The sequence below is a fragment of the Plantibacter sp. MDV22-iso1 genome, assembly GCF_058408345.1.
In genome coordinates this window covers 285569-368485 of sequence record NZ_JBZVDY010000004.1, presented here as the reverse complement: position 1 = coordinate 368485, position 82917 = coordinate 285569, and the positions used below count along the sequence as shown (strand labels likewise).

Here is an 82917-nt window from a genome sequence, read left to right as displayed (position 1 = left end):
CGGGAGCCGCCTCAGCAGCAGGAGCCGGCGCGGCAGCAGGTGCCGGCTCGGGCTCGGCCGCGGGGGCGGGCTCGGCCGGAGCGGGCTCGGCAGCAGCCGGTTCCGCGGCGGGCGCGGGCTCCTCGGCCGCAGCCGCACCCGAGCCATCACCGATGGTCACGAGAGCGGTGCCGACCTCGACGGTCTCGTCCTCCTGGACGAGGATCGCTTCGATGACACCCGCGACGGGCGAAGGGATCTCGGTGTCGACCTTGTCGGTCGACACTTCGAGCAGTGGCTCGTCGACCTCCACGGTGTCGCCGACATTCTTCAGCCAGCGGGTGACCGTACCCTCGGTGACACTCTCGCCGAGTGCCGGGAGGCTGACGGATTCGCTCATGACCTTGTCTCCTTTGAAACCTGTTGTGTGTTCACTAGCTTATTGGGGTGTTCGGAATGCGTCACAGCGCGTGCAGGGGCTTGCCTGCGAGCGCGAGGAATGCTTCGCCGAGCGCCTCGTTCTGCGTGGGGTGCGCGTGGATCAGCGGCGCGATGTCCTCTGGGTAGGCCTCCCAGTTGACGGCGAGCTGGCCTTCGGCGATGAGCTCACCGACGCGGGCGCCGATCATGTGCACACCGATGACGGGGCCGTCGTTGACCCGGATGACCTTGACGTTGCCACTCGTGCCGATGATCTCGCTCTTGCCGTTGCCGGCGAGGTTGAAGTCGTAGCTCGTGATGTTGTCGGCGCCGTACTGCTCGGCCGCCTTGGCCTCGCTGAGACCGACGGACGCGATCTCGGGGTCGCTGTACGTGACCTTCGGGATGTTGACGTCCTCGATGATGACGGGCTTCAGACCGGCGATCTCCTCGGCCACGAAGATGCCCTGCTGGAAGCCGCGGTGCGCGAGCTGCAGGCCGGGGACGATGTCGCCCACGGCGTAGAGGCCGGGGATGTTCGTCTCGAGACGGTCGTTGGTGATCACGAAGCCGCGGTCGATGGTGACACCGACCTCCTCGAAGCCGAGTCCGGCCGTCGACGGGCCACGGCCGACGGCGACGAGCAGCAGCTCGGCGTCGATCGTCTTGCCGTCCTCGAGCGTGATGTGCACGCCCGAGTCGTCCTGGGTGACGCCCTGGAACCGCACGCCGAGCGAGTACTCGATGCCGCGCTTGCGGAACGCGCGCTCGAGCGCCTTGCTGATCGACTCGTCCTCGTTGGGGACGAGGTGGGGGAGCGCCTCGATGATCGTGACCTCGGTCCCGAACGACTTCCAGACGCTCGCGAACTCGACGCCGATCACGCCGCCGCCGAGGACGGCGACCTTCTTCGGCACGAAGTCGAGCTGCAGCGCCTGCTCGCTCGTGATGACGCGGCCACCGATCTCGAGACCGGGGAGCGAGCGGCTGTAGGAGCCCGTCGCGAGGATCACGTTCTTGCCGGTGATGAGGTCGTCGCCGACCTGCACGCTCGTCGGGGAGACCAGACGGCCCTCACCCTCGATGGTGGTGATGCCGCGGGCCTTCACGAGGCCCTGGAGTCCCTTGTACTTCTTCGCGACGATGCCCTCGCGGTACTTCGTGACGCCCTCGATGTCGATGCCTTCGAAGGTGGACTTGACGCCGTACTTCTCCGACTCGCGCGATGCGTCCGCGACCTCGGCGGAGTGCAGCAGCGCCTTCGTCGGGATGCAACCGCGGTGGAGGCAGGTGCCGCCGACCTTGTCCTTCTCGATCATGCCGACGGTGAGGCCGAGCTGCGAAGCGCGCAACGCCGCAGCGTATCCGCCGCTTCCGCCTCCCAGGACTACCAGGTCAAAATTCTGCTCGGACACTCCGTTGCTCCTTGTGTGTGCTTCGTGGTCGATCGGAAACCGTCGTGGTGTGTTCGGCGGCGTCGAGGCGGGTCGAACCGCCCCCACCGACCTTACTACGGGTGGCTAATCTCCTCGGCCATTGCGAGGAGGGTGCGGACCGCGACGCCGGTCGGGCCCTTGGCGGTGAAGCCGTAGGGGGCGTCGCCGTTCATCGCGCTCCCGGCGATGTCCAGGTGGGCCCACGGGATTCGGGTGGTGCCGCCGTCCTCGTCGGTGCGGTCCGCGATGAACTCCTGGAGGAACGTGCCTGCGACGAGCATGCCGCCCGCGGTGGTGCCGGGCTTCGCGTTGGCGAGGTCGGCGACGTCGGAGTCGAGGACCTTGCGCAGCTCCGCGGGGAACGGCATCGGCCAGAACAGTTCGTCCGCACCGGAACCGGTCGCGATGAGGTCGGTGACGAAGGAAGCATCACCCATGACGCCCGTGTAGCGGTTGCCGAGCGCGACCACCGCCGCTCCCGTGAGGGTCGCCACGTCGATGATGGCGTCCGGGCCCTCCTCGCCTGCGGCGACGAGTCCGTCGGCGAGGACCAGCCGGCCCTCGGCGTCGGTGTTGGTGACCTCGACCGTGCGTCCACCCCGGATGGTGAGGACGTCGTTCGGCCGGATCGCCGTGCCCGACGGGAGGTTCTCGGCGAGGCAGAGCCACGCGGTCAGCCGGGTGGGCACTCCGAGACGCGCGGCCGCGGCCAGGACGGCGAGCACGGTCGCCGCGCCGGTCATGTCGTACTTCATGCCGACCATCGAGACCGGCGGCTTCAGCGAGAGGCCGCCGCTGTCGAAGGTGATGCCCTTTCCGACGAGGGCCAGGTGGCTCCGGGCCGCCTCAGGTTGGTAGCTCAGCTTGACGAGTCGCGGAGGCCGGGAGGAACCCTGCCCGACACCGAGGATGCCGCCGAAGCCGTCCTCGGCCAAGCGGGTCTCGTCCCATTCCTCGACCTCGACGTCGAGGCCGTCGACCGCTGCGCGGGCCGCGTCGGCGAAGGTCGCCGGGTAGAGCTCGTTCGGCGGCGTGTTGACCAGGTCCTTGACGAGCGCGATGGCCTCGGCGACCGCGGTGGCGTGCTCCGCGAGCCCGGCATCCGGTGCGTCCACGGTCGACGGGACGACGACGGTGACCCACCCGAGCGGTGTCGGTGCCGGCGCGGATCCGACACCGCGCGACGCGGTGTAGCGGTAGGCGCCGATGGCCGCCCCCTCGAGGACGGCTTCGGCGGCGGCGGCCGTCTCCTCCGTCAACGCGAACGCGATCGAGGCCTGGCCGTCGATCGTCCTGGTCACCGCACCTGCCGCTCGTCGGAAGGCCGCGTCGTCCGCATCCGGCCCGAGACCGACCAGCACGAGACCGGAGGCCGCACCGAACCGGTCCGGGAGGCGTCGCACCTGGTCTTCGGATCCCGTGACTCCGGAGGCGCGCAGCTCGTCTGCGAGCGGCGCGTAGACGTCGGGCGCCAGGAGCTCCGGTCCGTCGTCGCCCTTCCTCACCGCGAGGACGAGCAGCTCGGCCTCGATTCCCTCGACGGCGGCGGACAACACGGAGAGCACGGGGATCGTCATGCCTCCATCGTAGGCACGAGCGGTTCAGGACCGAGGCGGGGCCGCCGGTGTTCGCTCTCGGCGGTACGGCCGAGGCTCGGAGGGGAAGGGCGCTGCGACACCCCCGTTTAGAGTTGAACCATGCCTACGCCTGACGACCTCTACGAGGTACACCCGGAGATCGACATCCCCGCCGGCCTCCACCTCGTCGCGGGGCTCACCGGGTTCTCCGACGCCGGCGGCGCGGTCGGGCAGTTGAACGCCTACCTCGACGACGTCCTCGACACGACGGTCATCGCCGAGTTCGACGCCGATGTCCTGCTCGACTACCGCGCCCGCCGGCCGATCATCTCGTTCGACCAGGACCACCTGACGGAGTACCGGCCGCCTCGGCTGACCCTGTCGCTGGCCCACGACGAGCTCGGGTCGCCGTTCCTGCTGCTCACCGGTTTCGAGCCCGACTTCCTCTGGGACCGCTTCGTCGCGGCCGTGCTCGAGCTCGTCGACCGCTTCCGGGTCAGCGACACGACGTGGGTGCACGCCATCCCGATGCCGGTCCCGCACACCAGGCCGATCGGCGTCACCGTCAGCGGCAACCGGTTCGACCTCATCGAGTCGCTCTCGGTCTGGCGCCCCCGCACCCAGGTGCCGTCCAACGTGCTCCACCTCCTCGAGTACCGCCTCTACGAGCGCGGCGACAGCATCGCGGCCTTCGTGCTCCTCGTTCCGCATTACCTCGCCGACACCGAGTTCCCGGCCGCGGCGATAACGGCGATCGAGAGCCTCAGTGCGGCGACCGGCCTCATCTTCCCCACGGACCGCCTCCGCGAGGACAGCCGCGACTTCCTCGCCAAGATCGACGAGCAGGTCGGGACCAACCACGAGCTCGGCCAGCTGGTCACGACGCTGGAGGAGCGGTACGACGCCTACATGGCCGACAACTCGCCGAAATCGCCGCTCACCGACATCGACGGGGCGCTCCCGACGGCCGACGAGATCGCCGCGGAGCTCGAGAAGTTCCTCGCGAGCCGGCGCCACGGCGACGAGGACCGCTCGACCACCTAAGCTGGATCGGTGGGATCTCGACGCGTCTGGTGGGTGTTCGGCGTCGGGGTGTTCGCCTACCTCATCACCGTCATGCAGCGGTCGACGCTCGGTGTGGCGGCGGTGGACGCCACCGAGCGGTTTCAGATCGACGCCGCCGCGCTCTCGACCCTCGCGGTCGCGCAGCTGATCGTGTACGCCGCCATGCAGGTCCCGGTCGGGGTGCTCATCGACCGCCTCGGGCCTCGCGTCCTGATCATCGCGGGGCTGACGGTCGTCATGGCGGGCCAGATCTGGCTGGGTCTCACGACCGAACTCGGCGGCGCGATCGTCGGCCGGATGCTGGTCGGCCTCGGCGACGCCGCGGTGTTCACCTCCGTGTTGCGGCTCGTGAACTCCTGGTTCCCCACCCGTCGGGTGCCGATCGTCTCGCAGTGGGTCGGCAACATCGGGCAGATCGGACAGGTCCTCTCGGCGGTGCCGTTCTCCTTCGTCCTGCACGCGTTCGGCTGGTCGCCGGCGTTCCTCAGTGCGGCCGGTCTCGTCCTCCTGGCACTCGTCGGGGTGTTGATCGTCGTCCGCGACCGGCCGTCCGGTTCCGACGAGGCGCCGCGCCCGGAGACCTGGGGCCACGTCGTCCGCGAGGTCCTCATCAGTCTGCGTCGGCCAGGGACGCGTCTCGGGTTCTGGTCGCACTTCGTCACCCAGTCCTCCGGCACGGTCCTCACGCTGCTCTGGGGCTTCCCCTTCATGGTCTACGCCCTCGGCTACCCGCAGCCCCTCGCCGCATCGTTGCTCATCGTGATCGTGGTCTCCGGCATGATCGCCGGGCCCGTCCTCGGGGTGCTCACCGCGCGGTTCCCGTATCGGCGGAGCAACCTCGTGCTCGGGATCGTCACGGTCATGGGCGTCGCCTGGGCTGCACTCCTCCTCTGGCCGGGCATCCCGCCGATGTGGCTCGTGATCGTCCTGTTCGTCGTGGTCGGGGTCGGGGGCCCCGGTTCACTCATCGGGTTCGACTTCGCCCGTACCTTCAACCCCATCCGCGCGCTCGGCGGGGCGAACGGCATCGTTAACGTCGGTGGGTTCCTCGCCAGCTTCGTCATGATGTTCCTCATCGGACTCATCATCGACGCGGTCAGCGGGGGATCCCGTGCCGACTACTCCATGGACAGCTTCCGGATCGCCTTCTCCGTGCAGTACCTGGTGGTCGGGTTCGGGGTGGCGATGCTGCTCGTCGCCCGGTCCCGCACCCGCAGACGCTTCGCCGAGGACGAGGGCATCGCCGTCGGTCCACTGTGGATCGCGGTCCGAGCGAGGCTCGGGCGCCGTCGCTGAGCGTTCGCTTCGTCCCCTGATCCCACCCTTGACAAACGGCCTGTGGCTCTGTGGCCTTCCTGCGCGCGCTATAATGGAACACGGACCCGTTCACCTCTCGGAATGTCGGCGGCCCTTTTCGGGTTGCACTGCACCAAGACTTGACATGGGTCCTCGTAATGTCCGAAATCACGGACGATCCGGCGATGACTGTCCATGCCGGGTCCGAACAGGAAGGTGCAGCTATGGCCACCAAGACGGCTCGCGCAGACGAAGCAGCGCCAGCAGACGAGGCCACGGAGGCTCCCGCAGCGAAGGCTCGGACCACCAAGGCCACCACGACCCGAGCGAAGGCTGCTCCCAAGAAGGCCACCCGCGCCAAGGCGGGTACGACGTCGAGCACGGAGCCCGATGAGGGCTCGGACGACGAGGACGTCGTCGTCGAGGTCGTCGCCGACGACGCCGTGGTCGACGCGCCCGCGGGCGACGCCACCGAGGCGGTCGAGGAGGAGGACGACAAGTCCGTGCCGGAGATCACCCTCCCCACCGACGCACTCGTGCTCTCCAACAGCGACGACGACGAGATCCCGGTGTACTCGGCCGCGATCACCGGCGCCACCGCCGACCCGGTCAAGGACTACCTCAAGCAGATCGGTAAGGTCGCGCTCCTCAACGCGGCCGAAGAGGTCGAACTCGCGATGCGCATCGAGGCGGGCCTCTTCGCCGAGGACAAACTCGCCCAGCTCTCCGACCTCGAGAAGCGCTCGCGGGTCGGTCGTGAGCTCCAGTGGGTCGCGAAGGACGGCGCCCGTGCCAAGAGCCACCTCCTCGGGGCGAACCTCCGACTCGTCGTGAGCCTCGCCAAGCGGTACACGGGCCGCGGCATGCAGTTCCTCGACCTCATCCAAGAGGGAAACCTCGGCCTCATCCGCGCGGTCGAGAAGTTCGACTACACCAAGGGCTTCAAGTTCTCCACCTACGCGACCTGGTGGATCCGTCAGGCCATCACGCGTGCCATGGCCGACCAGGCGCGCACCATCCGCATCCCGGTGCACATGGTCGAGGTCATCAACAAGCTCGCCCGCGTCCAGCGGCAGATGCTGCAGGACCTGGGCCGCGAGCCCACGCCCGAGGAGCTCAGCCGCGAACTCGACATGACGCCCGAGAAGGTCATCGAGGTCCAGAAGTACGGCCGCGAGCCCATCTCGCTGCACACGCCCCTCGGCGAGGACGGCGACAGCGAGTTCGGCGACCTCATCGAGGACACCGAGGCGGTCGTGCCGGCCGACGCCGTCAGCTTCACGATGCTGCAGAAGCAGCTGGAGTCGCTCCTCGACTCGCTCTCCGAGCGGGAAGCGGGCGTCATCCGGATGCGCTTCGGCCTCGGCGACGGCATGCCGAAGACGCTCGACCAGATCGGCGACACCTTCGGGGTCACCCGTGAGCGCATCCGGCAGATCGAGTCGAAGACCATGGCGAAGCTGCGTCACCCGAGCCGATCCCAGTCGCTCCGCGACTACCTCGAGTAGGAGCATGCGCTACGCCCCGGCCATCCTCGCCGGTCGTGTCGTCCGATTCCTCGCCAGGCTGCGCAAGCCGGGCGGGGGATCGGCCGTTCCCGGCCTCGTGGTCAACCGCATCGCGCCCGGGTTCCTCCCCGACACGTTGAACGCCTTCCCGCGTGGTCTCGTGATCGTGAGCGGATCGAGCGGGAAGTCCACGACGACCAAGATGCTCGTCGGCATCCTGCGTGCCCACGGCGTGTCGGTCTTCACGAACCCGTCCACGGCGAACATCTCCCAGGGCCTCACCTCGGCTCTCCTGGAACGAGCCGACCTCCGCGGCCGGATCGACGCCGAGCTCGGGGTGCTCGAGATGGACGAAGGACACGGCGCGCTCATCGCGCCGCGGCTCGCGCCCGCCCACGTCATCCTGACCAACGTGTCCGTCGACCAGATCGACCGCTTCCACGACGCTGCCATGGTGGCGCGCATGCTCGACGCGATCGCTGCCCGATCGAGCACATCGCTCGTCCTGAACGGCGATGACGCGCTCGTCGACGCCGTCGCGCCAGGCAGCGACGCGACGCGATGGCGGTACGGCGTCTCGACGGCCGTGCTCGGGGCCAGCGCACGCGGCCTCGGGTACAGCACGACCTCGTCCGATCGGGTCGACCCCGGTTCCGGAACCGTCGTCGAAGCCCTCGACGGCGATCTGGTGTCCATCACCCACCGCGGCGAGACCGTCCGATTCCGTCTGCCGGCCCGCGGCGTGCACTACGCCGTGGATGCGGCTGCCGCACTCTCCGGCGCCGCCGCGATCCTCGGCCCCGAGTTCCAGCTCGCCACCGCGGCTGAGTCGTTCCACGCGCTCACGCCGGTGTTCGGCCGCGGCGAGGTGACGACCGTCCGCTGTGTCGAGGTCGAGTTCGTCCTCGTCCAGAACCCCGCGAGCTTCCAGCTCAACGTCGACAGCCTGGCGGCCGACACGGAGCAGATCCTGGTGGCCGTCGGAAGCGACGTCCGCGATCCCTCGTACCTCTGGCCGGTCGACACGTCGAGGCTCGGTCGTGTGGCGCTCGTGTCGGGGTCCAAGGCCTGGGAGGCCGCGCTGCAGCTGGGCTACGACGGCGTCGAGATCGACCGCGTCGAACCGGACCTCGGCACGGCGTTGGACGCGTTCCTCGCCCTCCCGGCGCCCGCGCACGGTCGGAAGACCGTGATCTTCACCGCCGACTCGATGCGCCGCACCCGCGCGCACCTCGGCCTCGCCTCGAACGATCAGGACGACGTATGACGACCGAGCCGACGATCACCATCGCCGTCCTCCTGCCCTCGAGCTGCAATGTGAACGGCGACGCCGAGAACGGTGCGGTCCTCGCTCGCCGGGCGCGCGCGCGTGGCCTCGCCGTCGAGCTCGTCCCGGTCGAATCGGTCGCCGAGCTCCCGAGCACGGTCCACGCGGTCGTCCTCGGGTCGTGCGACGACCCGTCGGCGCCACAGGTGCTCGAGGCGCTCCGGCCGTTCCGCGACGCGTTCATCGCCTGGGTGGAGGCCGGCGTGCCCGTCCTCGCGGTCGCCAACGGGTGGAAGATCCTCACTCGTCGGCTCGAGCTGGCGCCGGGGAGCTGGGTCGAGGGCCTCGCCATCATCGAGGGCGACGCCCCGTTGCGGCGCACGCGGGCGAGTGACGACCTCGTCGTCGTGCCGAGCGGCGGCCTGGAGCTCGACGCCCCGGTACTCGTCGGGTACGAGAACCACGGGCGGGACTTCCGAGCCGGGACGGGTGTCGAGTCGATCGGCGCCGTGCAGCACGGACGAGGCAACGGCGACGGCACGGAGGGTGCGCTGGTCGGCCCCTTCGTCGGAACCCACCTGCACGGTCCCGTCCTCGCCAAGAACCCGGAGCTGGCCGATCGGCTGCTCCGTCTGGCGATCACGGTCGCCGCGGGCACCTCGATGCTCGACGAATCACCGGAACTCCACGCCCTCGACGAGATCGCCGCCAACGCCAGAGCGCAGATCGTCTCCGCACTCGCTTGAGGCCGCGGGTGAACGAGCCCGCGCTGGTCTGAGACCGCGCCTCCTCGATGACATGATGAAGGGCCCCGGATCTCGGATCCGGGGCCCTTCATCGTGATGCCGGTGGACTAGGCGCGCTGCTCGGTGAAGAGTCGCGCGGACTCGTCGTGCCAATCGGTCGCGACCTGCGTCAGCTTCTCCTGGTACTTCTTGCCGTGGTGCGCGCAGAACAGCAGCTCACCGCTGTTCATCTGCACGCGGATGTAGGCCTGTGCTCCGCACAGATCGCAACGATCGGCGGCAGTCAGTTGCTGGGCGTCGAGGTCACTCGGCGTGCTCTCGGTAGCAGTCTGTGACATGTGCTCCTCCTGACTCGGGCGGCTACGAAACTCGTAGTACTCATGAAAGCACGCGATTGTCACAACGGGGTCCCATTCCGCGCTCTTTTCGCTGTGCGCGTAGATGATTCGGATCAACCGCGCAGCCGGATGGGTCGACGGCCCGCGACAACGCGTCGTCGAGCGGGTCCGGACGTCCACGCGCCGAGTGTCTCCCTCGGCGTGTCGGCGGCGACGACTACGCTGGGAACCGTGAGCAGCGACTACTCCGCCAGGCATCTCTCCGTCCTCGAAGGCCTCGAGGCGGTGCGCAAGCGACCGGGCATGTACATCGGTTCCACCGACTCGCGTGGCCTCATGCACTGCCTCTGGGAGATCATCGACAACTCCGTCGACGAGGCACTCGGCGGGTACGGCGATCAGATCGAGATCGTCCTCCACGCCGATCAGAGCGTCGAGGTGCGCGACCACGCGCGTGGCATCCCGGTGGACATCGAACCGAAGACCGGCCTCTCCGGTGTCGAGGTCGTCTTCACCAAGCTCCACGCCGGCGGGAAGTTCGGCGGCGGTTCCTACGCCGCGTCCGGCGGCCTGCACGGCGTCGGCGCATCAGTCGTCAACGCCCTGTCCGAGCGGCTCGACGTCGAGGTCGATCGCGGCGGCAAGACCTACGCCATGTCCTTCCACCGCGGTGAGCCGGGGATCTTCGCCGACACGGGGGAGCCGACCCCGGACGCACCGTTCACGCCGTTCGAGAAGCAGAGTGAACTCCGCGTCATCGGCAAGACCAAGCGCGGCGTGACCGGTACCCGGATCCGCTACTGGGCCGACCGCCAGATCTTCACGAAGGGCGCCCAGTTCCAGGCCGAGGAGCTCCTCGGCCGCGCGCGCCAGACCGCCTTCCTCATCAAGGGGCTCGGGATCCACATCCGCGACGAGACCGTCGAGGAGCCGACCGAGGCGGTGTTCCGCTACGAGGGCGGGATCTCCGAGTTCGTCGACCACCTCGCGGGAGACACCGCACTCACGGACACCTGGCGCCTCACCGGCAGCGGGACGTTCACCGAGACCGTCCCGGTGCTGTCTCCGTCGGGCACCATGGTCGCCACCGAGGTGGAGCGCGAGGCAGAGGTCGACATCGCGCTGAGGTGGGGGACCGGGTACGAGACGGTCATGCGTAGCTTCGTCAACATCATCGCGACGCCGAAGGGCGGCACGCACCAACTCGGATTCGATCAGGGCCTGCTGAAGTTCCTCCGCGCCCAGGTGGAGCAGAACGCCCGCCGACTCAAGGTCGGCTCGGACAAGCTCGAGAAGGACGACGTCCTCGCGGGCCTCACGGCGGTGCTGACGGTGCGTCTCGCCGAGCCGCAGTTCGAGGGCCAGACGAAGGAGATCCTCGGCACGCCGGCCGTCCGCGCCATCGTGGCCAACGTCGTCACGAAGGAGCTCAAGGAGCGGTTCGCCTCGACCAAGCGCGACGACAAGGCGCAGACCGCGCTCGTGCTCGAGAAGATCGTGTCGGAGATGAAGTCCCGGATCTCCGCGCGGACGCACAAGGAGACGCAACGCCGCAAGAACGCGCTCGAGAACTCGTCGCTCCCGGCCAAGCTGGTCGACTGCCGCTCGGGCAACCTCGAGTCCAGTGAACTCTTCATCGTCGAGGGCGACTCGGCGCTGGGCACGGCGAAGCTCGCCCGAGACAGCTCCTACCAGGCGCTGCTCCCGATCCGAGGCAAGATCCTCAACGTGCAGAAGGCCTCCGTCTCCGACATGCTGTCGAACGCGGAGTGCGCGTCCATCATCCAGGTCATCGGAGCGGGCTCCGGACGATCGTTCGATCTCGACGCCGCCCGCTACGGCAAGATCATCCTCATGAGCGACGCCGACGTCGACGGCGCCCACATCCGGACGCTCCTGCTCACGCTCTTCTTCCGGTACATGCGTCCGCTGATCGAAGCGGGCCGCGTGTTCGCCGCGGTACCGCCGCTCCACCGCGTCATCGTGATGAACCCCGGGTCCAAGCCGAACGAGACGATCTACACTTACTCCGAAGCCGAACTGCACGCGGTGCTCAGCGATCTCAAGCGCACCGGCAAGAAGCACCAGGAACCGATCCAGCGCTACAAGGGCCTGGGGGAGATGGACGCCGACCAGCTGGCCACGACCACCATGGACCGCCGTCACCGGACGCTGCGGCGTGTCCGGGTCGAGGATGCGGAGTCGGCCGGACGGATCTTCGAACTCCTCATGGGCAACGACGTCGCCCCGCGTAAGGAGTTCATCGTCGACAGCTCCGACCGGCTGTCGCGGGAGAGCATCGACGTCTGATCGTCGGTCGTCCATCGGGCGCAGCACCGACGACGAAGGCCCGGATCGAGCAGTGCGCTCGATCCGGGCCTTCGTCGGTGTGCAGCTCCGATCAGGACGATTCGTCGCTCGCTACCGCGTCGTCCGTCGCCGGTGCCGCCGGTGCGGTGATCGCGCCGCCGATGAACCCGACGGGGGCATCGAGCGGCACCCCTGAGGCATCCCGCTTCGCGCCGACCTCCGGGAGCGTCCGCGGTGTCCCGTCCGTCCCGACGGCGTGTGCCGGAGCGGCGCCGACCCACGCGACGGCCAGCTGGTCCTCGCCCTTCAGGAAGCGTTGCGATCGGACACCGCCGGTGGCGCGACCCTTGGCGGGGAACTCGGAGAACTCCGACACCTTCGCGCTCCCGGTGTCCGTTCCGGCGAGGGTCAGCGAATTGGTCGCGACCGTCACGACGACGACGTCGTCGGTGGGCAGGACCGCCGTGAACGAGACGACCTTCGCACCGGCTGCCAGGTTGATGCCGGCCATGCCACCCGCGGCCCGCCCCTGCGGACGGACGGACGTCGCGGGGAAACGGAGCAGCTGTGCGTCGGAGGCGACGAAGACGAGTTCCGCGTCGTCGCCGACCTGCGTCGCCCCGACGACGTGGTCGCGCGGCTTGAGCGTGATGACCTCGAAGTCCGGCTTGTTCGGCAGGTCGCCGGGGATGACCCGCTTGACCACGCCGGTCTCGGTTCCCAGCACGATCGGCTGCTCCGAGGTCAGCGAGACGATCGCCAGCACGCGCTCATCGCGGTTCGGGAGCGAGAGGTACTCGCCCATCCGGACTCCGGCCGCGAGCTGGATGGAGGCCGCCGGCACCGCGGGGAGGTCGAGCGGGGTGAACCGGATGACGCGACCGAGACTCGTGACTGCACCGAGTTCGGTGCGGCTCGTGGTCTCGACGACGCTCAGGATCGCATCGTGCTTGCTCCGTCGACCGGGTCGTGGTGCGGGCGCGTCCTGCTCGAGGTCGACGCGGAGCGCCCGTCCGGTCGCGCTGAGGTAGACGCGGCACGGGGTGTCGGCGAGCTCGAGGACCGGGGCGCTCTTCCCCCGGCCCGTGGTCGCGACGCTCGGCTTCGCGTTCGTCAGCATGGTCCGGCGCGGTGTGCCGAACTGCTCGGCCGCCGCAGCGAGCTCTGCGGAGACCGCCGCGCGGATGAGTCGTTGGCTCCCGAGCAACCGCTCGAGTTCGGCGATCTCGGCCAACAGCTTGTCGCGCTCGGCCTCGAGCTCGATCCGCGAGAACTTGGTGAGTCGTCGGAGACGGAGTTCGAGGATGTACTCGGCCTGGAGCTGCGAGAGGTCGAAGACCTCGATGAGGCGCGCGCGGGCCTGTTCGGAGTCGTCGCTCGCGCGGATGACCTGGATGACCTCGTCGATGTCGAGGATGGCGATGAGGAGCCCCTCCACGAGGTGGAGGCGTTCCTTGCGTCTCGCCAATCGGAACCGGCTCCTACGGGTGACCACGCTGATGCGGTGGTCGACGTACACCTGCAGCAGGTCCCGGAGGCCGAGCGTCTGCGGGCCGCCGTCGACGAGCGCGACGTTGTTGATGCTGAAGGAGTCCTCGAGTGGCGTGTAGCGGTAGAGCTGCTCCAGGACGGCCTCGGGGGAGAACCCGGTCTTGATCCCGATCACGAGGCGGAGCCCGTGGATGCGGTCCGTCAGGTCGGTGACGTCGGAGATGCCGTTGAGCTTCTTGGAGCTGACGCCGTCCTTGATCTTCTCGATGATCTTCTCCGGACCGACCAGGTAGGGCAGTTCGGTGATGACCAGACCGGTCTTCCGCGCGGTGACCGCTTCGACGGAGACCTTGGCGCGGGTCTTGAAGGAGCCGCGACCGGTGGCGTAGGCGTCCTTGATGCCGTCCAGTCCGACGATCGTGCCGCCGGAGGGCAGGTCGGGACCTGGGACGAACTCCATCAGGTCCTCGAGGGTGGCTTGGGGGTGCGCGAGGAGGTGCCGTGCGGCACCGATCACCTCGACGAGGTTGTGCGGCGCCATGTTGGTCGCCATACCGACCGCGATACCACTGGCGCCGTTCACGAGGAGGTTCGGGAACGCGGCCGGGAGGACCTCGGGCTGCATGAACTGGTTGTCGTAGTTCGGGACGAAGTCGACGACGTCCTCGTCGAGGTCGGCCGTCAGGGCGAGCGCGGCGGCGTCCAGCCGGGCCTCCGTGTACCGCGGCGCGGCGGGCCCGTCGTCGAGTGAGCCGAAGTTCCCGTGCCCGTCGATGAGCGGGACGCGGAGGGTGAAGGGCTGTGCGAGGCGGACGAGGGCGTCGTAAATCGCCGTGTCGCCGTGCGGGTGCAGCTTCCCCATCACCTCGCCGACGACGCGGGCCGACTTCACGTGGCCACGATCCGGGCGCAGGCCCATCTCGGTCATCTGGTAGAGGATGCGGCGCTGCACCGGCTTCAGGCCGTCGCGCGCGTCGGGGAGGGCGCGGGCGTAGATGACCGAATAGGCGTACTCCAGGAAGGAGGTCTGCATCTCCGACGAGACATCGATGTCCTCGATGCGCTCGCCACTGGTCTCCGTCGGCGGGGTCTGCTGTTGGCGGGTCATTCCGTGTCTCTGCTGAGGGGAGTCGAGCCGGTGCTCGGCGAGGATGGCGGGGCGTGGTCGTCAGCGCGGTGTGCGAGACTGAGCCCGATGACCACCATGCTACCGACGGTCGATCCGGAGTCACGCAGCCTTGCCGGTGTCCTCCCGGATTGCCTCGCATCCCTGACGGTGGGCGGTGGATCGCTGCCCCGGGCCGACCATGCCGTCGTCGTCCTCGTCGACGGGCTCGGCGCCGCGAACCTCCGTGGAGCAGCCGCCCACGCTCGGTTCCTCGCGCCGCGCCTCGGTCCGCGCTCCACCACGACGTCGGCGTTCCCGTCGACGACCGCGGCCGGGATCGCGACGCTGACCACGGGGGCGTTGCCGGGTCGGCACGGCCTCGTCAGCTATCGCGCACGGGACGTGGCGGGCGACCGGGTCGTGAACCAGCTCAGCGGCTGGGACGCCGGCATGGTGCCCGAGACCTGGCAGCGCCTCCCGACCGTGTTCGAGCGGGCGAGAGCCGAGGGCGTCACGACGACGGTGATCGGTCAGGAGCGGTATCGCAACTCGGGCTTCACCCGGGCCGTGCTCCGAGGGGCGGACTACCGGGCAGGCCGCTCGATGGCGGACCGCCTCGACGCGGCCCGCGAGATCGCGTCCACGACCGCCGGACCCACACTCAGCTACGTGTACGTCCCCGAGCTCGACCAGGCGGCGCACGAGTACGGGTGGGAGTCGGGACGCTGGACGGCGCTCCTCGAGGAGCTCGACGGCGATCTCAAGCGGTGGTCGTCGCGACTGCCCGCGTCGACCGGCGCGCTCGTCACCGCCGATCACGGGGTGATCGACGTCGCACCCCATCAGCACGTGCTCTTCGACCAGGTGCCCGAGCTGGTCGCCGGAGTCCGCCACATCGGCGGGGAGCCGCGATGCCTGCACCTCTATCTCGACGCCGACGCGGGTCCAGCGGATCGGGAGCGCCTGGCTGAGGCCTGGCGAGCCGAGGAAGGTGGCCGCGCCTGGATCGCGACACGCGAGCAGGCGGTCGACCACGGCTGGTACGGCGAGGTCGACCCTGAGGTGCTGCCGCGCATCGGCGACGTCATCGTCGCCGCCCGCAAGCGCATCGCCTACTACGATTCACGTCCCGCCGATCAGAGCGCGAGGGGCATGATCGGACAGCACGGATCGCTCACCGACGACGAACGCCGGATACCGCTCCTCGGCCTCGGTCGTTACGAGCCCTGAAGCCCTGACCGATCAGACCGGGTCGTCGTCGGACTTCGCACCGAACACGATCTCGTCCCAGGACGGCATCGACGCTCGGCCGCGGCGCGCCTTGGCCCCGGACGGCGCGCCACCATCGGAGGATTCGGCATCGCCCGCGCGTCGCTGCTGCGCCGCCTCGAACTCACCGGTGTCGAACACCGCCAGCGGCGTCTGCTGATCCGGGACGGCGTGCGGCGCACTGGGGCGCTCGGCAGGTTCGGGTTCGCTGGGAGCGGCCTCCCGCTCGCCACGGCGCTTGCGGAGCGCCTCCAACAGGTCGGCGGTCTGGTTGTGCTGCTCGGGGCTCGACGCCTCACGGTTGATCGCGGCCTGGGTCGCAGCCTTCGAGGACGGTGCACGGCCGAAGCCCGTGTCGGCCGCGAACGGCAACGGCTCGATCGGACGCGTCTCGGCGGGCCGGTCGGCCTCGGTCTGCTGCGGCGTCGACACCCGGTCCAGGGAGAACGCGCCGCTGTCGAAGCGTGAGGTGTCGGGGGAGTCGTCGGTGTCGACCGCACGCAACCGGGGGATCAGCGCTGCCGGCAGGTCGCCCTGACGCGAGAGGGTCGTGGCTTCACTCCCGATGGGCGTGAGAGCGAGCTTCTTCGGCTCGAACGCCCAGCGGGCGTCGTGGTCGACCTGGTCGGCCGTGAAGGACAGTTTGACGATCCAGCCACCCTCGGGTTCCTTCCAGCTCGTCCACCGTTCGTCGGTCGCGCCGAGCTTCTCGAGTCGAGCCCGGATGACGTTCCCGAAGGTGGCCTCGATGTCGTCGGCCGACGTGTCGGTCGTCGGCAGGACGGCGACGCCGAGGGCGGTGCCGACGATGTGCTCGCGCTCCGCCATCACCGGACCCTCGAACCGCTGAACGTACTCCAGCGAGGCACCGGTGACCGCTGCGACGTCCTCGGCGGAGAGCCCGCTACGGATGTGCGCCTGCACTTCCCTCGGAGAGATCTTGGTGTTGCCACCGATCGGCGCACCGGCCGGCTTCGCCCGCCGCAGGTGGACGTGGAACGAATCGTCGACGATGAGGCGGTATTCCTCCTCGTTCCGATCTGCAACGATCAGAGCGCCGAGCTCCGCTCCGACTACCTTCAATTCCTGCATGATGAATGCCTCTCAGCGTGCCACGTGATTGACCCACGTTCTCACGGATCACGGGCGTATTCGGGGAATACGCCGGGCGTGCCGTCAGTTGCACGGGAAGGTTCCGCACACCCTCCCGAACACGGTTTGCAATTCATGCGGAACTGATGCAAACTGTGCCCGCCGATTTTGTTCCGACGGCATCGAGAAGTGGATAGGCATGGCAACTGATTACGACGCTCCCCGCAAGACCGACGACGATTCCGAGTCGATCGAGGCCCTGAAGGAGCGCGTTCCAGACAAGCTGTCCGGAGTCGTCGACTCCGAAGACGCTGACAACCCGGGTGACTACAACCTGGGTGGATCCGACCTCTCCGACCTCGACCTCGACGTCGTCGTGCTCCCGCCTCAGGCGGACGAGTTCACCTGCATGGAGTGTTTCCTGGTGAAGCACCGCTCGCAGCTCGACCACGAGGGCAAGTTCGGCCCGATCTGCGCGGAGTGCGCAGCCTGACAGCACCGCCGCGCGAGCGGCAGACAGAACCCCTCCGGATCACGATCCGGAGGGGTTCTGTCGTTGCGGATTCGAGCGGTGACCGGTTCGAGCGGCGGCAGCCTCAGGCGTGCGTGCGCGCGCTGGCGATCGCATCCGCGAGGGCCTGCGGGCGACGGGACGACAGCAGCCAGTACGGCGTCGGATCGGCCGGATCGACGATCTCCACCTTCACGAGGCTGTGCACCCATCCGCGGATCATGAGCCAGGCGCGTGCATCGAGCTTGGTGCGGAGCTGAGCGGTCGCGTCCGTCCCGGTGTACACCACGACCTCACCGATGAACCCGAGCGGGATCGACGCCTTCCCGACCGAGAGGCTCGACTCGGAGACCTGGATCCTCGGCGCCGTCCCGAACGCCAGCGCAAGGCATCCGCCGTACAGCACCACCGCCCCGACGATCCCCGCCGCGAGTGAAACGGGCGCGAGGACGAGCATGGTCGCCGGCACCACGAGGGCGAGGGCGATGATGACCCAGGGGCTGGGCCAGAGGGTTTCACGGTACGGCTGCATGTCTGCCTTGTCTCAGAGAACTGCACTACCCTCGATTCGTGACCGAAAGCGTTGACGTACTCATTATCGCGCCGGATCTGCCCGGCTATGCACACCCCGGCGATGCGGGTGCGGATCTCGTGTCCGCCGAGCACGTCGTGCTCGAACCGGGTGAGCGCGCCCTCGTCGGCACCGGCGTCTCGATCGCCCTGCCCGACGGCCATGCCGCGTTCGTCGTCCCGCGAAGCGGCCTCGCGGCGAAACACGGCATCACCGTCGTCAACTCACCCGGCACGGTCGACGCCGGATATCGCGGCGAGATCAAGGTCACGCTCCTCAACACCGACTGTCACACCTCCTTCACCGTCGAGCCGGGCGACCGCATCGCCCAGCTCATCGTGATGCCGGTGTCCCGGGCCAACTTCATCCCGGTGGAGCGATTGCCAGGCAGCGCTCGTGGAGCCGGAGGCTTCGGTTCGACCGGCGTCGGCTCGCTCGCCGCGTCACCGGCCGCCACCGACCCAACCATCAGCACCGACGGTGCCGCGCAGACAGGAAACCTCGCATGAGCGAACTCGAAGACCTCCCCGACCTCGACCTCGACGCGGAGCTGCCCGACGACGCGAAGTCCGCACCCGAGGACCGCGAGACCGCCGGCCCGTTCGACGAGAGCGAGGCCAACCCCGTCCGCCCCTACATCGACCTCGGTGGCGTCAAGGTGCTGCCGCGGGAAGGTCTGAACCTCCGCCTCGAGGTGGAGGAGGCGACGAAGCGCGTCGTCGCGGTCGGCCTCGACTACGCCGGTTCCACCCTGCAGGTCCAGCCGTTCGCCGCCCCGCGGTCGACCGGCCTGTGGAACGAGACCCGCGCGCAGATCGCCGAGCAGATCGCCCAGCAGGGCGGCACCGTGACCGAGCGCGAAGGCGAGTTCGGCCCGGAGCTCGTCGCCGAGGTGCCGACCGGTGGTGCCGCAGGCACCGACGCGACCCACTTGGCACGCTTCATCGGCGTCGACGGTCCGCGCTGGTTCCTCCGCGGCGTCGTCGCGGGGGAGGGCGCGTCGAAGCCGGACGCCGCAGCGCTCGTGGACGACCTCTTCCGCAGCCTCGTCGTCGTCCGGGGCAACTCGCCCATGCCGCCGCGCGACCTCATCCCGCTGCGCATGCCGACTGCCACGAGCGCGTAGTCGATGACGGACGCACGAGAACCGGAGCCCCGCGGAGTCGACCCGGTCGAACGCCGTGACGCGTCGGATTCCCCTGACGCCACGGGTGACGCGGATCGGCAGCGGCTCGGTGAATCGATGTCCGCCGCGTTCGGTGCCGCCGCACGCAAGTCCGGTCTGGGCGCGATGGCCGAGGGCGACGCCCCCACCGGCAAGGCGCTGCTGCTCGCCATGGGCGGCGTGCGCGGCATCGTCGAGGCGATCCTGCCCGGACTCCTGTTCCTCGTCGTCTACACGCTGACCCTCGACCTGGTCCCGTCGATCATCGCTCCGGTCGCACTCGGGGTCCTCTTCTCCGTGGCACGCCTCGTCCAGCGGCAGCCGGTCACGCAGGCCGTCGGCGGCCTCCTCGGGATCGCACTCTCAGCAGCCCTGGCTCTGCTGTCCGGGCGCGCGGAGGACTTCTACGTCGTCGGGTTCTGGACCAACGGCGCCTACGCTGTGGCCCTCCTCGTCTCGGTGCTCGTCGGGTGGCCCGTCGTCGGGCTCGTGGCCGGCTACCTCATGGGCAGCGGCACGAGCTGGCGGTCCCACCCCGGACAACGACGCGCCATGCGGTGGCTCACGCTGGTGTGGGTGGCCATGTTCGCCGCACGACTCCTCGTGCAGCTGCCCCTCTACTTCAGTGGGAACGTCGAGCTCCTCGGGACGCTCCGGCTCCTCATGGGCATCCCGCTCTACGCGCCGCTACTCGTCCTCAGCTGGCTCGTCGTCCGCGCCGTGTTCCCGAAGGCGCCGCAGGCATCCACCGAGTGATCCGCCGAGAGCCCGGCCCGACGCGTCACCGCGTCTCGGGCCGGGCTCTCGTCATGTCGGGAGGACCTCATCCTCGATGCTAGAATTGTCTCGACATCAAGATAGATGAGCGATGCCGAGATGACACGACGCGCCCGAGCCTGTAGTTAGGCAAGCCTTGCTAGCCGCGGAGCACCCGCCAGCAGCAAGATTGGTCGGAACGCACGTGAGTGAGCACTCGCCGCCGCCAACGAAGGAGAAGACGATATGTCCACCGTGAACAGCTTCGGGGCGAAAGACACCCTGACTGTCGGGACGACCGACTACGAGATCTATCGCATCGACACGGTGGAGGGTCACGAGAAGCTGCCGTTCAGCCTCAAGGTGCTCCTTGAGAACCTGCTGCGCACCGAAGACGGTGCCAACATCACCGAGGCACACATCCGGGCTATCGGCGACTGGGTTCCGACCGCGGACCCCGACACCGAGATCCAGTTCACCCCGGCCCGTGTCGTCATGCAGGACTTCACCGGCGTGCCGTGCATCGTCGACCTCGCCACCATGCGCGAAGCGGTCGAGGCACTCGGCGGTTCCGCCGACAAGATCAACCCGCTCGCCCCGGCCGAGATGGTCATCGACCACTCGGTCATCGCCGACCTCTTCGGCAGCGAGAACGCGCTCGAGCGCAACGTCGAACTCGAGTACGAGCGCAACGGCGAGCGGTACCAGTTCCTCCGCTGGGGTCAGACGGCGTTCGACGACTTCAAGGTCGTTCCGCCGGGAACCGGCATCGTGCACCAGGTCAACATCGAGTACCTCGCTCGCGTCACCATGACGCGCGAGGTCGGCGGCGTCCTGCGCGCCTACCCCGACACCTGTGTCGGCACCGACTCGCACACGACCATGGTCAACGGCCTGGGCGTGCTCGGCTGGGGCGTCGGCGGCATCGAGGCGGAGGCCGCCATGCTCGGCCAGCCCGTCTCCATGCTCATCCCGAAGGTCGTCGGCTTCAAGCTGAACGGCTCCATCCCGACGGGCGTCACGGCGACGGACGTCGTCCTCACCATCACCCAGATGCTCCGCAAGCACGGGGTCGTCGGCAAGTTCGTCGAGTTCTACGGAGCAGGCGTCGCCGAGGTGCCGCTCGCGAACCGCGCCACCATCGGCAACATGAGCCCCGAGTTCGGCTCGACGGCCGCCATGTTCCCGATCGACGACGTCACGCTCGATTACCTGCGCCTCACCGGCCGCAGCGAGGAGCAGATCGCGCTGGTCGAGGCCTACGCCAAGACCCAGAAGCTCTGGCACGACGCGGACGTCGAGCCGGTCTTCAGCGAGTACCTCGAGCTCGACCTCGCCACCGTCGTGCCGTCGATCGCCGGCCCGAAGCGCCCGCAGGACCGCATCGAGCTGAGCGACGCCAAGTCGCAGTTCGAGCGGGACCTCGTCGACTACGCCACGGTCGAGCACGACATCGTCGACCTCGTCGGCGCCGGTTCCTTCCCCGCCTCCGACCCGGCCGGCACCACGCCGCAGGACGAGGACGAGAACAACCACCACCACCACACGCACCGCAGCCACGCTCCGGCGTCCCTCTCGAAGCCGACCCAGGTCACCCTCGAGGAGAACGGGGTCGACTTCACCCTCGACCACGGCGCCGTCGCTATCGCCGCGATCACCTCGTGCACCAACACCTCGAACCCGTCGGTCATGCTGGCCGCAGGCCTCCTGGCCCGGAACGCGAGCAAGAAGGGCCTGAAGGCGAAGCCGTGGGTCAAGACCACGCTCGCTCCGGGGTCCAAGGTCGTCACCGACTACTACGCGAAGGCCGGTCTCACCGAGTACCTCGAGGACCTCGGCTTCTACACGGTCGGCTACGGCTGCACGACCTGCATCGGCAACTCCGGTCCGCTGCTCGACGAGATCTCGACCGCCGTCCAGGACAACGACCTCGCCGTCACCGCCGTCCTCTCGGGCAACCGCAACTTCGAGGGCCGGATCAACCCGGACGTCAAGATGAACTACCTGGCGAGCCCGCCGTTGGTCATCGCCTACGCCCTCGCGGGGTCGATGAACTTCGACTTCGAGGTCGACGCCCTGGGTGTCGACGCCGACGGCAACGACATCTTCCTGAAGGACATCTGGCCCGACGCGGCAGAGGTCCAGGACACGATCGACACCTCCATCAACAAGGAGATGTTCGACCACGAGTACAGCGGCGTCTTCGACGGCGACGAGCGCTGGCGTTCGCTCCAGACCCCCGAGGGCTCGACCTTCGAGTGGGACGAGGAGTCGACGTACGTGCGGAAGCCCCCGTACTTCGACGGCATGACCATGGAGACGACCCCCGTCTCCGACATCGTCGGTGCGCGCGTCCTCGCGAAGCTCGGCGACTCGGTCACGACCGACCACATCAGCCCGGCCGGCAACATCAAGGCAGACTCGCCCGCAGGCCGGTACCTCGACGAGCACGGTGTCGGTCGTAAGGACTACAACTCCTACGGCTCGCGCCGCGGCAACCACGAGGTCATGATCCGCGGCACGTTCGCGAACATCCGCCTGAAGAACCAGCTGCTCGACGGTGTGGAGGGCGGCTACACCCGCGACTTCACGCAGCCCGACGCACCGCAGTCGTTCATCTACGACGCGTCGCAGAACTACCAGGCCGAGGGCACGCCCCTCGTCATCTTCGGTGGCAAGGAGTACGGCTCCGGTTCCTCCCGCGACTGGGCGGCGAAGGGCACGAGCCTCCTCGGTGTCAAGGCGGTCATCACCGAGAGCTTCGAGCGCATCCACCGCTCGAACCTCATCGGTATGGGCGTCGTCCCACTGCAGTTCCCGGAAGGCGAGAGCTGGGCCTCCCTCGGACTCGACGGCACGGAGATCGTGTCGATCGCCGGTCTCGAGGAGCTCAACAACGGCACCACGCCGAAGACGGTCCGCGTGAGCGCCGTCCCGAGCGAGCACTCGGCTCCCGGCAAGGAGCCGGTCGAGTTCGACGCGGTCGTCCGCATCGACACGCCCGGTGAAGCCGACTATTACCGCAACGGCGGCATCCTGCAGTACGTGCTCCGCAGCCTCGTCTGACGACGAGGCTCTACCACCAGGCCGGTCCCGACAGCAACCGTCGGGGCCGGCCTGCGGCGTTCGCCGCCCACCCCGCCCACGACGCGTACACTCGAAAGACGGGCTCCGAGCGATCGGTCGGCCCACGGTGGAGGGACGACAGCGTGACAGTGCTCGATCAGGTGAACGGACCCCGGGACCTCGACGGCCTCTCCGAGGCGGAACTCGTCGAACTCGCCGGCGACATCCGCGCCTTCCTCATCGCCAACGTCTCCAAGACCGGCGGACACCTCGGTCCGAACCTCGGCGTCGTCGAGCTCACGATCGCGATGCACCGGGTGTTCGACTCCCCGACGGATCCGATGGTGTTCGACACCGGTCACCAGTCCTACGTCCACAAACTCCTGACCGGCCGTCAGGAGTTCTCCGGGCTCCGGACCCGCGGCGGCCTCGCCGGCTACCCGCAGCGTTCCGAATCCGAGCACGACATCGTCGAGAGCTCGCACGCCTCGAGCTCGCTCAGCTGGGCGGACGGTATCTCCCGCGCCTTCCAGATGACCGGGCAGGACGAGCGCCATGTGGTGGCGGTCGTCGGCGACGGCGCGCTGACGGGCGGCATGACGTGGGAGGCGCTCAACAACATCAGCGACGACAACACCCGCCGGCTCGTCATCATCGTCAACGACAACGGCCGGTCCTACGCGCCGACCATCGGCGGTATGGCGCGGTTCCTGAGCGGCGTGAGGACCCGCCGGAGCTATCGCGACCTGCGCGAGCGCAGCCAGCGGGCCTTCAACCTCCTCGGCGGTCCGGGACGTGCGCTCTACCGGGGTGTCCGCGGAGGCGCCCACGGGTTCCTGTCCCGTCTCACGAACAACGAGGCGCTCTACTCCAACCTCGACATCAAGTACATCGGGCCGGTCGACGGACACGACATCCACGCGATGGAGGAGGCCCTGACCCAGGCGAAGCACTACGGCGCACCGGTGATCGTCCACGCGATCACCGAGAAGGGTCGTGGCTTCCAGCCGGCACGGGACGACGACGCCGATCAGTTCCACGCCGTCGGCGTGATCGACCCCGAGACCGGGGAGCCCGTCGGGGCGGCCGCCCGCCCGTCCTGGACGGCCGTGTTCAGCGAGGAGATGCTCGCGGTGGCCGAGGCCGACGACCGCGTCGTCGCCATCACCGCCGCCATGCTGCGACCGGTCGGGCTCCACGCCTTCGCCGAACGCTTCCCCGAGCGCGTGCACGATGTCGGCATCGCCGAGCAGCACGCCTTCACCTCGGCGGCCGGGCTCGCCTTCGGCGGGCTGCACCCGGTGGTGGCCGTGTACGCGACGTTCGTGAACCGCGCCTTCGACCAACTGCTCATGGACGTCGCGCTGCACCGTGCGGGAGTCACGGTCGTCCTCGACCGCGCCGGCGTGACCGGCCCCGACGGACCGAGCCACCACGGCATCTGGGACCTCGCGATCCTGCAGGTCGTCCCGGGTATCCGGATCGCTGCACCGCGTGATGGCGAGCGGCTGCGCGAGGAACTGCGTGAGGCCGTGTCTATCGACGACGCCCCGACCGTCATCCGGTTCCCGAAGGGCAGCGCCCCCGCCGAACTCCCGGCCGTCGAGCGTCTCCACGACGGTGTCGACGTCCTCCGGACGACCGAGCAGCCGGACGTCCTCATCGTCGCCGTCGGCCCGATGGCGCCCATCGCGATCGACGTGTCGGACCGACTCGCCCAGCAGGGCATCGGCGCGACCGTCGTCGACCCCCGCTGGGTGGTCCCCGTCGCCGAATCGCTCGTCGAGCTCGCCGCGGCGCACCGGCTCGTGATCACCATCGAGGACGGCATCCGCGTCGGAGGCATCGGCACCCGCATCAGGCAGACCCTCCGCGAGGCCGGCGTCGACACGGCCGTCGACGAGCTCGGCGTGCCGGACGAGTTCATCGACCACGCGTCCCGCGAGCAGATCCTCGAGGATGCGGGCCTCACGGCGCAGCAGATCGCCCGCGACGTCGTGGCACAGGTCCTCGGCAGCCGGATCCCCGTAGCCCGCCCACTGCCTGACGACCGCGTCGAGCAGGACACGTCTTCGGAGCGGAGCACGACGAGGCCGCACGGCGCCTGACCGCGGGCTGTGGCGCGCTTGACTTCGAGTGCACTCGAAGTCGTATCGTGTGGACATGACCACTCTTCACGAGGGCTACGCCATCTCCGACGTCGCCGAACGAACCGGACTGAGCGTCCACACGCTCCGGTACTACGAGCGCGCAGGGCTCATGCCACGTCCGATCGGCCGCAGCTCATCGACGCACCGCCGCTACAGCGAGGGCGACGTGTCCTGGGTCGTGTTCCTGACGAGACTCCGATCGACGGGCATGCCGATCGCGACGCTCCGCGAGTACACGGAATTGGCGCAGCGTGGCGACGACACCGCCGAGGCGAGGCTCGAGCTGCTGCTGCGGCATCGGATCTCGTTCCTGGCCCGCCTCGAGGAGATGCAGCAGTCGCTGGAGGTCATCGATCGCAAGATCGAACTCTACACAGGACAGGTGGCAACACGATGAAGCACATCACACTCGGCACAGCCGGACCAGACATCGCCCGGATCGGCCTCGGCTGCATGGGGATGTCGGCGTTCTACACCGGTGCCGCCCTCGACGATGCGGCGTCGACCGCGACGATCCACCGTGCCTTGGACCTCGGCGTCACCTTCTTCGACACCGCTGAGATGTACGGTCCCTACCTCAACGAGGAACTGCTCGGCGCTGCACTCGGATCACGCCGGGACGAGGTGACCCTCGCGACCAAGTTCGGGACGATCCGCAATTCCAGTGACGGACAGTTCGGCGCCGACGGCAGCGCCGCGAACGTGCGCCTGTCGATCGAGGGATCGCTGCGCCGGCTCGGGACCGACGTCGTGGACCTCTACTACCTCCACCGCGTGGATCCGGGCGTGCCCATCGAGGAGACGGTGGGTGCACTCTCGGAGCTCGTCACCGAGGGCAAGGTCCGGTACATCGGTCTGTCGGAGGCGGCTCCGGACACGATCCGGCGTGCACACGCCGTGCACCCGATCACGGCTCTGCAGACGGAGTACTCGCTCTGGAGCCGCGACCCCGAGGCGGAGATCCTGCCGACCGTCCGTGAGTTGGGCATCGGTTTCGTCCCGTACTCGCCGCTCGGTCGCGGGTTCCTCACCGGCACGATCCGATCGCTCGACGTGCTCGACGAAACCGACTTCCGTCGCGCCAACCCACGCTTCGCGGGGGACAACCTCGCTGCGAACATCGCGATCGTCGAAGAGGTCGACCGGATCGCCGCGTCCCTCGAAGCGACACCGGCCCAGGTGGCGCTCGCCTGGTTGCTCGCCCAGGGTGACGACATCGCACCGATCCCCGGCACGAAGCGGATCCCGTACCTCGAGGAGAACCTCGGCGCCGACGAGCTCTCCCTGTCGGCCGATGCGCTCGCTCGACTCGACGCACTCCGTCTCCCGGCCGGCGACCGGTATCCGGACATGAGCACCGTCGACCGCTGAGCTCTGGCATTCGCTGAGGGCCGGCGTCGCTCGAGGCTCAACGACGAGAGCGGGGTGCCGTCCACCGATGGTGGAGGACACCCCGCTCTCGCGACATCGCGCGGACTACGCCTGGACGCCCCGGATGGGCGGGTGGTGGAAGGTGTCGCCGAAGGCACGCTCGCTCGCACCGACACGATCCAGGTACGGCGTCGCTCCGCCGTCCTGGAAGGGCCAACCCGCACCGAGGATGAGCCCGAGGTCGATGTCCTGGGCGGCTGAGACGACGCCCTCGTCCAACATGAGCTTGATCTCCGACGCGAGCCCGTCCTCGACCCGTCGCAGGATCTCGTCCTCGCTGAGCGGGCTGTCGCCCGTGACGAGCACCTTCTGAGCCTGCTTCGTGAAGCCGGTCACCTTGCCGCCCTTGTCCTTCTCGACGACCGAGTCCAGGCCTGCGAGCCGGTGGAGGTTCTCCGACGCGAAGAACCGGTCGGGGAACTTCCCGACCATCGTGTCCTGCACGTGCGCGGCGACCTTCCAACCGACGAGGTCGATGAGCTGGAAGGGCGTCATCGGCAGGCCGATGGGCGCGAAGGCACGTTCGACCGTCAGCAGCGGGGTGCCGGCGTCCAGGGCGTGCGCCGCCTCACCCATGACCTTCGCCAGGAGTCGGTTGACGATGAAGCCGGGAGCGTCGGCGGTGAGGATGGCACTCTTCTTCAGCTTCGCCGCGGTGGCGAAGGCCGTCGCGAGCGTCTCGTCGTCCGTCTGGGGTGTGCGGACGACCTCGAGCAACGGCATGACGGCGACCGGGTTGAAGAAGTGGAAGCCGACGAGCCGCTCGGGGTGCGCGAGCTTCGCCCCGATCTCCTCGACGGAGAGCGAGGACGTGTTCGTCGCGAGGACCGCCTGCTCCGAGACGTACTGCTCGACCTCGGCGAAGACGCTCTGCTTGACGCCGACCTCTTCGAAGACGGCCTCGATGACCCAGTCGCAGTCCGCGAAGTCGGCCTTGTCCGTGGTTCCGGACAGGAGCGCCTTCAGACGGTTCGACTCGTCGGGGGAGATGCGGCCCTTCCCGCGGAGGGTGTCGATCTCGCCGTGGATCCGGGCGACGCCGGCGTCGACGTGGCCCTGGTCGAGGTCGGTGATGACCACCGGCACCTGGAGTCGCCGGAGGAAGAGCAGCGCGAATTGACTCGCCATGAGCCCGGCACCGATGATGCCGACCTTGGTGACCCGTCGGGCGAGCTGCTTGTCGGGCGCACCCGCAGGACGCTTGGCCCGCTTCTGCACGAGGTCGAACGCGTACATGCTGGCCTGGAACTGGTCGCCGACGATGAGCTCGGACAGCGCCCGGTCCTCCCGCTCGAACCCCTGCGCTTTCGTGCCGCTGCGGGCGGCCTCGAGCAGGTCGAGGGCCGCGTAGGGCGACTTCGCGACGGTGCCGATCTTGCTCTCGAGCATCTTGCGGGCGGTGCTGATGGCGAGCGGCCACTTGATCGTCCGCTCGACCTTCCCCGGCACGTTCTTGCGCTGCACGGTCACCGTGCCACCGAGCACCCCGTCGGCCCACCGCAGGGAGTCCTCGAGGAAGTTGGCGGCGGGGAACATGACGTCGGCGATGCCGTAGGCGAGCGCGTCCTGCGCCTTGAGCATCCGGTTGTTCTTGAGCGGGTTGGAGATGACGACGTTGAGCGCGTTCTCGATGCCGATCAGGTTCGGGAGCAGGTAGGCGCCGCCCCAGCCCGGGATGAGTCCGAGGAACACCTCGGGGAGCGCGATCGCGGGCGCCGAGGCGTCGACGGTCCGGTAGTTCGCGTTGAGGCCGATCTCGAGTCCGCCACCGAGCGCGAGTCCGTTGATGAAGACGAAGGTCGGTACACCGAGGTCCTCGAGCTTGCCGAAGACATGGTGGCCGAGCTGCGCGAGCTTGGTCGCGACCTCACGGGACGGGATGTCGCCGACCTTGCTCAGGTCGGCGCCGGCCGCCAGGATGAACGGCTTGCCCGTGATGGCGACGCCGTCGATCTCGCCCGATGCGGCACGGGTCCGTTGCGCCTCGAGGACGCCGTCGAGCTCGAGCAGCGTGACCGGGCCGAGCGTGTTCGGCCGGGTGTGGTCGCGTCCGTTGTCGAGGGTGATGAGCGCGATCGTGCGTCCGCTCGCCAGGCGCACGTCCTTGACGTAGGAGCGCGTCACGACCTCGTCGTCGCCGCTGATCGCGACGAGCTCCGAGAAGTCGATGGTCGTGTAGTCGGTCATCTACTTGCGTCCCTTCTTGCCGGTGAAGTACGGGTTCTCCCAGATCACGGTGCCGCCCTGGCCGAGGCCGACGCACATCGCCGTGAGGCCGTAGCGCACCTCGGGGTGCTCGGCGAACTGCGCCGCGAGCTGGATCATGAGTCGGACGCCGGAGGCTGCGAGCGGGTGCCCGACCGCGATCGCGCCACCCCACGGGTTCACCCGCGGGTCTTCGTCGTCGATGCCGAAGTGGTCGAGGAATGAGAGCACCTGGACGGCGAAGGCCTCGTTCAGTTCGAACAGCCCGATGTCCTCGATCGACAGACCGGCCTTCCGCAGCGCCTTCTCCGTGGAGGGGACGGGACCGATACCCATGATCTCGGGCTCGACGCCCGCGAACGCGAAGCTGACGAGGCGCATCTTCGGCGTGAGACCGAGCTCCTTCGCCGTCGAGGCGCTGGCGAGCAGACTCACCGTGGCGCCGTCGGTCAGCGGCGAGGCGTTGCCTGCGGTGACACGGCCGTGGGGCCGGAACGGCGTCTTCAGTCCGGCGAGCCCCTCCATCGTGGTCTCGGGCCGGAGTCCTTCGTCGCAGGTGGCGAGACCCCATCCACTGTCGCTCCGGAGCGCGACCGGGACGAGGTCGGGCTGGATCCGCCCGGCTTCGTAGGCGGCCGCGACCTTCTGCTGGCTGCGCATGCCGAAGCGGTCGGAGCGTTCCTTCGTGAGCTGCGGGAACCGGTCGTGGATGCGCTCGGCCGTCTTGCCCATGTTGAGCGCGTCCTCACTGACGAGGCGCTCGGCGAGGAACCGCGGGTTCGGGTCGGCGTCCAGCCCCATGGGGTGACGCCCCATGTGTTCGACGCCACCGGCGAGGACGAGGTCGTAGGCACCGAACGCGATGCCGCTGCCGAGCGTCGTGACCGAGGTCATCGCTCCGGCGCACATGCGGTCGATCGCGAATCCGGGGACGGACTTCGGGAGGCCGGCGAGCAGCGCGGCGGTGCGGCCGAGCGTGAGCCCCTGGTCGCCCTGCTGGGTCGTCGCCGCGATGGCGACCTCGTCGATGCGGTCGAGCGGCAGACCGGGATGACGTTCGAGCAGCCCGATGATCGCCTTGACGATCAGGTCGTCAGCCCGGGTGTTCCAGTACATGCCCTTTTCGCCGGCTCGTCCGAACGGTGTCCGGACTCCATCAACGAATACGACGTCGGCTTGTTCGGCCACGTTGCCTCCTCATTCTCGGGGTACGCCCCGATCCTAGGCGGCAGACACGGGTGGACACCCGGGTGCAGCGCTTCCTACGAAGCGTCCGGGTCAGGCTCCACCGGGGATTGGGCCGACTCGACAAAGGCGTCGGTGATCGCCCGGGCGGTCGCGTCGATCTGCCAAGGGCGTGCCTCGTGCTCGGCGAGTGCTGCGGCGACCGTCTCGACGGTGAGTGGTTCGGGCGGCGTCCAGGCCAGTCGGCGCAGCGTCTCCGGCGTGAGCAGGTTCTCCACCGGCATCGTCAGGAACTCCGCCGTCGCGAGGATCTTCGTCCGTGCCGCGGTGTACCTGGCGTGCGCGTCGGGATTCTTGTCGGACCAGCTGCGTGGCGGTGGCAGCGTATCGCTCGCCGGTCGGGCACCGGGGAGGTCCTCGGTGGTCTGGCCGGTGTGGATCGCGTTCCACCAGAGGTCGAGTTCGGTGCGGCTCGCGCGCCCACGGAAGTCCGAAAGGGCTGCGAGGTCGCGCTTCGAGCTGGGGTTGGCCTTCGCGGCCGCGGTGATCGAGGCGTCGGGGATGAGCCGCCCGGGGGCGGTGTCGCGGCGCTGCGCGAGTTCGTCACGCGCGATCCAGAGCTCGCGAGCGACGGCGAGGTTGCGTTGTCCGCGCACGGCGTGGAGTCCGGAGAGGCGGCGCCAGGGCTCGGCGCGGGGTGCCTTCGCCTCCCGGGCCAGCGTCGCCTGGAACTCCTGGCGCGCGATGTCGCTCTTCCCGGCATCCTCGATGCGGGCTGCCAGCTCCTCCGCGGCGTCGACGAGCAGCTCGACGTCGAGCGCCGCGTATTCGAGCCAGGAGGCGGGGAGCGGGCGGGTCGACCAGTCGGCGGCGGAGTGCTCCTTCGCCAGATGGATGCCCAACAGTTCCTCGACCACGGCACCCAGCCCGACACGCGGCAGCCCGAGCAGACGGGCACCCAGTTCGGTGTCGAAGAGCTCGCTCGGGTCGACGCCCACCTCGCGGAGGCAGGCGAGGTCCTGGCTGGCCGCGTGCAGGATCGAGCGTTCACCCTGGATCAGGGCACCGAGTTCGGCCATGGAGCCGATCGCGGGCGGGTCGTAGAGGAAGACCCCGGCACCGCGGCGGTAGACCTGGATCAGGTAGGCCCGCTGCGAGTACCGGTAGCCCGACGCGCGTTCGGCGTCGAGCGCGAACGGTCCGTGACCGGCGGCGAGCACCTCGAGTGAGGCGAGGTAGGCCTCGCGGGTGTCGGTGACGACCCGTGGTGCGGTCGGTGCGGGCGGCGGGACGAGCGGCGCCGATCCGGGCGCCGCGTCACTCACGGTGAGCTCGTTTGACGGACAACAGGGAGACCCCTTCGGTGGTCGGAGGCAAGCCGGCGAGCATGCACAGCAGCTCTCCCCATCCTTCCACGTGCGCCGCGACGTCGCTTTCCAGCGGTGTCCACGACGCGCGGAGCTCGATCTGTGCGCCGTCGCCCTGGCGGGCGAGCTCCCCGAAGCCACTCGAGATGATCTTCGTCGCGGTGCCGGACGCCGCCTGGTAGGAGGCGCCACGGGTGTCGAGGGCGTCCACGAGCCAGGACCAGGCGACCTCGGCCAAGAACGGGTCGAGTCCGATCTCGGTCTCCAGGGGAGCCTGGGCGAAGCAGACGACGCGGAAGCGTCCGCCCCAGGCGTCGGAACCGTCGGGGTCGTAGAGGAGGACGAACCGCCCCGTACCGAGGTCGGAGTCGGCATCGTGGCGACTCGGCGAGACGTCCGCCGCGAGGGCGATGGCGAACGGCGCGAGATTGCTCGGCGCGGGGATCTCCGTGACTCTCAGATCGGGCCGGACGGCTGCAGCGCGAACAGCGTCCACCGCTCGGGCGAACTCTTCGGGAACCTTTGCCGTCGTCGGACTCTCTACCACGACTGAAGACTAGAGTTACATCCCGATGAATGGGCAGAGGCACGCCGGGCGGAGACGCGGACCCCGGTCGCAGGCAGGCGGTCGAGGAGTGGCGGGCCCCGGCATCCGACGACGGGGTTCGGCGACGGATGCGATCGTCATCGCCGGCGGAGCCGCTGCCGCCGTCGGCGCCCTCGGACTCGCCGTCGTCGCGACCATCGCCCGCAAGGTGGTGGTCCCGGCTCGGGACCGCCCGAGCGAGGCACGCATCGTCGGCTTGGACCGTGCCGGAGGGACGATCGAACTCGTCGCGTCCCCGGACACGATCGTCCCGGGCCGCTACGGCAGCTGGGTGACGAGACGTGCCGCCTACGTGCAGCTGGGCGACATCCTCGAGGTGCGGCAGCACACGGTGGTCCGGACGCTCCTCGGCGGCGACGTCGACGCGCTCCGCGTCGGCCAGGAGGCCGAGTTCAGCGGGTGGTTCTTCCGCCGCCCGGAGGAGCTGGGTCTCGCCCACGAGGACGTGCTCGTCCCGACCCCGCTCGGGCCGGCGCCGGCGTGGGCGATCCACCCGGAGGACGGACCGTCCACCCGCTGGGCCGTCCTGGTGCACGGCCGGGGGACCACGCGATCCGAAGCGCTCCGAGCTGTGCCGAGCTTCCGTAACGCCGGGTACTCGTGCCTGCTCGTCTCCTACCGCAACGACGGCGATGCTCCGCCCGCGCTGGACTTCCGCTACGCGCTCGGCGACGAGGAGTGGCGCGACGTGGACGCCGCGATCGGTTGGGTGCGCGAACAGGGCGCCGCAGACGTCGTGCTCATGGGCTGGTCCATGGGCGGAGCGATCGTGCTCCAGGCCTCACGGCGGACGACGCACCCCGAACTCCTCCGCGCCGTCGCGCTCGATTCGCCGGTCATCGACTGGGTGGACGTCCTGCAGCACCAGGCCCGCGAGAACCGGATCCCGAGCGTCGTGGGTCGGGTCGCCCTGCTCGCCATCAGCCGCCGGTGGGGACGCCTCCTGACCGGGCAGGCGACGAGCATCGATCTCGGTCGGCTCGACTACGTCGCCAACGCCGCCGACCTCACGCTGCCGATCCTGCTGATGCACAGTGACGACGACGGTTACGTCCCGGCGGGGCCGTCGCGGGCGCTCGCCCTCGCACGACCGGACATCGTGACGTTCGTCCCGTTCACCGTCGCCCGTCACACGAAGCTCTGGAACTACGACCCGGAGCGGTGGACCGCCGCGGTCTCGGACTGGCTCGACGAGCTCGTGCCGCTACCGCCCGGGCACTGACCGACGGGCCGACGACTCAGGCGAGTTCGCGGAGACGGCGCTTCGTCCTGCCGAGCAGCGCCGACATCCCGCGCAGTCGCAAGGGCGACACCGCCCGGGAGAGTCCGATCATCTGCGGGAAGTCGTCGGGGACGGCGAGGACCTCGTCGACGGTGAGCCCGGCGAGCCCCTGGACGAGGATGCTCGCGAATCCGCGCGTGGTCGGGGCTTCCTCGGGAGCCGTGGCGAACAGGTGCACGATGCCGTCCTCGTCGACCTCGACGAAGAAGAACACGGGCGCCTGGCACTCGAGCACCCGCTCCATGAGATCGGGGTGGTCGCGGTACCGCTCCGGGAGGTCTGGCAGCTCGTCGCTGAATTCGAGGAGCAGCTGCAGCCGTGAGCGTTCCTCGACGGCGAGGAACTCATCTCGGATCTCGGCGAGGTTCGGGGCGAGGAGGGAATCGGTCATGGTCACTCCAGTATCGCAGCCGGGAACAGCGGACCGCCCTCCCGCACCGTGAAGCAGTGCGGAAGGGCGGTGGGTGGACGGGCTCAGCGCGTCGGTGCGTCGCCAGGCTCGGCGCCCTGCACGATCGGCACGCGCACGGCGCTGCCCCATTCCGTCCAGGACCCGTCGTAGTTGCGGACGTTGTCGAACCCGAGCAGGTGCTGCAGGACGAACCACGTGTGACTCGACCGCTCGCCGATGCGGCAGTAGGCGATCACCTCGTCGCCCTCGGCGAGGCCCGCGCCGTCGCGGTAGATCGCGTCCAGCTCCTCGGCCGGCCGGAAGGTGCCGTCCTCGGCGACCGCCTTGCCCCACGGGACGCTCTGCGCACTCGGGATGTGACCGGCGCGGAGCGCACCCTCTTCGGGGTAGGCGGGCGCCGTGGTGCGTTCACCGCTGTACTCCTCGGGGGAGCGGACGTCGATGAGCGGCTTGCCGAGGTGGGCGAGCACATCGTCCTTGTAGGCGCGGAGGGCCGTGTCGTCGCGCTCCACCACGGGGTACTCGACGGCGTCGCGCTCCGTGGCGTCGCGGGTGACCGCCCGGCCGTCAGCGATCCACTTGTCGCGTCCACCGTCGAGCAGCCGGACGTCCTCGTGTCCGAAGAGGCTGAAGACCCACAGGGCGTAGGCGGCCCACCAGTTGTTCTTGTCGCCGTAGATGACGACGGTGTCGTCTCGCGAGATCCCCTTGGACCCCAGCAGCGCGGCGAAGGCGGCTCCGTCGATGTAGTCGCGCTCGACCGGGTCGTTGAGGTCGGTGTGCCAGTCGACCTTCACCGAGCCGGGGATGTGGCCGGTCTCGTAGAGGAGGACGTCCTCATCGGACTCGACGACGACGAGACCGGGTTCGCCCAGGTGCGCTTCGAGCCACTCCGCCGTGACGAGGCGCTCGGGGTGGGCGTAGGCGGTGAACTTGGTCGAGGTCGAATCGGCGTCGACGGTCATGGGTACCTCCGGTCGTGCAGCTGGCTGCGGTGTGGCTCGGGTGTCGTGCATCTAGGCTGGAAGCCTGTCCCTTCGACAGTACGCCGTCCGCGCCACCGAACCACACCGATGCGTCAGACGCCGTAACCCAGCACCCATGCAGAGCCAGAGGTTTGCCGTGACCACGCCTTCCGTCCCGACCGGATTCCGCAGCCTCGCCGACCGTGTCCCCACGGTCAGTGGCGCCGAGATCGTCGCGAGCCTGACGCCACCCCGGCAGTTCGAGCAGGCGAGCTTCGACTCGTACCGTCCGGATCCCGATTTCCCTGGCCAGGCGGCCGCGGTCGAGAAGCTCCGCGCCTTCTTCGCGCCCCAGGCCGGTGGCGGTGGCGGCTTCTTCGGACGGCGGAAGCCCAAGGTGTCGGCGGCCAAGCCGGGCATCTACCTGGACGGTGGCTTCGGCGTCGGCAAGACCCACCTCCTGGCCGCGCTCTGGCACGATGCGCCCGGTCGGAAGAAGTACTTCGGCACCTTCATCGAGTACACGGCCCTCGTCGGAGCGCTCGGCTACGCGGCGGCGGTCGCGCAGCTGACGGGCGCGACGCTCATCTGCATCGACGAGTTCGAGCTCGACGACCCGGGCGACACGATGGTCATGACCCGACTGCTCGGGGAACTCGTCGCGACCGGGACGAGGATCGCGGCGACCTCCAACACGCCGCCGAACGCCCTGGGGGAGGGCCGCTTCGCCGCAGCCGACTTCCTCCGCGAGATCCAGGCCATGAGCGCCAATTTTGAGACCCTCCGCATCGACGGCACCGACTACCGCCGTCGCAGCATCGAGGGTCATGCCGTGGTGAGCTCCGAGGAGCGGTTCGACGCCCGCACCGAGGAGGCGGCGGCCGCCGGCCGGAACGTCACGGTCGACACCTTCGACGGTCTCATCACGCACCTCGCCGCCGTCCACCCCTCACGGTTCATCGGACTCCTCGACGGCGTCGACCTGATCGCGCTCCGCGACGTCCACGAGTTGACCGACCAGGGCCAGGCGCTCCGGCTCGTCGCGTTCATCGACCGGGTGTACGACGCACAGATCCCCGTGGTCACCACCGGCACCGCCCTCGACGAGGTGTTCGGCGGCGACATGCTCAACGGTGGGTACCGCAAGAAGTACCTGCGCGCGATGTCGCGCATGATCGCCCTCACCTCGATGGATTGACCGGTCCCAGCCGGTCACGAAACACGCTGTTTACCTGGACGGCACTCGCGTAACACGTCGGAAACACGCTGACAGTCGTGCGGAAACCTCCGTTCCCCAGACTGGTCGCTGTACCGAGTCGGACGGCGAGGCCGAGCTCAGCCGGTCCTCACCATCTCGGGCACCCGTTGCAAGACCACGATGTGTGAGGAAGATCCAATGGATACAGGCAGTATCGCTTGGGGAGTCACGGCAACCGCTCTGGTGCTGTTCATGACCCCGGGCGTCGCATTCTTCTACGGCGGCCTCGTGAAGGCGAAGAGCGTCGTCAGCATGATGATGATGAGCTTCGGCGCGCTGGGCCTCATCAGCGTGCTGTGGATCCTCTACGGCTTCAACATGTCGGCCGTCGGCAGCCCGCTGGAGTTCGCCGGCAACCCCTTCTCCGACTTCGGGATGACCGCACTCGCGAGCGGCGAGACCGCGAACACCGACCTGGTGGGGGCGACCTACGGCGCCACCTTCGCGATCATCACGATCGCGCTGATCTCCGGCGCCATCGCCGACCGCGCGAAGTTCGGCTCCTGGATGATCTTCGCCGGTCTCTTCGCGACCATCGCGTACTTCCCGATCGCCGCGTGGGTCTGGGGCGGCGGCTGGATCATGAACCTCGGAACCACGCTGTTCGGTGAGGATGCCGGTATCGGTGTCATCGACTACGCGGGTGGCACCGCGGTGCACATCAACGCCGGAGCCGCAGCACTCGCCCTCGCGCTGGTGCTCGGCAAGCGCATCGGCTTCCAGAAGGGCATCACGAAGCCGCACAACGTGCCGCTCACCCTCCTGGGTGCCGCCATCCTGTGGTTCGGCTGGTTCGGGTTCAACGCCGGCGCCGAGTGGCTGAACGAGCTCGCGAACGTCGGACTCATCGTCGTCAACACCGTCGGGGCCACCGCGGCCGCCATCATCGGTTGGATCGTCGTCGAGAAGTTCAAGGACGGCAAGGCGACCTCGGTGGGCGCCGCGTCCGGTGCCGTCGCTGGTCTCGTCGCCATCACCCCGGCCTGCGCGAACCTGACGCCTGGCTGGGCGCTGCTCCTCGGCATCGTCGCCGGCGCCGTCTGCGCCATCGCCGTCGAGCTCAAGTTCAAGCTCGGCTTCGACGACTCCCTCGACGTCGTCGGCATCCACCTCGTCGGTGGTCTCATCGGTACCCTGTACCTCGGCTTCTTCGCGACCGAGACCGGCCTCTTCGTCGGCGGCGGCATCGAGCAGCTCGCCGTCCAGGCCATCGCCGCCTTCGCCGTCCTCGTCTACTCCTTCATCGTGGCCTTCGTCATCGGCTTCGCGATCGAGAAGACCATCGGCTTCCGCGTCAAGAACGAGGACGAGATCGCCGGCGTCGACACCTCCGTGCACGGCGAAGAGGGGTACGCGCTCGTCGACTGACCTCGACCGCCATCGATTCGCCGAACGGGCGTCGTCCATCAGGACGGCGCCCGTCCGTCGTTCGCTGGGGTGGCGGCCGCGGACGATAGGGTGACGGCGTGTCAACCTTCACCTCGATCATCCGCCGCGTCGCGAACGCACTCCTGGGCCCCTCCACCCGCGCCGCCTCCAGTGCGGTGCGGACCGCCGGCCTCGCGACACCACCGACCACCACCGCCGCTTCACCCGGACGCTCGGGCCGGACGGCGACGGTCGAGGTCGATCCGCGGACGGTGGGCGCCGTGTCGATCGACTACGCCCCGGCCGTCGACGGCGATCCCGACCCAGGCGAGATCGTCTGGACCTGGGTGCCGTACGAGGAGCGCGACGGACGTGGCAAGGACCGCCCGGTGCTCATCGTGGCGCGCTCGACCGGAGGCTGGGTGCTGGCCGTGCAGCTGACGAGCAAGGATCATTCGCAGGACGGTGAGTTCGTGCCGCTCGGCACCGGCGGATGGGACAGCGCCGGCCGTCCGAGTTGGGCGAACCTCGACCGCGTCTTCCGCGTGCACCCCGACGGCATGAGACGGGAAGCGGCTCAGGTCCCGCGGGATCGCTTCGCTCGAGTCGCCACCGGGCTCCGGTCGCGGTACGGGTGGCGCTGACCGAGCGGTGACCGGCCGCTCAGGCGTACCGATCGCTCCGTCGCGGCGCTGCGTCCCACGGCACCTGCCCGTGCTCCCAGGCGTCCGCGGAGCTGGGAGTGGCCGGTGCGGCGGACCGGCGTCCACCCGGCACGGCACGCTCCGCCTCGGCGAGCGTCGCAAACCGACCGATCAGTCGGCGGTCCTCTGACCGCGGAGCCCAGGTGACGCAGCGGAAGTAGGCCGGTGCGCCGCTCGGCGCGAAATACTTCACGAGACCGGCCGGCCGGTCGGGCACATCCCGCATCACGATCCACTCGGCCTCGCCGATGCGGATCGGCGGGGCGGCGGGCCGGTCGGACATGGTTCGAACATATGTTCGAACACACGTCGTGTCAAGTCATGCCGCGATCCATTGAGATCGACGGAACAGCGCTATCCGACGCGTTCGAGCGGCTCGGCCGGGGCCGACCGCTCGATCTCGGCGACCCAGGCGTGTCGGGTCTCCGGATCCTTCCGGATCGACAGGAGCCGGTCCATGTAGGGCTCGAGCGCCGTCACCTTGTCGAGCGGCGCACCGATGACGAGCTGGAAGCCGAGCCGCAGCCAGGCGACCACCGCGCGGCCGGCGAACTCCGAGTCCGCCTTGATGAAGCCCTCGTCCAGCAACACCGGCGCGAACCTCGGACGCGGGCGGTCCTCGTCACCGAGCTGGTAGCGCAGGGCGGCGCCGACGATGAACGCGACGAGCTCCTGGGTCTCGCCCCCGCTCTTGTCGCCGAGCGAGGAGTAGACGCTGACGTCCTGCCCCGACGTGTCGTACCGTACGGCGGTGATCTCGACGTGACGGCGCACGTCGAGCACCTGGTCGCGGGTCGACTGGGCGCCGGCACCCGTGTCGCGCATCGACTCCATGAACCGGCGGAGCCGCTGGAACCGGGCCTCCAACTCGTCGTCGCCGAGGTTCGCGGTGACCTCGCTCGACAGGGCGCGCAGCTCGCGCCGGAAGGCGGAGGCCTCCTCGCGATGCACCCGGCGGAGGACGATCTTGAGACGATCGTGCGCCGGTCCGAACGGCAGGTCGCGCAGGATGTCGTTGACCGGGACCAGGCGGTCCTCGATCTCCTCGACGGCGCTGTCGAACGCGCTGCTGAGGGGGACCAGGTCCTCGCCGCTCCACTGGGACAGCCGGCGGCGCCACTCCTGGCGGCGCTCGGGGAGACCGGTGCCGAGGATGCCGTCGAGGATCGCCCGGTAGTCGCCGTAGGACTCGAGCGTCGTGCCGAGGTTGGGGTCGTGCCAGATCGACTGGTACTGCTCGAACACGTGCACCTGTGCGAGCGCGGCCTGCTCCGCCTGGCGGACGGCCGACGACAACTCGTCACCGAGCCGGGCGCGGAGCCGCTTCATCGCATCGCCGAACCCACCGAGTGACGGCACGCCGCCCACCGCTGCGAGGGCGGCTTCGATCCGCTCGACGTCGGCGGGGGAGACCTCCTCCACCTCGGAGCGCTCGAAGCGGTCGATGACCGTCGTCGCCGCGTCCTGCTGATCGACGAGCACCCCGTGCTCTTCGTCGAGGCGTCTGACACGGTCCTCGGCCGGGAACCGCTCCGCGTTGGCGGCGTCGAGTTCACGTTGGGCGGCCGCCACCGAGCCCTGGAGCTCCTGCAGGACGTCACTGGCGTCGAGCAGACGCTCCAGCTCGGCCGCGGCGGCGTCACGGAGCGCTGCTGCACCGGCGACGTCGATCCGGGCCCACTCGGTGTCGAGTCGGTACCGGTGGGCGGCCCGCTCGGCCTCACGACGCGACAGCCGCTGCTGGATCCCGGCCTGTCGACCGGCGATGACCTCGAGTCGCCCGCGGATCTCGGCCGTCTCCGCCTCGATCGACGCGATCCGCGCCTCATTGGTGAAGCCGAGGATCGGTGCGCCGCCCGTGTCGCCGTGAGAGCCGCGGCGGCCGTCACGCAGCTGGCCGTTCACGGTCACGCGGCGACCTCCGCCCGAGAGCTCCGACGGTGTCTCCACACACCGCGCGTCGATCCGGTCCGAGGTGACGCGCTGCTCGATCCACGTACTGAACGGGGAGGTGCGGTACGTGACGCGGCCGGAGATGAACGCGGGGTCGCCCGCGTCCGGGGAGGACGGCTCATGCAGCGGGACACCCTCGAACTGCAGGCGGACCGGGATCCGGACGGCGTCGATCGCGCGGCCGAACGCGTCGAGGTGTTCCTCGTCGACGAGGACGGTCCTCGCGAGACCGTGGAGGGTGACCTCGATCGCGGGACGCCAGGCGGCATAGGCGGGAGCGACGTCGATGAGCTCGGCCACGAACGGCAGCTGTTCGGGATCGAGTCCGGCCGCCTCGGCGAGGGCGAGCCTCGCCCGGTGGAGTCGATCGGGGACCGCGCCGTCACGGCCGCGAAGCGACTGCAGCTCACGGCGGAGCTCGGTGTTGCGCTCCTCGAGGGGGAACGCTTCGCGATGCAGCTGGGCGCGATCGGTCTCGATGGCGTCGAGCGCGGTGTCGTCGTCGGCGAGGAAGTCCTCACTGCGGCCCAGCGCACGCCGGAACGAGGCTTCATCCTCGATCGGATCGTCGAGGACCTCGGTGCGCTCGTCGAACAGCGACCTGGCTCGTGCCACCTCGGCGTGCGTCGCCTCCGCGGCCTCACGGCGTTCCTCGGCACGCCGCAGCGCGCTCCCGCCCTGCTCCGACACCTGACGCTCGAGCTCGCGGACGCGGACACCCGCGGCAGCAGCTCGTGCCCGCGCCGCTTCCAACGTGGCCCCGGCCTCGAGCTTCTCCCGCCGGTTCCTGGAGACCGCTTCATCGAGCAATGCCTCGTGTGCGCGACTGCGCCAGACGGTGAACGGGGTCGTGCCGTCCTCGGTGAAGCCGAGGCGCTCGAGGTCGGCCGCCGCCCGGTGCCCGTCCTCGTAGTCGCGACGCAGCTCACCGAGCCGCTCGAGCACCCGAGCCTTACGGCTCTCGGTCTCCATCGCGAGGTACGCCTCGTCGAGCGCTTCGAAGTGCGACAGCGCCCGGTCGGCCGCGTCGTACGTGCTCGGACGCTCCAGCACCATCGACTTGTACAGGCCGTCGACCGTCGGCAGGTGCTGGCCCGCCTGGATCCTGGCCAGCAGACGCATCGCCCGTCCACCGTCGCCACCGGCACCGATGCCAAGACGAGTGTGCAGCGTGTAGGACAGCTCCGCGTAGGTGTCGCGGACGACGAATCCGGGGATGCGACCCTGGAGCTCACCGGCGTCGAACCGCTTCGGCACGAACGCTTCGAGATCCGTGAGCTCGAACGGCCCGTCGACGGTCGCCATGGTCATCGACAGGTCACCGGTGCGCAGCGCACGTCGCGGGACGAGGTAGGCGCGCACGACGGTGAAGCGACGGTCGTCGTCGTTGAGGAAGGTCACCGCCACGGCACCCCAGGTGAGCTGATCCGTGCCGCGCAGGTTGATGTCGCGCATCGCCCCGGTCTGCGGGTCCCGTGCCGAGTCGACCTTGCCGCGGAGATACGTGAGCAGGTTGCGCTGGTCTGGATTCCGCGCCCGTCCGACCGCCGCGTCGTTGGAGGCTCCGTTGAACGGCACGTCCGACGGCATCATGACCGCGAGATACGCGTCCATGAGCGAGCTCTTCCCGGTTCCGGAGGCGCCGGAGATGAGCGTCGCGCGGGAGGCGAAGTCGACCGATCGGTACCCGTCGAACCCACCCCAGTTGATGACCTGCATCCGTTCGATGCGCCACTGCTCGACGAGGTCCAGCAGGGTGTCGGTGTCCGTGGAGCGGCTCATCGGTCGTCCTCTGCTGCTTGTGGCTGGGTCTGGTCGTCGGGGGAGTCCTGCGACTCGGCCACGGTGCCGTCGGGCTCGTCGTCCGCGTCCGCGTCGGCATCGGTTCGCGGCTGTTCGGAGGCCGGATCGACCGCTGCGGTCTGCGTCTCGAGCCACTCCAGGAGTTCCTGGAGGCGCTCGAGGGGGAGGAGCGTCTCCACCACCGACGCGATCCGGTGGCGGCGGGCGTCCTTGGTCCGCAGCAGGACGCGCGCGGTCAGCAGTTTGTCGATCGCGCGCTCGACGCGTCCGTCGTCGCGGGCGCGGTCGGTGGCGTGCTCGGGCCGGAAGCTCGCGACGAAGCCGAGGAGCTCGTCGTGTTCGACGATCGCGGCCCGTGCGCCGTTGGCCAGTTCGGTCCGGAGACGCGTCCGCAGGTAGACGAGCAGGATCGTCTCCTCGCGGCTGTAGCTGGTGTCGTGCAGCAGGGTCGGGAACGGACGCCGCCCGCTCTCCGAGCCCGCCTGGCGCTTGAAGGCGACCTCGGCCGAGCGGTCCACTTCGAGCTCCAGGAACAGCTCGTTGAGGCGGGACCGCAGCAGCGACTCGGACTCGAGGACCGTCCGCCACTCGGCAGGCTGGAGCGCGGGGCTGACGTAGCGGTGCTTCAGCAGAGCGACCAGCGCACGACGTTGAGCGGCGTCGAGGCGTCCCTCGTCCCCTTCGAAGAGGGCGAACGAGTCGTCATCCGGGTCGGCGACCGGCGCGTCGGCGGGTGTGAAGGCGTCGAGTCCGTCCGTCGTCAGGTCGTCCGACGTCGAATCGGTCGTCGCCGTCACGGTGGGATCCGTCTCGGAGGTCATGTCATTCCGTTCCGCGCCCGGCCTGGTCGGCCGGAACAGTCGTCGTGGTCGTCGTGGCTCGCGTCAGCGCTGCGACACCGGCCTCACCCAGTGGGAAGGCCGGGAGTTCGAACGCGGTGGTCGTCCCGTCCGGACGGACCGTCTCGTAGCGACGGCGTGGTGCCTGCTCGTCGTACGTGCCCAGCTGGGTCATGAGGTGGACGAGGCCGAAGAGCTCCACAGGTCGTCGGAGTTCCGGATCGAGCGCCGAGAACGCCGCATGGGCGTCCTCGGCACCGGAGGTCACCGCATCGAGGAGTCCGGCCCGGAGCTCGTCGAGGAGCGGACCACCCTGCGACCGGAGGGTGTCGAGCGACATCGCCGCGCCGTCGATCCGTTCGACGGCGGTCGCGATCGGCGGCGGTGCGACCTCGACGTCCGGATCGTAGAACCGCTCGCGCAGGTGCTCGATGTCGATGGTCTCGGGGAGGAGCGGCAGGTCGACGGAGGCGCGTGGTCCCGCGGTCCGCATCCAGATGCCGAGGCGCTGGTTCAATGCTCGCAGGGTCGTGTCGAGCTCGCGGTCCTGCACGACGTCGTGATGCACGATGTGGTCACGGAGCGTCGCGGTGAGCCGCCGACGCTGCGCGAGGACGTCGTCGATCCCCTGTCGGATGATCCCGACGGCACCCCGGAAGCCACGGAGCTCCGCGGGCCCGAGCCTGGCCGAGAAGGGGTGGTCGAGGATCGTGGAAAGGTCGCGCTTGAGGTCCTGGAGCAGATCGTCGTTGCGGAGGAGCTCGAAAGCGCCCTCGAAGGCCCGACCCTCTGCCGTCGCCGTCATCAGCTCGTCGGTGCGCCGGAGGTAGTCGTCGAGGATCTCGCCGATCGGTCGGGTGTCGTTCCGGAAGTCCTCGACGATCCGCCGGTGCATCGCGATGACCGACTCCTCGACCCGGCGGAAGTCGCTCGGGAGCTGACGGATGAGGTCGGCGATGTTGGCGTAGCCGTCCTGCATCCGGTCGTCGCTCGCCGCCACGACGGTGCCGCCGGCCGCGACCCGTTCGCGTTCCGCCTGGAGCTCCGCGAGCTGCGCGTCGATACGACGGAGATGCTCATCACGGTCCGGGTCGGCCTGCAGCGCCCATCGGCGCACCGAGTCGAGGATCATGGTCAGGCGCGACTCGCTGATGAGGGCGCGGTCGTGTGCGAGGCCGTCGACGAGCGAGACCGCTTCGAGCGCGTGCGAGGTGAGCGAGTACTGTTCCTCGCCGTCGTCGGTGCTCGTCCGGACGAGCCACTGGTCGTGCACCCACTCCCGGCAGAGGGATCGTCCGCCACCGCGTTCGTCGCCGCCGGCCGGGATCCGCGCACCGCGAGCCGCGAGTTCGCCGAGGTACTCCTCGACCTGCAGATGGAAACGGTCCGCTGCGACGAACTGGACGTCGCGGCCGAACGTGGTGCGGAAGATCGCGACCACCGCCGGTGCGGTCGGGCGACTCAGGAGCCGGATCGCGGGACGCTCCAGCGCGTCCCGGACGCGGCCGAACTCTCCGTCGATCTCTCCCACTGCACTCCTCGATCGTCCGGGCACACGAACACCCCGAGGCCACCGCAGCTGCCAGATTATCAGCGCACCGCACCCGTGGTGAGCCACGCCGAGCATCGTCGGTCCCGATCAGCCCGGGTCCGGTCCGGCCGCTGTCAAGGTGCAGGGTGAGGCCGGGTGGTCCGGTTACGGTGAGGACATGGGAACAGAGCGACGCCCCCAGGTCCTGCGGGGAGACGGTTGAGCCACGCGAACGGTGACCACCGGTGATCCGATCCGCGCTGCGGACACTCGGCTGGTGGGCGCGCGACTACGCCTACGCGCTCGTCTGGCAGCTCCGGGCGTTCGTCAGCCGCACCGATCCGCATGACTTCCTGTCCGGCGACCGGTCGCCGGTCGTGGTCCTCCCGGGCGTCTACGAGACCTGGCGGTTCCTCGAGCCGCTCATCCGCCGACTCCACGACGACGGGCACCCGGTGCACGTGATCGACCCGCTCGGGCGCAACGACCGCGCGGTCCCGGTGGCGGCACGACTCGTCGCCGACTACCTCGAGGCGAACGGGCTCGGCGACGTCGTCCTCCTCGCGCACAGCAAGGGCGGGCTCGTCGGCAAGTACGTCATGTCGCTCGGCGGCGGCGGAGCCCGGATCTCGGGGATGCTCGCCGTCGCGGCGCCGTTCGCCGGATCGCGGTACGCGAGGCTCATGCTCCTCCCGAGCCTCCGCATCTTCACCCCCGACGACCCGACGATCCTCGCGCTCTCCCGCGAGGCGACCGTCAATCCGAGGATCGTCTCCGTCTACGGGCGCTTCGATCCGCACATCCCGGGCGGCAGCCGACTCGAGGGTGCCAAGAACGTGGAACTCGACACCGGCGGTCACTTCCGGATCCTCGCCCACCCACGGGTGTTCGCGGAGGCACAACTGCTGGCGGATGGGCGAGACGCATGACGGTCGAGGCACACGAGACCGCAGTCCACCCGCCCATGACCGTGGACGTGGTCGTTCCGGTGAAGGACGACGCCGCGCTCCTGCGCCGCTGTCTGCGCTCCCTGCGCGCGCAGCACACCGGACCCGCATCGATCATCGTCGTCGACAACGGCAGCCGCGATCGCGCCGAGGTCGCGGCCATCGCCGAGCGGTATTGCGCGGTCCTCATCGATGAGCCGATGCCCGGCATCCCCGCGGCGAACGCAGCCGGCTTCGACCACGCGACGGCGACGGTCGTCGCGAGACTCGACGCGGACTGCGTGCCGCCGCCGGACTGGTTGACCCGGATCACCGAGGCGTTCGCGACGGACCCGGAGCTGGAGGCGCTCACCGGCCCCGCCGTCTTCATCGACGGTCCCCGCCCGCTCCGAGCACCGCTCGCCGGCCTCTACCTCGGGGCGTACCGGCTCTTCGTCGGGGCCGCCCTCGCCCAGGTCCCGATCTTCGGGTCCAACTGTGCGGTCCGACGCGAGACGTGGGAGCAGATCGCCGAGACGGTGCACCGCGAGGATGCGGAACTGCACGACGATCTGGACGTGTCGACACACCTGGGTCTGCACCGACGCGTGCGCTACGACCGGTCGCTCGGGATGGGGATCTCGATGCGCCCGTTCACCGATGCCGGTTCGCTCGCCCTCCGGATGCGTCGCGGCTGGACCACCCTGCGTGTGCACTGGCCGGAGGATCTGCCCGCCGTCCGATGGCTCCAGCGCAGCACACGACTCCGCAGCGGTCCACCGGGTGCGATTCGTCGCTGACGAGTGACGCCCGGGCAGTGGCCGATGAGACGGCACTGTCCCGTCGACCGTTATGCGCCGGAGCCCGTCGCCATCGCGCTGGTGGTCGCGGTCGGCTGAACGCGGACCCAGTCCTCACCCACCCGCCGCACGGCGCCGGCCTGAGCGAACGCCTCCAGCCAACCGGTCATCGGCCAGGTTCCCCACCGGTCGGCGAAGCGCGCGCCGTTCCGGAGGATGTCGTCGAAGTGCTGCCAGGGCGGGCGCTGCGTCTCGTGGTGTTGGTGGTAGGCGTGCGCGCCTCCGACCCACACGAGTGGTGTCCCCGCCGCGCTCAGGGCGAACGCGAAGTCGGTGTCCTCACCGCCGTAGCCTTCGTAGCCCTCGTCGAACCCTCCGGTCCGGGACCACGTCGAGCGAGTCGTCGCGAACGACAAGGACCAGAACAGCGGGTACTCGTCCTCGGAGGCGACACGCTCCGCGCCGTCCTCCGGGTTCGGTCTCGCGGCATGTGGTGCCGTCGCCGCCGCCAACGCGTGGTGGTCGGTGACGTCCACGCCGGGCTGCAGATAGGTCACCGGTCCGCAGAGGATGGCCCCCGGATGGCGAGCTGACGCTTCGCGGTACCGGTCGAGCAGTGCGGGCCCGGGGACGCAGTCCGCGTCGAGGAACACGATGAGGTCGGCACCGCGCTCGACGGCCAGCGCGGCACCGAGGTTCCGACCTGCCGCGAGACGGAGCCCGTCGGGCCCCGGTGGGAGGTGGACCGTCAGCTCCGCGTCGAGAGCCGGTGGTGCGTCGTCGCCGATCCACACGACGAGTCGCTCCACCACGTCACCCGACGTCGGTATGAACGCCCTGACGGCCTCGAGCTGCCGTTCGAGGTGCCCGAGTCGTGGGCGCGAGCACAGGGTCACGATCGACGTCCTCATCGCCCACCCCCTGCAGGATCGCCGGCCGCGACCGCCTCGATCGCCTCAGCTGCCCGTCGGGCGGCGCCCGCCACCTGCCAACGAGACCAGTCGGGGTCGAGCTCCGCAGCCCGGTCGAGGACGGCCGGCCAGTCCGCAGCGTCGGGCCAGGATGCCCGCACGACCGCCAGCTCGTTGGCTTCGAGTGCACGGGCGGTGGACATCTGCTCGTCGAACGGGCGTTCCTGTGGGACCACGATGGCCGTGACGCCGGCCGCGGCGAGATCGGCGATCGCGTTCTGACCGGCCCACGACACCACCACCTCCGCCCGGCAGAGCGCGTCCCACGGGTCGTCGGTCCAGACGGACCCGGCACCGGTGCCGAGTGAGGTCCAATCGCGACCGCTGGCGCGGGCGGCTTCCTCCACGGCGTCCCGCGACACCGCGGAACCCCCGGCACCGGCGAGGAGGAGCACCCCGCTGCGTCCGGCGTCCGCAGCCGTCCGCTCGCGTCCCTCGAAGCGACTGATGCCGCCGGTGTACACCACCTTGTCCTGCACGGGACGCAGGTGCTCCAGCTGCAGCACACCCTGAGGCCATGGGGCGATGATCGTCGACGCCGCACGGAAGGCAAGCGCGTGCGGCTCGTCGTCGCGATGGCCCGGCTGTGCCATGACGACGGTGGGGACACCGAGCAGGCGTGCGAGGAGCACCACCTCGACGGAGACGTCCACCACCATCGCGTCCATCTGCTGCTGCGTGAGAGCGGCGGCGATGGTCGCAAGACGAGCACGGTGACCGGCATGGCCGAGTGGCGCCCAGTGCAGCAGCCCCTCCGCGGTCGGATCGCAGTCGTCCGGGGGAGACGCGCCGTCCGGCACGTCGTCATCCCGGTCGAGCACCACCCAGGAACAGTTCGAGGGGAGTCCCACCGGAGCCGGGAACGAGCTGAAGCAGACGATGTCGGCGTCGAGGTGGGGTGCGACGGCGAGCAGACGCGTCACGTGCCCCCGTCCGTGGTGGTGCACGTACCAACCGATGCGCGGCCTCACGAGCTGAACTCGTCCACGCGACCGGAACCGAGCACCGGCGAGTCGCCGAGGAGCGCCGCGAAGTGCTCCTCGAGCCGGCCCACCCTGGCGTCGAGCGAGAACCGGGCGAGGGCGGATGCCCGGATCGAGGCGCGGAACCCTCGGTCCAGCTCCGACTGCCGGATCAACCCGTCCACGCGGTCCGCCATGGCGGCCAGGTCTCCCGGTGCGACGACCTGCATCCCGACGCTGGCCTGGGCGATCTCGGGCACACCTCCGACGGCGAAACTGACCACCGGTGTCCCGGTCATCAGCGCCTCCGGCGCGACGAGACCGAACGGCTCGGCCCACGCCGGCGTCGAGACCGCTGCCGCGCTCCGTCCGACGAGCGTGGCGAGTCGCGCCGGGTCGAGCGGCCCGACATGTCGGACGTCGCGTCCCAGCAGCGGCGACAGCACGCGCTCGGCGTACACCGGATCGCCCACGCGACCGGCGATGACGAGCCGGCGACCCAGTCGGCGGGCGACGTCGACCGCGAGGTGCGGGGCCTTCTCCGCGACGACCCGCCCGAACCACACGAGGTCGTCACCCCCTCGGCCGGCCCGCCAGGCATCCGGATCGATGCCGTTCAGGAGCACCTCGGACTCGACACCGGCCGTCGCCCAGGTGCGCTTCGTGAACTCGCTCACCGCCAGGAACCGGCTGCCGTCGGAACCGGCCCGGCTCGCGGCAGCGGCGACGGCCTCGTCGACCGGCGTGTGCAGGGTGGTGATCATGGGGACGCCCAGCTCAGGTGCCAGTTCCACCGGGAGCGCGTCCAGGCAGTGGTTGGACACGACGTCGTATCGCCCTGGCCGAGCGGCGATCGCTTCGAGCGCGCGACGCAATGCCGGGACGGATCGGGTCATGTGGCCCGGGGGATACCGCTCGTCGTCGGGGGAGGACCAGCGCGGCCACCGCAGTTCCGGTAGTTCGAAGACGCTGCCGCGCTCGACGAAGTCGGACCCGCGGACGCCGATGAAGGTCACCTCGTGGCCTCGTGCTCGGAGCGCGGTGACCTCCGACCACACGGCGGATTCGAGCCCGCCGGCATGTGGGCGACGGATGGGGAAGCGCAGCGGGGCGATGACGACGACGCGCAGTCGTGGACCGGCCGTCACGAGGCGCGCTCGGCGATGACTCGTCGGTACAGTTCGGCGTGCGCTGCTGCACCGACGGCGTCGTCGACGACGCGCCGGGCGCGGCGTCCGGCGACGGTTGCGATCCGGTCGGAGGAGCCGGCGCGGGTCGTGCCGTCCGCGTCGAGCAGCGCGCCGATTGCACGCTCGAGTGAAGCGCCGTCCCCGAGGTCGTACGCGGAGACCGTGTCGTCGGAATGCTGCTCGAGGTACGCTCCGATCCCGGACGGGACGGCGACGGACACGCCGAGATCCCAGCAGAGTTCGAGCCAACCCGAGTGCGTGCCGTGCCGGTAGGGGAGCAAGCAGACGTCCAGGCGGCTGAGTGCCATGGCGAGTCCGAGGTCGTCGAGACGCTCGTGCTCGATGAGCAGCGCCGCTTCCGACCTGCCGACAAGCCGTCGGACGGCTTCACGTGCCTCCGGATCGCGGACCGCGTGGTGCATCCGGATCTCTGCGACGACGTCCGCTCCGCGGCGGCGGAGGCGTTCGACCGCGTCGATGAGGGTGATGACGGCACCGACCGCATCGACATTGGGGCGCAGGTCCTTCAGGTGGACGCCGACCCGCGTCTCCGCCGACGGTGACACGAGCGGAACCGTGACGTCATCCGACAGGAGCGACGGGTGCGGGATGACGACGGCGTCGCGGCCCCAACGTTCCCGGATGCCGGCGGCGGCGCCAGGAGTCAGGGTGATCAGGGCGTCTGCTCCACGGACGAGCTCGTCGAGCTGCCGGTCGTAGGCGGCCTGGTTGTCGAGCTGCGGGTGTTCGAGGTCGTGCACCGTGTAGACGACCAACCAGCCGACCTCGTGCGCGGCCTCGAGGCAGGCGGTCACGTGTCCGGGTGGGAACGACTCCGTGCCGAAGTGGATGTGCAGGAGATCGGCATCGGCGACGTGGTCGCGGATCCAGCTCGGATCGAGGGCCACGGGCGGCCACCAGACGCCGGATGGTGCTCCCTCGACCGGCGGATCGTCCAGGACGTCGATCTCGGGCGATGCCGTGACCCGGCCGACGTAGGGGTGCGCGGCCGGGATCGACACGACGCGGATCGGACGAGGCGTGCGGTCGGCGACTCGAGCGGTGGCGTGCGGCGTCGCGGTCGACTGCATGGCGGGATCCCCTGTACGGATGCGGGCGCGAGACGCGCGGACGGGTCGGCGCGATACGGGCGCCGTCCTCCGAACATAGGTCCGATGACGAGAGTGCCCGCGACCCTTGACGCGGGCCCCCCACTGCACCACCATGACGCAGGTGATCGCAGCCCCACCCCGTCTCCTCATGGTCGGCCCCCAGCACCACGGCGTCGTCCAATACGCGATCGACGTCGCCGACGCCGTGGTCGACGCTGATCCTCGCGCTGAACGGGTGTACGCCCCGACCCCGTCCGACGCCGTGCACCTGCTCGACGGCGTTGACCGTGCACACGTCCACGTCACCGACCGCCTGTTCGGCCGGTCGCCCGAGGAGGCGGCGGACGCCGTCGAGCGCCTCGCGGACGTCACCGAGTTGACGGTCACCCTCCACGACATCCCGCAGACCTCGGACGGTAGGATGCTGGACCGCCGCATCGCCGCCTACGCGCGCTTCATCGCCGCCGCCCACGCGACGGCCGTCAACAGTCGTCATGAGCAGGCGCTCGCCGAGGAGTTCCTCGGTGTCAGTGCCTCGGTCGTTCCATACGCCATCCCGCTCGGCTCCCGGATCGCATCCGCTCCGGCCACCGTGGACGATGCGTCGCAGCGCGGAGCGGCCCGTCCGCTCACCGTCCTCATCGCCGGGTTCATCTACCCGGGGAAGGGCCACGCAGCGGCGATCCAGGCGGCATCGAGAGCGGCGGAGGATCTCCGTGCCACCGGTCACCCGATCGCCGACGTCGTCGTCCGTGCCATCGGCGCCCCCTCGGCCGGCCATGAGGACGACGTGCTCGACCTCGAGGCGGAAGCACGCGCCGCCGAGGTCTCGTTCGAGGTGACCGGATACCTCGACGATGCGGCGTTCGCCGCGCAGATCTCGCTTCCTGGCATCCCGCTCGCCGCGCACGGCCATGTCTCCGCGTCGCGCTCGATGCTCGACTGGGTCGAGGCAGGCCGCCGGCCGCTCGTCGTCGATTCGCGCTACGCGGCGGAGATGGAGCAGTTGCGGCCGGAGACGATGGTCCGCTACGACCCGTCGTCGCTGCACACCGAGTTGGCCGCGGCCTGGCTGGATCCCTCCCGGACGCGCCTGCCCGCCGGTCGCAGCCTCCGCCCCGCGCTGCCGGACACCGCGAGCGCGTACCTCGACTGGTGGGGCGCGACGGCCGGTACCGGTCGGCACCGCCCGCCGACGCTCTAGCACGCTCGCAGGAGCGACGCACCACCCTGGCCTCCGGTCGCTCGACCTGGGATCTTGGGACGATGACGCACAACGCACGGGACGGGTCGACGACGGACAGCTGGCGGCCTCGCGACACGACCGAGCCGGTGTCCGAGCGGAGCATCGAACAGGTCGACGCCTGGTGGCGCGCCGCGAACTACCTGTCCGTCGGGCAGATCTACCTGCTCGACAACCCGCTCCTCCGCCGCCCGCTCGAAGCCGCTCATGTGAAGCGCCGGCTCCTCGGCCACTGGGGGACCGCTCCGGGGTTGAATCTGACCTATGCGCATCTCAACCGCGTGATCGCGGAGCGCCACCAATCGGCGATGTTCATCGCCGGGCCCGGGCATGGCGGGCCGGCGATCCTGGCGAGCGCCTACCTGGACGGCACCTACAGCGAGATCTACCCTGACGTCGCCGAGACCGAAGCAGGGTTGACCCGGTTCTTCCGTCAGTTCAGCTTCCCCGGCGGGGTACCGAGTCACGCGGCTCCCGAGACGCCAGGCAGCATCCATGAGGGTGGCGAGCTGGGGTACGTCCTGAGCCACGCGTACGGCGCAGCCTTCGACAACCCCGATCTCCTCGTCGCGGCGGTCGTCGGCGACGGTGAAGCGGAGACCGGACCGCTCGCGACCAGCTGGCATTCCAACAAGTTCATCGACCCGGTCCAGGATGGCGTCGTCCTGCCCATCCTGCACCTGAACGGCTACAAGATCGCGAACCCGACGGTCCTGGCTCGCATCCCGCGCTCCGAACTCGAGAGTCTCCTGCGTGGATACGGACACGAACCGTTCTTCGTCGAGGGCGGGTTCGACGGCGAGGATCCGATGGAGGTCCACCGCAGGTTCGCCGAGGTCCTCGACGTCGTGTTCGACCGCATCGCGGCCATCAAGTCCCGGGCCGCCACCGGAGACACCGGACGGCCGGTGTGGCCCATGATCGTGCTGCGCACACCGAAGGGCTGGACCTGCCCCGAGGTGATCGACGGCGTCCGGGTCGAGGGGACGTTCCACGCGCATCAGGTCCCGCTCGCCGACGCTCGGGACACCGAGGAGCACACCCGGATCCTGGAGTCCTGGATGCGGAGCTACCGGCCTGAGGAGCTCTTCGACGATCATGGCGCGGTGGTTCCGCTCGTGCGGGAACTCGCTCCGCTCGGGGAGTCCCGGATGAGCGCGACCCCGCACGCCAACGGAGGTCTGCTGCGCACGGAGCTCGACCTCCCCGCGATCGACGACGCCGCTGTCGTGGTGGACGCCCCGGGTGGTCGCGACGCCGGGGCGACGGGTGTCCTGGGGTCGTGGCTCACGGACGTCATCCGGCGTAACCCGACCACCTTCCGGATCTTCGCTCCCGACGAACTCGCCAGTAACCGACTCCAGGCGGTCTTCGAGGTGACCGAACGGCAGTGGAACGCCGAGACCGTCCCGGACGACGAGCATCTCGCCCGCGCCGGCCGGGTCATGGAGATGCTCAGCGAGCACCAGTGCCAGGGCTGGTTGGAGGGCTACCTGCTCACCGGTCGGCACGGCCTGTTCACCTGCTACGAGGCCTTCATCCACATCGTCGACTCCATGTTCAACCAGCACGCGAAGTGGCTGAACGGTTCACGTGAGTTGCCGTGGCGGCGCCCGGTGGCGAGCCTCAACTACCTCCTCACGAGCCACGTCTGGCGTCAGGACCACAACGGCTTCAGCCACCAGGATCCCGGGTTCATCGACCACGTCGTGAACAAGAAGCCCGATGTCATCCGGGTGTATCTGCCGTTCGATGCGAACACCCTCCTGGCTGTCTCGGAGCACTGCCTGCAGAGCACGGACGAGATCAACGTCATCGTCGCGGGCAAGGATCAGGAACCCGTGTGGCTCGGCATCGACGACGCTCGCGCGCACTGCGCCCGCGGGCTCGGCATCCTGCCCTTCGCCGGTTCGGAGCGTGCGGGGGAGCGCCCGGACCTCGTCATGGCCTGTGCCGGGGATGTCCCCACGCTCGAGACGCTGGCCGCCGTGAGCATCCTGCGCGAACGCATCCCGGAGCTGTCCGTCCGGGTCGTGAACGTGGTCGACCTCATGCGACTCATGGGCGAGGATCAGCATCCGCACGGCCTCTCCGACGCCGAGTACGACAGCGTGTTCACGACGGACCGTCCAGTCGTCTTCGCCTACCACGGGTACCCGTGGCTCATCCATCGGCTGACGTACAAGCGCCACGGGCACGATCAGCTGCATGTCCGCGGGTACCTCGAGAACGGGACCACCACGACACCGTTCGACATGGTGATGCTCAACGAGATCGACCGGTTCTCGCTCGTGTGCGACGCGATCGACCGGACGCCGGGGCTCGGCGAACGGTTCGCGGGTCTCCGTCAGGAGATGCAGGACGCCCGGCTCCGGGCCCGAGCGCACACCAGGGAGTTCGGCGAGGACGCACCCGAGATCACCGGCTGGCGCTGGCCCGCTGTCGGTTAGGACCGCCCCGTGACGGGTCGCCCGAGCTCTCGGAGGAGCGTCGGGAACTCGTCCGCGAACTCGCGGGCGAGGGCTCCGAGAGGGCCGATCCGGTCTGCGAGCCGATCGCCGGAGGCGGCGTGCAGCACGGTACCCCAGCAGCTCGCCGCGAGCGGGGAGAGTCCGCGTGCCGCGAGCCCGGCGATCGCTCCGGCCAGGACGTCACCGCTACCCGCCGTCCCGAGGGCCGGACTCCCGCCGGGCGCGATGAAGTCCCGCTCACCGTCGGAGACCCTGCCCTGACAGGTGACGACGGCGCCGTACCGTCGCGCCAGTTCGAGCGCCGCCGTGTCCGGGTCGGCCTCGTCCACGTCGAGGAGGATCGCGGCCTCGGCCACGTTCGGGGTGAACACGAGGCGACCTTCCAGCCCCTTCGAGAAGTCGGGAGCGTGTGACAGGGCACCGAGCGCGAAGGCGTCGAGCACCACGACGGTGTCGGCGCCCAGGAGCGGGCGCAGGCTGTGGAGGAGTGCCACGGCTTCGTCCGCGTCGTCGAGGCCAGGACCGAGCAGCAGACAGTCGACGTCCAGGACGTCCTCGAGGCGGCCGACCTCGTCACCCCGGACGGCTCCGGCGCTGGTTTCGGCCAACCCGATGACGCCTGCCTCAGGGAAGGCGATCGCGAGTGGCGACGATGCTGACGCACCGACCGCGAGCGTGATCCGACCCGCGCCGACCCTGAGGACGGCCAGGCCCGCCAAGGCGACCGCCCCGGGCGTCATCCGCGCGCCGCCGACGACGAGCGTCGACCCACGATCGTCCTTCGACGATCCCGGATCGGGAAGCGGCCAGTCGGCGAGGACCTCAGGCGTGAGCATGGTGGGGTCAGCTTCGGACATCGGTCGCCCCCGAGTGCTCGGTGACCGAGACCTGCGCCTGCTCGAGGTGTGCGGTCGCATTCGCCGCCCGCGCTCTCCAGGCCCGTCCGTCGTGGACGAGGTGGGTGAAGGAGGCGTTCGGCGTCGGGCGGAGAGCGGCCTCCTCCAGGACGCGACGCTCATCCCACCCCTCGCAGATGTAGCGGAAGAGCGAGATGACGGCGTCGTGACAGACCACCAGGGCCCGCGTGCGGTCGGTGTGCCGGTCCAGGTCGCCGATGAACGAGCGGAGGCGGAGGGCCACATCCGTCCAGGCCTCACCTCCCGGCGGTCGGTAGTAGAACTTGCCGAGGGACCGTCGTCGAGCGGCCTCCTCCGGGAACTCCGCATCGACGCCCACCGAGGTGAAGGTGTCGAGGATCCCGAGTTCGCGGTCGCGCAGCCGTTCGTCGACGACCGGCCGAAGCTCATCGGCGTCGAACGCGGCGGTCCGGAGCGCGACCACGGCCGTCTCGTGCGCTCGCCGATAGGGCGAGCTGAAAACGATGTCGGGGCGGTCGGCGGGAGCGAGGGTGGCGAGTCGAGCGCCCACCGCGGCTGCCTGCTCGACGCCGAGGGCCGAGAGGGGTACGTCGGCGTCACGATCGGGGACGGCGATGCGGTGGGATCCGGCACGATCGGCTTCCAACGCGGCGAGGTTCCCGGCGCTTTCACCGTGGCGGACGAGGATCAGTTCCGTGATGGCCATGCGTCCACGGTAGCCAGCACGATTCGGTGCACGGAGAGCTTGACGGTCCGGCGATGATCCTCCATAGGGCGTCGCCGCCAGCCGGCCCTCGACGGTGATGACACCGCTCGATGATTGCGACAAACCGACGATGCCCGGGCCGCGACGGCGTCCTGTCGTTCGACCATGTCTTCACCCTCGGCAATCCCATCGTCGCAACCGTCGGCATGGGCGCCGATCGCCATCACCGCTTTCAGGGTGCTCTGGTTCGCCCAGCTGGGGAGCAACATCGGCACCTGGATGCAGACCGTGGGAGCCCAGTGGGTCCTGGTCGAGGCCGCCGCCGGCGCAGCGGTCATCGCCCTCGTGCAGACCGCGAGCCTCGCGCCCGCCATCCTGGTCGCCCTGCCAGCAGGCGTCCTCGCGGACTCACTCGACCGGCGACGGCTGCTCATCTGTGGATCGGCGGCGAGTGCGGTCCTCGCAGCCGCGCTCACCGTGGTGGCGGCGGTCGGCGCGCTGACGCCGTGGACGATCCTGGCCTTCACCTTCCTGCTCGGCATCACCTCCACGCTGACCTCACCCGCATGGCAGGCGATCCAGCCGGAGCTCGTGCCCCGCAACCTGATCGCGGCGTCATCGGCGCTCGGCGGTGTCACCGTGAACGGAGCCCGTGCGGTCGGTCCGGCCCTGGCCGGTGTCGTCCTATCGGCCTTCGGTGCTCCCGTCGTGTTCGGTGTCAACGCGCTGAGCTTCGTCATGGCCGTGATCGCCCTCGTCTGGTGGAAGCGACCCTCGCAGACAGGTCTCGACGACCGCGAGCCGTTCGGGGCAGCGTTGCGAGCGGGGGTCCGGTACGTCGTGTCCGCGCACCTCGTCCGCCGGATCCTGCTGCGTTCCGCACTCTTCGCGCTGCCTGCCAGTGCCCTCTGGGCGCTGCTGCCCCTCACGGCGAAGCGCCTCCACCTCGACTCGAGCGGATACGGTCTCCTGCTCGGTGCTCTCGGTGTCGGTGCCGTGCTGGGCATCTTCGCCCTGCCGCTCGCTCGCCGTCGGTTCTCCGACAACACCGTGATCGCCGGGAGTGCGGTGCTCTTCGCCGCCGGATCGCTCGCAGCGGCGTTCCTGCCCTTCGCACCGGCACTGCTGCTGCTCGTGTTCGCGGGGCTGGCCTGGATCGGCACCCTCACGGTGCTGAACGCCGCGCTGCAGCTCACCCTGCCGCAGTGGGTGCGGTCCCGTGGCGCCTCGATCTACATCCTCGTCTTCATGGGCGCGATGGCCATCGGCTCGATCGGCTGGGGCGTGGCAGCGCAGGGACTCGGCACGCCGCTCGCCTACAGCGCTTCGGCCGTCCTGCTCCTGCTGGTGGCGGCCAGTGTTCGGGTGCTGCCCCTGCTCCCCGGAACCGGAACCGTCGACCGCAGCATCTCGATGTCTTGGCCGACACCCACGTTGGTGTTCGAACCACAGCCGACCGACGGGCCGGTCCTCGTACAGATCTCCTACACGGTCCATCCGGACTCGCTCGCCGCGTTCCAGACAGCGATGGGTCGTGTCGAGTCCTCTCGCCGCCGGACCGGCGCCTCGAGATGGGCCCTGTACCGGAGTGGCGAGGAGTCCGACGTGCAGTTGGAGACCTTTATGGTGCCGTCGTGGGGCGAGTTCCGACGACAGGAGACGCAGCGTCTGACCGGCCGCGACCGCGACATCCGCGCTGCAGCGCTGGCGCACGCCGACGGTGCACCCGTCGAACGACACTTCTTCCCGAGCGATGCACGCCGGACCGAGTCTGCCAGGGCGGAACGTCCTGATCTCGCGGAGTGAGTCGCCGCCGTGGAGGTGGAACACCTCGGGGGATGGTGAATGATGTGGGCGATACCGGACTCGAACCGATGACCTCTTCCGTGTGAAGGAAGCGCGCTACCAACTGCGCCAATCGCCCGCAGGTCGTCCGCACCGGAGAGGTGCCGAACAGCCGCGAGTCACGATACTAGCCGATGGCGGGGGACGAACGCACATCCGCAACGCTGTCGACCCAGTACGCGCGCCGGTTTGAACATCGGTCCCGGTTTCGGCTAGAGTCGTTCGAGCACGCAGTGATGCGGGCAATGCGGATGTGGCGCAGTGGTAGCGCATCACCTTGCCAAGGTGAGGGTCGCGAGTTCGAATCTCGTCATCCGCTCGAGTGTCAGTGAGAACGTGCAAGCGTTCCGCTCGACAGTGTGTTTCATCACACGTGGTGGCGTGGCCGAGAGGCTAGGCAGCGGCCTGCAAAGCCGTCCACACGGGTTCGAATCCCGTCGCCACCTCACCTCAGCAACACAGTTCCACCAGCAACATCCCGGCGTCGTGTCTCACACGCCACCCGGGCGATTGGCGCAGCGGTAGCGCGCTTCCCTGACACGGAAGAGGTCACTGGTTCGATCCCAGTATCGCCCACCACAGAAAGCCCCCGGACCCCCGGGGGCTTTCGTCGTTCGAGCACATGCAGGCAACGCAGGGGGACCATGCTTCAGCGAGTCATGGCGGAGACCACCGGGCCGCAGCGGTGCTCGTCGTCATCGCGCGACGGACGTGTGGCATGAGCCGCCTCGGCGATTGGTGGCGGTCGGGCAACGCGAAACCGCGACGGCATCCCACGGACCCGGGCCGCGCAGCCGTCCCGTACCCGGCACTCAGCCGGTCGGGCCGGGCGGCGTTCGCCCAGTGCGAGCAGTACCTCCTCCGTGAGATCGTCGAGGCCAGAGCGTGGGGACGGCAGGTCGCCAGCCGCGGTGACACGCCCGACACCAACGGTTGGCTCATTATGCCCGGTCGGACGCACTCCTCCCTGATGGACGACTCGAGGGGCATGGGGGCGATGCCGGCGGTGATGGACTCCGTTGTCCAGTGGCTCGCGGACGCCGGGGCGATCCGCCCACTCTCGGAACACACACGGCAGGCCATCGCGGTCTCGAACGCCGAGGAACGGCTCCGCGATTACCCGGAGCACCACTCTGACGGCGACGGCCGGCGCACCTGGGACGACGACGTGTGGGAGGTGGAGCCGATTCGGATGCTCCAGATCTACCCGCACCTAGCCGATGCGAACGACGACTGGAGCCAGCAAGAGGGCCGGTGAGTGGCTCCACTCACTGCGCAGCCACGTACCGTCCCACCACCTGGCCGACGCGCTCGGTCTCCGAGCTTGTCGACGGGCCGACCAGCAACTTCCACAACCACCGACACCCCACCGGTCCCTGAAAGCGACGCCCCGCCGAACCCCTGAGCAACCCCCACCGGTCTCTGAGCAACCCCCACCGGTCCCTGAGCAACCCCCACCGGTCCCTGAGCAACCCCCACCGGTCCCTGAGCTTGTCGAAGGGCACACGAGCGACTTCCCCGACCGATCCCACTCACCATCTGGAATGTCAGTGGTCCATGGTGGACTTGTCCTATGACCGAGACCACCCTCACCGCGATCCGCGCGAGCGACGAGTACGCCGCGCAGCTCGCGGAGTTCTCGGACGAGTGGGCGGAGCTCCACCGGCAGCAGGCCGTCCTTGACGCACGGAAAGCGCGCCTCCTTGCCCGCTCCGCCGCCTACGCGGACACCTTCGCAGACGCCACGGTCCCGGCGATCTTCCCGCCGGCCGAGCGTCAGGCGCTGTCCCGCCGGTCGACCTGCGCGGCCCTGGCGATGGCGACCCGAACGCCCGAGCAGACGGTCCAGCGGGCGACGAACGACGCCGAGCGGCTCGTGAACGACGCACCTGCCGTGCTTGCCTCCCTCGAAGCCGGCCGCATCTCGGCGCAGCACGCGCAGACGATCATCGACCAACTCAGTGACGTGCCTGTCGCGGGGCGGGCGGCGTTCCTCGCCGAAGTCCTGGCGGTCGCGGAGGAGTCCACCAACGCGAACCTCCGGAAACGCGCCCGCGTCCTGCGCGAGCGACTCCACCCCGAGTCCATCACCGCACGCGCAACCCGATCCGAGGCCGACCGTCGGGCGGAGTTCGAGCCCGCAGCGGACGGCATGGCCTGGGTGCATCTCTTCACCACGGCACCCATCGCGCAGGGCATCATCGAGCGGATCGAGGCGGCGGCAGCGGAGTCGCGGGCCGCAGGTGACACTCGCACCTGCGCGCAACTGCAGGCAGACGCCCTCGCGGCCCTCGCCCTCACCGGTGTCACGCCGGAAGACGTGGCATCGAGCCCGGTGCTCCCACACCCGATCGAGGTCCAGGAGCACATCAAGCCCACCGTGCAGATCACGGTGCCGGCACTGAGCATGGCCGGCGTCTCCGACGCCCCAGCCACCCTTGACGGCTACGGGCCGATCGACCCGGAGACCGCAGCACGTATCGCGGTGAACGCCCCAAGCTTCACCCGGATCCTCGTCCAACCGGAAACCGGCTCGATCCTCTCCGTCGGCCGCAACCAGTACCGGGTTCCGGCCGATCTCCAGCGCGCGGTGCGTCTCCGGGACGGCACCTGTCGGGCACCGGGCTGCGGCAGACGCGCCCGAGCCTGCGACCTCGACCACTCGGTCGCGTGGGAAGACGGCGGCACCACGGATGTCGGCAATCTCGCGTGTCTCTGTCGACATCACCACCGGATGAAGCACCTCCCGGGATGGAACCTCGCCCATGGACCGGGCGGGGTCCTCGAGTGGACGACACCCGACGGGAAGCAGTATCGGACCGAACCTGATCCCGCACCGTTCTAACCTCCGCCGATCCCTGAGCCTGTCGAAGGGGTCCTCGTGAGCACCTCGACAAGCTCAGTGACCAGGAACAACCCGGTGACCGGGGGAGTGCCCCCGGACCGCTCCGGTCCCTGAGCCTGTCGGAGGATGGTTCGGCCCTGGATGCTGCCGCTCCGGACGTCGTCACAGGCCGACGCGCCGAGGAAGATGGAATTTCAGCCCGATTTTCCGCGGAACATCAAGGGTTGGGCCGACTCGCCCGCGCCGAGGTGTCAACGAGCGCCCTCAACATCGGCTAGAGTTTCCAAGCACCCGGAAACGGGATGCAATGCGGATGTGGCGCAGTGGTAGCGCATCACCTTGCCAAGGTGAGGGTCGCGAGTTCGAATCTCGTCATCCGCTCGAGTGTCAGTGAGAACGTGCAAGCGTTCCGCTCGACAGTGTGTTTCATCACACGTGGTGGCGTGGCCGAGAGGCTAGGCAGCGGCCTGCAAAGCCGTCCACACGGGTTCGAATCCCGTCGCCACCTCGCTGGCAACACCACTCACCTGGGCGATTGGCGCAGCGGTAGCGCGCTTCCCTGACACGGAAGAGGTCACTGGTTCGATCCCAGTATCGCCCACAGGAACACGAAGGGCCCGAGCGAACAGCTCGGGCCCTTCGTCGTTGCACGGACCACCCGTCGTACACCCTTGACGCCCGCTCAGACGGCGAGGACCGCCCGCTCCCGGCGACGCAGGACCTCCGCGACGCCCCACACGATGATGCCTTGGCCCGCGGCGTACGTCGCCATGATGATCTCGTCCGCCGCCCAGATCGTCACTGCAGGCACGAAGCGGTCGAGCCCGATCAACGAGTCGGAGACGAGGAACAGCGCACCGCCGACGGCGATCATCGGCGTCGTCATCGTGGAAGACGCCGCCATGGCCCCGATCACGACGGCATACAGGACGACCGCCGGATACAGCGCCCCCATGTCCTGCTGGCTGAGGAGCGCGATGCCGGCGACGAGCCACACCAGGTACACGAGCGCCCAGACCGGCGGGCGGTTCCTGGTGCGCAGATGCCGCACGAAGAGTAAGACATAACCGGCCTGAGCGAGCATGAAGAACAGGATCCCCACGCCGAACGCGAGTTCGCCCGGAACCATGAGGGCGACGTCGCCCAGCCAGCTGCACATGATCGCGACGAGCGCGGTGACCGCAGCGGCAGACAGCCGTCGGACCGACCACACGAGCGCCAGCGCGAGGACCAGCATGATGAACGGCTTGGTGAGGAGCGACAGCCACTCCTGACCGGAGGCGAGGGCGATGATGTGCACGAGTGCGACCACGGGCAGCGCGGCGAACAGCGCCGTCGCAGCCCCGCTTCTCTGCACAACCGTCATCAGCGCCACCCCCGTCACGTCGTAGGCCTTCACTCTAGCGATGCGACCGAGCACGAACCATGGCCGCCGACCGACGGCAGCGTCTCCTCGTCGTGGACGACGATAGGCTTGCACGGCCAAGGTTTCACCTGAGAAAGAGAGATCATCCGTGAGTGACGGGTTCGCACTGTTCACCGACCGATCCGTGGTCGCCATGCGCGTCAACGGCGAACTGAAGGACCTCGCCGCCACGGTGACGGAGACGGACACCGTCGAGCCGGTGCACCTCGACTCGCCCGACGGTCTCAACATCCTCCGCCACTCCGCAGCCCACGTGCTCGCGCAGGCCGTGCAGCAGGTCGACCCGCACGCGAACCTCGGCATCGGCCCGCCGGTCACCGACGGCTTCTACTACGACTTCGACGTCGCCGCACCGTTCACGCCTGAGGCGCTCAAGGTGCTGCAGAAGACGATGGACCGCATCATCCGCCAGGGCCAGCGCTTCGTGCGACGCGTCGTCACCGAAGACGAGGCTCGCGAGGAACTCGCGGGGGAGCCCTACAAGCTCGAGCTGATCGGCCTCAAGGGCGGATCGGCAGCCGACGACGAGAACGTCGAGGTGGGCGGCGCGGAGCTGACCATCTACGACAACGTCGACCCGAAGACGGGGGAGACGGTCTGGAAGGACCTCTGCCGCGGTCCGCACCTGCCGAACACGCGCATGATCGGCAACGGCTGGGCCTTGACGCGTCTCGCCGCGGCGTACTGGCGCGGGAGCGAGAAGAACCCGCAGCTGCAGCGGATCTACGGCACCGCTTGGGCGACCAAGGACGAGCTGCGCGCCTACCAGACGCGGATCGAGGAGGCGGCCAAGCGCGACCACCGCAAGCTCGGCGCCGAGCTCGACCTCTTCAGCTTCCCCGAGGAGATCGGCTCGGGTCTCGCGGTGTTCCACCCCAAGGGCGGCATCATCCGCAACGAGATCGAGAACTACATGCGTGAGCGCCTGCTCGCTTCCGGCTACGAGCTGGTGAACACCCCGCACATCACGAAGGGGCACCTGTTCGAGGTCAGCCAGCACCTGGCCTGGTACAAGGACGGCATGTTCCCGGCGATGCACCTCGACCAGGAGGTCGACGCCGACGGCCACGTCACCCGTCAGGGCCAGGACTACTACCTGAAGCCCATGAACTGCCCGATGCACAACCTGATCTACCGGGCTCGGGGGCGGAGCTACCGCGAACTGCCGCTTCGACTCGCCGAGTTCGGCACGGTCTACCGGTATGAGAAGAGCGGCACGCTCTCCGGGCTCACGCGCGTCCGTGGCCTCACGCAGGACGACGCCCACATCTACGTGACCGACGACCAGGTCAAGGACGAGGTCGGCCGCCAGCTGCAGTTCGTCCTGGAGACCCTCCGCGGCTACGGTCTCGACGACTTCTACCTGGAGCTCTCGACGAAGGACCCCGACAAGTACGTCGGCACCGACGAGGTCTGGGACGAAGCGACCGAGACCCTCCGCCAGGTGGCGGTCGAGTCCGGTCTCGAACTCGTCCTCGACCCCGCCGGCGCAGCCTTCTACGGTCCGAAGATCTCGGTGCAGGCGCGCGACGCGATCGGCCGGACCTGGCAGCTGTCCACCGTGCAGCTCGACTTCAACCTCCCCGAGTTGTTCGAGCTGGAGTACACGGCTGCTGACGGCACGCGCAAGCGTCCGGCGATGATCCACCGCGCACTCCTCGGCTCGATCGAGCGCTTCTTCGCGATCCTGCTCGAGCACTACGCGGGTGCCTTCCCGGTGTGGCTCGCCCCCGTGCAGGTCGTCGGTATCCCCGTCTCCGAGCAGTACGAGGAGTTCCTCGGCGGAGTCGTCGCCGAGCTGCGCTCGTCCGGGGTCCGTGCGGAACTCGACGCCTCCGACGATCGGATGCAGAAGAAGATCCGGAACCACACCAAGGCGAAGACCCCGCTGCAGCTGATCGTCGGCGAGGAGGACCAGGCCAACGGCGCGGTGAGCTTCCGATTCCGCGACGGCACCCAGGAGAACGGTGTCCCGGTCGCCGACGCCGTGCGCCGAATCCGCGCCGCCATCGCCGCGAAACTGCAGGTGAACACCGCAGCGGATCTGCCGGCATGACCCCGGGCACCGAGCCGGAGTCGTTCGAATCGATCGACACCTCCCACCTGGTGGGCGTCCCGGACGCGTTCCAGCGTCTCTGGACGCCCCACCGGATGGTCTACATCAAGCAGGGCCAACCATCCGACGACGGTTGTCCGTTCTGCATCGCGCCGACGCTCGACGACGAGTCAGCGCTCATCGTGCATCGGGGCGAGCACGCCTTCGTGCTGCTGAACCTCTTCCCGTACAACTCCGGGCATCTGCTCGTCTGCCCGTACCGCCACGTCGCGATGTACGACGACGCGACGACGGAGGAGGTCGCCGAGATCGGCGCTCTGACACAGACGGCGATGCGGGTCGTCCGGTCCGTTTCGAGGAACGACGGTTTCAACCTCGGCATGAACCAGGGTGCCGTGGCCGGTGCCGGGATCGCGGCGCACCTGCACCAGCACATCGTCCCGCGCTGGGCGACAGACGCCAACTTCTTCCCGATCATCGCCCAGACCAAGGCGCTCCCGCAGCTGCTCGGCGACGTCCGGCAGTCGATCGCGGACGCCTGGCCCACCTCGGCCTGATCCATCGTGGGCCAGTCCAGGTGGACCGGCCCAGCCAAGTCCAATTTCCGGCCTGTGGACGGAGCACCGTCAGGCCACCCGGCGGTACGCTCGCCATCATGACCGAGAGCAGCACGACCACTGGACAGCACGGCTCGAACCGCGTGAAGCGCGGACTCGCGGAGATGCTGAAGGGCGGCGTCATCATGGACGTCGTCACCGCTGAGCAGGCCCGTATCGCGGAGGACGCCGGAGCCGTCGCCGTGATGGCCCTCGAGCGCGTCCCGGCGGACATCCGGTCCCAGGGCGGCGTGGCTCGGATGAGCGATCCCGACCTCATCGAATCGATCATCGCCGAGGTGTCCATCCCCGTCATGGCGAAGGCTCGCATCGGCCACTTCGTCGAAGCGCAGGTCCTCCAAGCGCTCGACGTCGATTACATCGACGAGTCCGAGGTCCTGAGCCCGGCCGACTACGTGAACCACATCGACAAGTGGGGCTTCGACGTCCCGTTCGTGTGCGGCGCCACCAACCTCGGAGAAGCACTGCGGCGCATCAACGAGGGCGCCGCCATGATCCGCTCGAAGGGCGAGGCCGGCACCGGCGACGTGTCCGAGGCGACGAAGCACATCCGCAAGATCCGCTCCGAGATCGCGCACCTGTCGTCGATGTCGAAGGACGAGCTGTACGTCGCGGCGAAAGACCTCCAGGCCCCCTACGACCTCGTCGTCGAGATCGCCGAGACCGGCAAGCTCCCGGTCGTGTTGTTCACCGCCGGGGGTGTGGCGACGCCGGCCGACGCCGCGATGATGATGCAGCTGGGTGCCGACGGCGTGTTCGTCGGATCCGGCATCTTCAAGTCCGGCAATCCGGCTCAGCGGGCGGCGGCCGTCGTCAAGGCGACGACCTTCTTCGACGACCCTCAGGTCATCGCCGAGGTGTCCCGCGGTCTCGGTGAGGCGATGGTCGGCATCAACGTCGCCGACCTCGCCGCACCGCACCGCCTCGCCGAGCGTGGCTGGTAGCCCCGCGTCCGCCCTGAACCAGGTGACGTCGTGACCGGGGCGGCACGCGTCGGCGTCCTCGCCCTGCAAGGGGACTTCCGCGAGCATGCGGCCGTCCTCACCGGCCTCGGGGCGGACGTCAGCCTCATCAGGCGTCCCTCGGAACTGACCGGCATCGACGGACTCGTCCTGCCCGGCGGCGAGTCGAGCGTGATGGACAAGCTCGCTCGCTCCTTCGACCTCGCCGGACCGTTGCGCGAAGCGATCACCGCCGGGTTGCCCGTGTACGGCACCTGCGCCGGGCTCATCCTCCTGGCCGACCGGATCCTCGACGGGATCGCCGGGCAGCAGAGTCTCGGCGGGCTCGACGTCTCCGTCCGGCGCAACGCCTTCGGGTCGCAGCTCGACTCCTTCGAGACGGACCTGTCGATCCCGGTCCTCGGCGACCCGCCCGTGCACGCCGTGTTCATCCGCGCTCCGGTGGTCGAAGCCGCCGGTCCGTCGGTGACACCTCTCGCCTCGCTGCCCGACGGTCGGATGGTCGCCGTCGAGCAGGGGAACCTCCTCGGCACGTCCTTCCATCCCGAGGTCACGGGCGACACCCGTTTCCACGCCTACTTCCTCGACAAGGTCGAGCGATCCCGCTGAGGCGCTGGCGCCCGATCCCGTGGCCCGTCGCGGCGTGATCGCGAGTTCCAGGTCGCTGGCCTAGACTGGTCAGGTTCTTTTCACGCAGTTAGGGAGCACATGTCCGGACACTCCAAGTGGGCGACGACCAAGCACAAGAAGGCGGTCATCGACGGCCGTCGCGCGAAGTCGTTCGCCAAGCTCATCAAGAACATCGAGGTCGCGGCCAAGATGGGCGGCGCAGACCTCGCGGGCAACCCGACGCTGCAGGACGCCATCCAGAAGGCGAAGAAGACCTCGGTCCCGAACGACAACATCGACCGCGCCGTCAAGCGCGGTGCCGGCCTCACCGGTGAGGTCGTCGACTACACCACGATCATGTACGAGGGCTACGGTCCGAACGGCGTCGCCCTGCTCGTCGAGTGCCTCACCGACAACAAAAACCGTGCAGCAGCCGATGTCCGGACGCTGATGTCCCGCAACGGCGGCACCATGGCCGATCCGGGCTCCGTCGCCTACAACTTCCAGCGCAAGGGCCTCATCGTCGTCCAGGCCGAGGGGACCACGGAGGACGACGTCCTCGGCGCCGTCCTCGATGCGGGCGCAGAAGAGGTGAACACCGAGGGCGAGACCTTCGAGGTCGTCACCGAGCCGAGCGACATGGTCGCGACCCGGACCGCCCTGCAAGAGGCCGGTATCGACTACGACTCCGCCGACGTCGCCTTCGTCCCGAACCTCAAGGTCGAGATCGACGCCGACACGGCGCGCAAGGTCTTCAAGCTGATCGACGCTCTCGAGGACAACGACGACGTCCAGAACATCTACAGCAACTTCGACCTCACCCCCGAGGTGCAGGCCGAGCTGGAGGCCGACGACGAGTAGTCCGGCACCCGTGCCGTGCGAAGCCCGTTCGAACGGATGTACGACACTCCGCCCTCGCGGAGCGTCCGGCGCATCGCCCGCGCTTAGGGTCGGAACATGACTCTGCGTGTCCTCGGCATCGACCCCGGCCTGACCCGATGCGGGGTGGGGGTCGTCGACGTCCTCCCGGGACGGCAGGCCACGATGGTCGAGTACGGCGTCATCCGGACGGACGCGCACGCCCCACTCGAGCAGCGACTCCTCATGATCGCGCAGGGTATCGCCGAGGCGATCGAGCGCACCTCGCCGACCGCGATGGCCGTCGAGCGGGTGTTCGCGCAACACAACGTCCGGACGGTCATGGGCACCGCCCAGGCGAGTGGGCTCGCACTGCACGCTGCGGCCGCGAACGGGATCCCCGTCGGCCTGCACACCCCGAGTGAGGTCAAAGCCGCGGTGACCGGATACGGCCGGGCGGACAAGCTCCAGGTGCAGACCATGGTCGCCCGGATCCTCGGTCTCGACGAACTCCCGAAGCCCGCTGACGCCGCCGACGCGCTCGCACTTGCGATCTGCCACGCCTGGCGACCCGTCGTGTCGACGGCAGCGACACCCGTCGGCGCTCCGCCGCAGGGGAGTGGAGCACTCACTCCGGCCCAGCGTGCGTGGGCGGCGGCGGAACGCGGCGGCGCTCCGCGCGAGGCGGCCGTCCGGGCCCGGGCAGCGCGGAGCCCTAGGCTGGAAGCATGATCTCCTCCCTCCGCGGCACCGTCCTGAGCGCGGTCGGCAACCTCGTCGTGATCGAGGTGGGCGGCGTCGGATTCGCCGTCCAGGTCACGCCGGCCCATGCACTCTCACTCCGGGTCGGCACCGAAGCGCTCCTCTCGACGACACTGATCGTGCGGGAGGACTCGCTCTCCCTGTTCGGGTTTCGATCCGCTGAGGAGCTGTCCGTGTTCGAGCTCCTGGTGAGCGTCACCGGGGTCGGGCCGAAGTCGGCGCTCGGGGTCCTGGAGGCGCTGACGCCGGAGCAGATCGCCGCAGCCATCTCCGCGGACGACGACGCCCCGTTCCGCAAGGTCTCCGGGATCGGGCCGAAGACGGCGAAGCTCATCACCGTGTCGCTCGCCGGCAAGCTCCGCGTCACCAGGACGACGCCTGAAGCCCCGGCGACCACCGTGAACGCCGCCGCGATCGCTGATCAGGTCGTCACGGCGCTCATCGGGCTCGGTTGGCCGGAGAAGACGGCGACGCAGGCGGTCGTGGAGGCCTCCGCCTCCGCGAGTGCGGACGACCTCTCGACCGTGCCGTCGCTCATCCGCCTGGCCCTCGGCAGACTCGGCCCGGCGCACGCCGGAGGCCGTACCTCGTGACGGACGCTCCAGAAGACCTCACCAATCCAGCCGCCGAGTCCGACGCGGAACTGGCGTTCGAGGGGGCGCTCCGTCCCCGGTCGCTCTCGGAGTTCGTCGGTCAGTCCAAGGCGCGAGGTCAGTTGCAACTCCTGATCACGGCCGCCGGGATGCAGAACCGCACCCCCGACCACATCCTGCTGGCCGGCCCTCCTGGACTCGGCAAGACGACCCTCGCGATGATCGTCGCGCACGAGACGGGGAAACCACTCCGACTCACGAGCGGTCCGGCCATCCAGCACGCCGGCGACCTCGCCGCGGTCCTGTCGTCGCTGACCCCGGGCGAGGTCCTCTTCATCGACGAGATCCACCGCATGGCCCGCCCCGCGGAGGAGATGTTGTACCTCGCCATGGAGGACTTCCGCATCGACATCATGGTGGGCAAGGGTGCCGGCGCGACGAGCATCCCGCTCGAGCTGGCACCGTTCACCCTGGTCGGAGCGACCACCCGCTCCGGCCTGCTGCCGAACCCGCTCCGCGACCGCTTCGGGTTCACCGCGCACCTCGAGTTCTACGACGAGCCGGAACTGCAGCAGGTGCTGCACCGCACGGCCGACATGCTGGGGCTCGACATCGACGGTCGGGCCGTCGCCGAGATCGCCGGACGCTGTCGGGGTACGCCGCGCATCGCCAACCGCCTACTCCGCCGCGTCAGGGACTACGCACTCGTTCACGGTGGCCGCGCGGACCTCGAGACCGTCCAGGCCGCGCTCGAGCTCTACGACGTCGACGCCCTGGGTCTCGACCGACTCGACCGGTCGGTCATGGAGGGCATGCTCGACCGCTTCGCCGGAGGCCCGGTCGGGCTCAGCACACTCGCGGTCTCGGTCGGCGAGGAAGCGGAGACGATCGAGTCCGTCGTCGAGCCCTTCCTCGTCCGGATCGGCCTCATCACGCGCACGCCACGGGGCCGCGTGGCGACCCCGGCCGCCTGGCGGCACTTCGGCAGAACACCTTCTCAGCATGGCTCGACCCTCGATGGCCTATAATTTCCCTTTGGCGGTGCGTTCCCAACGTCTCCCGCCCTCAATCTCCTCTGGAAGGTTCCCATCGTGGATGCAATGACCCTCGTCCTGTTCGGCCTCGCCGGCGTCATGATCGTGTTCATGATGGTGAGCAACAACAAGCGGAAGAAGCAAGCCGCGGAGACCGAGCAGAAGCTCGTCCCCGGCGCCGAGGTGCTCACCGGCTTCGGTGTCTACGGCACCCTCATCTCGATGGACCGCGACTCCCGCAAGGCCGATGTCGAGATCGCCCCCGGCGTCATCGTCACCATCGACCCCCGCTACGCGGGTGCGGTCGTCGCCCCGACGGTCGCCGAGACCGCGGAAGAGGCTCCGGTCGTCGAGTCCATCCCCGACGACGCCTCATCGCTCGACCTCTCCAAGCCCGAATTCGGCCAGCGCGTCGAGGACACCTCGAAGCCGCAGAAGAGCGACGACTAGTCCCAACCCCTTCCCGGGCGGTGGCCGTCGTGCCACCGCCGGCAGAGAAAGCTGAGTTCCGAGTTTGGCAAAGTCGACTCCGGTCAAGAAAGCGTGGCGTTCGCTCACCTGGCTTGGCGTAATCCTCATCGGTTTGTTCGCGATCAACGCGGCCGGGGTCCTCTGGGGGAACAGCTCATGGGCGCCCAAGCTGGCCCTCGACCTCGAGGGTGGCACCCAGATCATCCTCGCGCCGAAGCTGGAGTCCGGCCAGACGGTCTCCAATGAGCAGCTGAACCAGGCCGTGGCGATCATCCGCCAGCGCGTCGACGCGTCCGGCGTCTCGGAGGCGGAGATCACGACGCAGGGTCAGAACGTCGTCGTCTCGATCCCGGGAACCCCCGACGAAGCGACGCTGAACCGCATCGAGAGCTCCGCGAAGCTCGAGTTCCGTCCGGTCCTCACCTCGCAGCAGCTGACTCCCGGTCAGCCGTCCAACACCTTCATCGGTGAAGACGGCGCCTCGACCCCGTATCCGACGCCGGACCCGGGCCTCGAGAGCACGCCGACCGCGTCGCCGACCAACGCGAGCGACCTGTCGCAGGTGACGCCCGCGCTGTACGCCGCCTTCCAGGCCTACGACTGCGCCGCGAACGCGGATTCGCTCGACGCCACCGCAGCGCCCGCTGCCGACCCACTCATCACGTGCGACGTCGACGGCACCTTCAAGTACGTCCTCGGCCCGGTCGAGGTGTCCGGAGAAGACCTGTCCGACGCGAGCGCCGGCATCAAGACGACGTCGTCGGGTGCGAGCACGGGCGAGTGGGCGGTGTACCCGGTCTTCAACGAGAAGGGCACTGCGCTCTTCGCCGACGTCACCGGTCGTCTGACCTCGCTGCAGAGCCCGCAGAACCAGTTCGCGATCGTGCTCGACGGCAACGTCATCTCCGCACCCCAGTCGCTCGCCGTCATCTCAGACGGCAAGCCGGAGATCAGCGGCTCCTTCACCGAGGAGTCCGCCAAGACCCTCGCCGATCAGCTCAAATTCGGCGCACTGCCGATCAGCTTCGTCGTGCAGAGCCAGGACACCATCTCGGCGACCCTCGGCTCGACGCAGCTGGAGAGCGGCCTCATCGCCGGTCTCATCGGGCTCATCCTGGTCGTCATCTACACGCTGTTCCAGTACCGGCTCCTCGGCACCGTGACCATCGCCTCGCTCGTCGCGGCCGCGGTGCTCACCTATGTGGTGATCCTGCTCATGTCCTGGCGTCAGGGCTTCCGGCTCTCCCTCGCCGGCATAGCGGGCCTCATCGTCGCCATCGGCTTCACCGCGGACTCGTTCATCGTGTACTTCGAACGCATCAAGGACGAACTCCGCGACGGCCGCGGTCTGGAGTCCGCCGTCGAAGCCGGCTGGAAGCGCGCCAAGCGCACCATCTACGCGGCCAAGGGTGTCAACCTCCTGTCCGCCGTGGTGCTGTACGTCCTCGCGATCGGCAACGTCCGCGGCTTCGCCCTCACCCTCGGCGTCACCACGATCATCGACGTCATCGTCGTGCTCCTGTTCACGCACCCGATGATGCAGCTCCTCGGCCAGACGAAGCTCTTCAACAGCGGCAAGCCGTTCACCGGTCTCGACCCGTCGGCGCTCGGCGCCATCTACCGTGGTCGTGCAGAATTCCGGAAGCCCGTCTCGGTGCCCGGCGCCAAGGCCGCATCCAGCAGCCGCGAGGCGGCCAAGCGCCAGACGATCGCCGAGCGCAAGCAGGCGGCCCTCGTCGGAGGCGGCTCCGACACCAGAGCAGACGATCTGCCGACCGATGGGAAGGACTCCTGATGGGTGCGTTCGCACGGTTCGGAAACGAGCTCTACACCGGGAAGCGCTCCTACGACTTCGTCGGCAAGCGCAAGATCTGGTACACGATCGCCATCGTCGCGGTCGTCCTCTCGGTGTTGATCCCGGTCGTCAAGGGCGGATTCAACTTCGGCATCGAGTTCCGCGGTGGTTCGCAGTTCCAGATCGCCGATGTCAAGAGCACCGATCAGACGCTGGCCGAAGACGCGGTCGCGTCCGTCGTCAGCGGCGCGACCACCCACGTGACCGTCGTGGGCGGCAACTCGGTCCGCGTGCAGACCGACCAGCTGAAGAACGACAAGGTCACCCAGCAGGTGTCGGCAGCCTTGGCCGAGGCCTACGGCGTCGAACAGTCCGACATCACGAGTTCGTTCATCGGCCCGTCATGGGGTCAGGACGTCTCCAAGCAGGCGATCGTCGGCCTCATCGTGTTCCTCGTGCTCGCGGCGATCCTCATGGCCCTGTACTTCCGCACCTGGAAGATGTCCGCGGCCGCGCTGCTCTCCCTCATGCACGACCTCATCATCACGGCCGGTGTCTACGCCGCGACGGGCTGGGAGATCACGCCGGCCGCCATGATCGGCTTCCTCACCATCCTCGGGTTCTCGCTGTACGACACCGTCGTAGTGTTCGACAAGATCCGCGAGAACACCACGCTCGACGCCGACGGCGCGGCCCGGACGTTCGGGGAGTCGGTGAACCTCGCGGTCAACCAGACCCTGGTGCGCTCGATCAACACCGGCGTGGTGGCGGCGCTCCCGGTCGCGGCGATCCTGTTCTTCGGTGCCTTCGTCCTCGGTGCCGACACGCTGCGCGACATCTCGCTCGCACTGCTGGTCGGTATCCTCGTCGGCACGTACTCGACGATCTTCGTCGCTGCACCGCTCTACGCGAACTTCCGGCACAACGAGCCCCGCATCGCCAAACACGACAAGCGCGTGCTGCAGGCGCGCGATCGCGCTCAGACCTCGGATGACGCCGAGGGCGAACGCACGGAAGCAGACGCGCCGCTGGCGCGTTGACCCTGACAGCGACCGACAACCGCGTGCACGAGCGCAGGGAGGCCTGAGATGGCGGACACCACGACATCCTCGACGGCCTCCCTGCGCCGTCTCGTCCCACGGATCTTCTCGAAGGCGCAGCCGGCCGGCGCCGTCGACACCCTGATGCGGACGGTACGGCAGCACCATCCGAAGGCCGACCTGGCGCTCATCGAACGTGCGTACACGGTCGCCGAGCGGGCTCACTCCGGCCAGAAACGCCAGAGCGGCGAGCCGTACATCACGCACCCGGTCGCCGTCTCCCAGATCCTGGCCGACCTCGGCATCGGACCGAAGACGATCGTCGCCGCCCTCCTCCACGACACCGTCGAGGACACCGACTACTCGCTCGACCAACTCCACACCGACTTCGGCGACGAAGTCGCCATGCTCGTCGACGGCGTCACGAAGCTCGACAAGGTCAAGTACGGCGACAGCGCACAGGCCGAGACGGTCCGGAAGATGATCGTCGCGATGTCGAAGGACATCCGCGTCCTCATCATCAAGCTCGCCGACCGGCTGCACAACGCCCGGACCTGGGGATTCGTCCCGGCCGAGAAGGCGGCGAAGAAGGCCACGGAGACCCTCGAGATCTACGCACCGCTCGCGCACCGCCTCGGGATCCAGGCGATCAAGTGGGAGCTCGAAGACCTGTCCTTCGCCGTGTTGTACCCGAAGCTCTACGCCGAGATCGAGTCGCTCGTCAAGCAGCGGACACCGCAGCGCGAGGAATACGTGCAGCACGTCATCGACGCGGTGAACGAGGATCTCAAGGCGCAGAAGATCCGCGGCAAGGTCGCCGGTCGCCCGAAGCAGTACTACTCGATCTACCAGAAGATGGTCGTCCGCGGCCGCGAGTTCGACGACATCTACGACCTCGTCGGCATCCGTGTCCTCGTCAACTCGCTGCGCGACTGCTACGCGGTCCTCGGGTCGATCCACGCACGGTGGACGCCCGTCCCAGGGCGTTTCAAGGACTACATCGCCACGCCGAAGTTCAACCTGTACCAATCGCTGCACACCACCGTCGTCGGACCGGGCGGGAAGCCCGTCGAGATCCAGATCCGCACGAACGAGATGCACCAGCGGGCCGAGTTTGGCGTCGCCGCGCACTGGAAGTACAAGGAGCGGATGAACAGCGGGAAGGCCGCGTCCTCCGCTGAACCCGACAGCTCGATGGCCTGGCTCGCCCACATCTCCGACTGGCAGGCGGAGACGGCGGACCCGGGGGAGTTCCTCGACTCGTTGCGGTTCGAGATCGGTGCGAAGGAGGTCTACGTCTTCACCCCGAAGGGGCGTGTCGTCGGCCTGCCCGCCGGCGCGACGCCGGTCGACTTCGCCTACGCCGTCCACACGGAGGTCGGCCACCGGACGATGGGCGCCCGGGTCAACGGGCGGCTCGTGCCGCTGGAGAGTTCACTCAACACCGGCGACGTGGTGGAGGTCTTCACCTCGAAGAACCCCGACTCCGGTCCGAGCCAGGACTGGTTGAACTTCGTCAAGAGCCCTCGGGCGCGGAACAAGATCCGCCAGTGGTTCACGAAGGAGCGTCGCGACGAGGCGATCGAGCAGGGGCGCGACGCGATCGCACGGGCGATGCGCAAGCAGAACCTGCCGCTCCAGAAGCTCATGAACCAGGACTCGTTCGCCGAGGTCGCGGCGCAGCTGCGCTACGAGGACGTCACGGCACTCTATGCGGCCGTCGGCGAGGGCCACGTCTCGACGCAGTCCGTGCTCGAGAAGGTGGTCGCGCTCCTGCAGAAGGACGCCGACAGCGAGCACGCCGAGTACACCGTCCCGGTGCGTGGGAGCCGCCGTGAGCGGCTGCAGAACAGCGACTCCGGGGTCCTCGTGCTCGGTGCTCCCGACATCCTGGTCAAGCTCGCGAAGTGCTGCACCCCGGTGCCTGGTGACGAGATCGTCGGGTTCGTCACGCGGGGCTCCGGCGTCTCCGTCCACCGTTCGGACTGCCACAACGTCCAAGGCCTCCTGCAGGAGCCCGAGCGCATGATCGATGTGGAGTGGGCGCCGTCGTCGAAGAGCGTGTTCCTCGTCCAGATCCAGGTCGAGGCACTCGATCGAGCTGGACTGTTGTCGGATGTGACGCGGGTGCTGTCCGAGTATCACGTCAACATCCTGTCGGCGACGGTGAACACCTCGAGCGACCGCCTGGCCATCAGCCGCTTCGTGTTCGAGATGGGCGACACCACCCACCTCGACCGAGTGCTGAACGCGGTCCGGCGGATCGACACCGTCTACGACGTCTACCGGGTCAACGGCGGCTGAGCGGGAGCGACCAGGACGCCAGTTCGCTCCGAGTCGGCTCGAGGCCGGGGAGCATCACCTCGGTGGCACTCGACACGACACGGACGATCCGTGTGCCGCCGAGGACCCGCGGGACGGAGCGGACCCATGCGACGACCTCCTCAGGGGTGGTGAGCCCGAGCAGGAAGTAGTTGCGGATCGTCGTCATGGCCTCCTCCGCGTCGGCCCCGGTGCGCCGTGCCAGATCCGCGACCGTGCGCGTGGGGGTCGTGACCCGCAGTGCGCCGCACCGCTCGCTGTCGTCGGCGCGGAGTGACACCTGACGCAGACGCAACCGGGGCGAACGCGCGCTTCGCCGTTCCATCGACACGAAGCCCGTGTGGACCCTCGGTGCGATGAGCGCCGCGCCGTGCAGCCAGGCGGCACTCGTCTCAGCGATGACCGCGCCGGCCAGCCCAGGCAGGTGTTCGAGGACCGCCGCGCGCAGCCGGACGGTGTCGGGTTCGTCGACACTGCAGTAGCCGTCTTCGAAGGCGAAGATCTCGCCGTCGAGCCGCGCGGCGGCGAGCTCGGCGACGGAGAGCTCGGGTGGCTGGAGGTAGGCGGGGAGGCGGCTCGTGGAGGCCGATGGATCCGTTGCGCAGCCTGGCTCGATGGGGGAGGACGTCTGGAGTGCCGTGGACATACGACGATCCTCCTGCAGCCGTCCGGCAGCAGGAGGATCGTCGACGGATCTGTGGAGAACCGCGACCGTCACGCGGTTGGTGGAGCGGATCCGCCTAGCGGATCGCCCCGAGCCACGCCTTGCGTGCATCCAGCGCCTCGATGGCCGCGGTGAGCCGGTCGGCGTCACCGGAGGCTCGTGCCGCCTCGACCTCGTCCTCGAGCTTGGCGATGGCGTCGGCGAGCTGGCTCGCGAGCCCCTCGGTGCGCGCCTTCGTCTCGGGGTTGTTGCGCTTCCAGTGCTCGTCCTCGAGCTGCTTGACGTGGGTCTCGATCTTGCGGAGACGGTCTTCGACGACGCGGACCTGCTCGCGCGGGACCTTGCCGATCTCGTCCCACCGACGCTGGATGTCGGTGAGCGCCTTGCGCGCCGAGTCCCGGTTCGTGTCGGCCAGGATCGGCTCGGCATCCGCCAACACCGCGAGCTTCAGATCCAGGTTGCCCTGGAACTCCTCGTTGTCGCGCGCGTCGATCTCGGCCTTCGCACCGTAGATCGCGTCGCCCGCGGCCTTGAACTTCGCCCAGAGCGCGTCATCCTGGCGCTTCCCGGCACGCGGGGAGGCCTTCCACTCGTCGAGCAGGCTGCGGTAGGCGGGGATGCCCTCGGCGCCCTTGGCGATGAGGGCCTCGGCGCGCTCGACGAGCTTCTGCTTGATCGCGCGTGCTTCCTTGTGGACAGAGTCGAGCTCCGTGTAGAACGCACGACGGTGCTGCTCGATCGTCGCGCGTGCCGTCCGGAACCGCTTCCAGAGGTCGTTGGCGTCGTTCTTCGCGAGACGAGGTCCGTCGTGCTGCTGGCGCTGCCACTCGGCGAAGAGTTCGTCGAGCCGCGCCGAGGTCTGCTTCCACTGCACCCGTGCCGGATCCTGCTGCGCGAGCTGCTCGGCCTCCTCGACGATCGCGAGACGCGCACGTGCCGCTTCCTCGAGGGCTGCCTTGGTCTCCTGGCTCTGCGCCTCGGTCAGCTCGCTCACGGTGCCGTCGAGCGCCGCGAGGCGGGTCAGGAGCGCCTGGAGGTTGCCGACCGCGTTGGCGGACTCGACCTGCTTGGTGATCGACTTCACGGCCTTCGCGACGTCCGTCGCCGGAGCACCGCGCTTCGCGCGCTGCTCAAGGAGCGTCACCTGTCCGGCGAGGTCCGTGAACTTGCGCTCGAAGTACGCGAGCGCCTCCTCCTTGGAACCGTCGGGGTACTGTCCGACCGCTCGTTCGCCGTCGGCCTCACGGACGTAGACGGTGCCGTCGTCGTCGACACGACCCCACGGTTCGATCTCTGGACTGGTCACGCGCATCACCCTTGCTGTGTGTTGACCGCCGTTCGTGGCGATCGTGATCGATCCACAAGCCTATTACCCCGAGTCCTGCTCGGGGCGACCGCTTGCGCCGGTCGGTTCCGTCTGGTGCAGGTTACTGCACCCGCTACTGGACCGTCACCGAGGTGATGGTGGCGGGGACCGCCGGAGCGCCGTCACCGCTGCCGTCCGCGACGCCGCCGGACACGACGCCCGAGACGAGCTGGTCGAGACCGCTCGTGATCTGGCCGAGCACGGTGTAGCCGCCGGCGGCGTCGGACGGGATGGTCGAGTCCTGGTACACGAGGAAGAACTGCGAGCCGTTGCTGTAGCCGTTCCCTCCCTGGCGCGCCATGGCGATGGTGCCGGCCGGGTAGACGTCGTCCGTCGGTGCGTTCTCGACCGGGCCGTAGCTGTACCCGGGGCCGCCGGTGCCGGTGCCGTCGGGGTCGCCGCACTGCAGGACGTAGATGCCGCTCGTCGTGAGGCGGTGGCAGGTGACGCCGTCGTAGAAGCCGGACTGGGCGAGGGAGATGAAGGAGGAGACGCCCTGCGGCGCGCAGGCTCCGTCGAGGGTGAGGTTCATGACGACGTCGTTGATCGTCATCTCACCGCTCCAGTCGCGGTCCTCGGCGATCGTGCTCGCGGGGACTTCGCCGGTGTTCGAGCCGTCGGTGGCCCCGGTGACACCGCAGGCCCCGGCCTCGGCGGAGGCGGTGGGCGTCGCGACCGGGGTGCCCGGACCGCCGGCGAAGAAGAACACCTGCGCAGCCGTGGCACCGGCGAGGACGACGACGAGCGCCGCAGCGGCGATCACGTTGTCGCGGACGCGGCGCTTGGAGCGGTGCTCGTGCACGGTGCGCCGGGCGTTGTAGGCGCGCAGCCGTGCGCGTGCTGCGCGTGCCTCTTTGTCCGGACCCTTGCTCGTTGCCACGTCGTTCCCTCCAGGTGCCGTCGGCCGAGCGGCGGCATCGCGCTGTCATCTGGCACCACGCCCGCGGCGGACTGCCCAGGAGAACCTTACGGGGAGCGCTCCGCGCGGACCAAACGGCGCACGACGGCGGCGACCCCGTTCTGCAGCGGGTCCGCGTGTCGCAGGCTGCGGCTAGCCTGGTGGAATGTTCAGTCGAGGACCCGGCATCGCCGGCGCACCGGTCCCGCTCGCCGTGCGCATGCGGCCCCGCAGCCTCGAGGAGGTCGCCGGCCAGCAGCACCTGCTCCGTCCCGGCTCGCCGCTCGTCCGCCTGGCGAGCGACAACGAGGGGACGCAGGCGGCCGTGTCCGTCATCCTCTGGGGCCCACCGGGCACCGGGAAGACGACGCTGGCGCAGGCCATCGCGCACAGCTCCGGCCGCCGGTTCGTCGAGCTCTCGGCCGTGACGGCGGGCGTCAAGGACGTCCGGCAGGTCATGGAGGAGGCGATGTCGAGCCGCGACCTCTACGGCAGCTCGACCGTCCTCTTCCTCGACGAGATCCACCGGTTCACGAAGGCCCAGCAGGACGCCCTGCTCCCCGGCGTGGAGAACGGCTGGGTCATCCTGGTCGCCGCGACGACCGAGAACCCGTCGTTCTCCGTCATCTCCCCGCTGCTGTCGCGTTCGCTGCTCCTCACGCTCGAACAGCTGAGCGACGACGACCTCGGTATCCTCATCGACCGCGCCGTGACCGACCCGCGCGGCCTGGCCGGTCGCTTCACCGTGACGCCGGAGGCCCGCGCCGCGATCATCCAGTTGTCATCCGGCGATGCCCGACGGGCTCTGACGGCACTGGAGGCGGCCGCGATCGCCGCCGACTCCGATCTCGGCGCTCCGGTCGACCCCGACGAGCTCGATCTCGACGACGCGGGCCTCCTCGACGTCGGCGATGAGGACGACGAAGACGACGAAGACGGGGTGGACGACGACTCCGACACCGCGACGAGGGCGCCCCGCGGTCCCGTCATCACCGACGAGCTCGTCTCGCAGGCGGTCGACCGCGCCCTGCTCCGATACGACCGCAACGGCGACGAGCACTACGACGTTATCAGCGCGTTCATCAAGAGCATCCGCGGATCCGACGTCGACGCCGCGCTGCACTACCTCGCTCGGATGATCGAGGCGGGGGAGGACCCGCGCTTCATCGCCCGCCGCATCATCATCTCCGCGGCCGAGGACATCGGCATCGCCGACCCGCAGGCGCTGCCCATCGCCGTGGCGGCCGCCGACGCCGTCCAGTTCATCGGCATGCCCGAGGGTCGCATCCCGCTGGCCGAGGCCGTGGTGTACCTGGCCACCGCCGCCAAGTCGAACGCGGCCTACGTCGCCATCGACCAGGCCATCGCGGACGTCAGGGCCGGAGCCTTCGGACGTGTGCCGAAGCCGATGCGCGACGCCCACTACGCGGGCGCCAAGCGCCTCGGACACGGCAAGGGCTACCGCTACCCGCACGACCACCCGATCGGCGTCGTCGCCCAGCAGTACCTGCCCGACGAGCTCCGCGACGTCCGGTACTACCAGCCCACCGACCACGGCCACGAACGCGACATCTCGGCACGGTTGGACAAACTCCGGAAGATCGTCCGGGGCGAGTGAACGTCGGGTCGCGGCGGCCCGGCGACCGGGGCACGTCGTGCTAGTATTGATCCGCCTAGAACCGGTGTGACTGCGCGGCTGCTCGATCACCGTGTTCGACGGGCGTGTTCTGTAGCCGAACAGCCCCGGCGGACCCCTCTGACTTTGTCCGGTGTGATTCCGGATCACCGACGCGTCTTCGCGCCGGTCATTCATCGTTTGAGACTTCATCGAAAGGAAACCGTGTCTACCAAGTCACGTACCCGCAGCAAGACCCGCCTCTCGCGGGCACTCGGCATCGCCCTCACCCCGAAGGCAGCCAAGTACCTCGAGAAGCGTCCCTACGCTCCCGGTGAGCACGGCCGCACCAAGCGCAAGGCCGACAGCGACTACGCCGTCCGTCTGCGCGAGAAGCAGCGTCTGCGCGCCCAGTACGGCATCCGCGAGGCTCAGCTCAAGATCGCCTTCCAGGAGGCACGTCGCACCCAGGGCCTGACGGGTGAGAACCTCGTCGAGATCCTCGAGACCCGTCTCGACGCGCTCGTCCTCCGTGCCGGCTTCGCCCGCACCACGGCTCAGGCTCGCCAGATGGTCGTGCACCGCCACATCATGGTCGACGGCCAGCTCGTCGACCGCCCGTCCTTCCGCGTGAAGCCGGGTCAGCTCATCCACGTCAAGCCGCGCTCCGAGGGCACCGAGCCCTTCCAGGTCGCCGCTGCCGGCGGTCACGTCGACGTCCTGCCGAAGGTGCCCGCGTACCTCTCGGTCGAGCTCGACAAGCTCCAGGCACGTCTCGAGCGTCGCCCGAAGCGCGCCGAGGTCCCCGTGACCTGTGAAGTGCAGCTCGTCGTCGAGTACTACGCAGCCCGCTAGGACTGCGGCCCGGCTCCGGGCACCACACGAAGAGGCATCGGCTCCGGCCGGTGCCTCTTCGTCGTTGTACGACGCCATCGGTCCACCGCGCTCGACTACGATGGATGCTTGGTACGCCCGGCGACGCCCGGGTGGTCGCACCGCAGATGAGGAGTTCCCCATGAAGAACGTGTTCTGGCTGATCGTCGGCATCGGCGCCGGCTTCGTCGTCGCCCACGAGATCAACAAGACACAGTCCGGCAAGCGGTTCTTCTCCGAGCTGGACTCACGCGTCAGGGAGTTCACCGACACCGTCGGCGACGCCTACAAGGAGCGCGAGGCGCAGCTGCGCGACACGGCGGAGTCCGTCGTCGCGCGCGTCGAGGACGCCGCAGAAGACCTCACCAAGCCGTAGCGGCACGCCCGGACGGGCATCGCCGCAGCGCACGAACATCGACACGCACACCCCTGACGTACGGACACCATGGACACCGCTGACATCCGCTCCCGCTGGCTCACCTTCTTCGGCGATCGGGGGCACACCGTCGTCCCCTCAGCCTCGCTCGTCAGCGACGACCCCTCGCTCCTCTTCACGGTCGCCGGCATGGTGCCGTTCGTGCCGTACCTCACCGGTGTCGTCCCCGCGCCGTTCGACCGCGCCACGAGCGTCCAGAAGTGCATCCGCACCAACGACATCGAAGAGGTGGGCAAGACGCCACGGCACGGCACCTTCTTCCAGATGAACGGCAACTTCTCCTTCGGCGACTACTTCAAGGAGGGGGCGATCACCTACGCGTGGGAGCTCCTGACCGGCAGTGAGTCGAGCGGCGGCCTCGCCTTCGACGAGAAGGACCTCTGGGTCACCGTGTACAAGGACGACGACGAGGCGATCGACCTCTGGAAGCGCGTCGCAGGGCTCCCCGAGCACCGCATCCAGCGGCTCGACAAGGACACGAACTACTGGTCGACGGGTCAGCCAGGACCGGCCGGCCCGTGCTCGGAGATCTTCTTCGACCGCGGTCCCGCGTACGGCGCCGACGGCGGCCCGGCGACCGACGACGACCGGTACGTCGAGATCTGGAACCTCGTGTTCATGCAGTACCTGATCGAGAACGTCCGCGGCAAGGTCGACTTCGACATCGTCGGCGAACTCCCGAAGAAGAACATCGACACCGGCATGGGGCTCGAGCGGGTGGCCTTCCTCAAGCAGGGCGTCGAGAACATGTACGAGATCGACCAGGTGCGCCCGGTCCTTGATCGCGCCGCCGAGTTGAGCGGACGTCGCTACGGCGCCGACCACGACGACGACGTCCGGATGCGCGTCATCGCCGACCACGTGCGTTCCTCGCTCATGCTCATGAGCGACGGCATCACGCCGTCGAACGAGGGACGCGGGTACATCCTCCGCCGCCTCATGCGACGGACGGTCCGTGCGATGCGTCTCCTCGGCGTCGACACCGCGACGTTCCCCGAGCTGTTCTCCGCGTCGCGCGACGCCATGAAGGCCGCCTACCCCGAGGTCGAGACCGACTTCGGCCGGATCTCGCAGAGCGCCTACGCCGAGGAGGAGACCTTCCTCCGGACGCTGGCCAGCGGCACGACCATCCTCGACCTCGCGCTCGAGCAGACCAAGGGCACGGGCCGGACGGCCCTCGCCGGGGATTCCGCGTTCCTCCTGCACGACACCTACGGGTTCCCCATCGACCTGACCCTCGAGATCGCGGAGGAGGCCGGCCTCTCCGTCGACCGAGACGCGTTCGATTCGCTCATGACCGCCCAGCGCCAGCGCGCGAAGGCCGACGCGAAGGCGAAGAAGAGCGTCCTCGCCGACCTCTCGGTCTACAGCGACATCCGCGCCAAGGGCGAGACCGTGTTCACCGGCTACACCGAGCTCGAGACCGAGAGCCGCATCCTCGGCATCATCGTCGGCGGCCACCCGGTGCAGCGCGCGGTCGCCGGTGACATCGCCGAGGTGATCCTGGCGGAGACCTCGCTGTACGCCGAGTCCGGCGGGCAGGAGGCCGACCAGGGCGTCATCGTCGGACCCGGATACGAGCTCGAGGTGCTCGACGTCCAGAAGCCGGTGAAGGGTCTCATCGCGCACAAGGTGCAGGTGAGCCAGGGCGAGGTGGGCGTTGACGCACCGGCGACGACCATCGTCGACGCGAGCTACCGCCGCGGCGCCCAGCAGGCGCACTCCGGTACGCACATCATCCACGCCGCCCTGCGGCAGGTGCTGGGCGACAGCGCCCACCAGTCCGGTTCGTCGAACAAGGCCGGGTACCTGCGGCTCGACTTCACCTGGAACCAGCCGCTGTCGCCGGCGACGAAGTCGGAGATCGAGGAGATCTCCAACAACGCCATCCGCGACAACCTGCAGGTGACCACCCGCGAGATGGCGCTCGACGACGCGAAGGCACTCGGCGCCATGGCACTGTTCGGCGAGAAGTACGGCGAGACCGTCCGCGTCGTCGACATCGGCGGGCCGTGGTCGCGTGAGCTGTGTGCGGGCACCCACGTCACCTCCAGCGCCGAGATCGGGTTGATCAACCTCGTCAGCGAATCGTCCGTCGGCTCGACGAACCGTCGGGTGGAGTCGCTCGTCGGACTCGAGGCCTTCCGCGACCTCGCCGCCGAGCGGGCGCTCGTGTCACAGCTCTCCGGCAGCCTCAAGACGCCGAAGGAACAGCTGCCCGACCGCATCGCCGAACTCGTCGCGAACCTCAAGGCGGCTGAGAAGAAGATCGCCGCGTTCGAAGCCCGTGGGCTGAGCGAACGTCTCCCGGCGTTGGCGCAGACCGCTCACCGCGTCGGCCCGGTGTCGCTCGTCGCCGAGCACCTGGGCGAGCTCGGGTCACCGAACGACGTCAGGACGCTCGTCACGCAGCTCCGCGAGCAGCTCGGCGCGAGCCCGGCGGTCGTCGCCCTGGGCGCGGTCGTCGGTGGGAAGCCCGCGATCGTCGTCGCGACGAACCAGGGTGCCCGCGACGCCGGACTCAAGGCAGGCCTCCTCGT

69 protein-coding genes and 7 tRNA genes (1 of these 76 running past the window's edge) are annotated in these 82917 nt (G+C 69.1%); 48 read left to right on the top strand and 28 right to left on the bottom strand.

All coding sequences use genetic code 11. From position 1 onward, the window contains the following. The 3 genes from AC4PMY_RS18735 to AC4PMY_RS18725 form a co-directional block, all read right to left on the bottom strand. A partial coding sequence (locus tag AC4PMY_RS18735) for a biotin/lipoyl-containing protein (RefSeq protein WP_491623373.1) occupies positions 1-379 on the bottom strand: 379 nt, incomplete at its 3' end. 61 nt (positions 380-440) lie between these two features. Further along, on the bottom strand, positions 441-1814 hold the full coding sequence (gene lpdA / locus AC4PMY_RS18730) for a dihydrolipoyl dehydrogenase (protein WP_064293772.1): 1374 nt from the start codon (positions 1812-1814) through the stop codon (positions 441-443). 95 nt (positions 1815-1909) lie between these two features. Beyond that, positions 1910-3412: a leucyl aminopeptidase gene (locus tag AC4PMY_RS18725; protein ID WP_491623372.1), complete on the bottom strand. Its 1503-nt coding sequence runs from the start codon at positions 3410-3412 to the stop codon at positions 1910-1912. Positions 3413-3532: 120 nt separating this feature from the next. On the opposite strand from AC4PMY_RS18725, the gene AC4PMY_RS18720 reads away from it, so the two are divergent. The 5 genes from AC4PMY_RS18720 (at position 3533) to AC4PMY_RS18700 (ending at position 9294) form a co-directional block, all read left to right on the top strand. Then, positions 3533-4456, top strand: coding sequence for a proteasome assembly chaperone family protein (locus tag AC4PMY_RS18720; RefSeq protein ID WP_071260060.1), 924 nt, complete (start codon positions 3533-3535; stop codon positions 4454-4456). 9 nt (positions 4457-4465) lie between these two features. Then, entirely contained in the window at positions 4466-5773 is a 1308-nt protein-coding gene (locus tag AC4PMY_RS18715; protein WP_071260062.1) for an MFS transporter, read from the top strand. Between the two features lie 185 nt (positions 5774-5958). Further along, positions 5959-7281: an RNA polymerase sigma factor gene (locus AC4PMY_RS18710; protein WP_079003921.1), complete on the top strand. Its 1323-nt coding sequence runs from the start codon at positions 5959-5961 to the stop codon at positions 7279-7281. A gap of 4 nt (positions 7282-7285) precedes the next feature. Then, on the top strand, positions 7286-8548 hold the full coding sequence (locus AC4PMY_RS18705; protein ID WP_491623371.1) for a MurT ligase domain-containing protein: 1263 nt from the start codon (positions 7286-7288) through the stop codon (positions 8546-8548). After that, positions 8545-9294 carry a hypothetical protein gene (locus AC4PMY_RS18700; RefSeq protein WP_491623370.1) on the top strand — a complete coding sequence of 250 codons (750 nt, stop codon included), beginning with the start codon at positions 8545-8547 and terminating at the stop codon, positions 9292-9294. Before AC4PMY_RS18705 ends, AC4PMY_RS18700 begins: the two co-directional genes overlap by 4 nt. Positions 9295-9401: 107 nt before the next feature. Here AC4PMY_RS18700 and AC4PMY_RS18695 read toward each other — a convergent pair whose 3' ends face one another. Next, entirely contained in the window at positions 9402-9632 is a 231-nt protein-coding gene (locus AC4PMY_RS18695; RefSeq protein ID WP_056011197.1) for a DUF7455 domain-containing protein, read from the bottom strand. Between the two features lie 231 nt (positions 9633-9863). On the opposite strand from AC4PMY_RS18695, the gene AC4PMY_RS18690 reads away from it, so the two are divergent. After that, positions 9864-11942, top strand: a complete 2079-nt coding sequence (locus AC4PMY_RS18690; RefSeq protein ID WP_064293779.1) for a DNA gyrase/topoisomerase IV subunit B — start codon at positions 9864-9866, stop codon at positions 11940-11942. Between the two features lie 91 nt (positions 11943-12033). Here the strand turns inward: AC4PMY_RS18690 and AC4PMY_RS18685 are convergent, their stop codons facing one another. After that, a complete protein-coding gene (locus AC4PMY_RS18685) occupies positions 12034-14541 on the bottom strand; it encodes a DNA gyrase/topoisomerase IV subunit A (RefSeq protein ID WP_491623369.1) in 2508 nt (835 codons plus the stop codon). Positions 14542-14628: 87 nt separating this feature from the next. Here AC4PMY_RS18685 and AC4PMY_RS18680 point away from each other — a divergent pair, with 87 nt between their 5' ends. Then, positions 14629-15771, top strand: coding sequence for an alkaline phosphatase family protein (locus AC4PMY_RS18680; protein WP_071260068.1), 1143 nt, complete (start codon positions 14629-14631; stop codon positions 15769-15771). A gap of 12 nt (positions 15772-15783) precedes the next feature. Here the strand turns inward: AC4PMY_RS18680 and sepH are convergent, their stop codons facing one another. Further along, positions 15784-16902, bottom strand: coding sequence for a septation protein SepH (gene sepH, locus AC4PMY_RS18675; RefSeq protein ID WP_071260070.1), 1119 nt, complete (start codon positions 16900-16902; stop codon positions 15784-15786). Positions 16903-17101: 199 nt separating this feature from the next. Between sepH and AC4PMY_RS18670 the strand changes: the two genes are divergently transcribed. After that, entirely contained in the window at positions 17102-17395 is a 294-nt protein-coding gene (locus tag AC4PMY_RS18670; RefSeq protein ID WP_056005937.1) for a DUF4193 domain-containing protein, read from the top strand. A 103-nt stretch (positions 17396-17498) separates the two neighbouring features. On the opposite strand, the gene AC4PMY_RS18665 is transcribed toward AC4PMY_RS18670, so the two are convergent. Further along, complete coding sequence (locus AC4PMY_RS18665; protein ID WP_071260072.1) at positions 17499-17945, bottom strand: DUF3093 domain-containing protein; 447 nt, start codon at positions 17943-17945, stop codon at positions 17499-17501. A gap of 38 nt (positions 17946-17983) precedes the next feature. Between AC4PMY_RS18665 and dut the strand changes: the two genes are divergently transcribed. The 7 genes from dut (at position 17984) to AC4PMY_RS18630 (ending at position 26492) form a co-directional block, all read left to right on the top strand. Continuing rightward, the gene (gene dut, locus AC4PMY_RS18660) at positions 17984-18493 is read left to right on the top strand and encodes a dUTP diphosphatase (protein ID WP_491623368.1); all 510 of its coding nucleotides are present in this window, start codon (positions 17984-17986) and stop codon (positions 18491-18493) included. After that, complete coding sequence (locus AC4PMY_RS18655) at positions 18490-19110, top strand: DUF3710 domain-containing protein (RefSeq protein ID WP_071260074.1); 621 nt, start codon at positions 18490-18492, stop codon at positions 19108-19110. The genes dut and AC4PMY_RS18655 overlap by 4 nt, the downstream gene beginning before the upstream one ends. A gap of 3 nt (positions 19111-19113) precedes the next feature. Beyond that, the gene (locus tag AC4PMY_RS18650; protein WP_064293785.1) at positions 19114-19905 is read left to right on the top strand and encodes a DUF3159 domain-containing protein; all 792 of its coding nucleotides are present in this window, start codon (positions 19114-19116) and stop codon (positions 19903-19905) included. A gap of 246 nt (positions 19906-20151) precedes the next feature. Next, on the top strand, positions 20152-22971 hold the full coding sequence (locus AC4PMY_RS18645; protein ID WP_071260076.1) for an aconitate hydratase: 2820 nt from the start codon (positions 20152-20154) through the stop codon (positions 22969-22971). Between the two features lie 143 nt (positions 22972-23114). Next, positions 23115-25079, top strand: coding sequence for a 1-deoxy-D-xylulose-5-phosphate synthase (gene dxs / locus AC4PMY_RS18640; RefSeq protein WP_491623367.1), 1965 nt, complete (start codon positions 23115-23117; stop codon positions 25077-25079). Between the two features lie 55 nt (positions 25080-25134). Further along, a complete protein-coding gene (locus AC4PMY_RS18635) occupies positions 25135-25518 on the top strand; it encodes a MerR family transcriptional regulator (protein ID WP_071260356.1) in 384 nt (127 codons plus the stop codon). Beyond that, complete coding sequence (locus AC4PMY_RS18630) at positions 25515-26492, top strand: aldo/keto reductase (protein ID WP_071260080.1); 978 nt, start codon at positions 25515-25517, stop codon at positions 26490-26492. The genes AC4PMY_RS18635 and AC4PMY_RS18630 overlap by 4 nt, the downstream gene beginning before the upstream one ends. A 105-nt stretch (positions 26493-26597) precedes the next feature. Here the strand turns inward: AC4PMY_RS18630 and AC4PMY_RS18625 are convergent, their stop codons facing one another. The 4 genes from AC4PMY_RS18625 to AC4PMY_RS18610 form a co-directional block, all read right to left on the bottom strand. Further along, a complete protein-coding gene (locus AC4PMY_RS18625) occupies positions 26598-28739 on the bottom strand; it encodes a 3-hydroxyacyl-CoA dehydrogenase NAD-binding domain-containing protein (protein ID WP_071260083.1) in 2142 nt (713 codons plus the stop codon). After that, complete coding sequence (locus AC4PMY_RS18620) at positions 28740-29945, bottom strand: thiolase family protein (protein ID WP_491623366.1); 1206 nt, start codon at positions 29943-29945, stop codon at positions 28740-28742. Positions 29946-30019: 74 nt separating this feature from the next. Continuing rightward, positions 30020-31267 carry an HRDC domain-containing protein gene (locus AC4PMY_RS18615; protein WP_491623365.1) on the bottom strand — a complete coding sequence of 416 codons (1248 nt, stop codon included), beginning with the start codon at positions 31265-31267 and terminating at the stop codon, positions 30020-30022. Further along, positions 31260-31856 (bottom strand): DUF3000 domain-containing protein, encoded by a 597-nt coding sequence (locus AC4PMY_RS18610; protein ID WP_079002473.1) that lies wholly within the window; start codon positions 31854-31856, stop codon positions 31260-31262. Before AC4PMY_RS18610 ends, AC4PMY_RS18615 begins: the two co-directional genes overlap by 8 nt. Positions 31857-31944: 88 nt before the next feature. On the opposite strand from AC4PMY_RS18610, the gene AC4PMY_RS18605 reads away from it, so the two are divergent. Further along, the gene (locus AC4PMY_RS18605) at positions 31945-33138 is read left to right on the top strand and encodes an alpha/beta hydrolase family protein (RefSeq protein WP_491623364.1); all 1194 of its coding nucleotides are present in this window, start codon (positions 31945-31947) and stop codon (positions 33136-33138) included. Positions 33139-33154: 16 nt separating this feature from the next. On the opposite strand, the gene AC4PMY_RS18600 is transcribed toward AC4PMY_RS18605, so the two are convergent. Together AC4PMY_RS18600 and AC4PMY_RS18595 are read right to left on the bottom strand one after the other, a co-directional pair. Then, positions 33155-33589 carry a SufE family protein gene (locus AC4PMY_RS18600; RefSeq protein WP_071260092.1) on the bottom strand — a complete coding sequence of 145 codons (435 nt, stop codon included), beginning with the start codon at positions 33587-33589 and terminating at the stop codon, positions 33155-33157. An 83-nt stretch (positions 33590-33672) separates the two neighbouring features. Beyond that, positions 33673-34575: a sulfurtransferase gene (locus AC4PMY_RS18595; RefSeq protein WP_064293794.1), complete on the bottom strand. Its 903-nt coding sequence runs from the start codon at positions 34573-34575 to the stop codon at positions 33673-33675. Positions 34576-34711: 136 nt separating this feature from the next. Here AC4PMY_RS18595 and zapE point away from each other — a divergent pair, with 136 nt between their 5' ends. The 3 genes from zapE to AC4PMY_RS18580 all read left to right on the top strand — a co-directional run bounded on the left by zapE (position 34712) and on the right by AC4PMY_RS18580 (position 37845). Then, a complete protein-coding gene (gene zapE, locus AC4PMY_RS18590) occupies positions 34712-35773 on the top strand; it encodes a cell division protein ZapE (protein ID WP_064293795.1) in 1062 nt (353 codons plus the stop codon). A gap of 198 nt (positions 35774-35971) precedes the next feature. Further along, the gene (locus tag AC4PMY_RS18585) at positions 35972-37201 is read left to right on the top strand and encodes an ammonium transporter (RefSeq protein ID WP_064293796.1); all 1230 of its coding nucleotides are present in this window, start codon (positions 35972-35974) and stop codon (positions 37199-37201) included. Between the two features lie 98 nt (positions 37202-37299). Further along, a complete protein-coding gene (locus tag AC4PMY_RS18580) occupies positions 37300-37845 on the top strand; it encodes a type II toxin-antitoxin system PemK/MazF family toxin (RefSeq protein WP_231884253.1) in 546 nt (181 codons plus the stop codon). Between the two features lie 19 nt (positions 37846-37864). Here AC4PMY_RS18580 and AC4PMY_RS18575 read toward each other — a convergent pair whose 3' ends face one another. The 4 genes from AC4PMY_RS18575 to AC4PMY_RS18560 form a co-directional block, all read right to left on the bottom strand. Then, positions 37865-38188, bottom strand: a complete 324-nt coding sequence (locus tag AC4PMY_RS18575) for a hypothetical protein (protein WP_064293797.1) — start codon at positions 38186-38188, stop codon at positions 37865-37867. A 71-nt stretch (positions 38189-38259) separates the two neighbouring features. After that, complete coding sequence (locus AC4PMY_RS18570) at positions 38260-41640, bottom strand: ATP-binding protein (protein ID WP_491623363.1); 3381 nt, start codon at positions 41638-41640, stop codon at positions 38260-38262. Beyond that, on the bottom strand, positions 41637-42482 hold the full coding sequence (locus AC4PMY_RS18565; protein WP_064293799.1) for a DUF4194 domain-containing protein: 846 nt from the start codon (positions 42480-42482) through the stop codon (positions 41637-41639). Before AC4PMY_RS18565 ends, AC4PMY_RS18570 begins: the two co-directional genes overlap by 4 nt. Position 42483: 1 nt before the next feature. Next, the gene (locus tag AC4PMY_RS18560; protein ID WP_064293800.1) at positions 42484-44031 is read right to left on the bottom strand and encodes a DUF3375 domain-containing protein; all 1548 of its coding nucleotides are present in this window, start codon (positions 44029-44031) and stop codon (positions 42484-42486) included. Between the two features lie 248 nt (positions 44032-44279). Between AC4PMY_RS18560 and AC4PMY_RS18555 the strand changes: the two genes are divergently transcribed. After that, positions 44280-44960: an esterase/lipase family protein gene (locus AC4PMY_RS18555; protein ID WP_491623378.1), complete on the top strand. Its 681-nt coding sequence runs from the start codon at positions 44280-44282 to the stop codon at positions 44958-44960. Continuing rightward, the gene (locus tag AC4PMY_RS18550; protein WP_491623362.1) at positions 44957-45757 is read left to right on the top strand and encodes a glycosyltransferase family 2 protein; all 801 of its coding nucleotides are present in this window, start codon (positions 44957-44959) and stop codon (positions 45755-45757) included. The genes AC4PMY_RS18555 and AC4PMY_RS18550 overlap by 4 nt, the downstream gene beginning before the upstream one ends. Positions 45758-45807: 50 nt before the next feature. Here the strand turns inward: AC4PMY_RS18550 and AC4PMY_RS18545 are convergent, their stop codons facing one another. From AC4PMY_RS18545 to AC4PMY_RS18530, 4 genes are read right to left on the bottom strand one after another with little or no spacing between them, the layout of a single operon-like run. Next, positions 45808-46668 (bottom strand): glycosyltransferase family 2 protein, encoded by an 861-nt coding sequence (locus AC4PMY_RS18545; RefSeq protein WP_491623361.1) that lies wholly within the window; start codon positions 46666-46668, stop codon positions 45808-45810. After that, positions 46665-47651, bottom strand: coding sequence for a glycosyltransferase (locus AC4PMY_RS18540; protein WP_491623360.1), 987 nt, complete (start codon positions 47649-47651; stop codon positions 46665-46667). The genes AC4PMY_RS18545 and AC4PMY_RS18540 overlap by 4 nt, the downstream gene beginning before the upstream one ends. A gap of 44 nt (positions 47652-47695) precedes the next feature. Then, complete coding sequence (locus AC4PMY_RS18535) at positions 47696-48838, bottom strand: glycosyltransferase (protein ID WP_491623359.1); 1143 nt, start codon at positions 48836-48838, stop codon at positions 47696-47698. Continuing rightward, entirely contained in the window at positions 48835-49971 is a 1137-nt protein-coding gene (locus AC4PMY_RS18530; RefSeq protein ID WP_491623358.1) for a glycosyltransferase family protein, read from the bottom strand. Before AC4PMY_RS18530 ends, AC4PMY_RS18535 begins: the two co-directional genes overlap by 4 nt. A gap of 142 nt (positions 49972-50113) precedes the next feature. Between AC4PMY_RS18530 and AC4PMY_RS18525 the strand changes: the two genes are divergently transcribed. Both AC4PMY_RS18525 and AC4PMY_RS18520 read left to right on the top strand, forming a co-directional pair. Continuing rightward, positions 50114-51196 carry a hypothetical protein gene (locus tag AC4PMY_RS18525; protein WP_491623357.1) on the top strand — a complete coding sequence of 361 codons (1083 nt, stop codon included), beginning with the start codon at positions 50114-50116 and terminating at the stop codon, positions 51194-51196. Positions 51197-51258: 62 nt separating this feature from the next. Next, complete coding sequence (locus AC4PMY_RS18520) at positions 51259-53685, top strand: phosphoketolase family protein (protein ID WP_491623356.1); 2427 nt, start codon at positions 51259-51261, stop codon at positions 53683-53685. Here the strand turns inward: AC4PMY_RS18520 and AC4PMY_RS18515 are convergent. Beyond that, a complete protein-coding gene (locus AC4PMY_RS18515; protein WP_285039051.1) occupies positions 53682-54563 on the bottom strand; it encodes an ADP-dependent NAD(P)H-hydrate dehydratase in 882 nt (293 codons plus the stop codon). The two genes, AC4PMY_RS18520 and AC4PMY_RS18515, sit on opposite strands and share 4 nt — an antisense overlap. Then, on the bottom strand, positions 54550-55290 hold the full coding sequence (locus AC4PMY_RS18510; protein WP_491623355.1) for a histidine phosphatase family protein: 741 nt from the start codon (positions 55288-55290) through the stop codon (positions 54550-54552). The genes AC4PMY_RS18515 and AC4PMY_RS18510 overlap by 14 nt, the downstream gene beginning before the upstream one ends. Before the next feature lie 165 nt (positions 55291-55455). On the opposite strand from AC4PMY_RS18510, the gene AC4PMY_RS18505 reads away from it, so the two are divergent. Next, entirely contained in the window at positions 55456-57096 is a 1641-nt protein-coding gene (locus AC4PMY_RS18505; RefSeq protein WP_491623354.1) for an MFS transporter, read from the top strand. Positions 57097-57141: 45 nt separating this feature from the next. Here AC4PMY_RS18505 and AC4PMY_RS18500 read toward each other — a convergent pair. After that, positions 57142-57214: transfer RNA gene (locus tag AC4PMY_RS18500), tRNA-Val, on the bottom strand. A gap of 168 nt (positions 57215-57382) precedes the next feature. Here AC4PMY_RS18500 and AC4PMY_RS18495 point away from each other — a divergent pair. From AC4PMY_RS18495 to AC4PMY_RS18460, 8 genes are all read left to right on the top strand, one after another. Then, a tRNA-Gly gene (locus AC4PMY_RS18495) sits at positions 57383-57454 on the top strand. Between the two features lie 56 nt (positions 57455-57510). Next, a tRNA-Cys gene (locus AC4PMY_RS18490) sits at positions 57511-57581 on the top strand. Between the two features lie 58 nt (positions 57582-57639). After that, positions 57640-57714 (top strand) — tRNA-Val (locus AC4PMY_RS18485). A gap of 139 nt (positions 57715-57853) precedes the next feature. Continuing rightward, a complete protein-coding gene (locus tag AC4PMY_RS18480) occupies positions 57854-58393 on the top strand; it encodes a hypothetical protein (protein WP_491623353.1) in 540 nt (179 codons plus the stop codon). Between the two features lie 315 nt (positions 58394-58708). Continuing rightward, positions 58709-59980: an HNH endonuclease signature motif containing protein gene (locus AC4PMY_RS18475; protein WP_491623352.1), complete on the top strand. Its 1272-nt coding sequence runs from the start codon at positions 58709-58711 to the stop codon at positions 59978-59980. Positions 59981-60289: 309 nt separating this feature from the next. Next, positions 60290-60361: transfer RNA gene (locus AC4PMY_RS18470), tRNA-Gly, on the top strand. A gap of 56 nt (positions 60362-60417) precedes the next feature. Then, positions 60418-60488, top strand: a tRNA-Cys gene (locus AC4PMY_RS18465). 21 nt (positions 60489-60509) lie between these two features. After that, positions 60510-60581 (top strand) — tRNA-Val (locus AC4PMY_RS18460). A gap of 81 nt (positions 60582-60662) precedes the next feature. Here the strand turns inward: AC4PMY_RS18460 and AC4PMY_RS18455 are convergent. Beyond that, a complete protein-coding gene (locus tag AC4PMY_RS18455) occupies positions 60663-61346 on the bottom strand; it encodes a lysoplasmalogenase (protein WP_491623351.1) in 684 nt (227 codons plus the stop codon). A gap of 193 nt (positions 61347-61539) precedes the next feature. On the opposite strand from AC4PMY_RS18455, the gene thrS reads away from it, so the two are divergent. The 12 genes from thrS (at position 61540) to AC4PMY_RS18395 (ending at position 74507) form a co-directional block, all read left to right on the top strand. Further along, positions 61540-63462, top strand: coding sequence for a threonine--tRNA ligase (gene thrS / locus AC4PMY_RS18450; protein WP_197977518.1), 1923 nt, complete (start codon positions 61540-61542; stop codon positions 63460-63462). Further along, positions 63459-64019 carry an HIT family protein gene (locus tag AC4PMY_RS18445; RefSeq protein ID WP_079002488.1) on the top strand — a complete coding sequence of 187 codons (561 nt, stop codon included), beginning with the start codon at positions 63459-63461 and terminating at the stop codon, positions 64017-64019. Before thrS ends, AC4PMY_RS18445 begins: the two co-directional genes overlap by 4 nt. A gap of 98 nt (positions 64020-64117) precedes the next feature. Continuing rightward, entirely contained in the window at positions 64118-65023 is a 906-nt protein-coding gene (gene pdxS / locus AC4PMY_RS18440) for a pyridoxal 5'-phosphate synthase lyase subunit PdxS (protein WP_064293812.1), read from the top strand. 30 nt (positions 65024-65053) lie between these two features. After that, positions 65054-65650 carry a pyridoxal 5'-phosphate synthase glutaminase subunit PdxT gene (gene pdxT, locus AC4PMY_RS18435; protein WP_121290694.1) on the top strand — a complete coding sequence of 199 codons (597 nt, stop codon included), beginning with the start codon at positions 65054-65056 and terminating at the stop codon, positions 65648-65650. Between the two features lie 99 nt (positions 65651-65749). Beyond that, positions 65750-66511, top strand: coding sequence for a YebC/PmpR family DNA-binding transcriptional regulator (locus AC4PMY_RS18430; protein WP_079705914.1), 762 nt, complete (start codon positions 65750-65752; stop codon positions 66509-66511). A gap of 96 nt (positions 66512-66607) precedes the next feature. Then, positions 66608-67240 (top strand): crossover junction endodeoxyribonuclease RuvC, encoded by a 633-nt coding sequence (ruvC, locus tag AC4PMY_RS18425; RefSeq protein WP_064293815.1) that lies wholly within the window; start codon positions 66608-66610, stop codon positions 67238-67240. Then, complete coding sequence (gene ruvA / locus AC4PMY_RS18420; RefSeq protein ID WP_064293816.1) at positions 67237-67863, top strand: Holliday junction branch migration protein RuvA; 627 nt, start codon at positions 67237-67239, stop codon at positions 67861-67863. Before ruvC ends, ruvA begins: the two co-directional genes overlap by 4 nt. Then, on the top strand, positions 67860-68891 hold the full coding sequence (gene ruvB, locus AC4PMY_RS18415; RefSeq protein ID WP_079705916.1) for a Holliday junction branch migration DNA helicase RuvB: 1032 nt from the start codon (positions 67860-67862) through the stop codon (positions 68889-68891). The genes ruvA and ruvB overlap by 4 nt, the downstream gene beginning before the upstream one ends. Before the next feature lie 72 nt (positions 68892-68963). Then, positions 68964-69347, top strand: coding sequence for a preprotein translocase subunit YajC (locus AC4PMY_RS18410; RefSeq protein ID WP_064293818.1), 384 nt, complete (start codon positions 68964-68966; stop codon positions 69345-69347). Between the two features lie 64 nt (positions 69348-69411). After that, on the top strand, positions 69412-71163 hold the full coding sequence (gene secD / locus AC4PMY_RS18405; RefSeq protein ID WP_064293819.1) for a protein translocase subunit SecD: 1752 nt from the start codon (positions 69412-69414) through the stop codon (positions 71161-71163). Next, positions 71163-72203 (top strand): protein translocase subunit SecF, encoded by a 1041-nt coding sequence (gene secF, locus AC4PMY_RS18400; RefSeq protein WP_064293820.1) that lies wholly within the window; start codon positions 71163-71165, stop codon positions 72201-72203. Before secD ends, secF begins: the two co-directional genes overlap by 1 nt. Positions 72204-72251: 48 nt before the next feature. Next, positions 72252-74507 (top strand): RelA/SpoT family protein, encoded by a 2256-nt coding sequence (locus tag AC4PMY_RS18395; protein ID WP_491623350.1) that lies wholly within the window; start codon positions 72252-72254, stop codon positions 74505-74507. On the opposite strand, the gene AC4PMY_RS18390 is transcribed toward AC4PMY_RS18395, so the two are convergent. The 3 genes from AC4PMY_RS18390 to AC4PMY_RS18380 all read right to left on the bottom strand — a co-directional run bounded on the left by AC4PMY_RS18390 (position 74494) and on the right by AC4PMY_RS18380 (position 77435). Beyond that, positions 74494-75171: a hypothetical protein gene (locus AC4PMY_RS18390; RefSeq protein WP_491623349.1), complete on the bottom strand. Its 678-nt coding sequence runs from the start codon at positions 75169-75171 to the stop codon at positions 74494-74496. The genes AC4PMY_RS18395 and AC4PMY_RS18390 overlap by 14 nt on opposite strands. 94 nt (positions 75172-75265) lie before the next feature. After that, positions 75266-76495 (bottom strand): DUF349 domain-containing protein, encoded by a 1230-nt coding sequence (locus AC4PMY_RS18385; protein ID WP_369808437.1) that lies wholly within the window; start codon positions 76493-76495, stop codon positions 75266-75268. A 133-nt stretch (positions 76496-76628) separates the two neighbouring features. After that, on the bottom strand, positions 76629-77435 hold the full coding sequence (locus AC4PMY_RS18380; RefSeq protein WP_064293824.1) for a peptidylprolyl isomerase: 807 nt from the start codon (positions 77433-77435) through the stop codon (positions 76629-76631). Between the two features lie 184 nt (positions 77436-77619). Between AC4PMY_RS18380 and AC4PMY_RS18375 the strand changes: the two genes are divergently transcribed. From AC4PMY_RS18375 to alaS, 4 genes are all read left to right on the top strand, one after another. After that, positions 77620-79071 (top strand): replication-associated recombination protein A, encoded by a 1452-nt coding sequence (locus AC4PMY_RS18375; protein WP_082915828.1) that lies wholly within the window; start codon positions 77620-77622, stop codon positions 79069-79071. 222 nt (positions 79072-79293) lie between these two features. Continuing rightward, the gene (rpsD, locus tag AC4PMY_RS18370; protein WP_064293825.1) at positions 79294-79923 is read left to right on the top strand and encodes a 30S ribosomal protein S4; all 630 of its coding nucleotides are present in this window, start codon (positions 79294-79296) and stop codon (positions 79921-79923) included. A gap of 160 nt (positions 79924-80083) precedes the next feature. Continuing rightward, positions 80084-80317 (top strand): hypothetical protein, encoded by a 234-nt coding sequence (locus AC4PMY_RS18365; protein WP_079002498.1) that lies wholly within the window; start codon positions 80084-80086, stop codon positions 80315-80317. Between the two features lie 69 nt (positions 80318-80386). Continuing rightward, a protein-coding gene (gene alaS, locus AC4PMY_RS18360) for an alanine--tRNA ligase (RefSeq protein WP_491623348.1) crosses the window boundary here: on the top strand, positions 80387-82917 show its 5' portion. It continues 124 nt past the right edge of the window; only the first 2531 of its 2655 coding nucleotides appear in the window; the start codon lies at positions 80387-80389; its stop codon lies off the right edge, out of view.

Excerpts from the sequence above, each read along its gene's own strand:
- AC4PMY_RS18545 (WP_491623361.1), bottom strand. The coding sequence starts at position 46,668 with ATGAGGACGTCGATCGTGACCCTGTGCTCGCGCCCACGACTCGGGCAC.
- AC4PMY_RS18455 (WP_491623351.1), bottom strand. The coding sequence starts at position 61,346 with ATGACGGTTGTGCAGAGAAGCGGGGCTGCGACGGCGCTGTTCGCCGCG.
- AC4PMY_RS18695 (WP_056011197.1), bottom strand. The coding sequence starts at position 9,632 with ATGTCACAGACTGCTACCGAGAGCACGCCGAGTGACCTCGACGCCCAG.
- AC4PMY_RS18520 (WP_491623356.1), top strand. The coding sequence starts at position 51,259 with ATGACGCACAACGCACGGGACGGGTCGACGACGGACAGCTGGCGGCCT.
- AC4PMY_RS18670 (WP_056005937.1), top strand. The coding sequence starts at position 17,102 with ATGGCAACTGATTACGACGCTCCCCGCAAGACCGACGACGATTCCGAG.
- AC4PMY_RS18650 (WP_064293785.1), top strand. The coding sequence starts at position 19,114 with ATGACGGACGCACGAGAACCGGAGCCCCGCGGAGTCGACCCGGTCGAA.
- AC4PMY_RS18445 (WP_079002488.1), top strand. The coding sequence starts at position 63,459 with ATGACCCCGGGCACCGAGCCGGAGTCGTTCGAATCGATCGACACCTCC.
- AC4PMY_RS18685 (WP_491623369.1), bottom strand. The coding sequence starts at position 14,541 with ATGACCCGCCAACAGCAGACCCCGCCGACGGAGACCAGTGGCGAGCGC.
- AC4PMY_RS18565 (WP_064293799.1), bottom strand. The coding sequence starts at position 42,482 with ATGACCTCCGAGACGGATCCCACCGTGACGGCGACGACCGATTCGACG.
- AC4PMY_RS18720 (WP_071260060.1), top strand. The coding sequence starts at position 3,533 with ATGCCTACGCCTGACGACCTCTACGAGGTACACCCGGAGATCGACATC.
- sepH (WP_071260070.1), bottom strand. The coding sequence starts at position 16,902 with ATGCAGGAATTGAAGGTAGTCGGAGCGGAGCTCGGCGCTCTGATCGTT.
- AC4PMY_RS18515 (WP_285039051.1), bottom strand. The coding sequence starts at position 54,563 with ATGTCCGAAGCTGACCCCACCATGCTCACGCCTGAGGTCCTCGCCGAC.
- AC4PMY_RS18595 (WP_064293794.1), bottom strand. The coding sequence starts at position 34,575 with ATGACCGTCGACGCCGATTCGACCTCGACCAAGTTCACCGCCTACGCC.
- AC4PMY_RS18530 (WP_491623358.1), bottom strand. The coding sequence starts at position 49,971 with ATGCAGTCGACCGCGACGCCGCACGCCACCGCTCGAGTCGCCGACCGC.
- AC4PMY_RS18570 (WP_491623363.1), bottom strand. The coding sequence starts at position 41,640 with ATGAGCCGCTCCACGGACACCGACACCCTGCTGGACCTCGTCGAGCAG.
- AC4PMY_RS18665 (WP_071260072.1), bottom strand. The coding sequence starts at position 17,945 with ATGCAGCCGTACCGTGAAACCCTCTGGCCCAGCCCCTGGGTCATCATC.
- ruvC (WP_064293815.1), top strand. The coding sequence starts at position 66,608 with ATGACTCTGCGTGTCCTCGGCATCGACCCCGGCCTGACCCGATGCGGG.
- AC4PMY_RS18395 (WP_491623350.1), top strand. The coding sequence starts at position 72,252 with ATGGCGGACACCACGACATCCTCGACGGCCTCCCTGCGCCGTCTCGTC.
- AC4PMY_RS18390 (WP_491623349.1), bottom strand. The coding sequence starts at position 75,171 with ATGTCCACGGCACTCCAGACGTCCTCCCCCATCGAGCCAGGCTGCGCA.
- thrS (WP_197977518.1), top strand. The coding sequence starts at position 61,540 with ATGCGCGTCAACGGCGAACTGAAGGACCTCGCCGCCACGGTGACGGAG.
- AC4PMY_RS18575 (WP_064293797.1), bottom strand. The coding sequence starts at position 38,188 with ATGTCCGACCGGCCCGCCGCCCCGCCGATCCGCATCGGCGAGGCCGAG.
- AC4PMY_RS18710 (WP_079003921.1), top strand. The coding sequence starts at position 5,959 with ATGACTGTCCATGCCGGGTCCGAACAGGAAGGTGCAGCTATGGCCACC.
- AC4PMY_RS18705 (WP_491623371.1), top strand. The coding sequence starts at position 7,286 with ATGCGCTACGCCCCGGCCATCCTCGCCGGTCGTGTCGTCCGATTCCTC.
- AC4PMY_RS18480 (WP_491623353.1), top strand. The coding sequence starts at position 57,854 with ATGAGCCGCCTCGGCGATTGGTGGCGGTCGGGCAACGCGAAACCGCGA.
- AC4PMY_RS18505 (WP_491623354.1), top strand. The coding sequence starts at position 55,456 with ATGTCTTCACCCTCGGCAATCCCATCGTCGCAACCGTCGGCATGGGCG.
- AC4PMY_RS18375 (WP_082915828.1), top strand. The coding sequence starts at position 77,620 with ATGTTCAGTCGAGGACCCGGCATCGCCGGCGCACCGGTCCCGCTCGCC.
- AC4PMY_RS18700 (WP_491623370.1), top strand. The coding sequence starts at position 8,545 with ATGACGACCGAGCCGACGATCACCATCGCCGTCCTCCTGCCCTCGAGC.
- AC4PMY_RS18655 (WP_071260074.1), top strand. The coding sequence starts at position 18,490 with ATGAGCGAACTCGAAGACCTCCCCGACCTCGACCTCGACGCGGAGCTG.
- AC4PMY_RS18475 (WP_491623352.1), top strand. The coding sequence starts at position 58,709 with ATGACCGAGACCACCCTCACCGCGATCCGCGCGAGCGACGAGTACGCC.
- AC4PMY_RS18600 (WP_071260092.1), bottom strand. The coding sequence starts at position 33,589 with ATGACCGATTCCCTCCTCGCCCCGAACCTCGCCGAGATCCGAGATGAG.
- AC4PMY_RS18430 (WP_079705914.1), top strand. The coding sequence starts at position 65,750 with ATGTCCGGACACTCCAAGTGGGCGACGACCAAGCACAAGAAGGCGGTC.
- AC4PMY_RS18585 (WP_064293796.1), top strand. The coding sequence starts at position 35,972 with ATGGATACAGGCAGTATCGCTTGGGGAGTCACGGCAACCGCTCTGGTG.
- AC4PMY_RS18625 (WP_071260083.1), bottom strand. The coding sequence starts at position 28,739 with ATGACCGACTACACGACCATCGACTTCTCGGAGCTCGTCGCGATCAGC.
- AC4PMY_RS18510 (WP_491623355.1), bottom strand. The coding sequence starts at position 55,290 with ATGGCCATCACGGAACTGATCCTCGTCCGCCACGGTGAAAGCGCCGGG.
- AC4PMY_RS18645 (WP_071260076.1), top strand. The coding sequence starts at position 20,152 with ATGTCCACCGTGAACAGCTTCGGGGCGAAAGACACCCTGACTGTCGGG.
- AC4PMY_RS18725 (WP_491623372.1), bottom strand. The coding sequence starts at position 3,412 with ATGACGATCCCCGTGCTCTCCGTGTTGTCCGCCGCCGTCGAGGGAATC.
- AC4PMY_RS18410 (WP_064293818.1), top strand. The coding sequence starts at position 68,964 with ATGACCCTCGTCCTGTTCGGCCTCGCCGGCGTCATGATCGTGTTCATG.
- AC4PMY_RS18630 (WP_071260080.1), top strand. The coding sequence starts at position 25,515 with ATGAAGCACATCACACTCGGCACAGCCGGACCAGACATCGCCCGGATC.
- pdxS (WP_064293812.1), top strand. The coding sequence starts at position 64,118 with ATGACCGAGAGCAGCACGACCACTGGACAGCACGGCTCGAACCGCGTG.
- ruvA (WP_064293816.1), top strand. The coding sequence starts at position 67,237 with ATGATCTCCTCCCTCCGCGGCACCGTCCTGAGCGCGGTCGGCAACCTC.
- secF (WP_064293820.1), top strand. The coding sequence starts at position 71,163 with ATGGGTGCGTTCGCACGGTTCGGAAACGAGCTCTACACCGGGAAGCGC.
- zapE (WP_064293795.1), top strand. The coding sequence starts at position 34,712 with ATGCAGAGCCAGAGGTTTGCCGTGACCACGCCTTCCGTCCCGACCGGA.
- AC4PMY_RS18680 (WP_071260068.1), top strand. The coding sequence starts at position 14,629 with ATGACCACCATGCTACCGACGGTCGATCCGGAGTCACGCAGCCTTGCC.
- AC4PMY_RS18550 (WP_491623362.1), top strand. The coding sequence starts at position 44,957 with ATGACGGTCGAGGCACACGAGACCGCAGTCCACCCGCCCATGACCGTG.
- AC4PMY_RS18635 (WP_071260356.1), top strand. The coding sequence starts at position 25,135 with ATGACCACTCTTCACGAGGGCTACGCCATCTCCGACGTCGCCGAACGA.
- AC4PMY_RS18365 (WP_079002498.1), top strand. The coding sequence starts at position 80,084 with ATGAAGAACGTGTTCTGGCTGATCGTCGGCATCGGCGCCGGCTTCGTC.